The following is an 85,844-nucleotide window of genomic DNA, read 5'->3' on the forward strand; positions in this document are numbered from 1 at the left end:
TCCCACATCTGTGGCTCTACCGGCCAGGACCCACTCCTGTCGGCAACCCACGCTTACATGCGGAGGGGCCCCAGCCAAGACCTCCATACCGTCTACGCGCTGTGGCGGCCCGAGCCCCGCGATCGCGTGGGCTTGGCCTGCCGCGGCGAAGAGGGCATCCGCGACGAGGTGAGCGGCCGGGCCAGCAGGACGGCGATGGCAGTGGTGAGCGGTACCGACAGGGCCAGCGCGACGCCACCGACGGATGACCGCACGATTTCGATCGCCACCGCGTCGCCGGTCAACACGTCTTGGATCGACCGGTCGGCGACGCTGAAGAGCAGTAGCAGCGGCAGCGCACCACCGGCGTACGCGAGTACCAGGGTGTAGACGGTACTGGCGATGTGATCGCGCCCCACCCGCATCGCGGCGGTGAAGATCTCGCGCCGCGACGCCGTCTCGTCCACCGATGCCAACTCGAAGGCCGCCGAGGCCTGGGTGATCGTCACGTCGTTGAGCACACCGAGCGAGCCGATGATGAAGCCGGCCAACAGCAGACCGGTGACGCTGACATTGCCGATGTACGTCTGCACCGCGGTGTTCTGTTCCTCCGACAACCCGGTGAGGTGCGTACTCCGAATCGCGACGTAGGACAGCACTGCGGCCAGGCCCATCGAGGTCAGCGTGCCCAGTAGTGCCGAGCTGGTGCGCAGATTCACGCCGTGCGCCAGATACAGCACGGCGTAGAGAATGATCGCGCCGGCGACCAGCGCGACCGGAATGGCCGGAGCGCCGTCGAGCAGCGCGGGCAGCATGAACACCACGAGGACGGCGAACGCGATGAGCAGGCCCACCAGCGCGCGGAATCCTCGCCAGCGGGCCACGACACAGATGACCACGGCGAACACACCGACGATCAACCCGAGCGGAAGCCCGCGGGAATAGTCGTTGAAGGAGTATCGGACTCCACCGGAGGGGTCTGTCTGCAGAACCAGCCGGATGTCCTCACCGGCGCTCAGAGTCGGTTGGCCGGGACCCGGCGCGATCTCGAGTACCGTCCTTTTGCCTGCGTCCTCACCGGTGGTGATGTCGACGATGCTGCGCTGACATTCGTACGAGTCGTTGACCGCAGGGGTCGGGTTGCCGGTGAATGCTCGACCTGCGTCGGGACTCCCGCAGGGCCCGATGCTCTGCGAGGTGATGGTGCCCGCCTCGGTGGACACCGCACCGCCACCCGAGGTCTGGAACGGCAGCGGGATGTCGATGCTCTGTTTGCTGGGCCAGAGCGCGAAGGCCCCGGCGATGACGGCTATGGCAATAGCGATCAGCAATCCGACGACGACCTTGGCTGCCACCGGTCCCAACGGCACGGGGGAGTCGCTGTGGCCGTGACCGTGACCGTGACCCACATGAGAAGTGGAGCCCGGCGAGATGCCGTCTGAGGGTTGCGTGCCGTGTGGTTCCACGGTGCAAGGCTAGTACGGGGCCGGATCGTTACCGGCCGGGTACTCGGCCGATGCGAGGAGCTCGGTGGCGGGGAGCAGGGGGGGCGTCCCCCGCCACCACCTGATCGACCCGGGGGGGATGGGTACGACCAGGGCTCGCGGGCACCGAAGTGCCGTCCGCCAATGTACAGATGATTCGCGGCGGAGGCGGGATCACCCCGGTGTTTTGTCCATCACTTTCAACTACTTGTCGGTAACTTCGAGCCTCACTGTTTGTACGAGGACAGGAAGTTGCCGAACCTCTCGATCGCGACGGCCAGATCGCGGGCCCACGGCAGCGTCACGATCCGCACGTGATCGTGCCCGGGCCAGTTGAATCCGGTGCCCTGCACAACCAGGATCTTCTCCTGCAACAGCAAGTCCTGTACGAGCTTCTCGTCGTCGTAGATCTCGTGCACCTCGGGATCGAGTCGCGGGAATGCGTACAGCGCACCGCGCGGCTTGACGCACGAGACCCCGTGAATGGCGTTGAGCTTCTCCCACGCGACATCTCGCTGCTCGAGCAGCCGCCCGCCGGGCAGGATCAGATCTTCGATGCTCTGATACCCACCCAGAGCAACCTGAATGGCGTGCTGGGCAGGCACATTGGGACACAGACGCGTCGACGCGAGCAGGTCGATGCCTTCGATGAACCCCGCGGCGTGCTTCTTCGGGCCGGTGATCGCGAGCCATCCGGCACGGTAGCCGGCCACTCGATACGCCTTGGACAGACCGTTGTACGTCAGGCACAGCAGATCCGGAGCCAGGCTCGCCAGCGAGGTGTGCTCGGCGTCGTCGTAGAGAATCCGGTCGTAGATCTCGTCGGCGAGCAACAGCAGCTGATGCTTGCGCGCCAGATCGACGATGCCCTGCAGGACCTCCTTGGAGTACACCGCACCCGTCGGATTGTTGGGATTGATCACCAGCAGCGCGACGGTCTTCGGGGTGATCTTCGACTCGATGTCGGCGAGATCGGGATTCCACCCGTTCTCCTCGTCGCAGATGTAGTGCACCGCCTTGCCGCCGGACAGCGTCGTCATCGCCGTCCACAACGGGTAGTCCGGGGCCGGGATCAAGACCTCGTCGCCGTCGTCCAGCAGCGCCTGCATCGTCATCGTGATGAGCTCGGAGACGCCGTTACCGAGGTAGATGTCGTCGACGTCGAGGTCGGGGAAGCCCGGTTCGAGCTCGTAGCGCGTCACGATGGCACGTCGAGCCGACAGGATGCCCTTCGACTCCGAGTAGCCCTGGGCCACCGGGAGCGCCGCGATCATGTCTCGCACGATCACGTCCGGAGCCTCGAACCCGAACGGGGCCGGATTACCGATGTTCAGCTTCAGGATGCGATGGCCCTCGGCCTCGAGCCGGGCAGCATGCGCGTGTACCGGTCCGCGGATCTCGTACAGCACATTCTGCAGCTTGGTCGACTGCTGCAACGTGCGATAACGCGGCTGTGGGTGGATCTGCGGAGTGCTCACCCGTCACATCGTGCCAGGTGAGTGCCGTGGGAATCCACGAGGTTGTCGTTCGGGCACCGCCGTTTCACTGGGCCGTGTCGGTGGCAGGTGGAACAATCTCGTTCCATGTGCGGACGGTATGCCAGTACCCGGAGTGACAGCGACCTGCAGGCGGTCTTCGAGATCGCCGAGACAGTGGGCGACGAGGTGCCGCCGTCGTACAACGTCGCCCCGACCCAGACCATCAGGACGGTGCTCGAACGCGCGCCCAAGGACGAACCCGAGTCCGACGCCGTGCGCCAATTGCGTTCGGTGCGATGGGGATTGATTCCGTCGTGGGCGAAGGACGCGAAGATCGGGTCCCGGCTCATCAACGCCAGGTCCGAGACGATCACCGAGAAGCCGTCGTTCAAGAAGGCCGCAAGCCGTCGGCGCTGCATCATTCCGGCCGACGGGTACTACGAGTGGGAGAAGCGCGACGGTGCCAAAGTGCCGTATTTCCTGCACGAGCAGGGCGTGCTGGCGATGGCGGGTCTGTACGAACTGTGGCGAGACCCCACCAAGGCCGACGACGACGAGGACCGCTGGGTCTGGTCGGCCACCGTGCTCACCTCGCCTGCTGCGGACGCCCTCGGGCACATCCACGATCGATCACCGGTTGTGCTGCCCCGGAGCTGCGGGCGAGTTGGCTGGATCCGACGCTGACGGACCTGAGCGAGGTGTCCGAGCTGCTGGCCGCGATACCGGAGCCACGGCTCGAGCCCTACGAGGTGAGTACCGCGGTGAACAGTGTGAAGAACAACAGCCCCGAGCTGCTGACTCCGGTCTAGCCCTGACCGTCGGTGCGGTGCCGGCAGATGTCGAGCATCGCGGCTCGTTCGCTCGCAGTCAGGTCGTCGGCCACCGGGGATTCGAGGAGGCGCTCGAGTCGCCGGAAGTAGGTGGACGCATCGACCCCGAACGCCACGTAGATGTCCTCGGCACTGCCGCCGCCGTACCCATGCCAGGTACGACCGAACGTCAGAATCTCGTGGTCGACGGAGTGGGTGGTGGTCCGGCGCATGATCTCTCCGTCGTGCTGCGTCCCACCATCATCTGTGTCGCGGTTGAAGGTGCGATGAACAGCGCGTTACGTGCGTGTGGAGTTCACTAGGGTGGAGCAGGTGACCGCTCTCGCGTACGGATCCTGGCCCTCGCCCATCACCGCAGCCGACCTGTCGTCGGCCGGCCACCCCGTCGAAGGTGGACGATTCGTCGGACACGAAATCTGGTGGTCCGAGGTGCGGCCCACCGAACAGGGCCGAACCGCGATCTGCCGCCACGTCGACGGACAGGTCGAGGCGATCCTGCCGGCACCGTTCAATGCCCGCACCCGCGTTCACGAATACGGCGGCGGCGCATGGACGGCAACGCCGAACGGCGATCTGGTGTTCGCCGAATTCTCCGATCAGCGCATCTGCCGACTCACCCCCGGCGACGCACCGCTACCGCTCACCCCGGCCCCGGCTGTGGCGTCGAGCATTCGGTACGGGGAGCTGTCGGTGGTCGGCACCGACGTGATCGCCGTCCGCGAGACGCACGACGCCGGAGCTGTCACCCGAGACATCGTCGCGATCGACCTCGGCGGCGGCGGAGTGCGCTCACTGGTCTCGGGATCGAATTTCCTTGCCTACCCCAGGCTTTCGCCCGACGGCAGCCGCATCGCGTGGATCGCCTGGAACCATCCGCAGATGCCCTGGGACGGAACAGAACTGCGCGTCGCATCGCTGGCGGATCCTTCGTCGTGGACTGTATTGGCGGGTTCGACCGAGGAATCGGTGTTGCAGCCGGAATGGATCGACGACGAGTCGCTGTACGTCATCAGCGACCGAAGTGGTTGGTGGAACCTGTATTCGGTCACGCTGGACGGCGCAGCGACGCCGGTGTCTACCCTCGATGCAGACTTCGGCGCCCCGCTCTGGCAACTCGGAGCCCGCTGGTACGACGTTCTGGACGACGGCACGTTGCTGACCGTTCGCACCGTCGGCACGGATACGCTCGCCGTTCTCGACCCCGCCACCGGCACCCTCGACGACATCGAACTCGACGGAGTGACTTCGGTGGGGCTCGGGGGACGGCTCGGATCGACGGTTCTGCTCCGGGGCGGCGGTGCGCAGGTGCCGTCGGGACTGTTCGCAGTCGACCTGGCCACCCGCGAACTACACAGTGTGCGTTCGAGTTTCGAGTCGATACCGGATGTCGAATACCTGCCCGCGGGGCGTCAGGCCACTTTTCAGGGACCGGATCGCGAAGTGCATGCCATCGCGTACGCACCACGTAACCCGTCCTACGAGGGGCTCGACGGCGAACTACCGCCGTACGTCGCGTTCGTGCACGGCGGTCCGACGGCGCACGTGGCACCGGCGTTGAACCCGGTGTTCGCGTACTTCACCAGCCGCGGCATCGGCGTCGTCGATGTGAACTACGGCGGATCCAGTGGTTACGGGCGCGAATACCGTAACCGGTTGCGTGGGCAGTGGGGCGTGGTCGACGTCGAAGACACCATCGCCGCGGTCCGTGGATTGGCCGACGCCGGCCTCGCCGACCCGAACCGGCTGGCCATCGAAGGTGGTTCGGCAGGTGGCTGGACGGTATTGGCCGCGCTCACGTCGTCCGACGTATTCGCCTGCGGTGCTTCGTACTTCGGCGTCGCCGAACTGGAGATGTTCGTCGCCGAGACGCACGATTTCGAGTCCCGCTACATCGACGGGCTCATCGGGCCGCTGCCCGAGGCCCTCGACCTGTATCGCACTCGCGCGCCGGTGAACAACGTCGACGGACTCTCGTGCCCGGTACTGCTGCTGCAGGGTCTCGACGATCCCATCGTGCCGCCCTCGCAGGCCGAGCGATTCCGAGACGCCATGGTGGAGAAGGGAATACCGCACGCCTACCTCACGTACGCCGGTGAGTCGCACGGATTCCGCAAACTCGAAACTCAGGTGAACGCCCGAGAATCGGAACTGTCGTTCTACGGGCAGGTCATGGGATTCACCCCACCCGGAATCCCCGAACTGGAGCTGTGGCGCCCGTCTAGCTGAGTGGTGGGTGTGCGCGCTTTGCCTCGAGAAATTCGAGCAGCGCGCTGGGGATGGCGCAGTACTTGCTGTTGCCGACGGACAGTTTGCTGCCCGCCTCGAACGCCGCCTTCGACGGGCCGTTGTGCTCGATCACCAATGCACAGAGGCGCTCGTCGGTGCGGCCGGACTCGCAGCACTTCTCGACATGCGCTCGATCGTCGGGCGAGAGCGCCGTCCACCACTCGTCGTAGCGGCGAAAGAGCTTGTCCGCGTCGTCGGTCATGCCTGCTCCTACTTCTTCGGGTATGCAGTTCGGTTCCGACCATACTCACGATGTCCGATTCGTCCACCGCCGCGGGGGTCCAGCAGGGACTTCACACCCCTACCGACGACTGCGCGCCCCTGCTCTGAAGTGAGCAGGGGCGCGCAGTCGGTAACAAGGGTGTGAGGTTACTTCCGGCGACCCGGAACCTTTGCACCCGGAGCGAATCCGAGTCCACCGGCCTTCGGCTTGGGCGGAGTGCGATCATCCGAACCGTTGGATGTGGTCTCGGCCGCAGTGTCCGACGCTTCTGCCTTCGGAGCCTCTGTTTCCGGTACCTCGGCCTCTGGGGCTTCGGTGACAGGTGCTTCGGTGACCGGTGCCTCTGCTTCCGGTGTCGGCTCGGCCTTTTCGGGCTCTGCTGCAGCCGGCTCGGCTGGTGTCGCCGCAGGTGCAGCGGCGGTCGCACCCGGTGTCCGCGCGCCCGGCTTCTTGAATCCGGACTTCACGGCCAGACCCTTGGGCTGGACGGTCGGCTTGGACTCTGCTGCTACGGATTCGGTTGCAGCAGCTTCGGTGGCGCGTGCCTCGGACGCCGTTGCCTCGGCAGCCGGTGCTTCAGCAGTAGGTGCCTCAGCAGTAGGAGCCTCGGACGCAGGGGCTTCGGTAGCAGGCTTGCCCGGTGCCTTGGCTCCCGGCTTCTTGAATCCGGACTTCACGGCCAGACCCTTGGGCTGGACGGTCGGCTTGGATTCTGTGGCTACGGATTCAGTTGCAGCAGAAGGTGATTCCGCTGCATCATCGGCCGCTTCCGGGGCGGGTGTCGACGCCGCAGGAGCAGCATCGGCGGGCTTGCCGGGTGCCTTCGCGCCGGGCTTCTTGAATCCGGACTTCACGGCCAGGCCCTTGGGCTTGACGGTTGGAGTCGACTCGGTGGCCTCTGCGGGAGCAGGTGCTTCGGTTGCCGAGGGAGCGTCGGCAGGTGCCGGGGCAGCCGCCTTCGCGCCGGGTGCCTTGCCCTTCATCTGCAGACCCTTGCCACCGGGTGCCTTGCCGCCGGCCAAACCGAGGCCCTTGGGCTTCGATGCGTCCGCGGCAGTATCGGCCGAGTGCCCCGACGTCTTGTCGGCTTCGGCGTTGGCGGGCGCAGAACCGGGTGCCTTGGCTCCGGGAGCTTTCGCAAGTCCCTTCATCTTCAGGCCACCAGCAGCCTTGGCCGGCTGCGCCTTCTTCGTCTCGGCTTCGGGATCGCCGCCTTCGGCTGCGACCTCGATCTCCTCGACGCGCCCCTTCTCCTCGACGGCTGCGACCTTTTCGGTGGCCAGCTTCTCTTCGGGAGTCTGCTCGCGGGGGATGACCTTGATGTTCTCGGCCAGCACCGAGGACTCGACTCGGGTGATCGACTCGAGCATCAGCTGCGCGACGTCGACAACCTCGACGCCCTCGTGTGCGCCGCCTTCCTGCCGTGCGGTGACACCGTCGGTGAGCATGACGCGGCAGAACGGGCAACCCGTGGCGATCTTCTTGGGGTTGGTGGCAAGTGCCTCGTCGACCCGGTCGATGTTGATGCGCTTGCCGATGTTCTCTTCCATCCACATACGAGCGCCACCGGCGCCACAGCACATGGACCGCTCACCGTGACGGGGCATCTCCTTGAGGTTGGAGCCCGACGCGGCCATGAGCTCACGCGGGGCGTCGTACACCTTGTTGTGCCGGCCGAGGTAGCACGGATCGTGGTAGGTGATGTCCTGGCTGACCGAGGCCACCGGGATCAGCTTCTTCTGCCGCACGAGACGGTTGAGCAGCTGCGTGTGGTGGACCACCTCGTAGTCACCGCCGACCTGCGGGTACTCGTTGCCGAGTGCGTTGAAGCAGTGGGCGCAGGTGACGACGATCTTGCGCTTGCTCTGCTCGACGCCGTCGAACACGTTGTTCAGTGTTTCGATGTTCTGCATCGCGAGCTGCTGGAACAGGAACTCGTTGCCTGCGCGGCGGGCGGAGTCGCCGGTGCAGGTCTCGTCCGCGCCCAGCACCATGAACTTCACGCCTGCGGTGGCGAGCAGTTCGGCGACGGCCTTGGTGGTCTTCTTGGCGCGGTCCTCGTAGGCACCGGCGCAGCCGACCCAGAAGAGGTACTCGTAGTCCTGGAACGAATCGGTGTCCTGGCCGAAGACCGGGATGTCGAAGTCCATCTCGTTGATCCAGTTGAGGCGGTCCTTGGAGTTCTGGCCCCACGGGTTGCCCTTGTTCTCCAGGTTCTTGAACAAGCCGGCGAGCTCGGACGGGAACTCGGACTCGATCAGCACCTGGTAGCGACGCATGTCGATGATGTGGTCGACGTGTTCGATGTCCACCGGGCACTGCTCGACGCACGCACCGCAGGTGGTGCAGCTCCACAGCACCTCGGGATCGATGATGCCGCCTTCGATGGCGTCGGCGACGAGCTTGCGATCGGCTTCGTCACGCGCATTCTGCGGAATGGCGTCGAGGGCCTTCTGGTCGACGTTGCCCTCGGCATCGATGAGTCCGACCTCGTCGCCCGCCATGTCCTTCTTGCCGCCGGCCAGCAGGTACGGGGCCTTGGCGTGGCTGTGATCGCGCAGCGACATGATCAGCAGCTTGGGGGAGAGGGGCTTGCCGGTGTTCCAGGCGGGGCACTGCGACTGGCAGCGACCGCATTCGGTGCAGGTGGTGAAGTCGAGCCAGCCCTTCCAGCTGAAGTCCTCGATCTTGCCTGCGCCGAAGGCGTCGACGTCGGGGTCGGCCTCTTCCATCTCGAGGACCTTGCCGCCGGACATCATCGGCTTGGCCGGGCCGAGGGCGACGGTGCCGTCGTCCATGCGCTTGAAGTAGATATTGGGGAACGCCGTGAAACGGTGCCACGCGACACCCCAATTGATTTTGCTGCCAACGACGTAAAGCCACACCATTGCCGACATCAGCTTGACGAACGCGAATGCGGACACCATCTCCGGGCTTGCGGGCAGCAGTTTGGCGACCTGCATGGTGAAGAAGTCGGTGTACTGGTTCGCGTGGCCGTACGTGGCGATCTTGCCGGCCTTGACCAGGATCATGCCCAGGCCCTCGACAAGGACGATGGCTTCGACGAAGTACGCGGCCTTGAAGTTGGATCCGGCGAAGCGAGACTGTCGATCGGGGTTGCGTGGGTGGTTCAGCTGCCGAATTGCGATCAGGGCAACGATCCCGATAACGGTTCCGATGCCAAGAACCTCGTCCATGAGGTGGTAGACGGCCCAGTCGCCGAAGATCGGCCAGTGACCTTCGGGGTTGAACGTCTGGATGTTCGCTTCCATGGCCACAACTGCGCCGCCCAAGAAGCCGAACATCACCAACCAGTGCGCCCAGCCGACGGTGCGGAACTTGACCATCTTGGTGTGAGCAGCGAACTCGATCACCATCTGCTTGAAGCGAGGCACTATCGGTCGCCAGCGATCAGGTGCGGGCTGGCCCAACCGAACGATTCCGAACATCCTCAGCGCGCCGCGGATGAAGATGTACCAGCAGTAGATGCTGATGACGGCACCTACGAAGCCGAATGAGAGCGTTACGGCATTCATGTCGCGGCCTTTCGTTCAGTGGCAGCTGGAGCAGCTACCGCGGGTCCAGCCCGTCGAGAGGAATACAGCGATGTTACCTACCAGTAGATTGCGAAATCTACCGACGGGTAACTTAGGTCAGAATCGCATGGAGCGACGCTGGTGGTTGTGCGCACGAGACCGTCCGACGGGTGGGCTGAACTCGTCAGTAGGTTGTCGCCCGCATCACGTTAGGCGTACGGGCTTGTGACTCCTGCGAGAAGGCAGACCTAACCCGGCCGAATCGGCCCGATGTCCGAGGTTTGCCGCCGGCTGCGCCGTGGAAGACAAGTCCCGCGAAACCGAACAAAAGTGCGGTCTTTCTGTCCGATTTGGGCGTTGTGATTGTTCATAACTTTTCGGACACGGTAAAGGGTCGGTAGCACAACGACCGGTCTGATTGATGGTTTACACTGCCTGTGGACCAGAGGTGCGAGGACGTCATTCGGGGTGATGTCGCGTTCGACGGTTTGCCGCCAAAAGCACTGCAGCACATGCACAGAAACGGAACACAACACCACATGAAACTCAGCAAACTGGTCGTCACCTCGGCTCTCGTAGCAGTTGCTACGGGTCTGGCCAGCGGAACCGCCTACGCGCAGCCCGACACCAGCGCCACGACCCCCGACACGAACTACTCCGTCGAGCTCGAAGACCGCACCATCGTCACCACCATCGATGCGGGCGTCTTCAAGGTTGCCGACGACGGCAAGACCGTCGACGTGCTCGACGCCGCCGACAACACACTCGTCACCCTCCCGCTGTCGTTCAACCTCGGCGGACTGAACTTCCCGTACGAGCAGAACGTCGACGACAACGGTAAGACCCTGCGTCTGGTGCCGCAGCTCGACCTCTCCAAGGCCTCGGCCAACTCGCGCAGCATCGGCGCGACGACGGTCGCCTCGCCCGAGGAAAACCTCAAGGCGCAGCAGAACTTCTCGTCGCAGCTCGGAATTGCTACCGCGATTGGAACCCTGACCGGTTCCGCAATCGGTGCGGTGATCGGTTGCATTGTGACTCTCCCCGCAGGCTGCATCCCCGGCTTGGTGACCGGTGCGGGAGCAGGTGGAATCATCGGCACCATCGCTGTCGGCGGGCCCGGCTTGGTCGTTGCCGGAATCGATCTGCTCAACACGTTGAACGCTGCTCCCGGAACTTCGGTCTGGGCCAAGTAGTCACAGCGCATTCTTCGAAAGAACCCACGATCCCGTCGAGGTCGTGGGTTCTTTTGTGTTGTCAGGCAGCAGGATTCGTGGCGACGGCTGCGGTCGATGCGTCGTCTTCGAGGAATGCGATGGGCGTCGAGCAGGCGGCGCGTAGTGCCCGTCGGATGGTGTCGGCATCGACGACGTGCGAGTGGAACGACGCGGCGACGCGAATGGAGTCGCGTAGCCGTGCGGTCGTCAGGGTGATGTGTCCGTGGCTCGCGGGTGCCACCATGACTCGGTACGAACCCTGTGTCTCGCCGACGAAGGCGATGTCGTTCAATCGGGCATGCCGGCCCATGTCGGACAAGGCCAGACGGATGGTGTCGGGTGCGGTGGGCGGCAGGGTGTCGGTCGCGCGGGCGGAGCGCAACCTGGCCAGTTTCGAGCGAAGTGCGACCAGCATCAGGTTTGCGATCGGGTGCCCGCAGTCGATGATTCGTCGCCATTGGCGGGACAGGAGAACGGTGTCGGTCGTGTCGGGAAGGTAGACGTCGATACCGGCCGACAGGTTCGCAAGGGTGGTCAGCTCGGGTGGTAGGTACCGGCGGACGTCGAACAGCACTTTGGCGACATCGTCGACGGCCAGTCCTTCGGCGCGCAGTGCGGCATCGAGGGCGGCGAAGAACAGGATCGAGATCGACTGGCCGGGTCGGTGTTCGTCTCGCCACCTCGCCAGTTCTCGGGTGCACTCGATCGTGGCGGCCGCGGCCACTACCTCGACGGGTGAGCCTGCTGCGGTCGGTGCCGCCTGTGTAGATGCCGTCTGTGCCGACCCGTGACCGGCCGACCCGCCGCCTGCATGCTTGCGCCCGCACACGCTGATACCCGGGAGAACGCGCGAGCGCAGTAGCTGCGCAACTCGCCCGGGATCGGTTCCGAAACAGCGCATCGCTGCTACGGCGAGCGGGTGACGCGTCTGCGCTGCCGTTGCCCAGCCGGGCACGATGCCGTTGCGAGCGTCGGCATCAGCGAGTGTGTGGGAGAGGTTGATGATCATCTGACCGTCGCCGAGCCCGTGATCCATGTAGAACACCACGTGGTCGCCGCGCACCGTGATGGACAGTGGCTCGGCGGGGTCGTGCGTGGCCAGTAGCTGCGACATCGCGGTGTCGTAGTCGTCCTCGGTGATCGCGGAGTCTTCCCGGACGGCGTGCAGTGGAGCATCGGGATCGTATCGCCAGCGACGGGTGCCGGAATCTGGACGTAGGCCCACTCGCGCGGCCGGGCCGATGCTCATCGTCGTGCGTAGCGCCCGGCGGATGCCGTCGACGCCACCATGATCGACAGGACCGAAAGCCACCACGGTCCAGTTACCCGCAAGCGCGACATCGGTCTCGTGAACCGTGACGTGCGAGGGAAAGACCACGTTCATCGCGTAGGTCCCTTCCGATAGACGGCTTTACTTCTTGTTTATGAAAGCCTCAGAAGCAGTATGAACTCAAATGGGTATTCCAGCCAACTCTGAGTACGATGTAGTGGAGTCAAACAAACTATTGGACAGGAAACCGGAGTTGTGGACGGAGTCAGCGAAGTGCAGGTACTCGCGGTCTCGCTGTCGACATCGGTGGGCGGAACCGATCACAGTCTGCGAAACGTGGCGCTGGCATTGCGGCCCCTGGGCGTGACCGTCACTCTGGGTGCGCCCGGTGGCAGCGACACCGAACAGTGGTGGCGTGCCGCCGGCCTGTCGTTCCTTCCACTCGACCTGCCGCAACGCATCGGAATCCATCGTCAGGGCGAGAAGTCTCTGCATCCCCTCGGCGGGCTCGCGGCGCAGGTGCCGAAGAGCGCACGCACGGTGTCGATACTTCGGCGAGCTGCCCGCGACTTCGACGTCGTGCATTCCAACCATCTGCTGCTGCACCCCGACGCGGTGCTCGCGTCCCGACTCGCACGCACCCCGGTCGTCGTCGAATTTCACGACATCGTCCCCGCCGGACCGGGGCGCGCACTGCTCGCCGCGATCGCGGCGACGGCAACCCACACTGTGGCCGTCAGCACGGCCGCAGCGCAGCAACTCCCGTCGTGTGCCCGTGGACGGGTGAGCGTGGTGCACCAAGGAATCGACACCACGGCCTTCGCGCCGGGTGCCGGTGACCCGGCTCTGCGGGCCGGCATGACTGCCGACCCCGATGCACCACTGATCGCAGCCGTCGGCCGGATCGATCGCGAGAAGAAGCTCGACGTGCTGATCGACGCCGTGGCACGGGTGCGTCGGTCCGGAGTCGACGCGCATCTGGCGATCGTCGGCGCGCCCAGTGAGGACGACGGTGGCTATCTCGTCGAGTTGCAGCAGGCCGCGGAACGGTTGCTGCCCGGTAAGCATCGTTTCCTCGGCCGCACCGACGCGGTGGCGTCGACACTGCGTGCCGTGGACGTGTTGGCCTGCCCGTCACAGGACGAGCCGTTCGGGCTCATCGCCCTCGAGGCACAGGCCTGTGCGGTGCCGGTCGTGGTGAGCGACACCGGGGGCCTGGTCGATTTCGTCTCGCACGAGCGCACCGGCCTCGTTGCCCGAACCGGCGACGTCGACTCGCTGGCCACGCAGTTGTGCAGGATGCTGACCGATCGCGGCCTGGCCGCCACCCTCACCGAGGCCGCGCGAGGGCAAGCCGTCGGACAGTTCGATTCCCGACATCGCGCGAAGCGTTTCGCCGACATCTACAGTTCAGCAATCGGGAAGAAGCGCATCACATGACGTGACGCATCGGCTCTGCAGCGGAGCCGACGACGCAACCCAGCCGTGCGGATGTCGGGGCATCCGCACGCACACGCTCGTACCGAATCGGAGTTCTTGATGCTCGACCACATGGCCCCCGGCGTCCCGCGCCGCCGCACCCCGCAGCGGGTCGGAGTTGCCGTTCTTGCCGCGACTGCGACCGCGACCCTGGCCGGGGCCGGCTGGGTCCTCGCACCCAGGCGGTCGCCGGAACCGCTGCGCGCAGCAGAGCGGTTCGTCGACGGCGACCTCATCACCGTCGTCGTGGGAACCGTGGGCAGGCCGTCGCTGTCGGGCACGGTCGAGGCCGTGCTCGCGCAGTCCTACCCGGCCGTGGAGATCGTGGTGGTGGACAACGCACCCACGTCGGGACGGGTGGACGACGCGTTGAGGTCGATCGACGATCCCCGCTGCATCGTCGTGCGTGAGCCGCGCCGCGGGGTCTCGCGAGCCAGAAACACAGGTGCCCGGCACGCGTCGGGCCGCGTGATCGCTTTCACCGACGACGACGCCGAACCGGATTCGCAGTGGCTCGCTTCCGTGGCGCAGGTGTACTCGGCAGATCGAGCCGGTGTCGTGGCCGGGGTGACCGGACGGGTCGTCGGACTCGAGGTCGAGACCGATCAGCAGCAGTGGTTCGAGGAATCCGGGTTGTTCGAGAAGGGATCGACGCGCACGGTCTGGACCCTCGCGCCGACCGGATCGATCGACGAAGAACTGGGTGCACGCGGCACCGCAGCACTGTTCCCCTACACGGCCGGGGAGATGGGCAGCGGCAACAACATGTCGTTCCGAAAGACTGCCTTCGACTCGCTCGCGGGATTCGACGAGAGGATCGGCCCGGGCACGCCCACCAAAGGCGGTGAGGACCTCGAGCTGTTCCGACGTGCAGTGCTGCGCGGGGGAACGATCGTCTACGACCCGACGGCCGTCGTCGGCCATCATCATCGAGCCGATCACGAAGCGTTGCGCGAGCAGATGTTCGGGTACGGAAGCGGAATGGCCGCCATCGTCACCAAACTCTTCCTCGACGGCGGAGCTCCGGCCCGCGCACTGCTCGGCCGGCTCCCGACCGCATTCCGCATGCTTCTCGCACCCGAGGAGAACCGCTTCGCGGACGGGGCTCCGCCGATGCCTCGCGACCTCAAGCTCACCGAGCTCTACGGCTACCTGTGCGGGCCGTTCCTGTACGTCAAGGCCATCACGGTTCGCGGCACCGGGATCAATTCGTGACGATCACCGACACCACCGACGCACCCGAGGACGCAGTAGGTCGAGCCGATCCGACGCGACCCGACTCGAGCTACCGCGGGGCGCAAGCGCTGCTGTTCGCTGCCGCAGCGGTCGCCATCGCGTCGACGGTGCTGGCCATCCTCGCCGGATCCGATCACGCGGGTGCGGTACCCAACGGGCTCCGGGTAGCCGTGGTCGTCGCCGCCGTGACGCTGTTGCCCGGGGCACCCATCGCGGTGCTGCTGCGCCTCCGACAGCCGGCACTGGTCGGTTCGGTGACTGTCTCGATTTCGTTCGCGACGATGCTGATCATCGCGCAGGCCGAGGTCGTCACCGGGAATCTGCGTCCGGTGACGGTGCAGCTCTACATCTGTGCGGTGTCCGCCGCGCTCATACTGTGGGCGTCGCGAACGTTGGTGCCTGCGGTGCCTCGACCGCGCCCGGACCGGACTGCGGTGGTGACCCGGTACGCACTGCTCGGCGCGGTGGCCGTCGCCGTCGTGCTGTTCGCTCACGCCACGAAGGTGCTCAGGCCGCAGGCGTCCGGGGCGTTGGGCGTCATCACCCACATCGGCTTCAGCTACCTCGTCGCGCTGGCGATCGTGGCGGCCGTGATCGCCGTGGCGCTGTCGCGGGCCCGACTCGACCCGGTGGTACTCGGCGCGGCCGGTCTCGCTCTGATCATGTTCACCACGATGTACGTGTCGTTGGCCGACGGCGTCACGTCGATTCCGACGGCGTACACCCATCGCGGGCTGATCGACATCATCGCGTCATTGCAGGGTCTGCCACCGCCGTCGGACGCGCGATTCAGTTGGGCCGGATTCTTCTCTGCCGGAGCTCACATGTCGGGTGCCGGCGCGCTGTCGGACCTGTCTCCGATGCTGCTGTGGGCTCCGCTCTTCTACGGCGGCGTGACCATGTTGCCGCTGTACTCGATCGCGCTGTCGCTGACCGGGCGCAGGCGCGTGGCGTGGATCGCGGTGATCCTCTACCTGTCGTTCAACTGGTACCAGCAGGACTACTTCGCGCCGCAGCCGACGGCGACCATGCTGTACCTGACCATCTGCGCCTTGCTGCTGTGGCAGTTGCGCAGTGCGCCCCTGCCGTCGGCCCCGCGGTCGTGGCGTCGGTGGATCGTCACGGTGCCGCGGCGAACTCTGGGCACGGTTCCCGGTGTCGGTGCCGGCCGCACCCTCGCGATCGAGGCGCTGATGATCGTCCTGATCGCGGCGATCGTCATCACTCACCAGCTGACGCCCATCGTGTTGATCGCGGCGCTGTTCCTGTTCTCGCTCACCGGAACCACGCGGTATCGACTGCTGTGGCTGTTCGCGGTTGCGCTGTTCGTGGCCTGGTTCAGTTACGGAGCCGTCGACTACTGGAAGGGCCACCTCGCGTACGTGCTCGGCGATGTGGGCCAGGTATCGGGCGCGGTGCAGGGCGGCGTCAGCGACCGGATCGGTGCCGATCCTCTGTATCAGAAGATGCAGTATCTGCGGTTGGCGGCGTCGGGCGCGCTGTTGATGTTCGCGTTCGCCGGTTGGCTGACCTACCGCCGACGCAAGACGTGGCTCATCGGCGGCTTGCTCTGCATGGTGCCCTTCGGTTTGGTATTGGTGCAGAGCTACGGCGGTGAGGTGGTGATCCGGTGCTTCGTGCTGGCGTCGCCGTTCATCGCGCCCTACGCCGCGGACGCGTTGGTGCGCACCTTCGCGATCATTCGACGGTTCACGGGTCGATCGGCCCAGCCGCGGCACTGGTCGCGCACCGTCGCCGCGACCGCGGCAATCCTCGGAATTGCCTTGATACTGACGGCAACTCGCGGGTTGAACACCTCGTTCGAGCATACCGACGAGGATCAGATCCGATACGGAGACGCATTGATGCGGTCGGTTCCGCAGGGCTCGGAAATCATGGTCATCGGAACGGCGGCCGGGCTGGTGTCCGCACGCTACTTCGACGACGTCAGAGTGGCGACCATGGAATCGTTCGAGTGCCTCGACGATCTCAGCGGGTGCGTTCGAAAGGAGAACCCCGACTTCGTGTTCACCACTCGACAATCGTCGGCGCAGATCTACCTGCAGTATGGATATTCGCAATCGGTCGTCGACCAACAGCTGGGCATGTTGGTCGGATCCGACGAGTATCGCGTGGTTGTCGAAACCGCCGACCTGACCATTCTGCAGAATGCGTCCACCCCACCGGTGGTGCTCAAATGACCGATCTGTGGCTCGGCTTCCTCGCATTCGGTGCCCTGTTCGCGGCGCTGATCGTCGCGTCGGTACTACGCGAACGCGAGGTGCCCTCCGACGGTGCGATCGGGCGCGGCGGCGGCGGACGCATCAACCGCGCAGTGGTGCTCTCCGCGACACTGATCGTGCTGTTGCTCCTGGCCGCAGTCGTCGTGATCGTGCGGTTCCAACAGATCGCGATCTGGGAGTGAGAATCTTTCGCGGCCTGTCGGTGGCCCTGCTGGTCGTGGCGACGACGGTGTCCTGTGCGCAGTCGACCGGACCCCAACCCGAGTTGGTCAGCAGCGAACGGTGCGACCCCATGGCGGACGACGTCATGTCGGGTGAAGCTGTGCCCCGGGAGGACCTACCGGGGTGGCGGCAGACCTTCGTCGACGATTTCGACCGGTGCGATCTCGGTGACGACTGGGGTGCGTACTACGGCCAACCCGGAGGCGACCCGGCCAGTTGGTGGGAGTACGAACAGGCCTCGGTCACCGGTGGCGCACTGCGGCTGCGCGCCGAGCAGAAGGACGGCCGCTGGGTGACCGGCGGCGTCTCGAATTCGCCTGTGTCGCAGAGGTACGGCAAGTGGGACGTACGGCTGCGTGCGGACCGCTCCGACGAGATCAGCTACCACATTCTGCTGTGGCCCGCCGACGAGGTGTGGCCGCCGGAGATCGACATCGCCGAGAGCGCCGACGGGACCAGACAGACGATGTCGTCGTTCCTGCACTGGAGCGGTGCAGAAGGAGACCGTCACTTCTCACAGGCGAATCTGCAGTTGGACACCAACGACTGGCAGACCGTCGGAGTGGAATGGGACCCCGAGCAGATCAGGTATCTGGTCAACGGAAAGGTCTGGGCGCGAACACCACTGGGAGCATCCATCCCGGACAAGCCGATGTGGTTGGGCATCCAGGCCCAGGCGGGCGCCTGCACCAAGCTCGAATCCTGGGGTGTCGGAGAATGCGGCCGGGCGGGAACACCCGACGTCGCGAACGTGGATGTGGACTGGGTGTCGGTGTACGAATCGGACGGGACACCGTCCGCCGTGGAGGACACGCCGTCGGGATCGGTTCTGCTGGAACAACAGAACTGATGCGAAGCCGGCCTACGACGTACGAACCGTCAGGCCCGGGTTCTCGGCGAGAATGTCGTTGATCGGCGTCGCGAACAGTTCCGGACGCTGACCCTGCAGCATGCTGACGACGGTCGCGATCTCGCACGAGGGTTGATCGCCCACGTTCGACGCGTTCGCGATGCCCACGGCGAGCGTGCCACTGACGATGGGGCCACCGCTGTCGCCGCGCAGCGCGCAGATCGACGTGGAGAAGCTGCGGTCCAGGACATTGCCGCCCATGGTGACGTGCTGGCCCGTCGACAGGATTGTGCCGCAACTGAATCCGGTGGTGGCTCCGGATTTGCAGACCGGCGCGCCGACGACCGGATCCACCGTGCCGGTGATCAACAATGGGGCGGATCCGGGAACTCGCATCGCGTTGCTCTCGAATTCCCCGGTGTTGCCGTCGTCGATGTCGATGAGCGCATAGTCGTTGTGCGCCCGGCTGGTTCGATAGAACGAGCCGAACTTGGAGCCGACGAGGCTGCCGTACATGGGATACGCGCCCGTTGTGACGGCGGAACCGGTGCTCGACTCGCCCGGATCACAGTGTCCTGCAGTGATGTTGACGGCACCACGCGTCGGATCGACGGCATTGAAGCCCAACGAGCAACGCAGACCGGCCCCGGCCGGGGTACCGGCGAGAAAGCTGTCGCCGCCGAGGTACGAACTGGCGCGAATGGGCCCAGCGGTGAGCGAGGGATCGAACGGCACCCGGTCGAGGAGCGGACCGATTGCATCGAGGACGGGGGCCGGGATGTCGAATACAGCCGGGTCGATCACGAATCCGGCCGCCGTTGCCGCGTCGACCATATCCGCGTGGGACGGTCCGTCGGCGACCGCGACGACCGGCAGCCCGGCCGCGTCGAGATGGCCACGGACGGCCGGGCCGACGGCGGCGGTGAACTCGGCCAAGCGGCGCGCTGCGTCGGCGCGGTCGAGAAACTGCTGAGGGCTGAGCCCGAGATCGCGTGCCACAGCGTCGGCCAGTGACGCCGGTTCGGGCGGTGCCGCAACGGCAGTGGGAGTGGATACCACCGTCATGAAGAGCAACGAGACAGCAGTGACCGATAGTGCACACGCACGGCGACGCATAACGACCTTCCCCCCCCGGGCATCGAACGATGTGATGCCGTTCACTTCGCACACGAACTATAGGGGGTCGGCGGCCTCGCGCGTACCGCTTTACCCGGTTCGGACAGTAGCTCCGGTCGCGCTCGTGACCTGATCGATGGGAATGCCCAGGCTGGCGGTGCCGCCGAACTGCGCCAGCGCGAGGTTCGCCTCGGTGCAGTCGGGTGCTCCACCGCTGTTGGATCCGCTGGTGATGCCGAGTGCCAGCGTGCCGGTGACGATGGCCCCGCCGCTGTCACCGGCCAATGTGCATGCGGTGCTGGCGAAGCCGCGCACGGTGCGCGACGTGCCGTCCTCCATGAAGAGCTGCGTCTCGACGCGATCGGCAGCCACCACTCCACACGTGAACGACGACGACTGCCCGGATTTGCAGACGGGTGCGCCGATGACGGGGGATGCCGTTCCGGTGACGGTGACGGTGCTGCCGTTGGCCCCGCGAACGGTGGGACGGTCCAGCCCGGCCTTCTGTCCGGCGGCGTCGAGGCCGATGACCGACCAGTCGAGGCCGTCCGGTGCTCCCAGGCTCGAGCGATCGAACGAGCCGATCTGGGAGCTGCGCGCGATGTCGGCCGGATCGGGCAGGTACACCGGTGCTCCGCCGGACCCGGTGGCCTTGTTCGGATTGCAGTGTCCCGCAGTCAGATTGACGGCACTACCGTCGGCGTCGACGGCATTGAAGCCGAACGAGCAGATGCTGATCTCGGTCGGCGGTGCGTCGGCGATCGGCCCGGCGGTGGTGACGTACGTGTCGCCGCCCATCGGTGCCGGGTCGGCCGGCTTGTTGCCACCGGGGGAGAGCATCACCTTGATGTTGGCCAGCAGGGTCGGCAGGTTCAGGGCCTTACCGATCGGGCTGTTCGCCACATTCAGCACGATCTGGTTGTCGATGAAGTCGATGGCTGTGCCGTTGATCTGCTCCGAGATCTCACGCGGGAGTCCGGCGATCCACGCGTTCAGATCTGCCAGCGACTTTTCCAGCCCGTCCGCGGACACCGGCGACTGCGCAGTGGCATAGCCGTCCTTGGCGACGGCCTGCGCGGCTGCGGGAGAGGTGACGGCGACGACGGCATTACCGTCGGGCCCGATCCAGGCACCGGCGAAATCGGCGGGTCGGCTCGCCCGGAAGTCCGAGGCGTAGGCCGACAGCTCCTGCGCACGCGCCGCACGATCGAGGTACTCCTGCGGGGAGATCTTCAGATCTCGCTGCACAGCTTCGACGAGCTCTCGCGGAAGCTGATCGGCGGGCGACTGAACCGCAGGTTCGGCCGCCGCTGTTCCGGAGAACGAAGCAAGGAGTACGAAAGCCGTCGAGCACAGCACTGCAGTACGCAGAGCCCCGGTGTTACGCATGAAATCCCTTCATCGGGTGCTTGGCATCAGCGCCCCACCCTAGGGCATGCACAACTGAACCAGTGTTCGCCCTGGTCAGGACGCTGGGACTGTCGCTGAGGTGGTCGTCGTAGTCGTGGTGGTGGTGGTGGTCGTCGTCGTTTCCGTCGGCGTCGTTGCTTGCGGAGTGGTGGTCACCGCGACGGGTGGTGTCGTGACCACCGGAGGTGGTGCCGGTGTCGGTTCCGGCGCGGGCGGCGGCGCAGGCAGGGGAGCCGGTTGGGGCGGGGTGTACTCCTCGGCCGTCGGCTCCCGCACCACCTCGGGAGCAGCCGCGGGTGCGGTCGTCGTGGTCGGTGCGGTCGAGGGCACCCGCGCGGAGGTGGTGACCGGTGATCCGGCGTCGGTGACGGTGGGCGGTGTCGTCGCGGGTCCGCTGCTGAACACGCCGCTCAGGGCTGCGATGACGAGAACGATGACCACGCCCGCACCGGCACCGGCGATGATCGTGGTGACGGTACGCGAGCGCTCGCTGCGTTCCTTCTTGTTCTCGGTCGTCGCACCGGAGAATGCGGTTGCGGCGTACTGCTGGGTTGCCGGGCCGGAACCGTCGGGATCTCCGGCCGGAACGATGGGCTCCGAGCGCAGCTGGGACGGGCCGAACACCGGTGCCACCGCCGGTATCGCCTCGGAGAACGCGAGGGGCGGCGGCGGAGCGACCACCGGGATCGCGTCGGTATCGAGAGAGTCCGTGCCGTCGTTGCGCGTGACCACCGGCGCTGCGCCGGTCACCATCGAGTTGCCGTCGACGTCCTCGATCTCGGCGATGTTCAGTGCGCCGCGAGCCGCAGCGAGCGGCTCGACGAGCAGTGCGCCTGCGGTGCGCTCGCCGATGTCCGCGACCACCGGCGGTAGGGCAGCACTGCCACCGGTGAGCACGACCGTGCCGGTCGTCGGCACGTCGAGCAGGCCCAACGTCGGCGCGATCAGGTCGGCGAACTCGGTGCGGGTGACCTCCGTCGTATCCGAGACGCCGGGCAGCTCCACCGCGATCGTGGCCACGTCCTCGGTGCTCAACGTGTGTTTCGCCTGCTCGCAGGATGCGACGACACCGGTGAGAGAGGCCAGGACTGCCGCGTCGGACAGGTCGAGGTGTTCGCGATCGGTCACCACGTGATCGAACAGGGCATCGGTGAACACGTCACCGCTGACGGCGGTGGTGCGCTCGGTGCCGCCGCCCGGGTACGTCGAGATGTCCGTGCCGGTGGCCCCGATGTCGATCACGGTGACTGCTGCCCCCGGGCTCGGCTGCGCGAAAGCGCTCGCGGCCTTGGCCTCGGGAACCAGTGCGACGTCGGTGAGACCGGTGTGATCGAGGGCGTCGCGCAGCAGAGCGATGTTCTCGCGTGGCCATCGCGTCGGGTACGTCATCGTCGTGACGGGCGTGGACGCCGATTCGGACGTCTCGGAGAACATGCTCACGAGGCAGTTGGCGGCGTTGGCCATCAGATCCTCGGCGCGATACGCGTCGGCATCGGGTTCGAGATCTTCTTGCTTGCCGACCAGATCGACGAAGCGAGTGAACGGCGCGGTGTCGACGGACTCTCCGAGATGGGCGCGGCCGTCGTCGTCGAATCTCAGTGTCGTCGGCAGTACGACGACGGTGGGTTCGAACGCGGTCGAGTCGCGATACACCGCTACGGACCTGGTGTTTCCGATCGTGATTCCGAGATGCCCGGCACCGCTCATGGAGTGCCGCCCGTCGTAGCTCCGGCCGGAGCCTGGCCCTGGGGCGGAGCGAGACGTCCGGCCTGGGTGTTCTCGCCGGCGTTCTCGTCGGGGCCGGGCTTCGGCGGGTCCTCGGCGGTGTCGTCGTCGGGCAGCTCGGGTCCGACCGGTTCGTCGTCGGTCGGCGGTGTCGTGGTGGGGTCCTCGGTCTCGGTGGCCTCCGGAAGGTCGACGGCGGGTCGCGTGTCGACCTCGGCCGCGTCGCGTTCGGAGCGTCGCTCTCGGGTCGGGTCCGTAGCCGTGGTCGTGGTCTCCGGCGTGATGATCGGTGCGGGCGGGACGGCGGGGACGAGTTCGGCTGCCGGTTCGACGACGGCAGTGGGGAAGTCGATCGGCCCACCCGGCCGGATTCCCGACGTCGTCGTCGGGGGCGCGACCTGAGCGTTCTCGATGGTGGGCACCGGGGTGTCGGCGGATGTGCCGAGCTGCAATGCGATCACATCGGCACCGACCGTCAGCGCCGCTGCGAACGCCGCGGCGGCGAACAGTGGGGCGGTGAACAGGGGACGACGGTCGGCGCGGGTCGGTGCGCCGACGACGGCGAGGCGTTCGGTGACGGCGTCGACCGGGTACCGGGCAGCCAGAAGCGCTGCACCACGAGCCGCGGCGACGGCAGTGTCCTTCTTCTCCATGGTTGCTCGCATCGACGAGTTCCAGGCGGCCAGCGCCTCCTCTTCCGATACGAGCGCAACGTGCGCCAACCCGTGCCCGTTCATGGCCGCACGCAGGGCGAACACCTGCTCGGCGGTCCAGCGGGCCGGGTAGGTGGCGGCCGCAGCGAGATCGCCGGGGCGCAGATCGATCGACGACGCCACCTCGGTGAGCAGGCACAGCAGCGCCATCGACGTCAGCTGTTCGGCGGGGAAGACGGTGCCCCGGCTCCCGGTGACGCCGTCGCCGAGCGCGTCGAGGAAGTGCGTGTACGCCTCGGAGTCGTTGTCGGTGGCGTCACCGAGTGAGACGGTGCCGTCGGGGTGAGTGTTGAGCACGGTCGAGTGCAGGGACGCCAGATGCAGGGAGGGGCCGGGCGCGATGGGGTGCGACACGGCCGCGACGGCCTGCTCGTCGTCCAGATAGAGGCCGACGTCCGGTGCGCCGATACTCGCCCCGCCGGGCTGCTCGGTCATGCGGGCTGCTCGGTCATGGGGATATCTACCTGTCCTGGGCTCGGAGTCGATGTTCGGTCGTTATGTCGCTTCGGATCCTCACACAGTTACACCCGCAGGAGGGGGCATCAGCGTGCCGCAGTCAGGTGGTCGATGTTCCGTAGCCCATCGCCCGCAGCATCGAGATCAGTTCCGAGCGCGACCCGGCTCCGAGCCTGCGGCGAATGCGAGCCACATGATGTTCGACGGTTTTCGGGGAGATGTAGAGCCGGCTGCCCACCTCGCGGTACGTGACGCCGAGAACCAGTAGCTCGGCCACCTCGGCCTCGCGTTCGCTCAGAGATCCCGACGGCTGCGGCGTCGTCCCGTCGGTCTCCCGCTGATGCGAGCTGGGCTGACGCAACGACCGGGCGATGTGCAGTAACGAGGTGGCCGTGGCGGTGTCGGCGACGGTCAGCGCGGCCTCGCTCGCCAACCGGGCACCGTCCCACGGCAGGCCGAACGCGGTGAGGGTGCGCGCCGAGAGTTCGACCTCGGCGGCGTCGGGCCTGCCCTGTAGAACGCCGAGCCACGCCCGCCCCGCCGCGGCGAGTGCGGAACTGTACGGGTGCGTCGGGGCGGCGGACGCGAGGGCCTTCGCGTGCGGCACCAGGGCTTCGGGCGTCTGCGCCACGATGGCGGCCTGCACCTGATACCAATGCAGCGCCGATGCCCACACCGGCGGATCGCCCAACGCGGCGAGCAGCGTCGTTGCCTGCGACACGAGGTGCTCGACGCGATCGAACTGGCCCACTCGTGTTGCGGCCAGCACCAATTCGCCGAGGGGCAAGAGAGAGAACAGATCGACCGAGTACGCGGCGACGACGTTCTGCGCCTGGGTCCACGCCGTGACGAGAGACCCGGCGTCCCCGGACCTGCGGGCCAACCCCACTCGAATGCCGTGCAGGAACAGGTGATTGCGCACGTGCGAGTCGGGGATCTCGAGCGGGTCGACCAGGTGGCAGGCCTGCGCGGCGTCTCCTCGCAGCATGGCCGCCCAGCCGCCGATGAGAACGAGCCGCGTGTGGGCCTCGGATCCCGGCCGCAGCTCGGGTAGCGCACGAGCGATGACGGAGTCGACGCGGGCGAGATCACCGCAGTGCACGGCATGCAGAGCGGCCACCGCGGCTGCCGAATCCGGAGCGCACCAACGATCGGACGGCGCGGCCGTCAACGTGACCGCGCGCATCAGCGCGTTCGTCGCCGCACTCGACGCCGCAGCGCTGCGTGAGTCGATCGAACCGAGGACCCCGTCGACGAGCAACGCGCCCGACGCCGTACTCGACGTCGGTGCCAGCGATGCCACGACACTCAGTGCGCGGTCGGCAGCAGGGCGGTCGCCGGCGGCAGCGGCCGACAAGGCAGCCCACACCGCATCGGTTCCGAGTCGATCCGTCCCGAGCCAGGCGAACAATTGCGCACTGCGCGAGACCATTCCACGCTGCGCGGCGATCGACGCCGAGACCCTGACCGCAGTGCGTAGATCGGCCTGCGTGTGATCGTTGGCCGCATCGAGGATCTCGTCGGCACGACGGCCTGCCTCGTCGAGGTGTCCGGTCGCGGCGGCCACCTCCGCCCGGCGGGCCGCGAGCGCCGACGGGTCGAATCCCGCTGCTGCTGCCGCGTCGTACAGCACGCCCGCTGAGTCGGCGGAAGTCGAATCGCCTTGTCCAGCAAGGAAATCAGCAAGGTCGGCGCGTACGACCCCGTGCGTTGCCAACGCTCGCGCGGCCGAGGCGTCGAGCAGACCGGATTGCGCCGCAACCTCGGTGATGCGGTCGAGCAGCACCCGGCATCGACGCTCCCCGATCATCTCGGTGAGGGGACCTTCGGCGGACGGAATCAACGCGCCCGTGGCGTCGAGAAGACCGGAGCTGCAGGCGATATCGACGACTGTCTCCGCGTCGGCCGGCCGCGTCACGAGCTGCGCCGCCGTAGCCGGGTCCGGGACGACGCCGAAGCGAGCGGCGAGCAGCACGGCGCGGGTGTCGTCGGTGGTGTCGACAAGTATCCGGCGATGCTGCTCGGCAACCGATTCGGTGACCGCGCGCAGCGGAGTGGGGTCGGACCGTTCGCCCCCGAGCGCGGCCAGTGCCGCGTCGACGGCGACGAGAAGCCCTCCGGTGGACTTTGCGATCGCGCTCGCCAGTGACGCGGAGATCGGCCGAGCGACTGCGGCTGCCCGCGTTGCGATCGACGTCTTGTCCAGCGGTACCAGCGTCAGGCGAGCGGCACCTGCGGACGCAACGAGCTTCTCGATCCGGGAATCGTATCGGCGCGGGGCCGTGGCGACAACCAGCGTGATGTCCGAACGGGTTGCCGCAGCGGCGATCTCGTCCACGCGGTGATCCGGCAACAGATGGGCGTCGTCGACCAGAACCGTCGCACCCGACGGCGCGTCGGTGACACTGCCCGCATGCACCGTCGTCGCGGCGGCCGCGACCGCACCGAGCACCGCGGATCGACCGGAGCCGTTCACCCCGACGACAACATGCACACCGGTGCTCGACGACGCGTCACGAACGAATCGATCGGCGCGCTCGACGCCGACGAGAGCGGATGGGCTGTTGGCCACGGTCGGTCTATCGACCGGTCAGGCCGCCGACGACCCCGCCGAGTCCGTCACCCAGACCCTGACCCACACCTCCGACGACACCGCCGAGGCCCTGCCCGACGCCCTGCCCGACGTCGCCGAGGGTCGGGCCCTGGTACGTCGGTAGTGGTTGTGGCGTGAACTGCGGTGCCTGCGGGACCTGCACGGCCGGGGGCTGATAGTTGGGCACCGTCGGTGCGGCGATCGACGGGATGGTCGGCACGGTGGCGGCCCCGTTCTGGCCGGGGACCGCGGCCGGCGCTCCGGCGACGGGTGCCCCGGCAACAGGAGCCCCGGTGGCCGGATCGATCTGGGTGACACTGCCGTCGGCGTTGACCACCGTGGTGGGTGCACCCGTGGAGCCGACTGCTGCAGAACCGGTCGGCCCGGTCGTGGACCCGACTTCTGCCACAGCGGCCGTGCTGCCGGGAGTCTCGGTGCTCGAGATCTCGGCGTTGGATTCGGCCGGAGTGGTGTTGTCCGAGGTGAGGGCCGTTCCGACCGACAGTCCGCCGCCCGCGAGAAGGGCAAGCACGACGACGGATCCGGCGACCAGGCCGGCCTTCTTGCGTCCGGACATTCCCGATTCCGACGCCACTGCCGTCGGGGTCGGGGCGGGCCGCGGGGTGGGACGGGGCATCGGCGCGGCAACGGCGGTCGCGGCGGGAACCGCAGCCAATGCTGCTGCGTCGTCCGCGGCGGTGGCGTCGGCGATGTCGCTGCCGAGGATTGCGGCGCCGATCGCGACGGTCAGTTCGGGGCGCGGCCCGGCCACGACCGGTACTCGCAGTTCGGTCGAGACGAGCTCGGCGACGAGCGGGATGGCCGAGCTGCCGCCGGTCAGCACCACCTGATCGATGTCGGTGACCTCGAGGCCTGCGGCCGTGACCGCGTCACGTACTACGCCGATGGAGGCCAGCAGCGATGCGCGAACGAGGTCTTCGATCTCCGCGCGGACCAGTCGTACTTCGGTGTGCAGCCCCGGCAGGTCCACCGTCAGCGACGTGGAGGTGTCGTAGGACAACTGTTCCTTGGCCTCGCCGCAGCGGGCGCGCAATTCGACCAATGCACCGACGGTGTCGGGATCGAAGGGATCGAACTCGAACGACTGACTGCCCGAGACGGTGTCGAGTACGTACTGCATGATCTCGTGGTCGAACTGAGCGCCGCCGAACTCCTGCGAATGAACGCCGGTTCCGACGACGCCTGCGTCGGACCCGGTCCGCATCAGCGTGACGTCGAGAGCCGTCGCGCCGAGGTCGTAGACGACCGCGAGACCGTCGGACTGGGTTCCACGGGTGACTTCGAGCCAGCGCATCGTGGCGACCGACTCGGGAACGAGCGTGACGTCGGTCAGGCCTGCGCGATCGAGCGCTTCGCCGAGCACCTCGACGGTGTAGGCGGTCCAGCGTGTGGGGTGGGTGACCACCAGGGAGGGGGAGGAGTCGACACCGGCGGAGACGTCGGCGACGAGGGCACGAGTGGCGGTGGCGTACAGGTCCTCGGCGCGGTGACTGCGGCCGTCGTCGTCGATCAGTTCGACGGGGTCACCGACGCGATCGGCGAACCCACTGATGAGATGGCGCGTCGAGCGGTCCCACAGGTCGGCGAGACTGGGGGCCGCACCGGGACGAAGATCGAGGGCCGAACGCTTGACCACCGAGGTCACCGGGTCGGTATCCAGGGCGGCGACAGCCGTCACAGTTCCGATCCGTATGCCGAGCCCTGCGTTCATCTGCCGCCACCTTCTTGTCTCACTGCCCTGGTTCCCACCGCCGTTACCCGCACTGTCGGCTCGGTGCCGCGATTCGTTACGTCTCACAGCAGGTTAGAGCGTGCAACGAGGTAAATCCCCTAAAGCGCTCAGATCCCCTAATGCAAGTCCCCTGGCGGCCCCCGGGGGAGTAGGGGGATCGTCCCCGTTGGGCGGGGGCTCTGCGGACCATAGCTTTGTGATCAACCACGAAGCATCACTCGTCAAGGAGACTCACATGGCTACCAACGCCGTACTCGATTTCATTCTCGGCCTGCTGCGCGACGACAACGCCGCTGCTGCCTACTGCGCCAACCCCGAGACGACGTTGGCCGCTGCCGGCCTCGGCGGCGTCACCCACGCAGACATCGTCGCGGTGGCCCCGTTGGTCGCCGAGTCGGGACTGTTCGCCGGTGCAGGCAGCCAGCTCTCCGCCATCCTGGGTGCAGGCGGATCCGCAGGCCTCGACGGCGCACTCGCCGGAGGCGCGAGCCTCGGCGGCGGACTGTCGGCCGGACTCGGCATTGCCGCAGGAGCGGTAGCCGGCGGCGGGCTCGCCGCAGGTGGCGCGCTGACCGGTGGAATCGACGTGGCGGGCGAGATCGAAGCGTCGCTCCAGGCAGCTCTCGCTGCAGCTCTGGCCGTCGGTGGTCAGATCGGCCTCGAACTCGGCACCGCATTCGGTGGCGCTCTCGACGCACTCATCGGTGCCGGTGCGGGCATCGGCGGCGGACTCGGTGGCGGAATCGATCTGGACCTCGACGGCCTTCTCGGCGGCACGGTCGGACTCGGCGCTGCGCTCACCGGACTCATCGGAGCAGGCGCAGGCATCGGCGGCGAGATCAGCGCCGACCTGGCAGCGCAGCTGCAGGCAGCCCTCGACGCCGCGATCGGTGCCACCGGCGCAGTCGACCTCGCCGCGCTGGCCGACATCCAGGGCGGACTGTCCGGCGCGCTCGGTGCCCTCTTCGCAGTCGGCGGAACCGTCGGAGCCGAACTGGGCGCTGCCGTCGGTGGCGTCTTCGAGTCCGTGCTCGACGCCGGAGCCGGCCTGGACATCGTCGGCGGCCTCGGCACCGCGCTGACCGCAGGCATCGGCGGCGCTCTCGTCGGACTCGGAACGGTCGGTGCGGACCTCACCGCAGACATCGCAGCAGCCCTCAGCGGATCCGCCGAAGCCGGAGCCGCGCTCGTCGGCGACATCGCCGGTGGCATCGGTGGCAGCCTCGGCGGACTCTTCGCCGTCGACGGTGCCATCGCAGGATCCATCGGAACCGCACTCGGTGCAGTACTCGACGCCGGTGCCCTCGCTGACATCGACGTCGACGCACTCCTCGCAGCCGGCGGCAACATCGGCACGGTCGTCAGCGGCGCCCTGGGCGGCGTCCTCGATCTCGACGCCGGAGTCGTCGGAAACCTGGCCACGGCCATCGACACCGCCATCGAGGGAACCCTCGGTGCCGGTCTGGGCATCGGTGGCAGCATCACCGGCGAACTGGCGGGTGAGCTGACGGGTGAGCTGACCGGCGGAATCACCGGCGCACTGACCGGCGGAGTGACGGGCAGCCTCGAAGGAATTCTCGGAACCGCATTCGGTGTCGGAGGCGCTGCCGGCGCACAGCTCGGCACGGCCGTCGAAGCGATCGTCGACGCCGGAGCCACACTCGACCTCGGAGCAGCACTCGGCGCGAGTGCAGATCTCAGCGCTCAGCTGGCCGGTGCGGTCGACACGGCCGTGTCCGCAGGTGCCGATCTCACCGGCACCGTGGAAGGCACCCTCTCCGGACTCGGTGGCCTCGGCGGCGGCCTGACCGGCGGCCTCGCTGGAGTCGGCAGCGTCGGCGGAGACCTCACCGGCGGCCTGGCCGGACTCGGTGGCCTCGGCGGCGGCCTGACGGGCGGCCTCGCTGGAGTCGGCAGCGTCGGCGCAGGCATCACCGGCGGCCTCGCGGCCGTCGGTAGCGCAGGAGCAGATGTGACCGGCGGCCTGGCGGCGGTCGGCAACGTCGGCGGCGACGTGGCCGGTGGACTGAACGGGCTCGTCGACGCGGGCACGAGCCTGACCGGCGGACTGGCCGGACTCGGCAGCCTCGGCGGCGGAATCGCAGGCGGTGTTGCAGGTGGAGTCGAGGGCGGTGTCTCGACCGGTATCGACGCAGCCGCGCAGGCCGGTGCGGGTCTGGAAGGCACCCTGACCGGTGCCGTCGACGGCGGAATCGACGCGGCAGCGCAGGCCGGTGCAGGACTGGAAGGCACTCTGACCGGCGCTGTGAACGGCGGAATCGACGCCGGTACGCAGGTCGGTGCAGGACTCGAATCGGCAGGTGACCTCGCCGGTTCCGCCGCGGGTGACCTGGCCGGAAACGTCACCGGAGGACTCGAGGGCACCGTGGGCGGCGTCGTCGACGCGGGAACCTCGGTGGGCGGCGAGATCGCGTCGAACATCGGCGACGGACTGGATGCCGGCGGCTCGATCGGCGGCGGACTGGCCTCCACGGTGAGCGGGGGTTTGGATGCTGGTGCGGACGCTGCGGGTTCCGTGGCCGGCGGGTTTGACTCCGCCGCGCAGCTCGGTGGCCAGGTCACCGGTGCAGTGCAGTCCGGAGCCGAGGGATCTTTCGAGTCCGCGAGCTCCTTCGATTCCAGCGCGAACGCATCGGGCACGGGCTGGTCGAGCGTCGACTCCGACGTCTTCGGACAGAGCGAGAGCAGCACGGACCTGTTCGGCGAGACCGGCGGCAACCTGCACGGATCGGTCGATTCGGCAGCAGATTCGCTGGGCCACTCGCTGACCGTCGACCACGACATCGACCCGCTGAACCCCTGATCGAGTTGCCTGTGATCAGGTGACGAAGTGACGAGTCGGCCCCGAGTGTTCAACGACACTCGGGGCCGAGTCGTCGCTAGAGTTGCTGGAGTGGAGCCTGCGGAATGACCATTCGTGCGGGTGGAGCCTGCGGAATGACCATTCGTGCGGGTGCGGCCTGCGGGACGAGTTGGGTTCGCGGGAGTCGACGAGATGGGTTGTGGAGACACAGGTATGGACGGGCAATCTACGGAACTGGCCGAGCTGCTCGATCGCACCGCGGAGGTAGCGACATCGGCGGGACGATCCGATCTGGTCGATCGAGTCGAGGCAGCGAAGTCGCGTGTGCTCGACCCTCGACGTCGCATCATCGTGGTCGGACCCCTCAAACAGGGCAAGAGCCAGTTCGTGAATTCGCTGCTGAATCTGACGGTGTGCTCGGTGGGCGACGACGAGACCACCGCGATTCCGACGGTGGTGTCCAACGCGGACAGCTTCTCCGCGCAGCTCGTGCTCGCGAATCCCGGTGACGAACCGATTCGGGTCGACGTACCGCTCGAAGAGATCACCACGGTCACTCCGGCGAGTCCCCGGGCTCAGGGCCGGGAGGTGCTGCGGCTGGACATCGCGGTACCGAGCCCACTGCTCGCCGACGGCCTGGTGCTGGTCGACACGCCGGGAGTCGGTGGCCACGGAAACCCCCATGCGGCAGGGACATTGGGTCTGATTCCGTCGGCCGATGCCGTGCTCGTCGTGTCCGATGCCTCTCGTGAATTCACCGAGCCGGAATTGGCGTTCCTGCGGCAGGTGCAGGGTCTGTGCCCGGCTGTGGCGGTGCTGATCACCAAGATCGATCTGTATCCCCATTGGCGGCAGATCGTCGAGGCCAACCGTGGACATCTGGACCGTGCAGGCATCAGCGTGCAGATGCTGCCGGTGTCGTCGTTGTTGCGTTCGCACGCAGTGCGTTTGAACGACGAGGAACTCAATGCCGAATCCGGCTTCCAGCAGCTGTACGCGTTTCTGCGCGACGACGTGGTGGCACGAGCCGACGTGCTGGCTCGCGCATCGGTATCCCTCGATGTCCGCTCGGTGACCGAGCACCTGACACTGTCGTTCGGCAGTGAGCTTGCGGCGCTGAAGGATCCGGAGCGCGCGGCCGCCGCGGTCGCCGGGCTCCAGCGCGCCAAGTCCGCCGCCGAGGAACTGCACAAGAGGTCCTCGCAGTGGCAACAGACGCTCGGTGACGGAATCGCAGATCTCGCGTCGGACATCGATCACGACCTGCGCGACCGACTGCGACGCGTCACCCGGGAGGCCGAGGAAACCGTCGACGAGGGGGATCCGGGGAAGGACTGGCCGCAACTGGGCGAATGGCTCGAAGAGCAGATTGCCGCGTCGGTGGGCGACAATTTCGTGTGGGCGCACGAGCGGGCGCTGTGGTTGTCGGAGTTGGTGGCCGAGCACTTCGCGTCGTCCGGCGCGGCGGCCCTGCCCGATCTCGATCTCGGCGATCTCGACAATGTGCTCGAGCCCGTGACGTCCCTGGCCGATCTGGAGTCGGGTCGGGTGGGTATCACGCAGAAAGTGCTCGTCGGAATGCGTGGATCCTACGGCGGCGTACTGATGTTCGGTCTGATCACCACGTTCGTCGGGCTGAGTCTGCTCAATCCGATCTCGATCGGAGCAGGCGTACTGCTCGGCACCAAGGCGTACAAGGAAGACAAGGAGAATCGCGTCAAGGCGCGTCGTTCCGAGGCCAAGATGGCGATTCGCCGCTTCACCGACGACGTCAGCTTCCAGGTGGGCAAGGAGTCGAAGGATCGGCTGCGTCAGATGCAGCGGGTGCTGCGAGATCACTTCACCTCGATCGCCGAGCAGACATTGCGTTCGCTCAACGAGTCGTTGCGCTCGGCGCAGGAAGCCGCTGCCGCCGACAACACCGATCGCACCGCCCGGATCGCGAGGCTGGAGAACGACATGCGACTTGTCTCGGAATTGAATGCTCGCGCAACGCGTCTGGTGAAGGACGTCGCGGTATGAGCGTGACGGCACTGGCCCGAGCGCGCGATCTGATCTCGGCAGCGCGGTCGACGTACGCCGGCGACGCGGAGGCGTCCTGGATGCTCGACGAATGTCTCTACCGGTTGGACGAGCCGCTCCGGGTCGCGCTCGCCGGATCGCTCAAGGCCGGCAAATCCACTCTGCTCAATTCGCTTGTCGGGCAGGATATTGCGCCGACCGACGCCACCGAATGCACCAAGGTCGTCACGTGGTATCGCAACGGCGTCTCACCCAGTGTGACGGCCTGGTACGACGGCGATCGCGCGGCGAACGTTCCGGTGCAACGACGCGACGGGCGGCTGACGTTCGATCTCGGTGCGTTGACGGCGGCGCAGGTCGACCGGCTCGACGTCGAATGGCCGGCGAGTACTTTGGCACAAACGACGATCATCGACACACCCGGCACCTCGTCGCTCTCTCGCGATGTCTCGGCGCGCACGTTGGCGATGCTGACCCCCGAGAATTCGTCGTCGGGGGCCGACGCGGTGGTCTACCTGCTGCGCACCCTCAATGCCACGGACGTCTCGTTTCTCGGGCAGATCGGGGCACACGTCGGCGGTGATTCCGGGCCGCTCGGCGTCATCGGGGTGGTCTCCCGGGCCGACGAGGTCGGCTCGGGCCGTATGGACGCGATGATGTCGGCCAAAGAGGTTGCGGCGCGGTTCGCGTCCGAGCTCGAAGCCACCGGGCTGTGCCAGGCTGTCGTCCCGGTGGCAGGGCTGTTGGCGTTGGGAGCAGAGACGTTGCGGCAGAGCGAGTTCGCCGCATTCCAGATGCTCGCGACGGTACCGACCGAGGATCTGCAATTGGCGATGCTCTCGGCCGATCGGTTCGTGCGGGCGGAGAGTACTCTGCCCGTCGATGCCGCCCTGCGCGCCAGCATCGTCGACCGCTTCGGCTTGTTCGGGATTCGGATGGCCGTGACGCTGATTCGGCTCGGTGTGCGTGATTCGCCGACGCTGGCGGCCGACCTGGTCGAGCGCAGTGGACTGTCCGAACTTCGATCGGTGATCGACGTGCAATTCGGCCAGCGTGCGGATCAGCTGAAGCTGCACTCGGCTCTGGTTGCGCTGCAACGAATTCTGGAGTTCCGGCCGGAGTCGCATGCGCTGCGTACCGAAGCCGGCCGGATGCTCGCCGACGTGCACGGGTTTGCCGAACTACGATTGCTCGGCCGATTGCGTTCGGTCACACCGACATTGCCCGACGGCGGACTGCTCGATCTGCAGCGCATCATCGGCGGCTTCGGTATCGCCGCCACCGAGCGTCTCGATCTGCCGCCCGATGCGGGGCACACTCAGCAGCGCGACACGGCACTGGCTGCGGTGCGTAAGTGGCGATCCCTCTCGGAGCATCCGCTTCTGGACCGGTTCACGTCGAATTCGTGTGCCCTCGCCGCACGTAGTGCCGAAGGGATTCTCGCCTCACTGACGTGAGGGGCGTCGAGGTAGCAGCGCGACGACCGTGGCGGCTGCGGCAGCGCCTGCCACGACGAACGGACCCCATTGCAGCACGCCGCCGAGCAGGGCCGAGGCGTCGGAGACGAAGGTCGAGAACGTGACGGCCGCCCCGATGGTCAGAATTCCTACCGCGCCCATCAAGATTTTGGACGACGTGGCTGCGCCGCGGAGCAGGTTCAACGAGACGAACCCGAGCAGTACCAGCACGGCGGCGGCAGCACCGCTCGAGATGAGGGTGGCCGACGCCGTGTTCCGGACGTCTGCGGCGCTTGCGGTCGAATCCTGCTGAGCCACGGCGGTTTCGACGCCCGACAGAACGACGTTCCAGTTCAGCGCGATGACGGCGGCCAGCGCCAGGATCAATGCGGCGGTCGCCGCCCACAGTCCGGTCGCGATCTTCGGCAGACGGGAGTCTGCGGTGGATTCCTGTCGTGGCCGAAGAGGTTCGACGGACAGCTCCGGCCGCGGTGGTTGCGGTCGGGCAGGCCGAGGCCTGTGCGCTGTCGGATCGTTCGGTTCTTCGGCCACGGTGCAGGAGTCTATCCGTCAGCGGTGCTGCGTCGTCTCTCTCATCGCAGCACCACCGCGACGCCCTCGTACGGACCGAGGTTCATCGGGAAACTGTGCAGTTCGTCGACCGTCGCGATCTCGTTGTCGTCGAACACATCGATGGCGCAGGTGCCGGGCACCAGGTGCTTGGACTGAATGGTTGCGCTGATCTCGTCGGACGAGAAGTTCAGCACCGTGGCCTGGATGGTGCCCTGGCCGAGTTCGTGCACCATCACCAGCAGGCTCTTGTGCGAGACCGTCGGAATGTCGATCTGCTGCGCCGTGGCAATTCCGTACTTGTTGCGCAGCTCGATGATTCGAGCCAGCTGCCGAGCGAACGACTGGGGGTCGGCCAACTGCTCCGGTAGCGAACCGTACAGGCTGCGTCCACGGGGAATGCCCGATTCCGAGCGCACGGCGTCGGGGAAATACCCCATCAGGTCGTGTGCGCCGCGGTTGAGCCAGCGAGTGTCGCCCTCTTTGATGAGATCCTCGACCTCGTCGGCGGCGATCGGAAGGATGCCCAGCAAGTCCCAGCCGGACAGTGCGAACACGCCGGGCTGGAGTGCGTTGTACATGGCGAGCAGCAGGTGCGCACGTTTGACGGTCTCGATGTCCTGCTCGTCCATCCGATCGAGATCGCGGATGCCGAGCGACGCGGTGATCACACTGGCTGTGGTGCAGGCGATTCCGTTGGTGGTGAACGTTCGGTTGTACGGTGCCCAGCGGCCGGTGAGGCGATCGGTGAGTTCACCGCGGATGCGATCGCCCAGGTCGCAGCCCTTGACCGACTCGCCGCCGTAGGCGAACTCGTCTTCTGCGTGCAGTGTCGCGAAGTGGATGAGCTCGAACGTCATCTCGTCGTGGTTCTGCAGCGCGTGCACCAGCGACGCGGTGTCCACACCGTGATCGCGAGCCAAAGTCATGGTGAGCCTGAGGAATTCGGTGTTCCCCATGACCAACGCATGCTGGTAGGCCGGGCGGTTGATGAAGTCGTACGACAGGTCGGCACCGTTGGTACCCATGGCCTTGATGTCGTCGATCGTCAGGTTCAACTCCTGGAAGGTGAACCCACCCATCTTGCGCACCACACTGGCGATCAGGTGATTCGCGGCCTCCGAGAGTGGGTGTCCCTCGGACCAGCCCGGACCCTCTGCACGCCGTTCGACGCCGAGGAAACCGTTGGCGTCCAAGCGCAACGCGCCGGCACCGAGATCGGCGATCGAATGGCAGGCGTCGCCGATGACGAGACGCATTCCCGCGAACGATGGGTCGAGCCAGTTGATGGACGGCTGACCGGCCTTGAAGTAGTGCAGGTACACCCAACGCCGCTCGACGCCGTCGATACCGACGACGGGAGGTGTTGCGCTCCAGTTGGTTTCCTTGACACCGAGCTCGTAGAAGATCACTCGCTGCAACTGGCCGATGATGTAGCCGGCACGAGCGAGATTGGCCTCGGCCTCGGCGTCGATGTTCTGCGAGTCGGCACCGGCGCGCACACGCGGCAGCAGGTGCCAGTCCTGCGGCTCGATCTCGACCATGTGGTAAATGCCGGGGTAATCGGCGACGGCCATCTCGGCCAGCCGGAAATCCGCCCCCTTACCGGTGTGGCCGGGAACGATGTCGTCGATGACGATGCCGTCGTACGCGGAAGCCACGACGCACAGGCGTCGGAACTCTTCTTCCGATCCGAAGGCGGGGTCGATCTGCATACCGATGCGGTCGAAGTGGCCGTCGACGGACGGGGTGGGACGCCACCCGTGGATGCCGCCCGCCACCTTCACCGGTCCGGTGTGCACGGCGGTGACGCCGATCTCGGAGAACGCCTGCCACAACTTCTCGTCACCGAGGGTGCTCAGGAAGCTGGTCTGCGGAGCGTTGATCACCGAGATGGGGTAGGCGGTGAACCAGACGGGGGCTCGCTCGACGGCAGCACGCGGGTCGGGATCGGCATACGGGTTCTGCCACATGCTGCCCTTGCCCGACAGCTGTTCGGCAATGAGCTTGGCATCTCGCAGCATCGACTGTTCGGTCAGCCAGTCCACGTACTCGGGATTGGACGCGACCGGCTCGCTGTCGGGTGTGGGACCACTACTTCGGTTCGCACGACGCACGGACGGACGAAGCGGTTTCGGCCGAGCCGGGTAGAACTTTTCGTCGTAGGTGATCTCGCTCGGTTCGTGCTGCACTTCGGGATCCATGTGCCTCCGTAGCCTCGCTTTTCCTCAACCCTACGTAGGGCGCGGCCGATCCGCAGGGTTGTGGTTCCCCTCTTCTTCGACCAGCGAAACCTAGCGTGTGGGCGCGCCGGGCCCGTCCCGTCGATCGGTGAGCGTCGGCCGAATCACACGAATGTCATTCGGCCCGACCGGTTTTGTTCGATATGCGAACGTCATCGAATCGAGACCGCCTGGTGTGGAATGTCTGAATCGGATAGGTCATAGTGGGGAAGTACCAACTGTCCCTTCAGTCACATCAGACTCACGGGTCACATCCCCTCAGCCACAGGAGTTGTCCATGCGACGTCTTGCCCGCACATCGATCCTGGCCTCGACGGCCGCCCTGGCCGCCGGCATCGGTGCGGTCGTCCTCGTACCCATGGCCTCGGCCGAGCCCGAGACCGAGCCCGCGATGCCCCTCGGCTCCGCAGTTCTGGAAAGCCCCGACCTGGTGGTCTCGATGGCCACTGTCTGCGACACCGCAGTCGAGAAGGCCCCCGAGGGCGGCGTCGTCGCACTGCAGGTCAAGGTCGAGAACAAGGGTGCCGACGACGCGTCGAACGTCAACGTCAACTACGGCGCACTGCCGGGTCTGCAGGGTCAGAACACCGAGAAGACCATCAAGGCAGGCGAGGCAATGACGTACACCGTGCCGTCGGCCGATCGCGAATGGGTCGCTCGCCCCGCCGGCGCAGCTGCCTTCGCCAGCGCACTCGATGCCGACTTCATGAACAACATCACCGGCGGACTGCTCAGCTACAGCTGCATCCCCGCACCCGCCACCGAGCCTGCCGAGTAAATTTTCGTTCCGTACTTTCTCTCCCGCTGCGCCGCGACGATCCATCCGATCGTCGCGGCGTACTGCTGTGGAGGGGCTTCGCCCCATGTGCGTGGAACTTCGTAGCAGGGGTCGAGTTTTCACTCACCTGGGTCGTTCCGCAGGCTCCACTCCTACTCACATGCGGCGCAGCCGCTCCCTCGGGAACAAATTCGCCACACCCTCCGTTGTGCAGGTCAGCAGCCTTGAGTGGATGAGGCTCAAGTTGGAAGTTGACGCGATAGATCGCGTTGTGCAAACTTGAGCGGAGTTCGCTCACCCAGGGACTGGAACCCACGCAACAACAGGAGGAAACATTATGGCTCGTGCGGTCGGTATCGACCTCGGGACCACCAACTCGGTCGTGTCCGTCCTCGAGGGCGGCGAACCGGTTGTCGTCGCCAACTCCGAGGGATCACGCACCACCCCGTCGATCGTCGCTTTCGCCAAAAACGGTGAAGTGCTGGTCGGCCAGCCCGCGAAGAACCAGGCGGTCACCAACGTCGACCGCACGATTCGTTCCGTGAAGCGCCACGTCGGCACGGACTGGACCGTGGAGATCGACGGTAAGAAGTACACCCCTCAGGAAATCTCCGCGCGCACGCTGCAGAAGCTCAAGCGCGACGCCGAGGCCTACCTGGGTGAGGAAATCACCGACGCGGTCATCACCGTTCCCGCGTACTTCGAGGACGCACAGCGTCAGGCCACGAAGGAAGCCGGCCAGATCGCCGGCCTCAACGTCCTGCGCATCGTCAACGAGCCCACCGCGGCAGCTCTCGCATACGGCCTGGACAAGGGCGACAGCGAGCAGACCATTCTCGTGTTCGACCTCGGTGGCGGCACGTTCGACGTCTCGCTGCTCGAAATCGGCGACGGCGTCGTCGAGGTCCGCGCGACGTCCGGCGACAACCACCTCGGTGGCGACGACTGGGACGAGCGCATCGTGACCTGGCTCGTCGACAAGTTCAAGGCTCAGAACGGCATCGATCTGACCAAGGACAAGATGGCCCTGCAGCGTCTGCGTGAGGCTGCCGAGAAGGCGAAGATCGAACTGTCCTCCGGGCAGAGCACCTCGATCAACCTTCCGTACATCACGGTCGACGCGGACAAGAACCCGCTCTTCCTCGACGAGCAGCTCAGCCGCTCGGAGTTCCAGAAGATCACCTCCGACCTGCTCGACCGCACCCGTGCGCCGTTCCAGGCAGTGGTCAAGGACTCCGGCATCGCCGTCAAGGACATCGACCACGTCGTGCTCGTCGGTGGTTCGACGCGTATGCCCGCAGTCTCCGAGCTGGTCAAGGAACTCTCCGGTGGACGCGAGCCCAACAAGGGCGTCAACCCGGACGAGGTCGTGGCCGTCGGTGCTGCACTGCAGGCCGGTGTGCTCAAGGGTGAGGTCAAGGACGTTCTGCTCCTCGACGTCACGCCGCTGTCCCTCGGTATCGAAACCAAGGGTGGTGTCATGACCAAGCTCATCGAGCGCAACACCACCATCCCGACGAAGCGATCCGAGACCTTCACCACCGCTGACGACAATCAGCCCTCGGTGCAGATCCAGGTCTTCCAGGGTGAGCGCGAGATCGCCTCGCACAACAAGCTCCTCGGCTCGTTCGAGTTGACGGATCTGCCCCCGGCTCCGCGCGGCGTCCCCCAGATCGAGGTCACCTTCGACATCGACGCCAACGGCATCGTGCACGTCACGGCCAAGGACAAGGGCACCGGCAAGGAGAACACGATCAAGATCCAGGACGGCTCCGGTCTGTCCAAGGAAGAGATCGACCGCATGGTCGCCGACGCCGAAGCTCACGCAGACGAGGACAAGGCTCGTCGCGAAGAGGCCGAGGTCCGCAACCAGGCCGAGTCCCTCGTCCACCAGACGGAGAAGTTCGTCAAGGACAACGAGGACAAGGTCGACGCCGAGCTCAAGGGCCGCGTCGAAACCGCCATCGCCGACGCCAAGACGGCACTCGCGGGCAGCGACATCTCGGCAGTGAAGACCGCCGTGGAGAAGCTGTCGAGCGAGTCGCAGGCTCTCGGCACCGCCATCTACGAGGCTCAGGCCAAGGAGCAGGGCGGCGCAGAGGGTGGCGCGCAGGCCGCTGACGACGGTGTAGTCGACGCAGAGGTTGTCGACGAGCCCGCCGACGACACGGACAAGAAGTGACGTCGGGTAACTCCGAGCAAGAACCGGTCACTTTCGTGGACAAGCGGAAGATCGATCCCGAGACCGGTGAAGTACGGGAAGGTGACGCAGTTCCGGAGCCCCTCGCGGGCACCGGTACTGCGCCCCAGCCCGGCTCGGTGGACGAAGGGACAGGCGAGATCGTGGTCGAGGCGGAGGACACAGAAGATCCGCGCGACACTCAGGTCGCCGAACTCACTGCCGATTTGCAGCGCGTGTCGGCCGAGTACGCCAACTACCGTCGCCGCACGGATCGGGAGAAGCAGACGGGAGCGGAGAACGCGAAAGCGTCCGTCGTGTCCCAGCTGCTCCCCGTCCTCGACGATCTGGAGCGAGCTCGCCAGCACGGCGATCTCGAAACCGGACCGCTCAAGTCCGTGGCGGACAAGTTGGCGGGGGTGTTCTCGAACATCGGTCTGAGCACCTTCGGGGCCGAGGGCGACGCCTTCGACCCGGCCATCCACGAGGCCGTCTCCCATGAGGGCGACGGCAGCAATCCGGTCGTTGGCACGCTGATGCGTCCGGGCTACAAGCTCGGCGAGCGCGTGCTGCGTACCGCGATGGTCGGTGTGGTCGACAGTGCTTCCGAGGGCACGGCAACAGAAGAATCGGACGCACCCGCGTCCGACGAGCAGTAAAAAGAAATAGCGCGAGAGGAGGAAACGCCCGGTGAGCCAGCGGGAGTGGATCGAGAAGGACTTCTACAAGGAGCTGGGCGTTTCCTCCAGCGCTACTGCAGAAGAGATCAAGAAGGCGTACCGAAAGTTGGCGCGGGACAACCATCCCGACGCCAATCCCGGCAACGCCGCGGCCGAGAACAAGTTCAAGGCGGTCAGCGAGGCGCATGCCGTACTCGCCGACCCGGCCAAACGCAAGGAATACGACGAGGCCAGGAGGCTGTTCGCGTCCGGTGGCTTCGGTAGTCGCGGTGGAGGCGGATTCTCGCCCGGCGCAGGCGGATTCGGCGGTGGTGGCCAGACGTTCGATGTCGGTGACATCTTCGGCCAAGGCGGTGGCGGCGACGGCGGCATCGGCGACCTCTTCGGTGGCCTGTTCAATCGCGGCGCAGCCCAGCGCCCGCAGAGCAACCGTCCCCGACGCGGCAGCGATGTCGAGACCGAGACCTCACTTCAGTTTCGTGAGGCAGCGCTGGGCGTGACGGTCCCGTTGCGGTTGACCAGTCCGTCCTCGTGCACCACGTGCCACGGCAGCGGTGCGAAGCCCGGAACCAGCCCGCGGGTCTGCCCCAAGTGCAACGGCCAGGGCGTCGTCAACCGAAACCAAGGCGCGTTCGGCTTCAGCGAGCCCTGCGACGACTGCCGCGGTACCGGATCCATCATCGACGACCCGTGTGTCGACTGCCGCGGCACCGGAGTGCAGAACCGCACCCGCACCATCACCGTGCGAGTACCCGCAGGCATCAGCGACGGCCAGAAAGTACGACTCGCAGGCCAAGGCGAGGCCGGGCTCCGCGGAGCACCGTCCGGCGACCTGTTCGTCACCGTTCGAGTCAAGCCCGACAAGGTCTTCGGCCGCACCGGCGACGACCTCACGGTGACCGTGCCGGTCAGCTACGGCGAACTGGTCCTCGGCACCACACTGTCGGTGCCCACCCTCGAAGGACGTGTCGGCGTCAAGGTGCCACCGGGCACCGTCGACGGCCGAGTGCTACGGGTGCGTGGACGCGGCATCCCGAAGAAGTCCGGCGCAGGCGACCTGATGGTGACCGTCAAAGTTGCCGTCCCGCAGAAACTCGACGATGCTGCTACCGACGCTCTGAAGACCTATCTGGAAGCCGAGAAGGCCAGCGGATTCGACCCGCGGGCCGGGTGGGCAGGTGTGTGATGTCGGTCCCTCCCGAGGGTGGTTCCGCGAAAGCCGGTGGGGCACAAGGTGATCCCGACGCGCAGATCTTCGTGATCTCCGTCGCGGCTCAGCTGGCCGGCATGCATGCGCAGACGCTGCGCACCTACGACCGACTGGGCCTGGTCATCCCGCACCGCACCACCGGCGGAGGTCGACGCTACACACCGCGGGACGTCGCACTGCTCCGTGAGGTGCAGCGACTCTCGCAGGACGAGGGCGTCAACCTCGCCGGGATCAAGCGCATCATCGAGCTCACCAACCAGGTCGAGGCCCTGCAGGCCCGGGTCTCGGAACTGGCGCAGGAGGTCGCGAACGTGCACGCGAGCTATCGCCGCGACTTGGTGCCGATCCAACGCAACGCCCTGGTGGTCTGGAAGCCGAAGCACCAGCGCTAGGTTCGCCGCCTTCCCCGCAAACGCGCGCGCGTTTGTCAGGTGCGCGCAGATTTGCCAGTGATTCGGTCACTATTCCGCGCGCGTTCAGCAAACGCGCGCGCGTTTGCGCTGGCGAGCCGGGCAGCAGTGGCGAACCTCGCGCGCGTTTGCGAGACACCCGGCATCGACCCCTATCCTGGTGCGCATGCAGGCGTGGAATTCGACAGTCGTTCAGTACCATCGCCTTCGGAACGACCTCGCGGTGATCAGGCTCGAGGGCGACGCGATCCCGTTCAGGGCCGGGCAATCGGTGTCCGTGACAGTTCCTCAGAACACTGCTCTGACGCGGCGATATTCGCCCGCCCTGCCGCCGTCGCTGGACGGAAAGCTCGAATTCCATGTGCGCGCGGTACCCGCGGGGTGGGTGAGCGGGTCGATCGTCAACGAGACCCGGCCCGGTCATGTCTGGCAGATCAGCGATCCGCAGGGCGGTCTGCACGTCGACGACTCGGGCCGCGACGTCGTCATGATCGCGGGCGGTACCGGTCTCGCTCCGTTGCGCGCGATTCTGCTCGATCTCACCCGCTGGGAGCGGCCGCCGAATGTGACGCTGTTCTTCGGCGGCAAGTCGCCGCGCGATCTCTATGCAAGCGACATGCTGTGGTTGATGGCGGCCGAGTTGCCGTGGCTGACCGTCGTTCCCGTCGTCGATCAGCTGCACGAGCCGTGGGCCTCGGACCGCTGGAACGATCGCATTCACGAGGAAATTGGTTCCAGCACATCATTTTTCGAGCCGGAGCACTGCTGGGAGGGTGCTATCGCCGACGTCGTCGCGGTGCAGGGGCCGTTCCCCGACCGTCAGATCCTGGTGTGTGGTTCACCCGGCATGGAGGCCGCGACCGTGCGCGCCCTCGTCGAGATCGGAACTCCGCTCCCAGACATTCGCCGCTGAAGCCGAAGCAGAACCGCCGCCCCACCACATCAGGGCAGTCGCAGTATTCGACGCAGATGCGCCAGGTCTTCCGGCGGTAGTGCCGTGAATTCCGGCGGAGGGGCGTCGGCGATCGCGCGGGCTTTGTCGGCGAGGCGGCGTCCGGTGTCGGTGAGTCCGATGATGCGTCGTCGACGATCGTGGGGGTCTTCTGTGCGCACCACCAGGTCTCGCTGTTCGAGTTCGCGCACGTTCAGAGATACGTAGGGCACGTCGGAGGCGAGCAGGTCGGCGAGTTCGGTGACCGTCCGATCGCCGGCCAACAGCTTGATCAGCAGTTTCGCCCGCAGGAAGCTCATCCCGGTGGCCTCGGCGACGGCCCGTCGAGTGTCGTGTACTTCGAGCATCAGCGCTCGCATCTCGCGCCAGATCTGCGCTGCTTCGCTCGTCATACGAGCACCGGTTGGTCGATACGTTCGGCGGTTGATCGTGCCCACCGGCCGGTGGTGACCAGCGCGAGCACGGTGACGACCACGCCTGCACCGGCGATGACGAACCAGGCGGGCACGGCGGCGGCAGTGAAGCCGTCGGAGATTTCTCCGACGATGCTCGCGGTGACGATCGATCCCATGACGGCCACACCGAGCGACTGACCCACCTGCCTGCTGGTCGACGCGATAGCCGAGGCCACGCCGGCTTGGCTGCGCGGCATCCCGGACACTGCGGTGTTGGTGATCGGGGCGTTGACCATGCCGAAGGAGATTCCGAAGATCACGTATGCCGTCGCCAGCCATGTGAAGGACGTCGTCGGCGTCGTTCTGGTGAGCATCAGCGCCGAGATCACGAAGCCGAGGCCGGCCACGAGCAGGGGGATGCGAGCCCCGAGGCTGCCGACGATGCGTCCCGATATCGGCGCGAAAATCAGCGTCATCAGTGCCATCGGCAGAGTGTAGAGACCGGCGTGCAGTGGTGAGTAGCCGCGAACGTCCTGCAGGTACAGCGTGTTGAGGAACAGGAACCCGCCGAGGGACGCGAACGCGCACACGGCGATCACCGTAGCGCCACTGAACGGTGCACTGCGGAAGAACTTCAGCTGGATCAGCGGTTCCTCGATTCGCGATTCGACCACCAGCAGCCCGACGAGAGAGCCGATCGCGACGGCACCCGTGAACACGATCAGCGGTGATCCCCAGCCCTTCGCGGGACCTTCGATGATGGTGAAGACCAGGGACGCGAGGAACGCGAAGATGAGGAACTGACCTACCGGATCGAACTTCCGCGCGTGCTCGGCCTTGGATTCCGGGACGAACTTCAGTGTCATCGCCAAAGCGAAGATCCCGACGGGGACGTTGATCCAGAAGATGGACTGCCAGCCGGCGCTGGTGACGAGCACGCCGCCGAGTGCCGGTCCCGCGGACATCGAGATTCCGACGACGGCACCCCACATGCCGATCGCGCCGGCGCGCTCTTTGGGGTCGGTGAAGGTGTTGGTGATGATCGACATCGCGACGGGATTCATCATCGAGCCGCCGACGGCCTGCAGCATCCGGAAGGCGATGAGCCAGCCCAGCGACGGTGCGACGCTGCACAGCAGCGAGCCGAGCACGAACGTTCCGGTGCCGATCAGGAAGAAGCGTTTGCGGCCGTACTTGTCGGCCATCGAGCCACCGAGCATCAGCAGAGATGCCACGACCAGCGTGTATGCATCGATGATCCATTGCAGACCCGATACCGATGCATCCAGATCTGCGCGCATCGACGGCAGCGCGACGTTGACGATCGTGTTGTCGGTGCTGACGAGAAACAGGCTGAGGCAGCAGATCCCGAGCACGAGATATCGGTGTCGTCGAGTCAGCTCGGCCACGTGCACCTCCGCATATTTGCTTGTATATCTACAACTATTACATGAGTACTCCTAACTTGTTCGACGAGCAAGTGGCGTCGGGCTGGTCGGCGCCCGATAGGGTGTGTGTCACAGACTTGCTCGACCCCCGATACCTGCTCGGTGAATGGAGAACAACAGTGGCTTCCGAGATCGCACCAGGCGACCTGGTTCAGGCGTCCGGGCATGCAGGCCCGTGGAAGGTGCTCGAGATTCGTCAAGGGTTGGCGTTGCTCGAGCATCACGACGGGCATCGGCTGTCGGTCCGTACGACGACGGTCGAGGTGGTGCGCAAGGCGTCGCCGCGCGAGGGCTCGGCTCCGCTGGAAGAGGCGGAGTCCGAGAGCCCCTCGCTGTTCGACGAGAGCTGACCTAGCGCCGCCCACCGTCGGCTGCGTACTTCTGCCGTAGCGACTTGGTCATCTGCTTGTATTCCCTCAACTTCTCGCTGCGCGCCCGCGCATCGTGGCGCGACGTTGTCCAGGCGTTCTCCCGCAACAGCTTTCGGTAGTTACCCAGCCGGCGTTCGGTGAGTTCGCCTGCCTCGACGGCGGCGAGAACGGCGCAACCGGGCTCGTGTGCGTGCGCGCAGTCGCCGAAACGGCACAGTGCGGCCAGCTCGTCGATATCCGAAAAAGCGTTCGCCACTGCGTCTTCCGATCCTTGTACGCCCACCGATCTCAATCCGGGAGTATCGAGCAGGGTCAGTCCCAGCCGTGGTACCGGAATCAATTCCCGACGCACCGTCGTGTGTCTGCCTTTGGCGTCCGCCTCGCGAGTGGTGCCGGTGGCGAACGCGGTGGTTCCGAGCAGAGCATTGCCGAGAGTCGATTTACCCGATCCCGACGGCCCGATGAGCGCGACCGTGCCGTGCAGATGCGCTGTCAGCGAGTCGATTCCATCGGCCGACACCGCGCTGGTGCTACAGACGGTGACACCCGGCGCGGCGGCCAGTACCGACTCTTCGGTGACGCATCCGCTGTCGGTCTTCGTGATCGCGACGACGGGTACGCCGCCGCTGCCCCACGCCAGCGTGAGGTAGCGCTCGACGCGGCCGAGGTCGAGGGCCGTGTCCGACGCGACAGTGACCACGACGGTATCGACGTTGGCTCCGAGAACCTGTGCGGCCGAAATCGATCCGGCACTGGCGCGAACTATGGCCGTTCGGCGGGGGAGGACGGCAACGAGCCCGTGGTTCCGGCCGGTGAGTGGCCGGAGTGCGACCCAGTCGCCGGTGCAGGTAGCGGTACCGGTGCCGCGTACTATTCCGTGCTCGGTGACGGCGTCGAATTCACCGCGGTCGACGCGAACCACGCGGGCGAGAACTGCGCTGTGAGAATGCTGTTCGAACTCGTCACGCCAGTGTTGGTCGAGTCCGTATTCGAGTAGAGAAGACATGCGAGAAGTCCTTCGTGGAGGAGGTGTGAGGGCTCGGGTGTGTTCTCGTCCAGGTGGCCACGATGCCCACCTCCTCACTTCTCGCATGCACAAAACCGTCGACGGCAAACTAGCAGCCGTCGACGGTGGGGGTAAAGCGATTTATCTGACGAGGTTGGTGCCCTCGGCCGGTTGTGCCAGAGCGGACAGGAACGATCGAGCCCAACGGTCGACGTCATGGGCGAGAACCTGCCGACGCATGGCTCGCATGTGACGCTTACCTGCCTCGGGTTCCTGTTCGAGCGCTCCGGTGATGGCGTCCTTCACGCTGTCCAGATCATGGGGGTTGCACAGGTACGCCTGGCGCAATTCTGCAGCAGCACCGGTGAATTCGCTGAGAACCAGCGCGCCACCGAGGTCGCTGCGGCAGGCCACGTACTCCTTGGCGACGAGGTTCATGCCGTCGCGTAGGGGAGTGACCAGCATGACGTCGGCAGCGACGAAGTAGGCAAGCAGGTCCTCGCGGGGAATGGGACGGTGCAGGTAGTGGACCACCGGGTGGCCCACCTGGCCGTACTCGCCGTTGATGCGTCCCACCTGCTGCTCGATCTCGCCGCGCATGGCGACATAGCTCTCGACGCGTTCACGGCTGGGCGTCGCCAATTGCACGATGACGTTTTCGGCCGGATCGACTCGGCCTTCTTCGAGCAACTCTCGAAATGCGTTGAGCCTGACGTCGATTCCCTTGGTGTAATCCAGTCGGTCGACGCCGAGCATGATCCGTTTCGGATTGCCCAGGTCTTTGCGCAACTGCTTGGCGCGGTCTCGGACGGCTTTCGTGCGCGACTTGGTGTCGAGGTCACCGGAGTCGATGGAGATCGGGAACGCTCCGACGCGTACGGTCCGGAACCCCACCTGGACGACGCCGAGCTTGGACCGCACACCGACGGTTCCGCGTGAGGTGGTTCCCCCGGCGAGGCGTCGGGCAAGGTAGAGGAAGTTCTGCGCGCCGCCGGACAGATGGAAACCGATCAGGTCGGCACCGAGCAGTCCTTCGACGATCTCGGTGCGCCACGGCATCTGCATGAACAGCTCGATCGGCGGGAACGGGATGTGCAGAAAGAAGCCGATGGTCAGATCTGGCCGCAGCATCCTGAGCATCTTGGGCACCAGCTGGAGCTGGTAGTCCTGAATCCACACCGTCGCACCCTGCGCGGCTGCCTCGGACGTCTTCTCCGCGAAGCGGCGGTTGACTTCGACGTAGGCGTTCCACCAGTCGCGGTCGTACTCGGGCTTGACGATGACGTCGTGGTACAGCGGCCACAGCGTGGCGTTGGAGAAGCCCTCGTAGTACTGGGTGTATTCCTTCTCGCTGATCGGCACCGGACGCAGGTGCAGGTCGTCCTCGACGAACGGCTCCACGTCGACGTCGGATACGCCGACCCATCCCACCCAGGCACCCTTGTTGGCGCGCAGGATGGGCTCGAGCGCGGTGACCAGCCCGCCGGGGCTGCGCTTCCATCGCGTGCTTCCGTCGGGAAGTGTCTCCAGATCGACCGGCAACCTGTTGGCTACGACGACGAAATCCGAACCCTGCGAGGCGTCAGCCACAACTGTCCAATCCGCTTGTTGATGCCTGGGTAATCAGCCCTGCGAAAACCTGTCAGTCGGTCTTCGCTACGGGGTCTATACCCAGCATCGACAACAACATGCGGCACTCGTCTGCATCGGTCGCATAGGCGGCGACGACGCGCTGGGCCTGACTGGCGGTCTCGTACTCGAGTGGGACGATGTCTTCGTCGGCGATGTCGTTGTCGGTCGATGTCTTGGCAGGCATGGTGATCTCCGTACTCTCTGCTGGACTTACTCGGTGTTCGCTGGTGCCAACTCTATGTAAATGTGACACCCCATCGCCACTTCCCGATGCCATAGGCTGCAGCGAATGACCGATTCTGTCTCGCTTCACCATGCTCGAAACGTGGTGGAGGCACCTTTCCCGGCCACCGGTGGCGCGATTCTGCGCCGCACCGTACGACGTCGTCGCACCCGCTTGATCGTCTCGTCCCTGCTGTTCGGGGTGCATCAACTGTGCGAAACGATGGTTCCGGTCGCGATCGGTCTGATCGTGTCGCGGGCGATCGACACCGGCGACGTAACGGCGATGATCGTCTCGTTGGTCGGTCTCGCGGCTCTGTTCGTCACACTGTCCTACGCCTGGCGCATCGGTGCCCGCATCATCGTCGTCGCCATCGAGCGTGAGGCCCACGATGTGCGGGTGGAGGTCGCCGGCCGCGTTCTCGACCCACGCGGACTGCGCACCGATCTATCGGCCGGGGAATTGCTGACGGTTTCGACGTCCGATGCCGAGAAGGAATCGTGGATTCTCGATCTGATCGCGCGAGTCTTCGCGTCGGCAGTGGCGGTGGTGGCGTCGGCGGTGGCATTGCTGATCATCGACATTCCTCTCGGCCTGGCCGTCGTGATCGGTACTCCGGTGATTCTGATTGCGCTCCAGCGTCTCGCCCCGTTGCTCACCCGCGCGGCCACCGCACAGCAGGCCGAGATCGCCGGGGTATCGGGAATGGCCACCGATCTGGTCAGTGGAGTGCGTCCGCTGCGCGGAATCGGAGCAGAGGACGCCGCGACCCAGCGGTTCGTGACGTCGAGCCGAACGGCACTGGCGGCCACGCTGAGGTTGGCCCGCGCCAACAACGTCTATCAGGGCCTGGCGGCGGCGGTCAACGCGTTGCTCGCCGTCGGAATCGCCGGTACCGCAGGCTGGTTCGCGTTGCAGGGTCGCATTTCGGTCGGCGAGTTGATCACCGTCATCGGGCTCTCGCAATTCGTCATCGAACCGCTGACCGGGTTGTCCAAGGTCCCTGGCGTGGTGGCGATGGTGCGTGGCTCTGCCGACCGGCTCGCACTCGTACTCGGTGCCGACCACGTTCTGCCGCAATCGGATTCCGCTGTGCCCTCGGGTACCGATCTCACCGTCGACGAGGTCGGGTTCCGTTCGCTCGACGGCCTCACCTTCTCTGCTGCACCCGGCGAGATGCTCGGGATCGTCGCCTACCGGCCGCAGGACGGTGAGGCACTCGCCCAGGTGCTCTCCGGTCAGATCTCCGAGTCCGACTACACCGGAACGGTACGGATCGGCGGCATCGCAACAGGGGACATCGATCTCCGACGCGCCCGCGAGACCGTGCTCGTCGAGCCGCACATCACCGACCTGTTCGCCGGCACCGTTCGCAGCAACGTCACCGCAGGTCGCGCGCAGCCCGACGCCGAACTCGCCCGCGTGCTCGAGGCATCCGCGGCCACCGACGTCGTCGAACTGCACGAAGCCGGACTCGACCACGCCGTCACCGACCGCGGTGCCAGCCTCTCCGGCGGCCAACGTCAACGGGTCGCGTTGGCGCGGGCCCTGTCGGTCGACGCCCCGGTGCTGGTGCTGCACGACCCCACCACCGCGGTCGACGCCGTCACCGAGCACACGATCGCGCGCGGTATCGCCGAGCTGCGACACACCGGCAGCGCCGCGCAGACCACGATCCTGATCACCACCAGCCCTGCGCTGCTGTCGGTGACGCATCGCGTGCTCGTCGTCGACGACGGCCGCGTCGTCGCCGAAGGAACCCACCACGATCTCGCGTCCTCGGACGCGCAGTACAAGGAGACGGTGCTGCGATGACCGCCCCCGAACTTCTTCCCATCGCCACCGGTGCCCGGTCGGGCCGATGGCTGTTGGAACAGCTGCGCCTGCGCAAACTCCGTACCGCGGTGACGCTGCTCCTCGGCGCAGTGGCCGCGGCGATGTCACTTGTGCCGGTCTATGTGCTCGGCGTCCTGGTCGACCGCGTCCGCGACGGGGCCGACTCGTCGACCATCGTGGGGGTCGTCGTCGTGATCGCGGTGGCAGCGGTCATCGGCGGTGTCGTCACCGGTTTCAGCGGCTACCTGATCAGTACCCTCGGCGAGGGCATCCTGGCGTCGCTGCGTGAGGCCGTCGTGCGACGCGCTCTCCGCCTGCCGGTGGCCACGCTGGAGCGAGTGGGCAAGGGCGACTTGCTCTCCCGCGTCGGCGACGACGTCGCAGTGATGGCCAAGTCGATCGGCGAAGTGATTCCCCAGCTCGTCGGAGCATTCCTGCTGGTGTGCCTGAGCATGATCACGATGCTCGGAATCGACTGGCGTCTGGGGCTTGCCGGTCTGGTGGCATTGCCGATGTACGTGCTCGCGCTGCGCTGGTATCTGCCCCGATCGGCTCCGCTGTACGCGGCCGAACGAGTCGCTATGGGCGAGCGGGCGCAGTCCTTCGTCAGCAGCATGCAGGGCGCAAAGACTGTGCGCGCCTACGGACTCGAAGCAGAGCACCTCGGTGAGGTGGATCGAGCGTCGGCGAAAGCCCGCGACATCGGCGTCGACGTCTTCCGCCTGTTCACCCGTTTCGGCTCACGCAGTAACCGCGCCGAATGTGTCGGTCTGTCGGTGATCCTGCTGGCCGGATTCCTGCTCGTACGAGGCGATTACGTGACCGTCGGTGAGACCACGGCTGCGGCGCTGCTGTTCCATCGCCTGTTCAATCCGATCGGCACCCTGCTCTTCACGTTCGACGACATCCAGTCTGCCGGAGCGTCTCTGGCCCGATTAGTCGGCGTTGTCGACATCCCCGACGAGCGGCCGGTGGGCGACGGTTCCGTGCCTGCCGACGCCACCCTCGATGTCGTCGACCTGCGCCACTCGTACGACGGGGGTCACGAAGTACTGCACGGTGTCGACCTGCGTGTCGACGCAGGTGAGACGGTCGCGCTCGTGGGATCCACCGGTGCCGGGAAGTCGACGATCGCGGCCATTGCGGCCGGGTCCATGGCGTCGACGTCGGGCACGGTTCGTGTCGGCGGCGCGTCGCTGGACTCGTTGGGCCACCAGGGTTTACGCCGGCATGTCGCGATCGTCAGCCAGGAAGTGCACGTCTTCGCCGGCCCTCTGATCGACGACGTGTTGCTCGCGGCACCGGACGCCGGCCGCGACGACGTGGAAGCCGCACTGCGGACCGTCGGTGCCTGGGGATGGGTCGAGGCGCTCGAGAACGGCCTCGACACCGCCGTCGGCGAGGGTGGTCACCAGTTGACCGCGGCGCAGTCGCAGCAATTGGCTCTGGCGCGGCTCGTTCTCGCCGATCCGGCTGTCGCGGTACTGGACGAGGCCACCGCCGAGGCCGGCAGCTCCGGTGCCCGTGAGCTCGAACTGGCTGCGGAGGCGGCGACGAGAGGCCGCAGCACATTGGTCGTGGCGCATCGCCTCACCCAGGCCGCTGCCGCCGACCGCGTCGTTGTGCTCGAGCACGGGAAAATCGTCGAGCAAGGTCCGCACGACGAGTTGGTCGCTGCCGGTGGGCGTTACGCAGAGCTGTGGGAGGCGTGGCAGGGTCGCTGATTGCTATAGCAATTTGCCTATAGCTATTAGTTTTGGCTACGGTGTCCTCGGAAGATGGAGGAGGCCGACATGGCACGCGCAGGATTGACCGCGCAGCGCATCGTGGCAGCAGGAGCGGATCTGGCCGACGAGGTCGGCTTCGATCGCGTGACTGCCAGTGAGTTGGCGCGACGCTTCGACGTCAAAGTGGCGAGTCTTTATTCGCATCTGAAGAGCGCGCATCAGCTCAATGTCGGCATCGCTCTGCTGGCGTTGGAAGAACTGGCCGACCGGGTAGCAGAAGCGTTGGCAGGCAGGGCAGGCAAGGACGCGTTGGTGGCAGTGGCCGACGCGTACCTGGTCTATTCGCGCGAACATCCCGGCCGATACGCGGCGACCCAATTTCCTCTCGACCACGAGACGGCGATCAACAGTGCCGGGGTGCGGCACTCGGCGATGATGAAGGCGATCCTCCGTGGGTATCACCTGAGCGAGGTCGACCAGGTGCACGCTGTTCGATTGTTGGGCAGCGTCTTTCACGGTTTCGCCAGCCTCGAAGCGGCCGGCTCGTTCGCTCACAGTGCGCCCGACTCGCAAGAGTCGTGGGCCCGAATCCTCGACGGAATCGACACACTCCTACGGCAATGGAGGCAGGAACAATGAAGCCGATCTCCGAACGCGACATCAGATCGTCGTTCGTCAACTCGTCCAAGGGTGACGCCACTCGGTTTTCCCTCCCCGATATGTTCGACGAAGTGCCGTGGGAGGATCTCGATTTCCTCGGCTGGGGCGACCCGAAGCTGGCGGGACGAAGCTACATCGTCGTACCGCAGGAAGATCGACTCCGTGCAATTGCGTTGCGATACAAGGCGGGTGGACCGCGGACTGCGCAGATGTGCAGCATCTGTCTCACCACCCACGCCAACGGCGGTGTGTCGCTGATGGCCGCTGCGAAGGCAGGGGAGTCCGGGCGACGCGGCAACACCGTCGGTACCTACATCTGCTCGGATCTCGCGTGTTCTCTGTACGCACGCAAGAAGAAAACACCGGCCCTGGGACGACAGTTCAAGGAGGACTTCGACGTCGACACCCGCACGGCGACGGTGAGGGAGAACATCGACGCATTCCTCGCTCGTATTCTCGGCTGATCGTCGCTCCGCTCCCGTCGTGCGCGTTGTGCGCCCTCAGAGGTACGCACAACGCGCATGACCTAGCTCTTTTGGCTGGACCGCTGTGGCCGCAAAGCTGTGAAAAGCCAGGCCGCTGCCGCGACAATTGCCAGACCCCAGCCCGCGATGCCGGCCCATGGCAGATCCAGTCGCGGGATGGCAAGAACGCCGAAGATCACCAGAGTGGCGAACAGCGGGGAGAGTCTGTGCCGGGCATGGATAAGTCGAGTGGACTCGGTTCCCGTTCGTCGCATGCGCATCTATTCGCCTCGTCGATGTGTTTGGTGAACCTACAGTAAACCGGGCAGTCGGGCTTCGCTGATGCGCCCCGGCCGATGCTCTCAGAGTGTGGCACCCAACGGTTGCAGCGCGCACCAGCCCCGCACCGAGAACACGGTGCGGGGCTGGAAGAGGTTGTTGCTGAGCTCGATTGGCGAGCTGAGCGTCAGTCCTTGTTCTTCTCCGCGATGAACAGCTTCTCGATGCGCTCCGCCTCGTCCTTCTTGGCGTCGGCTTCCTCGGATCGCTCTGCGGCCTCGGCCAATTCGGCCTCGGACGGTGCTGCAGCCAACTTCTCCTGCTTGTCGACCTGAGCCTGCTGAGTCTTCTTGCGGTCCTCGGCTGCCTTGGCCGCCGCGGCAGCTTGCTCGTCGGCCTTCTTCTTCTTTGCAGCCGCTTCGCGTTCGGCCTCTTGGGCGGCCTCGCGCTTGCGCTGCTCGGCCTCTTGTCGCGCGTCGCGGGCGGCTTCCTGGGCTGCGGCGTCGGCGGCCCGGCGGTCTTGCTCGGCGGTCTCACGAGCCGTCTTCAGGTCGGCGTCCGCGGCAGTCTTCTTCGCACGTGCCTCGGCGTCCAGGCGTGCTGCTTCGGCGCGGTTCTCGGTGCTGTCGACCAGAGTCTCACCGCGATCGGCAAGACTCCTGTCTCCCAACAGGTTTCCGACAGCACGATCGAGGGATCCGAGCGTGTGCTCGTAGGCGAGCCGTGCCGGCGATTCTGCATCCATCTTCACCACGACGTTGGTCTCGATGAGCTGCAACGGAATTCGTGCGATCCTGTACTGAATTCTCAGGATGGTCAGTGGTAGGGCCAAAACACTCATGTAGTCGAACTCCTAGATCAGCAGTGGTGGGTCAAGCCTGGTTGCGAAGCTCTTCGGCTTTCTTGCGGTCGGCTTCGGCCTGCAGCAACGCTTCCTGGAGCTTTTGCGCTGCCACCATTTCGTCCGCATCTGCCGCGGCCTGCTCGGCTTTGCGCTCCTCGGTCGCTTCGATCTGTTCGGCCGTTGCGTCGACCTCGGCCGCCGCTCGTTCCTGCGCCACGGTCTCACGCTTGTTCTGCTCGGCCGCGGCCACCTGGGTCTCTCGAACGCGGTCTGCGTTCGCCTCGGCAACTGCTGCGTTCTCCTCCGCGGCCTCGCGTCGACTGTCTGCCGCAGTCCGCACGTCGGCCAGCTCCTCGGCGGCCTCGGTGGCCTGTGCATCGGCGACGCGTTCGGTGGCCTGCGCCTCCTTGCGTTCGCGAGCCTGAGCGGCCTGCAACTGGCCCTCGGCCGTCAACGAGTCGTTGCCGGTGACAGCGCCTACGACCTCTTTGGCTTTGCCCTTGATCCCGTCGAGCATTCCTTTGCGTGCTTCGCCCGCTACGTTCTCGTCAGTCATGTAACTGCAGGTACCCACTGGCTGTTCGAGTAACCCCACGTCGACCTCGGACGATACGATCGCCGACGAAAGCATCAGCAGTGAGGAGACGTATGCCTATCGCGAAGATCAACGGCATCGACGTGAACTACCAGGTCAAGGGCAGTGGAGACCTGGTCGTTCTGATAATGGGGACCGGCAGTCCCGGCCGAGTGTGGGAACTGCATCAGGTACCGGCCCTCCTGGCGGCCGGCTACCGGGTGTGCACCTTCGACAACCGCGGTATCGCGCCGTCGTCGGAAAGTGCGACCGGTATCACCATCGACGCCATGGTTGCCGACACCGAGGGCTTGATCGAACTGGTCCGCGACGGTGCCGAGAAGGCCTTCGTCGTCGGAACGTCGATGGGCTCTCGCGTCGCGCAGGAGTTGGCTCTGAAGCGTCCCGATCTGGTTCGCAAGGCGGCGTTCTTGGCCGGGCACGCGCGGGTCGACGAGTTCCAGAAGACTCTCGCCCAGGGTGAGCGGGCGCTGTACGACAAGCGCGTCGAGCTGCCGGGCACGTACTCGGCCGCGGTGACGGCGGTGATGAACCTGTCGCCCGCCACGTTGCGTGATGCGCGAACGGCTCGCGATTGGCTCGACCTGTTCGAGTTCTCGGCATCCTCACCATCCGCCGGGGTGCGCGCGCAGCTGGGCATGGACGACGATTTCGACCGCACCAACGCCTACCGGGCAGTGTCGGTGCCGTGTCTGTCGGTCGGGTTCGCCGACGATCGGATGATCCCCGCCTACCTGGGCAAGGAGCTCGCCGACGCCATTCCGGGGGCTCGATACGTGGAGATCGCGGACGCCGGGCACTACGGATATCTCGAGCGTCCCGAGGCCGTCAATGCGCACTTGCTCGACTTCTTCAAGGCCTGACGCCACCTGAGCACGACCTGCGTTGCTAGGGTCGTGTGGCACCTCACGGTGCAGACTTACCAATCAAACGTTCGCGACGAGTGAGGCGAGATGAGTACCAACCCGTTCGATGACGAAGACGGACGCTTCTTCGTGCTGGTCAACGACGAAGATCAGCATTCGCTGTGGCCGACGTTCTCCGAGGTCCCTCAGGGGTGGCGTGTCGTCTTCGGTGAAGACACCCGCGCTGCGTGCCTGGAGTACGTCGAGAAGAACTGGACCGACATGCGTCCGCGCAGCCTGCGTGAGGCCATGGAGGCCGACGCAGCTGCCCGCGCAGGTGCTGAGGGAACCCCCAGCACCGAGGCTTGAGTTCCGCCTTCTACGAAGGACTCGTACCGCGCCGCCGACGAACCGTCGGTCGGCGCGGTTCTTCTCTGCGGCGAAGCGTCGGGCGTAGTAGTTCCTCGGTGCGTGCCAGGATCCGGGGTCGACGCAATGTTCGCGCACCCCACTCACCCAATGTGACGCCCGCAGCCAGGCCACAGCCGATGCCGAACGCCGCGAAGAGCGAGCTGATACCGAGCAGCAACTGGTCGTTGAGAATCGCGTACAGACCTCGGTAGAGCGAGAGACCGGGCAGCAACGGAGTGATTCCGGCGACGGCGACGATGAGCGGCGGAATGAGCGCTCGACGTGCGAGGAGACCACCGGCGAATCCGACGACCGTGGCCGCGATGGCAGACGCGATGATCGGACCCACAGCCAACGTCTGCGACATCAAGTAGACGAGTGCGCCCGCGAAGCCGCCCATGAACGCTGCCGTCAGTGCGCGTCGCTCGGCGTAGCAGGCGAGCGCGTAGAACAGAGACGCGGCCGCGCCGGCCAGGACCTTGGTGGGCACCTGTGTGATGTCCGGGGGAGGCAGGTTGCTGATCTGCGGCAGATCACTCCCGATCAGGGCCGCAAGCCGCAGCGACGTGGCGACGCCGGCAATGATGCCGCCCGTCATCATCAACACCTCGAAGAATCTGGCCGACGCGGTGATCGGTGCCCCGGTGATCGCGTCCTGTACCGAGCCGACGAGTGAAAGCCCCGACAGCAGCACCGTCACCCCGGCACCGATGATCACCGACGGGGAGATGTCGATATTGAGCTGATCCTGAAAGTTGTACAGAGTGATCGCCGGGGTGGCAGCGACGAATCCGCCGACCACCTGCTGAAAGAAGAAGGGCAGTCCGGCGCGGTTGAGGATGCGACCGATTCGGTCGATCACCATCGTCGTCAGGAAGCTGACGACCGCGACCAACGCGCCGCCGCCGAGCAACACACCGATTGCCGCCGCCATGCCGGCCCACGCGAAGGTCGCGATCCACCGGTTGTACGGGTGCGGGGCCGAGGTGATCTCGTCGAGGCGATCACGCGCGATGCTCGCCGGGACCACCTTGACGCGCACCGAGCGAATGAGGCGGTCGACCGCGGCCAGCCGCGTGAAGTCCATCGAGCGGTAATGGACGATGCGCATCGTCGACGCCGGCGGCCGCGTCGGACCGCGATGTGCGCTCAGCGTGATCGAGTTGTACGTGACGTCGACATCGCATCGCGCGAGGCCGTACGTCGCGGCGATGAACTGCACCTGCGTCGCCGTATCCACAGCAGACGTGCCCGACGCCAACAACACCTCGCCGACACGAACGGCCAGCTCGAGGACCTCGGCGACCGTCGCATCGTCGGTCAGATCGATAGGGCGAAGAGGTGACGGCGCGGCGGTCGGTGTATCGATGGTGGCCCGACGCTCACCGGTGAGACGGCTCAGCGAAGCCGTCAGGTCTTGCAGGAAAGTCATGACCGTCTTTACGTTGCTGGGGTGATCCACCGACAAGGTACCTGTTGTCGCTGAGCGTCCGTTGAACGGTATGCTTGGCTCGCTTCACTGCCTCCTTAGCTCAGCGGTAGAGCACTCGCCTTGTAAGCGAGCGGTCAACGGTTCAATCCCGTTAGGAGGCTCCACTAAAAATTGGGTCTGAACTGGCCTTTTGTGTTACATCTAATGAGATTCATTGCCGACTAGGTAAGCTCGGTGTCACAGAATGTCACAAGTGCTTCAAAACTCGCCGGAACAGCGCCTGGTGAGTCCGCGTATGCCATGGTGGACGGTTGCGGACGAACGCCGGTCAACGCGCATCATTGGATGGCTCGTCGCGACGCCGGACGAGTGACTGCAAAGTGTCGGCCGCGCCCAGTAGCGCTTGGTTCTGGGAATGGACATAGGTGCGCATTGTGAATGCGTTGTCCGAATGTCCCAGCCATGCCGAGATCACAGCAATAGGAACACCTTGAAGGTGCAGCAGAGTCCCGCACGTGTGGCGCGCGTCGTGGAGGCGTATGTCAGACACCTTGCTGTTGATGCATAGCCTGCGCCAATAGTCGCTGACCGTATCGGGATGAAATGGTCGTCCGACAGCGTCGGACACGACGTAGGTGCCGGGGCCGACGTAGGTCGAGCTCTGTCGTTCCGCACCCTGCAAGCGGTGTGCAGTTTCGAGTGCGGATCTGAGGGCTGGAGTGAGGGGAAGCGTGCGCTTGGACTTCTCTGTCTTCGGCGGACCCTCTACGACGCGTCCATTGACCGAGACTCGCGTGTTGTTGATGGTCAGGCGGCCAGCGTGAAGATCGACATCGTTCCATCGAAGCCCGCACAGCTCACCGCGTCGTAGGCCGCTCAGAGCAAGCAACCAGGCGTGGCCGTTCCGGTCGGACGTCGATGCTTCCAGGAGGCGTTGCACTTCGTCCTCCGTGAATGTCTGCATCTCGACGTGCACACGGGGCGCGCGGTCGACAAGCGCGGCAACGTCTCGTACCAATCGCCCTTCTTTCATCAGCCCGGTGAGGACCGCGCTTACGAGGTTGAGCATCGGATTGATCGAAGTGGCCTTCCACGGACGTCGCAATTGGCCATCGGGTTTGACCGAGCTGCCGGCCAGCAGCTCGTTCACCAGAGCGTCCAAGTGGCCTTTGGTCAACTTCTGCACAGCTAGCCCACCGTAAGTATCGCGTAGCGGTTGAAGGGCATGGGTATACGCGGCTTTTGTCGACTCGCGTATGCGTCGTCCGGCAAGCCACTCAGCGCAGGCCTCTTCAACCGTGGTGGTCGAGGAGGGAACGAATGTCCCCTTCGAGACTTCCTCAAGCACCTTGGACAGGGCTGCGCGAGCGTCCTTTTCCGTATGAAATCGACGACGCAACTGCGTTCGCTTCGATGCCCGGGTGCCGGTGGAGTCGGCAACACCAGCGTCGACGGTCATTTGATACCGCAACTCCGTACTGCCGGTAGACCGATTGGTGACGTAGATCTTCTTGATCTGTGGCGGCAGTTGCTGCCTAGCCATCCTCTTCGTCCTGTGTGTTCATGCCCAGTTCGGTCATCCGTCGAAAGAGCTCTTCCGAGCGCCGTCGCGCATCCTCGTACAGATACTGCATCGACTCGATATGTTCGGCGGATTCGTTCTTGGATAGTCCGTTTCGCAGTTGTACCCGGGCGCGACGCATGGCCTTGAGTGCGTCGAGCCATTCGCGAGTGATTCCGACACGATCGTTTCTCGGGTCGAAGGTGTCTCGGACCCACATGTCGAGAGGCGCTTCTGATTCCTCTTCAGTCCATTCTGAGCTCGGTCGCATGAGTCCGGCCTCGCCGCTGAACCAGCGGAGGGCATCGTGAGATTCTTGCGGCAGCCCTGGGAGTACTTCGACCTTCCCTTTGGGAAGGTCAGGGAAGACCAACTGTGCAGGTGAGACTCCCAGTGCCGCAGCCAATACAAGCAGTTCCGAGACGTCGAGGCTCTTCTTTCGGCCTGTCTCCAAGTCTGCAACCACCGACCGGGAAATTCCCCACCCGAAGTCGACAGTTCTGTCGGCGAGCTTTGCCGCGGACAGTGCGGAGTGGTCTTTACCCCGGAGTCGGCGAACTTCCGAGGCGACCCGGGCAACGATTGATTCCGCCCAAGACTGCGTCATAAATACGCAGTCTAGCTGAAAATCCGTCCGTCTTGTGGGTGGGGTACGTAGTTGCTACTCTGTGGTGGAACCACATGGACTGATTCAATAAGTCCCCCAGGATGTGGCTCTACTACACAATCAGTGGAGGTGCTGAAGATGCCCAGACGGCTGCTGTCTGTCCCGGAGGCTATGGCTTGCACGGGACTTGGACGATCCAACTTCTTCAACAAGATCGCGTCCGGAGAAATCCGGAGCGTGAAGGTCGGCAAGCGCCGACTGATCCCGGATACAGCCATCGATGAGTACATCGAAGGTCTCGAGGCGCAATCCGACGCCAGTTCAGGCGTCGCATGAGGCCCAGGGGCAACTGCCCCTCTGCAAACTGAAACGCCCCCGGCGAATCTCGGTGTTACCAGCACCGAGGCCGAGGGGCGTCGAAACCACAACCCGTGAGGAAGGAGCTTCGCCACCGATCATAGAGCGTCTTGATAAGTGATTCAAGACATTTCGCTGACGCACCGTTCTCCGCCCTTGATTTCGGTCAGGGGTAGAACGGGCGATGACGCACGCTTCGATTCGCGATCGCGCGGTCGAACCCTTCTGCTCGCACTCGAACAAGCCTTTGCTGTGAACTTTCTAGCGAAGGCCTGATGTGTTGCAGCAGCGTCGTTTTCTGGCAGAGCCCGACGTAACACCAGCCTGCCGCCGGCCTGTGCACCCTGTGTAAATCCTCTGAGAACGGCCTCGAGGCACCACACGCTCGACTGATCATCGAGCGAGTGGCGATACCGAGCAGCCGCGCGTCCATCGTGACGCGGGGCTATCGGACGTGGAGCGGACAACGTGGGTGCGGAAATTGGCTCAGGGGCCATGGGGGGTCCGAGACAGACCGACGAAGTACCACGCCTTTGAACCCAGCCGCTATTGAAGAGGACCCATGAGAACCCTTGACCATCATCGAATCGAGCCTCACCTGCTTTCACTCGCACGTCGACTTCACCCGTCACTGCCTGTGCGGCTTGGCGATCGAGCCGGATTCCCCAAGCCCGCCTTGGCATCAGCGGCCAAGCGTGATGAATGTCCAGGCTGTAGCCATTACAAATCCAATGACGCACTGCACGAGCTGTATTCAGCCGTACACCGAATACCAGCAAGGCTTGAATCGCCCGTCTATCGGTCATCACCTGATTGGCCACCAGTGCCAGTGTCGCGTGCATCAGGTGCAACACATGCCATAGGCGTTACGAATCCGATAGAGCCCACTCGCGCCACAGGTCCTTCACCGCTGATGCTTCCCTCTCATGTGTTGTCGGGCAATAGGCCCCATTCGGGTGATGCCTCCGTCACCAGTACGGCGACCTATTCACCCAACGCCCGCCGCGGCTCCGATACATCCCTTAGGAGACTGGGGTGCCATGCGTCCCTCGCCACCATTTCGCTCATTACCCGCAACTCCTGCATTGGAAGTGAGACCCACCATGCCCGCTGACATCATCGCGTTTTGCAACCAGAAGGGTGGCGTGGGCAAAACCACCGAGACCTTCCACCTCACCGACGCCGCCGCGCGTGCGGGCAAACGAGTTCTCGTCATAGATATAGACCCGCAAGGCAACCTCAGTACGGTCCTCGCCGCAGAGTCACTTGCTCTCGACGACCTCGGTGTCGCAGACGTGCTTTCGGACTCTTCGGGAGCAACGATCGGCGACACAGTCGTACCCTGCATCTGGCCAGGTGTCGACCTGGTCCCGACAGTGCCCGGGAACGAATCGCTCGCGTATGTGAGAGACCAGCTGGTGGTTGCGGGAGCGGGGCGCGAGCGCCGACTTCGAGATGCGCTCGAAACCGTTGCTGATGAGTACAACGTCATCCTGATCGACTGCCCGCCCAGCTTGGACCTGCTGACTATCAACGCACTCGTCGCGGCACGCAAAGCTGTTGTCGTCAGCCAATCTGCGCTGTTCTCGGCGAACGGCTTGGCGCGATTACGCCGGACAATCGACGCGGTCAGACGAAGCTACAACGCCGACCTCCGCCTCCTCGGTGCGGTGATCAACCTGCACGAGAACCAAACCATCGCCGGCCGAGAACAGCTCATCGAGATTGCAACCAGCATTGACATTCTTGGAGATCCAGTGCCGAAACGAGTCGTCATCAAAGACTCGATGGAATCGCAGACCAGTCTGAAGGACTGGGGAACAACCCAAGCGCGGAGCCTGTGGACTATCTATCGCGACACAGTCGAGATCCTCTTTGATGGAGAGCAGTGATGGCGCGGCCCGAGCGGATGAAGAGTGCACTGGCCGGATCAAGCCCCGTGAATCCACCTCACCCGGGGAACAACACATCTCAGCCAGTCGCGGAAACCTCACTGGTACAGAAGAACTCAGAATCAACGGTGGATCACAGCAAGTGCAAACGCTCGTACTATCTCTACACGGCCACTGTCGACGATCTCCTCAACGCCGCGGAGGCACTATCCGCGACACCGGGAGCGCCGCGTGGCCCATCGGATCTGGTCAACGCAGCGGTGGAGGAGTACCTTGAGTCGCTGCGTCTTCGGTTCAACGACGGCAAACCGTTCCCCAAACGGACAGGTCCGCTCGCGCGTGGACCCAGGATTCGCTGACCGGTCTATCAACTAGCCACTGTACTTTTCACCCGCTATCGCGGCTACATCGCACTCCAAGTCGGTCCGACGCAGCTGCCGACCGATACATTCCCGGAGATCAGGAGGCAACACAAATGGATAGTTCCGTACGCGGTATCGAGAACCTGCCGTTGCTTACTTTGGACGAGGCGAAAGCTCGGGCTCTCGACACCGACTTCCATCGCTGCGATTCAGCGTGGATGCACGGCAAGATTGTGCCGCACTGGTTGCTGCAGGACGCAATTCGGTCCGGTGCAGTTGTCTACGACCGTTCCGTGTGGGGAGAACTGGCTTTGTCTGCGAACTTCACGGAACCGAACCGGCATGAAGTCACCTTCGTTATCACCTACGGGTTGGACGGTGCACCCAACGTCGTGGACGGGAATACAACCGACTACCCATCCAACTTCAACCAACTCGATGATGCCGCTCAGAACGCCGTACCATCGACGCTCGTTCCTAGTCCTGAAAGTGCATTAACTTGGCTGGCGTTCCTGGTTGATTCCATCAACGAATTGCATGCCCGGGCTTGCGCGTTCGTGCGATGGTGGCCGCAGCAGTCGATTCCATCGGTTGGGGAAGATCGGATGCACTAGCTCATCCTCGCTCCGGTCGAGCGCGCCGACTGCGTGGTCGAGGATCGGTTACGTTCTGGCAATACGCGGTCAAACCGTGCACCGCTGCTACGGCGGTTACAACTTGCGACCCAGCGTGAAGAACCCGACAGGCTTCAATGAAAGTGCTGTATCAGCCCTACTCGGCAACACTTCAGTCGGCGCGTGAGTGCGGACCGGAGCGACGGCAGCGAGCTGGACAGTTCGGTACCAGTCGCCCGGACCCGTGCGTTCGTGCTGCTATGTCGACGCGGCGTTCGCCGGGGAGGGCGCGACGGGACTGACTGGGGGATGACCGACCGATACGGTTCAGCCCGTGTCTCTCATAGTCCGGTCTCGGCTGCGCTTGTGCGCACACGCTCGCGAGGGCCGTGCTCGCCTGCTGCTGCGGTGATGGCCCCTCCGAAAGTATCGGAGGGGCCATCGGCGACTGGTTCCGGTCAGCCGTTTTGTGGACCCGGTCGTCGAGGTGAGGGCCTGCGTTCGCGACCATCTTCATCAGAACTTTGAGGGCTTCCCGTTGACGAGAGCCGAGACTGGGGGCTGGGCGACGTTGAAGTGACATGCCGGCCTCGGTCTGGTCCCATTCGTTCGCGGTTATGTGCGCGAGGAGCGAGGTCATGATCACGGATTTGGCCCGGATGAGTTCTGCTTCGAGGATCCTCGTAGAGGGCCTCCCAGGCCCTCCAATCTCCAAGGGCGCCGCAGTGTGTTTAGTTAGCCAGTGTCCACTGAGAGCTCCGTCTGATCGCCGAGTTCCAAGCTTCGGATCGAGATCAAGGATCTGCTTTGGCGCGAGACTCCCGGGTCGCCGGGAAGACGCGACTCGACCACGTTGAAGATGGCGCGGACGGTCGCGCCTTCTTGCGCGGCTAGTTGGGCAACTTGGATAGCTAGTGTGTTGTCCAGAACGGCCGCGCTGATCGGTGGCCTTCCCTCCGGAATGAAATATAGGGTGCCGATCGACCGCCTGAAGCCGTCGATGGTCCCGATCATTGTTTCCGATTTTTGCGAATCCACCCGTGAGTCGAGTTCGAGCTCGAGGCGCGTCGCGCCGTTGGGAGTCAGGGCAACAGTTGATAGTCCAACGCGCCGCTGGCGTACGGTTCCGTCAATTGTCCAGCCCGCTTGTCGGCTGGAACGGATTGCGCGGCGAAGCCCTTTGCGTGCGCCCTTCGGGAGATCTGCAATCTCAGCGACGAGTGGGCTATCGACGTCGGGGTCGCTTGCGTGGCTGAGAATTGCTGCAATCGACCTCAAGGCGTCGGAGTCCACAGAGGATGCCGTCGTTCTGCTGTCGACCTGCTGGGTTGGGTCGATCTTGGGTGTTGGTGCACGCAAGACAACCCTGACAGATCCAGGTGTCGCGCCCTCGATCAGTAGACCTTCGCTGTAGCGGCCTTTGCCTGCGCGATGCTTCGCGGTCTCTTTGACTGCTTCACTGAGTCCGGCTACGAAGGCGGAGAAGCTCTTTGCACTGGTCGCGTTGTTTTCGACACCGGGGCCGTCAAGGTGCACGTCGAATTCGGCCTGCTCAGGACCGGCCTCTTCGACGAACACGTTCAGAAGTTCCTGATTGTCGCCGACGATTCCCGCCAGCAGCGAACCGCGCAGTGCGCGGTCGGCCTCGTCGTCTCCGGTCGTGTACTGAAGTGCGACCCGCAACCGTGCTTCCACATCGCGTGAGTCTGCAGCTGTCACAAGATCACCTCCAAGTACCCTTTGACCGCGCCCGGCACAAGCTCACCGTTTGGGCCGTTGACAGAAGACCAGCGTAGATCCCAAATGCCGAGGGCGTCTTCGACGTCCGGCATCAGGAACGTGTCCAGAAGACCCCCCATTGGATGCAGCTTCTCAGTCCACCGCGAGGGCTCTGAAGATGTGGCATTCAGGAATGTCCATAACGGGAACCAACGCGGGTCGTTGACCTTTGCCACATACTCCTCCATGGGTACGACAACAACAATGTCCGCGTCTTCCGGCGCAGCCCACGGCTTCTGTGTCACGAAGCCGCCATCGATCCAGAGGCGAGCGCTGCTGAATGCACTTTGCACGAGACTTGAGTACAGGACTATGGCTTGGTGGATGAGCTCGCGGCGAGGGCGGAATGGGGCGTCCACCACGAAGGCCTGGTAGATCTCGTCGAGTGTCGCTTTATGGGTTCCAGGGGGAAGGGTCGCGTGCTTCCCGCTGCAAGCTGGGATCACTCACTGGCTCGATGTGGTCGGTGGACTCCGTCTAGCAGCATCCATTTCTCCTGTCGGATTGGTGTCAATCGTCGGATCTTGACACGGCCGGAGACCATCTGGCGGCGTCGGGACCGATTCGTTACGCGGCTGTCGATCAGACGAATGACCCTGGATTCTTCGCGGGATAGAGCGCGTGACCACATTCCGACCACACATGCGGGTCATTCAGGGCGATGTCGCGTGTTGTCCAGGAAGGTGTTGAGGTAGCTCGCGAGTGTTGTGGCGGTTCCGTGTGGTAGCCAAGGAGGGTTCAGGCACCTTCCTGTACCCCTCAGCGCCGAAACGACAGCCCGCAGGTACCCGTGGAACGGTGCCTGCGGGCTTCGTCGCATTGCGGTTACTCGTCGAATAAGGTGGGCTCAGGGTTTGGTGGCGTGTCAGCGAGCAGCTCTTCCATCAGAGGCGGCGTCGCCGGCGCTTCCCAAGTCGGAGGAATGAACGCTTGAATCACACCACGTTTCGCGCGGTATTTACGCCCAACCTTGATCACCAGATCGAGCCTCGTCAGATCATTCAGATCTCGGGTTGGGGTTCGCTCGCCGACCCGGGCGTAGAGCCGTGCGAGTTGGGTGTTCAGGTCTGTCGCCTCTTTCGCGGTGATCCAGCGCTCTTCCGGCATGACGAGCGCGAGTTCGCGCTGTCGTGTGCGGGTCTCAGTGTCTGGCATGGTTCGGAACACCTCGTAGACGTAGCTTTCCCAGTGGATCTGGACGTTCTCGGCTTTAACGACCTCGATCTGCTCGCGCAATTCGTCGAGGAACCCGTCAAGGGCGTAGCGAACGAAGTCGAACACATCGCCCTGTGCTGCATCCAGTGCGCGGTAGTAGCCGTGATCCCGAGTCTTGTTGTAGTGGTCCGACAGGAGGTTGGTCGCGACGATCGGAACGACGCCGGATTCGGAGAGGATCTGCACCTCGATCAGTCTCGCCAACCTGCCGTTTCCGTTGCCGAATGGGTGGATCCAGGCGATGTAGAGGTGTGCAAGCATCGCAGCCAGGACCGCGTTGACGAATCGGTCTTGCACGGGAGCGTCCGGGGCCACTTGTCCGCGAAGGTCGGTTAGCCACTGCACGAACCGATTAATCAGACCAGGTACATCATCATAGTGAGGCGCTAAGTACCGGCCGGCGCTGACATTGTGTCGACGAAGCATGCCCGGTACGACCTCGGGTTCATCGGGGATGCCATCGAGAATTTGGGCATTCAGGCTTTCCAGGCGCGCGCGGGTAACCGGCAGTTTCTCCCCGGCGCGCAGAGCTTCATCAGTCTCCGCGATCGCTCCCAAGACGTTCTGAACTTCCCGTTCCTGGTACTGGCGTGACTTTCCCACGTGAGCCGTGCCCATAGCAACGATCTGTTTGACCTCCTTCTCGCTGAGAGTGTTGCCTTCGATGGCTGTCGTGGCTTGGACGCCGCGCGCCAGGTAGACAGAACTCATCTCGGCAGCCCTAGCGGGCTTCAGTGGCACACCCGCAAGGTGTTGGCACTTGCTCATCGCCTCGCCGAGCGCCAGCCACATGGCCGGAGTGATTCGCTTCGTGTCGATCTCGAAACTGATATACGGGTGCTGCTCTGGCCGAGTCATACGCCGAATACTAGCGCGAATATCGACCGCCTGAACAGCGGGTTCTCATTACTTGGGGTGTTATTCGTCCATTTCATCGTCCACCTACCGCGCCGCTTCTGCCCGGGCCTTGGAACGGCAGTCGCGCAGTCGGTCGGCGTCTGCTGCTCCAGATGGTCTCCCCAGGTCATCCAAAGAAAACTGGACTCAGTTTGTGATCTTCCGTATACACGATCGAGGCCTGTCTGATGCACTATTAAGCGTGGCCACCAAACAGATTCTTGCGCGCGCGCCGGAGGGCGGATCGCGCACGCTGGAGTGGGTCGAACCCGGCGAAGGACTGTCTTCCAATGCGTTCGCGGAGGTTGAGGCGTCGGCTCGGGGCTTGCCACTGCGTCTCGGGACCGAGATGCTTCTGCGTTTTGCGGCGGTACTCCGTGGTAGCGGTTTTTCGGCAACTGATCTTGAGCTTGCGGACGGGAATCTGAGGGTCCTCACGGACCCGAACGTTGTAGACGGGGTCGTTGAGGACGCTCTCGATCTGCTACACGACGGCTCTGCCGAGGATGTCGTCGCGTATTTCCGCACTGACGCGCGTTACGTGCACGTTATTGCCGTCGAGATGCGACTCGATAGCGGTGGGGGGCGAGTCACCCTGCGGCGAAACGGATGGGTCACGGTGCACGACAATGACAGCACGCCGCTCGTGAAGTCGAGTCTGCAGACGACGTCAGAGCTTGTTGGGCTGGTGTGAAGGAATTCTGGGCCAGTCTGCAGGTCGCCGCCGCCTTCGGACTGTTCCTTCTCTTCGAGCCGGTATTGGATGACGTCCTCGCGGATCATGGGAACCTGGGCCTTATCCTCAAATACGTAATTGGCATCGGCGTGACTTCTGCAGTGATTCACGTGGCAAGCGGGCGGTTCCTTGAGAGACCCACGCTGGAGGTGGACTGGGTCTACCAGCGAACCGAAACTGCGGGGCCGATGGTCCAGCTCGATTATCCGGCCAGCAACCTTGGACGAATCCGAGTGTACGAACTAAAGGTGAAGTTCGCGGGCACATCCCAACTGGCCAGGCGAATGCAGCAGTGGTGCCTAAAAAAAGGCGCAGTGGTCAAGGTGAGATTTGATCCAGACCAGACGGCAATGTTCGTCCAGGAGATGTCTGGGTCGTCACAGTCCGGTGCTCGTGTCGCTTCCCCGCGGGAAGTGCATTTCGAGATCTACATGTTTCCCGTGGGCGCTGAAGCCAGTTGGCTGGAGATCAGCATTGAGGCGTATCCGGGAAGTAGCTCCGTGGCCTATCCCCAATGCGGATACTCAGTCGAAGTCAACGGAATTCCTGGCTGGCTGGCATCTTTTCTCATGCCAATCTCGTCCCCCGTTAAACAGTTTCAGTTAAGGAGAGTCTGAATGTCGAACTTGGTTGAGGGGCAGCTGTACTGCAGCCCAGTGGTAATCAGGTCGAAATTCAAACTCGATGCCCTAGCAAACGGCCTGCAATCGCACCTGTATTCCGGGCAGGTGCCTTCGACCGGTTGGGGCAGTATCGCCGATGATGCCTCTCCGCTCAGGAAGATCACGGCGTATCGCCCACAGATCAACGCGCCGAAGGTACTGGCGGCCAGCGGTGGGCTTCCTCGTCGACTGAAAGGGCGTTACTACTGGGATGCAGCCGACCCGGCCACGCGCAAAATGTACACGAGAATTGGCAAAACGCCTGGCAGTCCAAGCGAGTACCACGTCTTCAGTGCGGTAGACCTCGTCATAGGGGAGACGGCGGCACCCGGTCAGTACGCCGGCATCTTCACAACGCGTTCCCAGGATGAAATTGCAAGATACGTTAGGGACGGCCTTAGAAACACGTTCGCGGCTATCGATCCGGCGTCCGTCGTGCAGATGGACAACGTTCAGTTCGTCGTAGACAGTGACTTCTACATGTGGCTGGTGCATCGATACAACGGCATCGCGCAACTCAGTGGTGATCTCAAGGTTGAAGTAGTCCGCACCCTGTCGTCGGAAGACGGCCTGAAACGGCCCGCAAACCTCAGTTCCGGTGCGCACGTGGACCGCGCGGCTGTCGCCACCTACGTGTTGGAACAGTCCGGGAAGCTCGGCCCGTCACAGTTCGCCGTCCAATACAAGCCCCTGGACCTGACTCTGGAAATCGACCTCCACGGGGACGGGAGCTTCCAGGTTGTGGTTGGAAAGTCCTTCTACAAGAACCGAATCAAGCGCGACTTGCTCGGCCCCTCATTGGTTGATGATGCCATTTATGAGGTGCTGCCCGCACTCATGTCTGCGTACGCGAGCGACGGAGCCTGGCCTACACCCGGGCGGGATGACTTCCTTGACAAGGCAAAGAAGGTTCTGAGGCATCACGCGCGTTAGGTCCGTGGCCAAATAGAACTGAACACCAGCACGCTGTACAAGACTCCGCCAGTTGCTGACGCCAGCAACGTGGTGCATCTTGGCCAGCATGGACACACCATGGACACACCATGGACACACCATGGATGACGGTTCAGGAGTCTGCCACCTATGCTCGCAGTGGGCGCGCACTGGTCTATCGCGCGCTCCACACAGGCGAGCTCCGGAGCATGCAAAACACACATCCGAAGGGGACGTGGCGGATCCATCGCGACGATCTCGACGCATGGCTGCGGGGGAGTAGCCCCGAGCAGTCGCCGACGAAGCTCAAGCGCGTCACTCCCGAATGATTCAGTGCGTAGATCTGCTTACCGGGTCGGAAACGAGCATCTAAAGCTGCCTGTAGTTCGAGCCACAGAGCGTTAGCGCCGGGCGTATGTGCGGTGCCCCTCTGAGCGGGGTGCAGGGCGAGGCGCGCGTGATGGGTCTGATCCCCGCTCGGGGCGTCGCGCTCCGGCGATTGGTAGCGACCGTGACAGAAGCGATCGTTTCTGTCACCCCCCTTGATCGACGAATCAGCCGATCCGTCGACCAGCCGCCAGGTGGTGCCAAAAACGTACGCGAAACCCCTGCATGTCAAAACATCCAACTTGACGAGTTGTGGCACAGTAGACGATTGTGGGCCACAAATACGGATACGCCAGGGTCTCGACCGCCGAACAAAACCTCGATCTACAGAGCGACGCTCTGAGCTCCTTCGGCTGCGAACGCATCTTCACCGACACCGCCAGCGGATCCACCACTACCCGGCCGGCACTGACCGAACTGCTCGAGATCCTTCTACCCGGTGATGTGCTCACCGTCTGGCGACTCGACCGACTCGGCCGCAACCTCCCGCACCTCATCGAGCTCATCGCAGACCTCAAAGCCAGGGGAGTGGCCTTCGCATCCGTCACCGAACAAATCGACACCACAACCGCCGGTGGGGAACTCGTCTTCCACATCTTCGGTGCCCTCGCCAGCTTCGAGCGCCAACTACTCCGTGAGCGCACACAAGCAGGCCTCGCCGCAGCCCGTGAACGAGGCAAAGTCGGCGGCCGCCCACCCGCGCTCACTGTCACCAAAAAGCGGGAGGCAACCCGAATGCGCAACCAAGGCAACACAATCGGAGACATCGCAGACGTCCTAGGAGTCAGTAAGCGTACTCTCTATCGTCACTTCCAGCAGTAAAATGAGTCTTGCTCATTCCGGCTTGGTGAAGGCCTTCCTGAACCAGGAGGAGTCAAACCCGCGCTGAGACCATCGGGACCCGGAAGTTGCCTTCAACGCCAGCACCAGAAGCGAATCTGTCGTCTCTAAATCTTCACTCGCCTTACGGCGAAACTCGCTGATAGGCAGGTCGGACTCTACGATCCACACATTGTCAACGTGATGCCACCACTTACGGCTGAGTGTTTTGATTCGCTTGTGGACTTCTTTTTGGCGATTAGCGTCAGTTACGCTGCATATTACGACGAAGTTGGGTGCCGCCATCACTCCTCCTCCTCTTCTTCTTCCTCGACCTCGCCGATGGTGTTCTCAGTGCGCGTTCCCGCAGGTAGTGGTGCGACAGCAAGGCCACCGACAAACTCGCCGTTCTCGCTATCTCCGTAGATGCGCTGCTCGATTGCGACATATTCTGTACCCGATATTTGGCCTAGCATTAGCCGTTGCGGCTTTACAATACATAAGACAAATAGTCCAACGATGATCGCAACTATTAGGGTTCCGCCAAATATTAAAGTTGGCAACACAAGGTACTTTGACTCTGATGATGCCAAAAAGCCTACGGTGCCAACCGTGCCGGATACAATCACCGACAATGCGACACCCCAAAAGGCAAGAATTGTTCTGGGGTTCGATGTCGTTCGCTTGACAACCCCCTGCATGTGTTCGACCACAGTTCATCTTAGATCCTGTGTGCGAGCGGTGATGGCAAAGCGTGCACTTAGCCGCGCTACCGCGACACCGAGCGGGGTCGGCCTCCGTCGCTCCCGCGTAGTGTTTCTACGGCCGGGAGGTGGTGACGCCCCGGCGGCGACAAGCATGATGCGTTCCGCCTGCCGGCCGAATGCTCCGGCCAGGCCAGATCAGGCCACCTGACGGTGTCCACAAATCGCACCGGCCGAGCTTCATCCACCGAAGTTGCATGATGCACGAGAAGCGCAGCGCACGGTATCTGAACTCTGAGCTGGGGATTGATGGATGGTTGTGATTGTAATGATGCGTAAGTCCGTCTACAGTTGGACTTAGGCAAACAGTGGACACAAGCCCACAAAGGGCGACTACCGAGGTGCTGTCACACCCAGATAGCCGCCCCTTGCCCGAGGTCTCCTCTTGTCAGCGCCGGCGGGTCAAGCTAGCAGCCAACTGGAGTCCTAGAGCCAGCAGCTCGATCACCAGTAACACGGTGGTCGAGCTGTTGCCGTATACAAGCAGCATTGCTACCCCTCGCATACACATCGCACCCTGCGTAAACGCAGTCGCAACGCTCTCGGCCCGCGAAGGCCTCGGTTCTTCAGGTGGATCAGGCGTGGAAGCCATCACCGCCCCCTTTCCTGTTGCTCCCGACGGACTGTCCGATCGGGAGGGCAGTACCCCATGGGGACTGCCGAAGGTGGGGCGCGTTCTCGCGCCTTGGGGGCCAAGAGGGCGGGAGGTTCGTCCCGCCGATCCACTTTCTCTATTCAATTGAAACTACGTGGTGCCGACGCTGCGAACCACAAGATGTCGCGTTCAGAACCACAACCCCATACTACTGGGTGGCTGCGACAGCATGGGCACGATGACACCCCTAAAAGGCCTCTGATTGCTCCACAGGCGCATTTTCTCGGCGTGTCGTGAAATGGGGAAGCGCTGATCGGGTCGCGATGTCAGAACAATTTTCATGCGGAACCTGTTATTCAGCGGCGCTCGCGATCTCAAAGAACAGATGCCGGGTTCGCGAGGACGATGGCGCACCCGACGAGACGGATCGGTAAATGTCGGCACGGTCGGAAACCGCAGTGCGCAGGACGCCTGGCGCTGCTGTCATGGCCGAGCAAGCTAACGACCCGCGTCGGCGGTCTCGATGCTCGTCGGAACGGTTGGTCAGGGCTTCACCAGCCCCCAGGGTGCCCCAGCTCTGCACTCTGTTCGCGCAGACGGTTCGTCATGATCCTTCTCGTGCTGTTGGACAGGCGCTTTCGACCAAGACTGCTGAAGGTCGCCTCCAATTCTGCGCTCGTCTCGCGCCACTGTTCAGCGGCAGCCGAAGAGTATTTGGGGATGGTTTTGCTCAACCGATCCCGCACCCGCACACTCGGATCGGCTCCTTTGAACAGGTCATTGAAGTGAAGCTCGTTCCGAACCTCGAGCAATGCATCCTCGTCGACATCGCCAGCAAACTGACGTCCGGTCTCGATCACGAAAAACCCGAGCTGCTTGGCCATCCAGTAAGTCGTAGGGTGGGTTTTCCTGCACACCAGGATCGGTAGGATGAGCTGGTCAGGACGGCTATTCTGTAGCCGGCTTGCCTTACCGAGTAGCTGGTACAGCTCAGCGGAACTGGGATAGATCCAGCCGCGAATGTTCTTGACCTCGATGAGCACCGTCACCGGGGACATAGGAAGTCCATTTTTCAATGGCACCATGAACCCCGCACTATCGACTGGCCCGCTGAGCTGCACGCCCAACAGTGTCGATGCCTCTCCGGCACCAGGAACCGCGGGCTGCAGCGCGCCGGACTGAATCACAGCGAGTCGTACGGCGGTCTCTCCGGCTGGGCCGATCAATCCCTGCGGATATCGTCTAGTGCCTTGTGCCCAGCCCTGATACCGCGAGTACAGCAACCGCTTCCTGGCAGCCGACCGGTCAATCTTCGTCGCCCGTCGACGCCGGTCAACGGGCTGAATGGTGGCAATCTGCTTGCCACCGCGGGTTGCCCGTCCTTCCTCCCAGACGATCGCCTCATCGCGCTTCAGCTGCTGCAACGCTGTAGTGATGTGGTGAGGGTCGACGTTGCCGGCCGAACCCGCCCAATTGGCCTCGGCGATCCGGCTCTCCAACTCGGAATGAACCACCGCGTGGTGGTCCGCAAGGACAGCCCGCACGCGCTCCACAGCGAGAGCGACGTATTCGGCCTGGTCCATACGTCGAGTATCGCAAAATTACGTTTCACCGCATCCGTGACGCCATATATAGAAGTTATTGTGGGTCGCGCTGGGGAGCGGACACGAGACGATGCTCGATTCGGCCCGATTTGCCAGCTCACGGGCCCAGCAGATCAGCGCCGGCTCGACAGGCACGCCTCCTTGAGGTCCTGAACCTCTTGCCACTGCCGAGCCGTCGCCAGCCGCTCGTCAGTGAAGGCTCTAAATGCGTCGGCGGGCAACCAATCGTAGAACGCAAGGACATCGTCCTGGTACGCCGAAACCAACGGAACCACCGCAATACCTTCAGCGATGTTCTGCTCGATGTAGGCCCGCGCTGGTGACGACCATTTGGACCACTTCAACATGGGTTCCGCCATGAGCGTCACTTCGTGCCGCAGATCGCCGGAGCCTTCGCCGACAGGCCATTTGACGGAGGCATTCAACGTCGGAACCCTGTAGTGGCAGCAGTAGTTTCGAAGGTCCTGCAGGAACTTGTACTCCGGCTTATCGAAGTGCAACTCCGTCTCTTTGGCGTACTCGTCCTTTGCCCACCGAGCTGGCTCGCCGCCGACCTTCTCGCACAATTTCACGATGTGTGCCCGGGTAGTATCTACCAACGCCGACCGAGCCGAGCAGTAGTTGATCAACAACCGCACAGTCTCCTGAACGAACTCATCTGTCATCTTCTCGCTGATATTCGTGAAGTCCTCGACATACAAATGCGCCCGCAGCTCATAAGCGTTGCGTTCCAACACTTCCTGCATAGAACCAACCACGTCGAGTCCCACCTGAAATCGGAAACCCGGAGTCAAGCGAACCGCCTTGTCGGCGGCAGCCCAGCGGTCGCACACGGAAGACGCCAAGACAAGGCCCCTAACTCGATCATGGTGTAGTCCAACCAGAGTAGCTGCACTAGCAAACCCATAAAGCGATGTCGGAGCGGTGCTCAACTCAGGCTTGTCTCTACCAACCAGCGCTGCCGCGACACCGAGCGTTGCCGGTCTCCGTCGCTCCCGCACAATCACGTTGCGAGCTCCGCGGCCGCGAAGTGGCCACGTCGGCGGCGTCGACGAGCGATCGGGTGTTCCGCCTGCCGGCGGTGCCGGCCACCCTGCGGGCGTCCCTGAACCGAGCTCCGCTGCGCTCCGCACCGCGAAAGAGCATTCGATTTCTTGTCGCACATCTGGCTCCCGGCGATCCTGCATCACCCGTGCCCGCCGCCTCAACCCCTCGCTCCGCTGCGCAGCGGACAAGGCCGAAGCACGCCGCGAGCTCGCGGCATCACTGCACACCTCGATCACCGACAAGGTAGCCGAGCTGACCAGCTCCGACACCTGGCGCGCCTACCTCGACCACGTGGTCTCGTTCCACTCATACAGCTTCAACAACGTCCTGTTGATCCTCAGTCAGAAACCAGAGGCAACGCAGGTCGCCGGATTCCGTGCCTGGCAGCAACGCGGACGGCAAGTACGCAAGGGCGAGAAAGCGATCCGGATCTACGGCTACAGCTCCCGCACCGTCACCGAGACCGATCCCGACACCGGCGACGAAGAAACCCGCAAGGTGCCCACGTTCCCGATCCTGTCGGTGTTCGACCACTCCCAAACCGACCCGATCGAGGGACACCCCCAGCCCGAAGAAATCGCCCAGCTCCTCACCGGCGCCGATCCGGACGCGATCTACGACCGCGTCGCCGCGATCATGACCGGGCGCGGCTGGACCGTCACCCGCGAGGCGATCACCAGCAGCGCGAACGGCTACACCACCACCGACGGCTCCCACCGGATCGTCGTCGACGCCGCCCTAGAACCCGCAGCGGCCGCGAAAACGATGATCCACGAGGCCGCGCACGCGATCATGCACGCACCCGACCTCATCGGCCCCGAAGCCCGCAAAGACCTGCACCGGGGCCGCATGGAAGTCGAAGCCGAATCCGTCGCCTACGTCCTGGCCGGGATGCTCGGGCTCGACACCAGCGCCTACAGCGTCGGCTACATCGCCGGATGGGCAGCAGGAGACCTCGAGCAGGTCACCGCCACCGCGAAAGCAGTACTGACCGCAGTCCACGAGCTGGCCGACGCCCTCGACGAGAGCGCCGCCGCCGAGTCGGACGACAGCGAGGACACCGGGACCGGGGAAGCCGCATAGGGGGCGGGGAGGGTCCGCCGGCCAAAATGTTCCGGCCGGGCGGATCAGGCCACCTGCGGTGTCCGCCGAATCGAGCTCCGCTGCGCTCCGCACCGTGGAAGAGCACAGAGACGTTTTTTCACAGCGGTTCTGGCTACCGGCGAGCATCCATCACCCGTGCCCGCCGCCTCAACCCCTCGCTCCGCTGCGCTACGGCCAAGGCTCCGAACACTTTTCGTCACGTGCTCGCTGCGCTCCCACGAAAACTGTCCGGCCGAGGGGTTGCCCCGTCGTCCCCGTGCGCTGACTTCTCTCCTCACGCCAGAAACGGCGAAAAAACGTGGGGGAGGACGCAAGACCGACCCGGCACGAGTTCCGAAGGGCAGCAACAGTTATGACCGAGACCACGAACACCGAGACCGTTACCTGCATTGCGGACGGACCCGATTGCACCGGCGACGTCGAATACCGGGACGCACTGTCCGGAACCGGGGTAGCGCATCCGAGGTGTGACAAGCACTGGCAGGACCGCCTCGACCTCGAGGACGACCTTCGACGCCGCTACCCGGTCCACGCACCCGCCGACTTCGACCCCACCTACGCAGGCGAGCACTGGGACTAGGACTACTGACCCGGCCCGCTCACCACACCCCAGCCGACCGACCAGACCGAGGAGAACAAGCCATGACCGCCAACGACACCGACGACTACTGGACCATCTACGACAAGGCCCTCGACGCGGCCGCCGAATGCCGCAGCGTCGAAACCCTGATCGACACCCTCAACCGCTACTACCCGCCCTCGTCCGGAGTGGCGTTCTTCCCGAACGGGGCCGACCGAGACCTACTCGGCACACTCACCGACGCCGGACACTTCGCTACCGTCTGGATCCAAGCGGACTACCACTTCGCGCTCCGTGACGGCCGCGGAGACGGATTCACCTACATCGAAGGCGACATCGTCCGCGGAACCTCACGCCGGTAACCCACCGCCCCGGTGCCGTATCCCGGCGCCGGGGCCACCAACCCCACCGCCACCTGGAAGGAACGCCCCTGATGCCCGCACAAGCCTGGGTCACCCTGATCGTCGGCGTCCTCGCCGTCGTCGGCGTCGCCCTGACCGTCCGCCAACGCACCGTGGCCGACAAACGCGCCCAAGCCTGGCAACGGATCACCTGGTGCCTCGAACGCACCACCAGCGACAACGACACCGAAGCCGAACTCGGATGGGACATCTACGCCACCGTCACCGACTCCGCCCTGATCACCCGAACCGAGCAGGACGTCCTGCTGGCAGTCTCCGACCGAGCTGCAGCCCGACGCGCACTGGCGGACCAAGACCAAACCGAGGACACTGAGAACCAGAACGAGCAGGAGGACCCACGATGACCACGACCGAAAAGCGCACCGACCGCCCCGCCGAGCGCCCTCGAGTCGCCGCCGCAGCAGCCCGCGCCTCGATCGCGCTCCGCGAACGCACCGGCCGCGAGGTACCGCAGTGGCTCCGTGACACCGCCGAAGGGCGCCCGACCACCCCACCCGCCGAGCTGACCTGACACAGGCACCAGCCGCAGACCGACAAGGCCCGCACCCCGACGCACCGGGGGGGCGGGCCTTGTCCGTTGCGCAGGGAAGGGCCGGAGGCTCGTGTCGGACCGGGCCACCCTGCGGGCGTCCACCGCATCGAACTCCGCTGCGCTCCGTCCTGTGAAAAGAATTCTTGATTTCCCTTCTGGCCTTCCGATTTTGACCGGCGGTGACCTCCGCGCAACCGCCGGCGTCCGCTGCGCTCCCGGCCCGAAGGGCTCCGAAAACTTTTCACAGACGCCTCCGGCTGAAAACTTTCCGGCCCGACCATTGCACTCCGGCCCCCTCATACCGGTCCAACTCTCCTCTGCCAGAACGGCAAAAAAATTGGCGGGCCACCGAGGTTCGCTACGTTGAGCAGGGGAGCGCGAGATGTCGAAGACCACCGCCCAGAAAGCCCACAGCAGCACCGACACCGACAACTACGGCGCAGTGGTCACCCACACCACCGCCACCATCGTCGGACGCCAGAAAGCCGTGGTCAACGTCCACGCCGCCGCCACCGACGACGCCCAGATGATCGTCACCATGGGCCGCCTGATGATGACCTTCCGCTCCGCCGCCGCCGTCCACGCGTTCATCGCCGGACTGGCCGACGCCCGCACCCTCATCGGCCGCATCGACAATCAGGCACCCCAGCCCGGGGGACCGGGCGACGACTACGCCCGCGCCGCTATGTCCGTCGTCTGGATCGCGCCACCGGAGACCGCCGTCACCCCACGCGAGCAGTACGTACCCGCACGGCGACGCACCATGCACTGGGTCGAGGTCCACATGGGACCGGTCACATGGCGCATCATCGACCGCCTCGGCTACGTCACCATGCTCGACGAGCTCCGCAACATCCACCGCATGGCAGTCGCGATCTTCACCGACGGCGACCAGTACCTCAGCGACCCGACCACCCTCACCGACGCATTCGACGACGCCGAACGCGAACACCAGGAAGACATGGCCGCACCCTGGCGACGACGCCTCTGACCCCGGCCCACCCTTCCGGCCCCGGAACCCGATACGGGTTCCGGGGCCGTGTCGCATCCATCCACAGCCAGATCTTCTATCCCCAGATTCCGGAAAATGCCTGCGCATCGCGGACCTCGCTGGCGCTCGGTACGCGATGCTGGAAGCCGAACCCCCGCAAGACGCGTCGACTCACCCACCCGAAGGAACACACCACCGATGATCACCTGGACCGTCACCACCCGACCCGACCGCCGACCCGAAACCATCACCGCAGCAGGAGCAGAACCCAGCCTCGACGCGGCGAAACGCGCCGCCGCAGACGCCGTCCGCTACGCCCTCCTCGACGCACAGGCCCACGCGGACGCCAGCCCCACCAACACCCCGCCGACCTACCTCGTCACCATCGACGGAGCCTGCGCTCTCATCGTCAGTCTCGGAGCCTGCCGACCCGCCAACTACACCGGCGTCCTCGACAACCTCGAACACTTCGACGGCACCGCCACCCACCTGCTCTACCTCTAGAACTCGCGCTACCAGAACAGTGCCAAAGGCGTTGCAGGGGAACATTTCTGTCGGTACCCACTGCCACACTCGACGTCATGCGAATCAGAACCCTCGACGGCCCGCCACTACCCGCCGAAATAGCCGAACAGGCAGCCCGCGCAATCGCCCTCCGCCATGGCCTCGGTCAGCAGTACGGAACCGGCAATGACTCCACCAGGAAAACTACGGCCAAACCGCTACTGTCACCCCCGTGAGCCTCCACGCCCAGGCCCCCACCCCGGCCACTCCAGTTGCGCAGGTCGAATCAACCGACCCGACAGGCATCGGCGTGTGGTTCCTCGACAACCTCACACAACCCGCCGCTACTGTTCTCGCCAGCGTCGGAATCATCGTCGCTGCAGTCATAACCTTCGTCATCGGCTATCTCAGTCGCAGGCAGCTAGATCGGCACCACAAAGCAACCCACACGCTCGCCGACATCCAAGAGCTACGCCGGCGATTCGTTACCACCACAGCACAATTTGCCGACCCCTCTCCCGAAGTCCGACTCGCCGGGGTCTATGCCCTCGAAGCACTCACCAACGACTGGATCGACCGCAACAGAAGCACCGACGCCCAAACCTGCATCAACTACTTCTGCGGCTACCTCACCCGCCCTTACGTACCACCCACCCACGACCCCCACCTACGCCAAACCGTCGTCACGGTCGACGCAGCCACCACCGTCGAACGCACCTACCAGCACCCCCACGACGACCTCACGGTCCGGGAAGCCATCACCCGCACCATCGCCACCCACCTGAAACCCGACCGCCACCACAACTGGAGCAACTACAACTACGACTTCACCGGCGCAAACTTCCACAACGCCGACTTCAACGACGCCCGTTTCTACGGCACAACCACCCTCGACAAGGCGCAGTTCCACGGTGACGCGTTGTTCAGCAGGGCGCAGTTCCACGGTGAGGCGACGTTCGACGAGGCACAGTTCCACGGTGATCGGACGTCGTTCAGCAAGGCGCAATTCCACGGTGATCGGACGTCGTTCGGCAAGGCGCAGTTCCACGGTGACGCGTTGTTCGGTGAGGCGCAGTTCCACGGTGACGCGTTGTTCGGTGAGGCGCAGTTCCACGGTATGTGGACGTCGTTCGGCGAGGCGCAGTTCCACGGTGATTGGACGTCGTTCGGTGAGGCGCAGTTCCACGGTGCGTGGACGTCGTTCGGCAAGGCGCAGTTCCACGGTGAGGCGTCGTTCAGTGAGGCGCAGTTCCACAATGCGTGGACGGCGTTCGATGAGGCGCAGTTCCACGGTGCGTCGACGTCGTTCAGAAAGACGCAGTTCCACAGCACGGAGACGTCGTTCGGCAAGGCGCAGTTCCACGGTGCGTGGACATCGTTCGGCAAGGCGCAGTTCCGCAGCACGAAGACGCTATTCAACTCGCCGGGAGCGTGGAACAACGTCTACTTCGACTGGGACACCGAAGTCCCCTACGCCGCCGAAGGAACCAAACCGGACAACGTCAAACCACACGACTGGCCACCCACCGTTGTGGAGCCGACGCCCTAGCGCTACCGCGACACCGAGCGCGGTCAATCTCCGTCGCTCCCGCACAATCGCCTCGTCCATGTCCCCGGCCGGGAGGTGGCCACGCCGCCGGCGTCGACCGGTAGTCGTGCATTCCGCCTGCCGGCGGTGCCGGCCACCTGCGGTGTCCACCCAATTGAACTCCGCTGCGCTCCGCACTCACAAGAGCAAAGACATTTTTTCACTCCGGTTCTGGCTACCGGCGAGCATCCATCACCCGTGCCCGCCGACTCAACCCCTCGCTCCGCTGCGCTACGGCCAAGGCTCCGAACACTTTTCGTCGAGCAGTCGCTGCGCTCCCACGAAAACTGTCCGAGACGAGGGGTTGCCCCGTCGTCCCCGTGCGCTGGTTTCTCTCCTCACGCCAGAAACGGCGAAAAAACGTGGCAGGGCAAAGGGCCAGGCCACCAGTTGAGAAGGGACGTAGCGACATGCACGACACCATCACAGGACCGAGGACGGTGGGACTGCACACGGCGATCATGGCCGCGATCGGTCAGGTACCCGAGCAGATCAAGACCCACGCACTCGCGCAGGTCACCGCCTACACCGAGCAGGTCAACCGAGCCGCTGCGGATGCGAACTCGACCACCGTCGACGCGCACTTCGAGCGGGCCGCGTTCTGGGCGTGCACCGCCCGCGAAAACGGAGCCGGTGAGGCCGAAATCCACGCCGCACGCCAGGCAGGCCACCACCAGGCAGCCACCGCTCAGCAGTAATCCCGCGGCCCGTACAGGCCCGGAAAACAAGAAAACACCGGACAGCTCTTACCTGCCCGGTGTCTCCAACCGAAGAATCTACCAGGGAGAGACACCACCATGACCGCAAGCATCGAAACCACCACCGCCGCAACCGAAGCCCCCACGACCGGCACCACACCGGTGGTGGGGGCGGGCGAGGAGTTCGCCCGCCTGCACCCCACGGCCCTCGAGGTCGGCCCGAACGTCCGCGACGAGGTCGACACCGATTCGGACGAGTTCCGCGCCGTCGTCGCCTCCATCACCGAACACGGTGTGCTGGTGCCGATCCTCGCGCGCCGCGACGAGGAACGCATCGTGGTCATCGACGGCCAGGTCCGCACCCTCGCTGCTCTCGAAGCCGGGGTCGACAGGGTGCCGGTGTTGATCCGGCCGACTGCGAGCAAGGCCAAGGACCAGGAGATCGAACGCCTCACGCAGCAGGTGAGCACCAACGACCGCCGCATCGCCCTGACCGATGGTCAACGCGCGAAGGCCGTGACCGCGATGTTCGAGCTGGGTCTGTCGGCTACCAAGATCGCCAAGACGATGCAGTACGACAACCGGGACACCGCCAAAGCCGCAGGGACAGCGGGTCGGTCGCAGACCGCCCGCGAGGCGCTCGACGCCGGGCAGCTCGACCTCGAGCAGGCCGCAGTGGTCGCGGTGTTCGACGCCGACGGCGACACCGAGGCGGTCGAGGAACTACTCGACGCCGGATCGCGGTTCCGATCCGTCGCGCAGGAGTTGATCGCGGACCGCGCAGAGCGCAAGGCCCGCGCCGAAGCCGGTACCCCGTATGCGGACAAGGGCATGACCGTCCTGGCAGACGAGCCGTTCTACGACAGCCCCTACGTCGCCGCTGAGGACTTGGTGACCGCAGACGGAGACCCGATCACCGAGGCCGTCATCGACGCCGCAGCCGAGCACTGGGCAGTGTGGTTGACCCCGAGTGAGCAGATCACCCTCACCGCCACCGGTGAGGTGATCGAGTCGGAATCGATCGACTGGGCGACCGAAGGAGCCCCGAAGGCTGTTGCCACCGAGGGCTACCACCACCACAAGGACGTCACGATCGCTCAGGTGTGGGTGCCGGAGTACTTCACCGCCGACCCCGATGCGGCCGGTGTGAAGCTCGGGCCGATCCTCGCCGCAGCGTCGAGCGAACCCGACGAGGCCGACGACCAGGCCGCAGCCGAGAGGAAAGCACGCGAGAAGAATGCAGCGCAGGCAGCGCTCGCGGAGAAGGAAGCCGAGAAGGCCGCTCGGCGGCGCACCGTCGCGCTGAACAAGGCCAGCGCCGCCGCGACGATCGTCCGCAAGGAATGGCTGACGAAGTTCCTGACCCGCAAGACCCTGCCGAAGGGGGCAGGGAAGTGGATCACCGAGACCCTCGTCGACGAGCCGGGACTGTTGACCGAGAACAAAGCGCCGCAGTACCTCGCAGAGCTGCTCGGTGTCACCGTGCCCGCCGACACTAGCCCCAGCGCCGGATACCCCGGTGTCGCGGACAAGGCCGCGCGGCGAGCGCTCGCCGCCACGATCGACAAGGCCAGCGAGACCCGCGCGCAGGTGATCCTGCTCGGGCAGATCCTCGCCGCCTACGAAGCACGCGTGAGTGGCAAGGGCAACGACTCGTGGCGGCGCACGTCCTGGGGTAACCAGGACAACTACCTGGGCTTTCTCGACGAACACGGCCACGTGCTGACCGTGGTCGAGCAGGCCGCAGCCGGAACGCTCACCCCCGAGCAGGCGTACGACCAGCTCACCGCGTCCACCGAGTAAGGAATCGGGACCGGTGGTGTGTACCTCTACGGTGCCCGCCACCGGGGCCCCGGCCCGGGTCGAGGGGGCCTGCGGCCGCCCTCGAGCTCCCCCGCTCGGCGCACCACCACCGGTGCCCGCTCACGTCGACGCGGGCGGCTCACCGCCCGTCAGTGTGCGGCGTTGTACGCCTCTTCGATATTGGCCGGAATCCGGCCGCGTTCGCTGATCTCGTAACCCTGGTCGAACGCCCACTGCCGGATCGCCCGCGTCTGCTCCGGATCACGCTTGCCCGATCCGCCGGCCGCTGTCGCGGTCGACGCGGCAGCGGGGGAGGGCTTACGCTTGCGGCCACCGACCCGCGTCGCATGCCCGACGTAGTAGTCGAGCTTCTTGTGAAACTCGTTCGCGTTCTTCGCTTTCAAGTCGATCGAGTACTCGACGCCGTTGATCGCGAATTCGATCGTCTCGCCGGACTCGTCGTCGATGACCGACCCGTCGATATCGTCCACCAATTGGGTTGTCACTCGTTTGGCCACAGCCGGAAAACCTTTCATCGACACATTCGCAATGCACAATCGCATTCGTCTTCTCAAGGATAAACCAACGTCGATATCCGCATTCTTCATCGACACGAAAACGCGAGCCGCATTCGATTTCCCGCAGTCGGACAAATGAGCACAGAGGAAGCAATCCCGCTGGCGCGCGGGTGGGCCTTCTAGACACCGTAGGCGTTGCAGTGCAACAGCATTCGTACGCGTGAACGCGTCCGCACGTCCCCTCCGGGGCCGCCCCATATGGGTCACCATTTTGGTCGTACGAGTCGCCCGAGTCTGACATGCCGGGGACCCCGACCAGTCAACCCACGGTCGCAGGCTCCCTCTTCGGGGTTGACAGGCCACCCTCGTCATGTCGATCGGGGACGTCTCATCCCAACCTTTGGAAGGTGTCCTGTCATGAACAGCAACGAATTGCTCAACGATCACCAGATCATCACCGAGCTCATCGGCGAAGCCGCTCAGCTCCCCGCCGAGGATCCGCGCACGGCGCGGTGCGCCACCGAAGCGCTCGCGCTCGCCAGCGCAGCAGAGCTGCCTATCCTCATCGAGGAGGCCGAGGGAGTGCTCGGACGGATCGAGCACGACACCACCTGCCGGTGGTGCGCCGGGAGCAGCCATCCCGGTCGGGTCCTTCTGGTGCACCCACTGAGCACCAGACCCCCGGGGGTCCCGGTCCCACCACGGGGCCGGGACCCCTTTTTTGTCTCCAAAATCGGAGCCGTGCAGCCGTGTGGAGCGCACGTGCACCTGCACGACCTCGCCGCCTCCGGCGTCGCCCCATATGGGTCACCAAGGGGGTCGTACGAGGACGCCGAGTCTGACATGCCGGGGACCCCGACCAGTCAACCCACGCTCCGCTCTTCGGGGTTGACAGGCCACCCTCGTCATGCCAGATCGCTACGTCTCATCCGAGCCTCGAAAGGACCTCGCCATGTATCCAGATCGCCTCTCCGCCATCGCATCCGCCGCCTACAATCGCGGCGCACGCGCAGCCACCCACAACCTGGGCGGCCTGCACGCGGACATCCACCACGCCACGAAGTTCGGGCAACGCCTCGCACCCGAGCAGCTCGACACCCGGACCTGGGAATGCCTACTCGGCAAACACCGCACCGACGAACCGATCCAGCCACTGAAGCTCTAGCCGGACGGCCCCGCCCACACCCGGGCGGGGCCACCACCCGTCCCGTCTGGTCGGACTCCATGCTCGTCCAGTCATTCACACGAATGACTGTTGCCGGAACCAACGAGAGCCCGGCTGCGTCCAAACAGGTATGGACCACGACGAACGAGCCGCCGTCCGAGACGAAGGCCACGACCCCGACCACCCGACCGTCGTCACAGCTCTCGACCAGGTCAAACGCACCCTGGGCCTGTACCGGCATCTCGCCTGGACCTTCACCTCGGCGGACCTCGACGGCCACGCCGTTCCCCGCTGACCGACCTCACCAGCACATTCGACAACTCGAACGGATGTTCGATACTCTGGCGGTAGTTCCTACCGGCACGGCGAAAGGTCGATCCCATGGCCACCGTCGACGCGATCGAAGATCTCACCGGACTCGACAAGAGCGCCCAGCTCGACGTCCTCCGTCGCCGGATGGCCACCGTCCCCGGTGGCCGACGAGACCACGCGCTTGCCGACCTGCCCACCATCACCGCACCCGATCGGGTCGAACCCCTCGATCGGGTCACGCCGGTCGTCGACGACGATCCGGAACCGCTCATCGCCGCTGTACGCGGCAAAACCCTGCGGACCATGCCCGTGCCGCGTCCACTGGCCGAACTGCTCCCACGCGGTGCCCTCGCCCGCGGAACCGCCATCACCGTCACCGGCGCCGGATCGATGATGATCGCCCCTATCGCCGAAGCGTCCGCCGCCGGCCATCACGTCGCCCTCATCGGCCAACCGAGGCTGAGTTTGCTCGCTGTCCACGAACACGGTGGCGATCTCGCAAAAGTGTATCTTGTGAATCCAGGATCGACGGACCCTCTCGACGCCGCGTCGATCTGTCTCGACGGGGTAGATCTGGTCGTGACGACCGTGCACGGCCGTGACGTACCACCCACGCGCGCAAGAGCTTTGCTTGCCAGGAATCGTCGGCACGGCAGCATTCTGATCCTGACGGACGGACACATGCCGGGTATCGATCTCACCATCGCATCGACCGTCCACAGTTACGGCGGCATCGAGCAGGGGAGAGGCCGTATCCGGTCGATCACCCTCGACACCACCGTCCACGGACGCGGAACGCAGCACCGCACCGGCCGATACACCCTCACCGCCCCGAGCTTCGGTGAACAAGGCCTGCGCTGGACACCCGCACCCGCCGACGAACTCGCCGGCCGACGACCACTCGCAGCCGCGCAATGACCACAGACGGCGCGGCCGGCATCTTCGACGCCTGGCCCACCACCTTCGAGCCACCCGCCCGCCGCATCGTGGACCCACCAAAATCGGTGCACGTGAACATCTTGTAGACGGGCTTCGCTTCTGGCCACTGTTCGTCCGATCAATTTCCCTGTCACGCCCGAATCGCTGGGTTGAACCCGGGAACACCGGAGACAGAGGGAGTGTCAGATTAACGGTGGATCCGACCTTGGCGTCGGTTAGTTTCCGTTCGGGGTGATGCGTCCTTCGAAGGTGATCGCGAACGCGTTGA

Annotated in this window: 79 protein-coding genes, 1 tRNA gene and 1 pseudogene; 48 read left to right on the top strand and 33 right to left on the bottom strand. The window is 64.8% G+C overall.

What is annotated here, in order from left to right:
* Nucleotides 1-92: 92 nt before the first annotated feature.
* Together AB0O58_RS20770 and AB0O58_RS20775 are read right to left on the bottom strand one after the other, a co-directional pair.
* Nucleotides 93-1,445, bottom strand: a complete 1,353-nt coding sequence (locus AB0O58_RS20770) for a YibE/F family protein (protein WP_366238718.1) — start codon at nt 1,443-1,445, stop codon at nt 93-95.
* Between the two features lie 245 nt (nt 1,446-1,690).
* A complete protein-coding gene (locus AB0O58_RS20775; RefSeq protein ID WP_222059608.1) occupies nt 1,691-2,941 on the bottom strand; it encodes a pyridoxal phosphate-dependent aminotransferase in 1,251 nt (416 codons plus the stop codon).
* 105 nt (nt 2,942-3,046) lie between these two features.
* On the opposite strand from AB0O58_RS20775, the pseudogene AB0O58_RS20780 reads away from it, so the two are divergent.
* A pseudogene (locus tag AB0O58_RS20780) lies at nt 3,047-3,750 on the top strand (SOS response-associated peptidase).
* Here AB0O58_RS20780 and AB0O58_RS20785 read toward each other — a convergent pair.
* Entirely contained in the window at nt 3,747-3,983 is a 237-nt protein-coding gene (locus tag AB0O58_RS20785; RefSeq protein WP_363798202.1) for a DUF3263 domain-containing protein, read from the bottom strand. The pseudogene AB0O58_RS20780 and the gene AB0O58_RS20785 overlap by 4 nt on opposite strands.
* A 100-nt stretch (nt 3,984-4,083) precedes the next feature.
* Between AB0O58_RS20785 and AB0O58_RS20790 the strand changes: the two genes are divergently transcribed.
* Nucleotides 4,084-5,997, top strand: a complete 1,914-nt coding sequence (locus tag AB0O58_RS20790; RefSeq protein WP_366238719.1) for a prolyl oligopeptidase family serine peptidase — start codon at nt 4,084-4,086, stop codon at nt 5,995-5,997.
* Here the strand turns inward: AB0O58_RS20790 and AB0O58_RS20795 are convergent.
* Nucleotides 5,990-6,259: a hypothetical protein gene (locus tag AB0O58_RS20795; protein ID WP_027495639.1), complete on the bottom strand. Its 270-nt coding sequence runs from the start codon at nt 6,257-6,259 to the stop codon at nt 5,990-5,992. The genes AB0O58_RS20790 and AB0O58_RS20795 overlap by 8 nt on opposite strands.
* Before the next feature lie 167 nt (nt 6,260-6,426).
* The gene (locus AB0O58_RS20800) at nt 6,427-9,816 is read right to left on the bottom strand and encodes a heterodisulfide reductase-related iron-sulfur binding cluster (RefSeq protein ID WP_366238720.1); all 3,390 of its coding nucleotides are present in this window, start codon (nt 9,814-9,816) and stop codon (nt 6,427-6,429) included.
* Nucleotides 9,817-10,355: 539 nt separating this feature from the next.
* On the opposite strand from AB0O58_RS20800, the gene AB0O58_RS20805 reads away from it, so the two are divergent.
* Nucleotides 10,356-11,009, top strand: a complete 654-nt coding sequence (locus AB0O58_RS20805) for a hypothetical protein (protein WP_057473924.1) — start codon at nt 10,356-10,358, stop codon at nt 11,007-11,009.
* A 61-nt stretch (nt 11,010-11,070) separates the two neighbouring features.
* On the opposite strand, the gene AB0O58_RS20810 is transcribed toward AB0O58_RS20805, so the two are convergent.
* Nucleotides 11,071-12,414, bottom strand: a complete 1,344-nt coding sequence (locus tag AB0O58_RS20810) for a hypothetical protein (protein WP_288124148.1) — start codon at nt 12,412-12,414, stop codon at nt 11,071-11,073.
* A 141-nt stretch (nt 12,415-12,555) separates the two neighbouring features.
* On the opposite strand from AB0O58_RS20810, the gene AB0O58_RS20815 reads away from it, so the two are divergent.
* The 5 genes from AB0O58_RS20815 to AB0O58_RS20835 all read left to right on the top strand — a co-directional run bounded on the left by AB0O58_RS20815 (nt 12,556) and on the right by AB0O58_RS20835 (nt 18,330).
* Nucleotides 12,556-13,740, top strand: coding sequence for a glycosyltransferase family 4 protein (locus AB0O58_RS20815; protein ID WP_052061256.1), 1,185 nt, complete (start codon nt 12,556-12,558; stop codon nt 13,738-13,740).
* A gap of 99 nt (nt 13,741-13,839) precedes the next feature.
* Nucleotides 13,840-14,994, top strand: a complete 1,155-nt coding sequence (locus tag AB0O58_RS20820; RefSeq protein ID WP_196250952.1) for a glycosyltransferase — start codon at nt 13,840-13,842, stop codon at nt 14,992-14,994.
* Nucleotides 14,991-17,216 carry a hypothetical protein gene (locus tag AB0O58_RS20825; RefSeq protein WP_032399215.1) on the top strand — a complete coding sequence of 742 codons (2,226 nt, stop codon included), beginning with the start codon at nt 14,991-14,993 and terminating at the stop codon, nt 17,214-17,216. The genes AB0O58_RS20820 and AB0O58_RS20825 overlap by 4 nt, the downstream gene beginning before the upstream one ends.
* Nucleotides 17,213-17,440: a hypothetical protein gene (locus tag AB0O58_RS20830; protein ID WP_032399216.1), complete on the top strand. Its 228-nt coding sequence runs from the start codon at nt 17,213-17,215 to the stop codon at nt 17,438-17,440. Before AB0O58_RS20825 ends, AB0O58_RS20830 begins: the two co-directional genes overlap by 4 nt.
* Nucleotides 17,437-18,330 (top strand): glycoside hydrolase family 16 protein, encoded by an 894-nt coding sequence (locus AB0O58_RS20835; protein ID WP_222062033.1) that lies wholly within the window; start codon nt 17,437-17,439, stop codon nt 18,328-18,330. Before AB0O58_RS20830 ends, AB0O58_RS20835 begins: the two co-directional genes overlap by 4 nt.
* A gap of 12 nt (nt 18,331-18,342) precedes the next feature.
* On the opposite strand, the gene AB0O58_RS20840 is transcribed toward AB0O58_RS20835, so the two are convergent.
* From AB0O58_RS20840 to AB0O58_RS20865, 6 genes are all read right to left on the bottom strand, one after another.
* On the bottom strand, nt 18,343-19,395 hold the full coding sequence (locus AB0O58_RS20840; RefSeq protein WP_222079859.1) for a S1 family peptidase: 1,053 nt from the start codon (nt 19,393-19,395) through the stop codon (nt 18,343-18,345).
* Nucleotides 19,396-19,536: 141 nt separating this feature from the next.
* Nucleotides 19,537-20,835, bottom strand: coding sequence for a S1 family peptidase (locus tag AB0O58_RS20845; RefSeq protein ID WP_222072841.1), 1,299 nt, complete (start codon nt 20,833-20,835; stop codon nt 19,537-19,539).
* A 75-nt stretch (nt 20,836-20,910) separates the two neighbouring features.
* On the bottom strand, nt 20,911-22,563 hold the full coding sequence (locus tag AB0O58_RS20850) for a hypothetical protein (RefSeq protein WP_366238721.1): 1,653 nt from the start codon (nt 22,561-22,563) through the stop codon (nt 20,911-20,913).
* Nucleotides 22,560-23,729 (bottom strand): hypothetical protein, encoded by a 1,170-nt coding sequence (locus AB0O58_RS20855; RefSeq protein ID WP_366238722.1) that lies wholly within the window; start codon nt 23,727-23,729, stop codon nt 22,560-22,562. The genes AB0O58_RS20850 and AB0O58_RS20855 overlap by 4 nt, the downstream gene beginning before the upstream one ends.
* Before the next feature lie 121 nt (nt 23,730-23,850).
* Nucleotides 23,851-26,322, bottom strand: a complete 2,472-nt coding sequence (locus AB0O58_RS20860) for a helix-turn-helix transcriptional regulator (RefSeq protein WP_366238723.1) — start codon at nt 26,320-26,322, stop codon at nt 23,851-23,853.
* A gap of 7 nt (nt 26,323-26,329) precedes the next feature.
* Entirely contained in the window at nt 26,330-28,075 is a 1,746-nt protein-coding gene (locus AB0O58_RS20865; protein ID WP_027495648.1) for an Hsp70 family protein, read from the bottom strand.
* A 256-nt stretch (nt 28,076-28,331) separates the two neighbouring features.
* Between AB0O58_RS20865 and AB0O58_RS20870 the strand changes: the two genes are divergently transcribed.
* From AB0O58_RS20870 to AB0O58_RS20880, 3 genes are all read left to right on the top strand, one after another.
* A complete protein-coding gene (locus AB0O58_RS20870) occupies nt 28,332-30,920 on the top strand; it encodes an IniB N-terminal domain-containing protein (protein WP_366238724.1) in 2,589 nt (862 codons plus the stop codon).
* Nucleotides 30,921-31,133: 213 nt separating this feature from the next.
* Nucleotides 31,134-32,942, top strand: a complete 1,809-nt coding sequence (locus AB0O58_RS20875; RefSeq protein ID WP_288124214.1) for a dynamin family protein — start codon at nt 31,134-31,136, stop codon at nt 32,940-32,942.
* Nucleotides 32,939-34,399, top strand: a complete 1,461-nt coding sequence (locus tag AB0O58_RS20880) for a dynamin family protein (protein WP_027495651.1) — start codon at nt 32,939-32,941, stop codon at nt 34,397-34,399. The genes AB0O58_RS20875 and AB0O58_RS20880 overlap by 4 nt, the downstream gene beginning before the upstream one ends.
* On the opposite strand, the gene AB0O58_RS20885 is transcribed toward AB0O58_RS20880, so the two are convergent.
* Both AB0O58_RS20885 and treS read right to left on the bottom strand, forming a co-directional pair.
* A complete protein-coding gene (locus AB0O58_RS20885; RefSeq protein ID WP_032375008.1) occupies nt 34,388-34,951 on the bottom strand; it encodes a hypothetical protein in 564 nt (187 codons plus the stop codon). The two genes, AB0O58_RS20880 and AB0O58_RS20885, sit on opposite strands and share 12 nt — an antisense overlap.
* A gap of 41 nt (nt 34,952-34,992) precedes the next feature.
* Complete coding sequence (treS, locus tag AB0O58_RS20890) at nt 34,993-37,173, bottom strand: maltose alpha-D-glucosyltransferase (protein WP_027495653.1); 2,181 nt, start codon at nt 37,171-37,173, stop codon at nt 34,993-34,995.
* Nucleotides 37,174-37,489: 316 nt separating this feature from the next.
* Here treS and AB0O58_RS20895 point away from each other — a divergent pair, with 316 nt between their 5' ends.
* The 6 genes from AB0O58_RS20895 (at nt 37,490) to AB0O58_RS20920 (ending at nt 43,382) form a co-directional block, all read left to right on the top strand.
* Nucleotides 37,490-37,990: a hypothetical protein gene (locus AB0O58_RS20895; RefSeq protein ID WP_032366878.1), complete on the top strand. Its 501-nt coding sequence runs from the start codon at nt 37,490-37,492 to the stop codon at nt 37,988-37,990.
* Nucleotides 37,991-38,327: 337 nt separating this feature from the next.
* Nucleotides 38,328-40,172, top strand: a complete 1,845-nt coding sequence (gene dnaK, locus AB0O58_RS20900) for a molecular chaperone DnaK (RefSeq protein ID WP_027495655.1) — start codon at nt 38,328-38,330, stop codon at nt 40,170-40,172.
* Nucleotides 40,169-40,828, top strand: a complete 660-nt coding sequence (grpE, locus tag AB0O58_RS20905) for a nucleotide exchange factor GrpE (RefSeq protein ID WP_027495656.1) — start codon at nt 40,169-40,171, stop codon at nt 40,826-40,828. Before dnaK ends, grpE begins: the two co-directional genes overlap by 4 nt.
* 31 nt (nt 40,829-40,859) lie before the next feature.
* Complete coding sequence (dnaJ, locus tag AB0O58_RS20910; RefSeq protein WP_366238725.1) at nt 40,860-42,035, top strand: molecular chaperone DnaJ; 1,176 nt, start codon at nt 40,860-40,862, stop codon at nt 42,033-42,035.
* Nucleotides 42,035-42,451, top strand: a complete 417-nt coding sequence (locus tag AB0O58_RS20915; protein ID WP_045841157.1) for a helix-turn-helix domain-containing protein — start codon at nt 42,035-42,037, stop codon at nt 42,449-42,451. Before dnaJ ends, AB0O58_RS20915 begins: the two co-directional genes overlap by 1 nt.
* A 184-nt stretch (nt 42,452-42,635) precedes the next feature.
* Complete coding sequence (locus tag AB0O58_RS20920; RefSeq protein ID WP_283551065.1) at nt 42,636-43,382, top strand: FAD-binding oxidoreductase; 747 nt, start codon at nt 42,636-42,638, stop codon at nt 43,380-43,382.
* A gap of 29 nt (nt 43,383-43,411) precedes the next feature.
* Here the strand turns inward: AB0O58_RS20920 and AB0O58_RS20925 are convergent, their stop codons facing one another.
* Nucleotides 43,412-43,813, bottom strand: coding sequence for a MarR family winged helix-turn-helix transcriptional regulator (locus AB0O58_RS20925; RefSeq protein WP_283542455.1), 402 nt, complete (start codon nt 43,811-43,813; stop codon nt 43,412-43,414).
* Complete coding sequence (locus tag AB0O58_RS20930) at nt 43,810-45,225, bottom strand: MFS transporter (RefSeq protein WP_366238726.1); 1,416 nt, start codon at nt 45,223-45,225, stop codon at nt 43,810-43,812. Before AB0O58_RS20930 ends, AB0O58_RS20925 begins: the two co-directional genes overlap by 4 nt.
* 158 nt (nt 45,226-45,383) lie before the next feature.
* Between AB0O58_RS20930 and AB0O58_RS20935 the strand changes: the two genes are divergently transcribed.
* Entirely contained in the window at nt 45,384-45,614 is a 231-nt protein-coding gene (locus tag AB0O58_RS20935) for a hypothetical protein (RefSeq protein WP_027495662.1), read from the top strand.
* Between the two features lies 1 nt (nt 45,615).
* On the opposite strand, the gene rsgA is transcribed toward AB0O58_RS20935, so the two are convergent.
* From rsgA to AB0O58_RS20950, 3 genes are all read right to left on the bottom strand, one after another.
* Nucleotides 45,616-46,641, bottom strand: coding sequence for a ribosome small subunit-dependent GTPase A (gene rsgA / locus AB0O58_RS20940; RefSeq protein WP_032399229.1), 1,026 nt, complete (start codon nt 46,639-46,641; stop codon nt 45,616-45,618).
* A gap of 141 nt (nt 46,642-46,782) precedes the next feature.
* Nucleotides 46,783-48,231: a trehalose-6-phosphate synthase gene (locus AB0O58_RS20945; RefSeq protein ID WP_027495664.1), complete on the bottom strand. Its 1,449-nt coding sequence runs from the start codon at nt 48,229-48,231 to the stop codon at nt 46,783-46,785.
* A gap of 52 nt (nt 48,232-48,283) precedes the next feature.
* On the bottom strand, nt 48,284-48,457 hold the full coding sequence (locus AB0O58_RS20950; protein ID WP_008710019.1) for a hypothetical protein: 174 nt from the start codon (nt 48,455-48,457) through the stop codon (nt 48,284-48,286).
* A gap of 105 nt (nt 48,458-48,562) precedes the next feature.
* On the opposite strand from AB0O58_RS20950, the gene AB0O58_RS20955 reads away from it, so the two are divergent.
* The 4 genes from AB0O58_RS20955 to AB0O58_RS20970 all read left to right on the top strand — a co-directional run bounded on the left by AB0O58_RS20955 (nt 48,563) and on the right by AB0O58_RS20970 (nt 53,183).
* Nucleotides 48,563-50,311: an ABC transporter ATP-binding protein gene (locus AB0O58_RS20955; protein WP_206497696.1), complete on the top strand. Its 1,749-nt coding sequence runs from the start codon at nt 48,563-48,565 to the stop codon at nt 50,309-50,311.
* Nucleotides 50,308-52,056, top strand: a complete 1,749-nt coding sequence (locus AB0O58_RS20960) for an ABC transporter ATP-binding protein (protein ID WP_032399230.1) — start codon at nt 50,308-50,310, stop codon at nt 52,054-52,056. Before AB0O58_RS20955 ends, AB0O58_RS20960 begins: the two co-directional genes overlap by 4 nt.
* Nucleotides 52,057-52,125: 69 nt before the next feature.
* Nucleotides 52,126-52,698 carry a TetR/AcrR family transcriptional regulator gene (locus AB0O58_RS20965; RefSeq protein ID WP_027495667.1) on the top strand — a complete coding sequence of 191 codons (573 nt, stop codon included), beginning with the start codon at nt 52,126-52,128 and terminating at the stop codon, nt 52,696-52,698.
* Entirely contained in the window at nt 52,695-53,183 is a 489-nt protein-coding gene (locus AB0O58_RS20970) for an FBP domain-containing protein (RefSeq protein ID WP_032399231.1), read from the top strand. The genes AB0O58_RS20965 and AB0O58_RS20970 overlap by 4 nt, the downstream gene beginning before the upstream one ends.
* Before the next feature lie 62 nt (nt 53,184-53,245).
* Here the strand turns inward: AB0O58_RS20970 and AB0O58_RS20975 are convergent, their stop codons facing one another.
* The 3 genes from AB0O58_RS20975 to AB0O58_RS20985 all read right to left on the bottom strand — a co-directional run bounded on the left by AB0O58_RS20975 (nt 53,246) and on the right by AB0O58_RS20985 (nt 54,862).
* A complete protein-coding gene (locus AB0O58_RS20975) occupies nt 53,246-53,464 on the bottom strand; it encodes a hypothetical protein (RefSeq protein ID WP_094718390.1) in 219 nt (72 codons plus the stop codon).
* Between the two features lie 185 nt (nt 53,465-53,649).
* Entirely contained in the window at nt 53,650-54,303 is a 654-nt protein-coding gene (locus AB0O58_RS20980) for a hypothetical protein (protein ID WP_032375015.1), read from the bottom strand.
* A gap of 31 nt (nt 54,304-54,334) precedes the next feature.
* Nucleotides 54,335-54,862 carry a general stress protein CsbD gene (locus tag AB0O58_RS20985; protein WP_366238727.1) on the bottom strand — a complete coding sequence of 176 codons (528 nt, stop codon included), beginning with the start codon at nt 54,860-54,862 and terminating at the stop codon, nt 54,335-54,337.
* Between the two features lie 92 nt (nt 54,863-54,954).
* Between AB0O58_RS20985 and AB0O58_RS20990 the strand changes: the two genes are divergently transcribed.
* Together AB0O58_RS20990 and AB0O58_RS20995 are read left to right on the top strand one after the other, a co-directional pair.
* Nucleotides 54,955-55,764, top strand: coding sequence for an alpha/beta hydrolase (locus AB0O58_RS20990; protein WP_027495671.1), 810 nt, complete (start codon nt 54,955-54,957; stop codon nt 55,762-55,764).
* Between the two features lie 90 nt (nt 55,765-55,854).
* Entirely contained in the window at nt 55,855-56,115 is a 261-nt protein-coding gene (locus tag AB0O58_RS20995) for an MbtH family protein (RefSeq protein WP_027495672.1), read from the top strand.
* Nucleotides 56,116-56,125: 10 nt separating this feature from the next.
* Here the strand turns inward: AB0O58_RS20995 and AB0O58_RS21000 are convergent, their stop codons facing one another.
* Complete coding sequence (locus AB0O58_RS21000) at nt 56,126-57,589, bottom strand: threonine/serine exporter ThrE family protein (RefSeq protein WP_027495673.1); 1,464 nt, start codon at nt 57,587-57,589, stop codon at nt 56,126-56,128.
* Between the two features lie 89 nt (nt 57,590-57,678).
* Between AB0O58_RS21000 and AB0O58_RS21005 the strand changes: the two genes are divergently transcribed.
* A tRNA-Thr gene (locus AB0O58_RS21005) sits at nt 57,679-57,753 on the top strand.
* A 164-nt stretch (nt 57,754-57,917) separates the two neighbouring features.
* Here the strand turns inward: AB0O58_RS21005 and AB0O58_RS21010 are convergent.
* Nucleotides 57,918-59,048 carry a site-specific integrase gene (locus tag AB0O58_RS21010; RefSeq protein ID WP_366238728.1) on the bottom strand — a complete coding sequence of 377 codons (1,131 nt, stop codon included), beginning with the start codon at nt 59,046-59,048 and terminating at the stop codon, nt 57,918-57,920.
* 76 nt (nt 59,049-59,124) lie between these two features.
* Nucleotides 59,125-59,757 (bottom strand): helix-turn-helix transcriptional regulator, encoded by a 633-nt coding sequence (locus AB0O58_RS21015; RefSeq protein ID WP_366238729.1) that lies wholly within the window; start codon nt 59,755-59,757, stop codon nt 59,125-59,127.
* Between the two features lie 138 nt (nt 59,758-59,895).
* Between AB0O58_RS21015 and AB0O58_RS21020 the strand changes: the two genes are divergently transcribed.
* From AB0O58_RS21020 to AB0O58_RS21035, 4 genes are all read left to right on the top strand, one after another.
* Nucleotides 59,896-60,093 (top strand): excisionase family DNA-binding protein, encoded by a 198-nt coding sequence (locus AB0O58_RS21020; protein ID WP_008709982.1) that lies wholly within the window; start codon nt 59,896-59,898, stop codon nt 60,091-60,093.
* Nucleotides 60,094-61,154: 1,061 nt separating this feature from the next.
* Nucleotides 61,155-62,006, top strand: coding sequence for an AAA family ATPase (locus AB0O58_RS21025; RefSeq protein WP_366238730.1), 852 nt, complete (start codon nt 61,155-61,157; stop codon nt 62,004-62,006).
* A 128-nt stretch (nt 62,007-62,134) separates the two neighbouring features.
* Complete coding sequence (locus tag AB0O58_RS21030; protein ID WP_249305506.1) at nt 62,135-62,365, top strand: hypothetical protein; 231 nt, start codon at nt 62,135-62,137, stop codon at nt 62,363-62,365.
* Between the two features lie 116 nt (nt 62,366-62,481).
* Entirely contained in the window at nt 62,482-62,982 is a 501-nt protein-coding gene (locus AB0O58_RS21035; RefSeq protein ID WP_366238731.1) for a hypothetical protein, read from the top strand.
* Nucleotides 62,983-63,717: 735 nt separating this feature from the next.
* On the opposite strand, the gene AB0O58_RS21040 is transcribed toward AB0O58_RS21035, so the two are convergent.
* From AB0O58_RS21040 to AB0O58_RS21050, 3 genes are all read right to left on the bottom strand, one after another.
* Nucleotides 63,718-64,701 (bottom strand): hypothetical protein, encoded by a 984-nt coding sequence (locus tag AB0O58_RS21040; protein WP_366238732.1) that lies wholly within the window; start codon nt 64,699-64,701, stop codon nt 63,718-63,720.
* The gene (locus tag AB0O58_RS21045) at nt 64,698-65,054 is read right to left on the bottom strand and encodes a hypothetical protein (protein WP_366238733.1); all 357 of its coding nucleotides are present in this window, start codon (nt 65,052-65,054) and stop codon (nt 64,698-64,700) included. The genes AB0O58_RS21040 and AB0O58_RS21045 overlap by 4 nt, the downstream gene beginning before the upstream one ends.
* Nucleotides 65,055-65,586: 532 nt before the next feature.
* Nucleotides 65,587-66,834: a Fic family protein gene (locus tag AB0O58_RS21050; protein ID WP_366238734.1), complete on the bottom strand. Its 1,248-nt coding sequence runs from the start codon at nt 66,832-66,834 to the stop codon at nt 65,587-65,589.
* A 241-nt stretch (nt 66,835-67,075) separates the two neighbouring features.
* On the opposite strand from AB0O58_RS21050, the gene AB0O58_RS21055 reads away from it, so the two are divergent.
* From AB0O58_RS21055 to AB0O58_RS21075, 5 genes are all read left to right on the top strand, one after another.
* Nucleotides 67,076-67,567, top strand: coding sequence for a hypothetical protein (locus AB0O58_RS21055; RefSeq protein WP_366238735.1), 492 nt, complete (start codon nt 67,076-67,078; stop codon nt 67,565-67,567).
* A complete protein-coding gene (locus AB0O58_RS21060) occupies nt 67,564-68,226 on the top strand; it encodes a hypothetical protein (protein WP_366238736.1) in 663 nt (220 codons plus the stop codon). The genes AB0O58_RS21055 and AB0O58_RS21060 overlap by 4 nt, the downstream gene beginning before the upstream one ends.
* Entirely contained in the window at nt 68,227-69,204 is a 978-nt protein-coding gene (locus tag AB0O58_RS21065) for a hypothetical protein (protein WP_366238737.1), read from the top strand.
* A gap of 125 nt (nt 69,205-69,329) precedes the next feature.
* Complete coding sequence (locus AB0O58_RS21070; protein ID WP_366238756.1) at nt 69,330-69,533, top strand: helix-turn-helix domain-containing protein; 204 nt, start codon at nt 69,330-69,332, stop codon at nt 69,531-69,533.
* A gap of 328 nt (nt 69,534-69,861) precedes the next feature.
* Nucleotides 69,862-70,413 (top strand): recombinase family protein, encoded by a 552-nt coding sequence (locus AB0O58_RS21075; protein ID WP_366238738.1) that lies wholly within the window; start codon nt 69,862-69,864, stop codon nt 70,411-70,413.
* A 12-nt stretch (nt 70,414-70,425) separates the two neighbouring features.
* Here the strand turns inward: AB0O58_RS21075 and AB0O58_RS21080 are convergent, their stop codons facing one another.
* From AB0O58_RS21080 to AB0O58_RS21095, 4 genes are all read right to left on the bottom strand, one after another.
* Nucleotides 70,426-70,716: a hypothetical protein gene (locus AB0O58_RS21080; protein ID WP_366238739.1), complete on the bottom strand. Its 291-nt coding sequence runs from the start codon at nt 70,714-70,716 to the stop codon at nt 70,426-70,428.
* Nucleotides 70,716-71,123: a hypothetical protein gene (locus tag AB0O58_RS21085; protein ID WP_366238740.1), complete on the bottom strand. Its 408-nt coding sequence runs from the start codon at nt 71,121-71,123 to the stop codon at nt 70,716-70,718. Before AB0O58_RS21085 ends, AB0O58_RS21080 begins: the two co-directional genes overlap by 1 nt.
* A 1,197-nt stretch (nt 71,124-72,320) precedes the next feature.
* Nucleotides 72,321-73,352 carry a hypothetical protein gene (locus AB0O58_RS21090; RefSeq protein ID WP_366238741.1) on the bottom strand — a complete coding sequence of 344 codons (1,032 nt, stop codon included), beginning with the start codon at nt 73,350-73,352 and terminating at the stop codon, nt 72,321-72,323.
* Nucleotides 73,353-73,486: 134 nt separating this feature from the next.
* Nucleotides 73,487-74,218 (bottom strand): hypothetical protein, encoded by a 732-nt coding sequence (locus AB0O58_RS21095; RefSeq protein WP_366238742.1) that lies wholly within the window; start codon nt 74,216-74,218, stop codon nt 73,487-73,489.
* Nucleotides 74,219-74,312: 94 nt separating this feature from the next.
* On the opposite strand from AB0O58_RS21095, the gene AB0O58_RS21100 reads away from it, so the two are divergent.
* The 11 genes from AB0O58_RS21100 (at nt 74,313) to AB0O58_RS21150 (ending at nt 82,642) form a co-directional block, all read left to right on the top strand.
* Nucleotides 74,313-75,503: an ArdC-like ssDNA-binding domain-containing protein gene (locus AB0O58_RS21100; RefSeq protein ID WP_366238743.1), complete on the top strand. Its 1,191-nt coding sequence runs from the start codon at nt 74,313-74,315 to the stop codon at nt 75,501-75,503.
* A gap of 373 nt (nt 75,504-75,876) precedes the next feature.
* On the top strand, nt 75,877-76,104 hold the full coding sequence (locus AB0O58_RS21105; RefSeq protein ID WP_366238744.1) for a hypothetical protein: 228 nt from the start codon (nt 75,877-75,879) through the stop codon (nt 76,102-76,104).
* 62 nt (nt 76,105-76,166) lie between these two features.
* Nucleotides 76,167-76,466 (top strand): hypothetical protein, encoded by a 300-nt coding sequence (locus tag AB0O58_RS21110; RefSeq protein WP_366238745.1) that lies wholly within the window; start codon nt 76,167-76,169, stop codon nt 76,464-76,466.
* A 71-nt stretch (nt 76,467-76,537) separates the two neighbouring features.
* Nucleotides 76,538-76,870, top strand: a complete 333-nt coding sequence (locus AB0O58_RS21115; RefSeq protein WP_366238746.1) for a hypothetical protein — start codon at nt 76,538-76,540, stop codon at nt 76,868-76,870.
* The gene (locus tag AB0O58_RS21120; RefSeq protein ID WP_165839653.1) at nt 76,867-77,037 is read left to right on the top strand and encodes a hypothetical protein; all 171 of its coding nucleotides are present in this window, start codon (nt 76,867-76,869) and stop codon (nt 77,035-77,037) included. The genes AB0O58_RS21115 and AB0O58_RS21120 overlap by 4 nt, the downstream gene beginning before the upstream one ends.
* A 403-nt stretch (nt 77,038-77,440) precedes the next feature.
* Entirely contained in the window at nt 77,441-78,049 is a 609-nt protein-coding gene (locus AB0O58_RS21125; RefSeq protein WP_366238747.1) for a hypothetical protein, read from the top strand.
* A 198-nt stretch (nt 78,050-78,247) separates the two neighbouring features.
* Nucleotides 78,248-78,553 carry a hypothetical protein gene (locus tag AB0O58_RS21130; RefSeq protein WP_037154365.1) on the top strand — a complete coding sequence of 102 codons (306 nt, stop codon included), beginning with the start codon at nt 78,248-78,250 and terminating at the stop codon, nt 78,551-78,553.
* Between the two features lie 77 nt (nt 78,554-78,630).
* Complete coding sequence (locus tag AB0O58_RS21135; RefSeq protein ID WP_366238748.1) at nt 78,631-78,789, top strand: hypothetical protein; 159 nt, start codon at nt 78,631-78,633, stop codon at nt 78,787-78,789.
* On the top strand, nt 78,786-80,102 hold the full coding sequence (locus AB0O58_RS21140; RefSeq protein WP_366238749.1) for a pentapeptide repeat-containing protein: 1,317 nt from the start codon (nt 78,786-78,788) through the stop codon (nt 80,100-80,102). The genes AB0O58_RS21135 and AB0O58_RS21140 overlap by 4 nt, the downstream gene beginning before the upstream one ends.
* A 449-nt stretch (nt 80,103-80,551) precedes the next feature.
* Nucleotides 80,552-80,839 carry a hypothetical protein gene (locus AB0O58_RS21145; RefSeq protein ID WP_366238750.1) on the top strand — a complete coding sequence of 96 codons (288 nt, stop codon included), beginning with the start codon at nt 80,552-80,554 and terminating at the stop codon, nt 80,837-80,839.
* A gap of 99 nt (nt 80,840-80,938) precedes the next feature.
* Complete coding sequence (locus tag AB0O58_RS21150) at nt 80,939-82,642, top strand: ParB N-terminal domain-containing protein (protein WP_366238751.1); 1,704 nt, start codon at nt 80,939-80,941, stop codon at nt 82,640-82,642.
* Nucleotides 82,643-82,791: 149 nt separating this feature from the next.
* Here AB0O58_RS21150 and AB0O58_RS21155 read toward each other — a convergent pair whose 3' ends face one another.
* Nucleotides 82,792-83,160 (bottom strand): Lsr2 family protein, encoded by a 369-nt coding sequence (locus tag AB0O58_RS21155; RefSeq protein ID WP_366238752.1) that lies wholly within the window; start codon nt 83,158-83,160, stop codon nt 82,792-82,794.
* 952 nt (nt 83,161-84,112) lie between these two features.
* Between AB0O58_RS21155 and AB0O58_RS21160 the strand changes: the two genes are divergently transcribed.
* The 3 genes from AB0O58_RS21160 (at nt 84,113) to AB0O58_RS21170 (ending at nt 85,555) form a co-directional block, all read left to right on the top strand.
* Nucleotides 84,113-84,325 carry a hypothetical protein gene (locus tag AB0O58_RS21160; RefSeq protein ID WP_366238753.1) on the top strand — a complete coding sequence of 71 codons (213 nt, stop codon included), beginning with the start codon at nt 84,113-84,115 and terminating at the stop codon, nt 84,323-84,325.
* A 130-nt stretch (nt 84,326-84,455) separates the two neighbouring features.
* Entirely contained in the window at nt 84,456-84,620 is a 165-nt protein-coding gene (locus AB0O58_RS21165) for a hypothetical protein (protein ID WP_366238754.1), read from the top strand.
* An 86-nt stretch (nt 84,621-84,706) separates the two neighbouring features.
* Nucleotides 84,707-85,555 (top strand): hypothetical protein, encoded by an 849-nt coding sequence (locus tag AB0O58_RS21170; protein WP_366238755.1) that lies wholly within the window; start codon nt 84,707-84,709, stop codon nt 85,553-85,555.
* Nucleotides 85,556-85,844: the final 289 nt, after the last annotated feature.

It is taken from the genome of Rhodococcus sp. NPDC080181 (assembly GCF_040702225.1).
Classification (GTDB): Bacteria; Actinomycetota; Actinomycetes; order Mycobacteriales; family Mycobacteriaceae; genus Rhodococcoides; species Rhodococcoides fascians.

Excerpts from the sequence above, each read along its gene's own strand:
- AB0O58_RS20785 (WP_363798202.1), bottom strand. The coding sequence starts at position 3,983 with ATGCGCCGGACCACCACCCACTCCGTCGACCACGAGATTCTGACGTTC.
- AB0O58_RS20795 (WP_027495639.1), bottom strand. The coding sequence starts at position 6,259 with ATGACCGACGACGCGGACAAGCTCTTTCGCCGCTACGACGAGTGGTGG.
- AB0O58_RS20800 (WP_366238720.1), bottom strand. The coding sequence starts at position 9,816 with ATGAATGCCGTAACGCTCTCATTCGGCTTCGTAGGTGCCGTCATCAGC.
- AB0O58_RS20805 (WP_057473924.1), top strand. The coding sequence starts at position 10,356 with ATGAAACTCAGCAAACTGGTCGTCACCTCGGCTCTCGTAGCAGTTGCT.
- AB0O58_RS20810 (WP_288124148.1), bottom strand. The coding sequence starts at position 12,414 with ATGAACGTGGTCTTTCCCTCGCACGTCACGGTTCACGAGACCGATGTC.
- AB0O58_RS20820 (WP_196250952.1), top strand. The coding sequence starts at position 13,840 with ATGCTCGACCACATGGCCCCCGGCGTCCCGCGCCGCCGCACCCCGCAG.
- AB0O58_RS20830 (WP_032399216.1), top strand. The coding sequence starts at position 17,213 with ATGACCGATCTGTGGCTCGGCTTCCTCGCATTCGGTGCCCTGTTCGCG.
- AB0O58_RS20840 (WP_222079859.1), bottom strand. The coding sequence starts at position 19,395 with ATGACGGTGGTATCCACTCCCACTGCCGTTGCGGCACCGCCCGAACCG.
- AB0O58_RS20845 (WP_222072841.1), bottom strand. The coding sequence starts at position 20,835 with ATGCGTAACACCGGGGCTCTGCGTACTGCAGTGCTGTGCTCGACGGCT.
- AB0O58_RS20850 (WP_366238721.1), bottom strand. The coding sequence starts at position 22,563 with ATGAGCGGTGCCGGGCATCTCGGAATCACGATCGGAAACACCAGGTCC.
- AB0O58_RS20855 (WP_366238722.1), bottom strand. The coding sequence starts at position 23,729 with ATGACCGAGCAGCCCGGCGGGGCGAGTATCGGCGCACCGGACGTCGGC.
- AB0O58_RS20865 (WP_027495648.1), bottom strand. The coding sequence starts at position 28,075 with ATGAACGCAGGGCTCGGCATACGGATCGGAACTGTGACGGCTGTCGCC.
- AB0O58_RS20870 (WP_366238724.1), top strand. The coding sequence starts at position 28,332 with ATGGCTACCAACGCCGTACTCGATTTCATTCTCGGCCTGCTGCGCGAC.
- AB0O58_RS20875 (WP_288124214.1), top strand. The coding sequence starts at position 31,134 with ATGGACGGGCAATCTACGGAACTGGCCGAGCTGCTCGATCGCACCGCG.
- AB0O58_RS20880 (WP_027495651.1), top strand. The coding sequence starts at position 32,939 with ATGAGCGTGACGGCACTGGCCCGAGCGCGCGATCTGATCTCGGCAGCG.
- treS (WP_027495653.1), bottom strand. The coding sequence starts at position 37,173 with ATGGATCCCGAAGTGCAGCACGAACCGAGCGAGATCACCTACGACGAA.
- AB0O58_RS20895 (WP_032366878.1), top strand. The coding sequence starts at position 37,490 with ATGCGACGTCTTGCCCGCACATCGATCCTGGCCTCGACGGCCGCCCTG.
- dnaK (WP_027495655.1), top strand. The coding sequence starts at position 38,328 with ATGGCTCGTGCGGTCGGTATCGACCTCGGGACCACCAACTCGGTCGTG.
- AB0O58_RS20915 (WP_045841157.1), top strand. The coding sequence starts at position 42,035 with ATGTCGGTCCCTCCCGAGGGTGGTTCCGCGAAAGCCGGTGGGGCACAA.
- AB0O58_RS20920 (WP_283551065.1), top strand. The coding sequence starts at position 42,636 with ATGCAGGCGTGGAATTCGACAGTCGTTCAGTACCATCGCCTTCGGAAC.
- AB0O58_RS20925 (WP_283542455.1), bottom strand. The coding sequence starts at position 43,813 with ATGACGAGCGAAGCAGCGCAGATCTGGCGCGAGATGCGAGCGCTGATG.
- rsgA (WP_032399229.1), bottom strand. The coding sequence starts at position 46,641 with ATGTCTTCTCTACTCGAATACGGACTCGACCAACACTGGCGTGACGAG.
- AB0O58_RS20950 (WP_008710019.1), bottom strand. The coding sequence starts at position 48,457 with ATGCCTGCCAAGACATCGACCGACAACGACATCGCCGACGAAGACATC.
- AB0O58_RS20955 (WP_206497696.1), top strand. The coding sequence starts at position 48,563 with ATGACCGATTCTGTCTCGCTTCACCATGCTCGAAACGTGGTGGAGGCA.
- AB0O58_RS20960 (WP_032399230.1), top strand. The coding sequence starts at position 50,308 with ATGACCGCCCCCGAACTTCTTCCCATCGCCACCGGTGCCCGGTCGGGC.
- AB0O58_RS20965 (WP_027495667.1), top strand. The coding sequence starts at position 52,126 with ATGGCACGCGCAGGATTGACCGCGCAGCGCATCGTGGCAGCAGGAGCG.
- AB0O58_RS20970 (WP_032399231.1), top strand. The coding sequence starts at position 52,695 with ATGAAGCCGATCTCCGAACGCGACATCAGATCGTCGTTCGTCAACTCG.
- AB0O58_RS20975 (WP_094718390.1), bottom strand. The coding sequence starts at position 53,464 with ATGCGCATGCGACGAACGGGAACCGAGTCCACTCGACTTATCCATGCC.
- AB0O58_RS20980 (WP_032375015.1), bottom strand. The coding sequence starts at position 54,303 with ATGAGTGTTTTGGCCCTACCACTGACCATCCTGAGAATTCAGTACAGG.
- AB0O58_RS20985 (WP_366238727.1), bottom strand. The coding sequence starts at position 54,862 with ATGACTGACGAGAACGTAGCGGGCGAAGCACGCAAAGGAATGCTCGAC.
- AB0O58_RS20990 (WP_027495671.1), top strand. The coding sequence starts at position 54,955 with ATGCCTATCGCGAAGATCAACGGCATCGACGTGAACTACCAGGTCAAG.
- AB0O58_RS20995 (WP_027495672.1), top strand. The coding sequence starts at position 55,855 with ATGAGTACCAACCCGTTCGATGACGAAGACGGACGCTTCTTCGTGCTG.
- AB0O58_RS21000 (WP_027495673.1), bottom strand. The coding sequence starts at position 57,589 with ATGACTTTCCTGCAAGACCTGACGGCTTCGCTGAGCCGTCTCACCGGT.
- AB0O58_RS21010 (WP_366238728.1), bottom strand. The coding sequence starts at position 59,048 with ATGACCGTCGACGCTGGTGTTGCCGACTCCACCGGCACCCGGGCATCG.
- AB0O58_RS21015 (WP_366238729.1), bottom strand. The coding sequence starts at position 59,757 with ATGACGCAGTCTTGGGCGGAATCAATCGTTGCCCGGGTCGCCTCGGAA.
- AB0O58_RS21020 (WP_008709982.1), top strand. The coding sequence starts at position 59,896 with ATGCCCAGACGGCTGCTGTCTGTCCCGGAGGCTATGGCTTGCACGGGA.
- AB0O58_RS21025 (WP_366238730.1), top strand. The coding sequence starts at position 61,155 with ATGCGTCCCTCGCCACCATTTCGCTCATTACCCGCAACTCCTGCATTG.
- AB0O58_RS21035 (WP_366238731.1), top strand. The coding sequence starts at position 62,482 with ATGGATAGTTCCGTACGCGGTATCGAGAACCTGCCGTTGCTTACTTTG.
- AB0O58_RS21050 (WP_366238734.1), bottom strand. The coding sequence starts at position 66,834 with ATGACTCGGCCAGAGCAGCACCCGTATATCAGTTTCGAGATCGACACG.
- AB0O58_RS21065 (WP_366238737.1), top strand. The coding sequence starts at position 68,227 with ATGTCGAACTTGGTTGAGGGGCAGCTGTACTGCAGCCCAGTGGTAATC.
- AB0O58_RS21070 (WP_366238756.1), top strand. The coding sequence starts at position 69,330 with ATGACGGTTCAGGAGTCTGCCACCTATGCTCGCAGTGGGCGCGCACTG.
- AB0O58_RS21080 (WP_366238739.1), bottom strand. The coding sequence starts at position 70,716 with ATGGCGGCACCCAACTTCGTCGTAATATGCAGCGTAACTGACGCTAAT.
- AB0O58_RS21090 (WP_366238741.1), bottom strand. The coding sequence starts at position 73,352 with ATGGACCAGGCCGAATACGTCGCTCTCGCTGTGGAGCGCGTGCGGGCT.
- AB0O58_RS21105 (WP_366238744.1), top strand. The coding sequence starts at position 75,877 with ATGACCGAGACCACGAACACCGAGACCGTTACCTGCATTGCGGACGGA.
- AB0O58_RS21110 (WP_366238745.1), top strand. The coding sequence starts at position 76,167 with ATGACCGCCAACGACACCGACGACTACTGGACCATCTACGACAAGGCC.
- AB0O58_RS21115 (WP_366238746.1), top strand. The coding sequence starts at position 76,538 with ATGCCCGCACAAGCCTGGGTCACCCTGATCGTCGGCGTCCTCGCCGTC.
- AB0O58_RS21120 (WP_165839653.1), top strand. The coding sequence starts at position 76,867 with ATGACCACGACCGAAAAGCGCACCGACCGCCCCGCCGAGCGCCCTCGA.
- AB0O58_RS21125 (WP_366238747.1), top strand. The coding sequence starts at position 77,441 with ATGTCGAAGACCACCGCCCAGAAAGCCCACAGCAGCACCGACACCGAC.
- AB0O58_RS21130 (WP_037154365.1), top strand. The coding sequence starts at position 78,248 with ATGATCACCTGGACCGTCACCACCCGACCCGACCGCCGACCCGAAACC.
- AB0O58_RS21135 (WP_366238748.1), top strand. The coding sequence starts at position 78,631 with ATGCGAATCAGAACCCTCGACGGCCCGCCACTACCCGCCGAAATAGCC.
- AB0O58_RS21145 (WP_366238750.1), top strand. The coding sequence starts at position 80,552 with ATGCACGACACCATCACAGGACCGAGGACGGTGGGACTGCACACGGCG.
- AB0O58_RS21150 (WP_366238751.1), top strand. The coding sequence starts at position 80,939 with ATGACCGCAAGCATCGAAACCACCACCGCCGCAACCGAAGCCCCCACG.
- AB0O58_RS21160 (WP_366238753.1), top strand. The coding sequence starts at position 84,113 with ATGTATCCAGATCGCCTCTCCGCCATCGCATCCGCCGCCTACAATCGC.
- AB0O58_RS21165 (WP_366238754.1), top strand. The coding sequence starts at position 84,456 with ATGGACCACGACGAACGAGCCGCCGTCCGAGACGAAGGCCACGACCCC.
- AB0O58_RS21170 (WP_366238755.1), top strand. The coding sequence starts at position 84,707 with ATGGCCACCGTCGACGCGATCGAAGATCTCACCGGACTCGACAAGAGC.